This window comes from Bordetella genomosp. 5 (genome assembly GCF_002261315.1).
Lineage (GTDB): Bacteria > Pseudomonadota > Gammaproteobacteria > Burkholderiales > Burkholderiaceae_B > Bordetella.
The window spans coordinates 230,687-338,649 of the sequence record NZ_NEVP01000007.1; the positions used below are offsets into that span (position 1 = coordinate 230,687).

General features: G+C 68.2%; 100 protein-coding genes and 1 rRNA gene (1 of these 101 cut by a window edge). 37 read left to right on the plus strand and 64 right to left on the minus strand.

The window, feature by feature from the left end; translation table 11 throughout:
* Positions 1 to 538: the 3' portion of a LysR family transcriptional regulator gene (locus CAL25_RS13045; protein WP_094800616.1), read on the plus strand. It extends 353 nt beyond the left edge of the window; 538 of the gene's 891 nt are visible here — the last part of the coding sequence; the start codon falls outside the window, past its left edge; it ends in the stop codon at positions 536 to 538.
* A gap of 51 nt (positions 539 to 589) precedes the next feature.
* Here the strand turns inward: CAL25_RS13045 and CAL25_RS13050 are convergent, their stop codons facing one another.
* Positions 590 to 826 carry a DUF3820 family protein gene (locus tag CAL25_RS13050; RefSeq protein WP_094800618.1) on the minus strand — a complete coding sequence of 79 codons (237 nt, stop codon included), beginning with the start codon at positions 824 to 826 and terminating at the stop codon, positions 590 to 592.
* A 104-nt stretch (positions 827 to 930) separates the two neighbouring features.
* The gene (locus CAL25_RS13055) at positions 931 to 1,251 is read right to left on the minus strand and encodes a hypothetical protein (protein WP_094800620.1); all 321 of its coding nucleotides are present in this window, start codon (positions 1,249 to 1,251) and stop codon (positions 931 to 933) included.
* 208 nt (positions 1,252 to 1,459) lie between these two features.
* Between CAL25_RS13055 and CAL25_RS13060 the strand changes: the two genes are divergently transcribed.
* The 3 genes from CAL25_RS13060 (at position 1,460) to CAL25_RS13070 (ending at position 4,861) form a co-directional block, all read left to right on the plus strand.
* Positions 1,460 to 3,229 carry a peptidase M14 gene (locus tag CAL25_RS13060; RefSeq protein ID WP_094800622.1) on the plus strand — a complete coding sequence of 590 codons (1,770 nt, stop codon included), beginning with the start codon at positions 1,460 to 1,462 and terminating at the stop codon, positions 3,227 to 3,229.
* 52 nt (positions 3,230 to 3,281) lie between these two features.
* The gene (locus CAL25_RS13065; protein ID WP_094800624.1) at positions 3,282 to 4,313 is read left to right on the plus strand and encodes a LysR family transcriptional regulator; all 1,032 of its coding nucleotides are present in this window, start codon (positions 3,282 to 3,284) and stop codon (positions 4,311 to 4,313) included.
* Positions 4,314 to 4,384: 71 nt separating this feature from the next.
* Entirely contained in the window at positions 4,385 to 4,861 is a 477-nt protein-coding gene (locus CAL25_RS13070; protein WP_094800626.1) for a copper resistance protein NlpE, read from the plus strand.
* A 125-nt stretch (positions 4,862 to 4,986) separates the two neighbouring features.
* Here CAL25_RS13070 and CAL25_RS24525 read toward each other — a convergent pair whose 3' ends face one another.
* Positions 4,987 to 5,235 carry an oxidoreductase-like domain-containing protein gene (locus tag CAL25_RS24525; protein ID WP_094800804.1) on the minus strand — a complete coding sequence of 83 codons (249 nt, stop codon included), beginning with the start codon at positions 5,233 to 5,235 and terminating at the stop codon, positions 4,987 to 4,989.
* Between the two features lie 320 nt (positions 5,236 to 5,555).
* Here CAL25_RS24525 and CAL25_RS13080 point away from each other — a divergent pair, with 320 nt between their 5' ends.
* From CAL25_RS13080 to CAL25_RS13100, 5 genes are all read left to right on the plus strand, one after another.
* Positions 5,556 to 7,790, plus strand: a complete 2,235-nt coding sequence (locus tag CAL25_RS13080; RefSeq protein WP_094800628.1) for an ATP-binding protein — start codon at positions 5,556 to 5,558, stop codon at positions 7,788 to 7,790.
* Entirely contained in the window at positions 7,787 to 8,149 is a 363-nt protein-coding gene (locus tag CAL25_RS13085) for a response regulator (RefSeq protein WP_094800630.1), read from the plus strand. Before CAL25_RS13080 ends, CAL25_RS13085 begins: the two co-directional genes overlap by 4 nt.
* Before the next feature lie 9 nt (positions 8,150 to 8,158).
* Entirely contained in the window at positions 8,159 to 8,818 is a 660-nt protein-coding gene (locus CAL25_RS13090; protein WP_094800632.1) for a hypothetical protein, read from the plus strand.
* On the plus strand, positions 8,761 to 9,660 hold the full coding sequence (locus tag CAL25_RS13095; protein ID WP_249279064.1) for a helix-turn-helix transcriptional regulator: 900 nt from the start codon (positions 8,761 to 8,763) through the stop codon (positions 9,658 to 9,660). The genes CAL25_RS13090 and CAL25_RS13095 overlap by 58 nt, the downstream gene beginning before the upstream one ends.
* A 74-nt stretch (positions 9,661 to 9,734) precedes the next feature.
* A complete protein-coding gene (locus tag CAL25_RS13100; protein ID WP_094800636.1) occupies positions 9,735 to 10,379 on the plus strand; it encodes a LysE family translocator in 645 nt (214 codons plus the stop codon).
* A gap of 34 nt (positions 10,380 to 10,413) precedes the next feature.
* Here the strand turns inward: CAL25_RS13100 and CAL25_RS13105 are convergent, their stop codons facing one another.
* The 3 genes from CAL25_RS13105 to CAL25_RS13115 all read right to left on the minus strand — a co-directional run bounded on the left by CAL25_RS13105 (position 10,414) and on the right by CAL25_RS13115 (position 13,209).
* Positions 10,414 to 11,397 carry a Bug family tripartite tricarboxylate transporter substrate binding protein gene (locus CAL25_RS13105; RefSeq protein WP_094800638.1) on the minus strand — a complete coding sequence of 328 codons (984 nt, stop codon included), beginning with the start codon at positions 11,395 to 11,397 and terminating at the stop codon, positions 10,414 to 10,416.
* A 70-nt stretch (positions 11,398 to 11,467) separates the two neighbouring features.
* Entirely contained in the window at positions 11,468 to 11,947 is a 480-nt protein-coding gene (locus CAL25_RS13110; protein ID WP_094800640.1) for a DUF3237 domain-containing protein, read from the minus strand.
* Complete coding sequence (locus CAL25_RS13115; RefSeq protein ID WP_094800642.1) at positions 11,944 to 13,209, minus strand: flavin-dependent oxidoreductase; 1,266 nt, start codon at positions 13,207 to 13,209, stop codon at positions 11,944 to 11,946. The genes CAL25_RS13110 and CAL25_RS13115 overlap by 4 nt, the downstream gene beginning before the upstream one ends.
* Before the next feature lie 151 nt (positions 13,210 to 13,360).
* Between CAL25_RS13115 and CAL25_RS13120 the strand changes: the two genes are divergently transcribed.
* The gene (locus tag CAL25_RS13120; RefSeq protein WP_094800644.1) at positions 13,361 to 13,852 is read left to right on the plus strand and encodes a MarR family winged helix-turn-helix transcriptional regulator; all 492 of its coding nucleotides are present in this window, start codon (positions 13,361 to 13,363) and stop codon (positions 13,850 to 13,852) included.
* A gap of 47 nt (positions 13,853 to 13,899) precedes the next feature.
* Here the strand turns inward: CAL25_RS13120 and CAL25_RS13125 are convergent, their stop codons facing one another.
* The 4 genes from CAL25_RS13125 to CAL25_RS13145 all read right to left on the minus strand — a co-directional run bounded on the left by CAL25_RS13125 (position 13,900) and on the right by CAL25_RS13145 (position 17,908).
* On the minus strand, positions 13,900 to 14,796 hold the full coding sequence (locus tag CAL25_RS13125; protein WP_094800646.1) for a hypothetical protein: 897 nt from the start codon (positions 14,794 to 14,796) through the stop codon (positions 13,900 to 13,902).
* Positions 14,797 to 15,238: 442 nt separating this feature from the next.
* Positions 15,239 to 15,943 (minus strand): SDR family NAD(P)-dependent oxidoreductase, encoded by a 705-nt coding sequence (locus CAL25_RS13135; protein WP_094800650.1) that lies wholly within the window; start codon positions 15,941 to 15,943, stop codon positions 15,239 to 15,241.
* A complete protein-coding gene (locus tag CAL25_RS13140; RefSeq protein WP_094800652.1) occupies positions 15,933 to 16,901 on the minus strand; it encodes a Bug family tripartite tricarboxylate transporter substrate binding protein in 969 nt (322 codons plus the stop codon). The genes CAL25_RS13135 and CAL25_RS13140 overlap by 11 nt, the downstream gene beginning before the upstream one ends.
* Before the next feature lie 68 nt (positions 16,902 to 16,969).
* On the minus strand, positions 16,970 to 17,908 hold the full coding sequence (locus tag CAL25_RS13145; RefSeq protein ID WP_094800654.1) for a dihydrodipicolinate synthase family protein: 939 nt from the start codon (positions 17,906 to 17,908) through the stop codon (positions 16,970 to 16,972).
* Positions 17,909 to 18,029: 121 nt separating this feature from the next.
* Here CAL25_RS13145 and CAL25_RS13150 point away from each other — a divergent pair, with 121 nt between their 5' ends.
* Both CAL25_RS13150 and CAL25_RS13155 read left to right on the plus strand, forming a co-directional pair.
* Positions 18,030 to 18,962 carry a LysR family transcriptional regulator gene (locus CAL25_RS13150; protein ID WP_094800656.1) on the plus strand — a complete coding sequence of 311 codons (933 nt, stop codon included), beginning with the start codon at positions 18,030 to 18,032 and terminating at the stop codon, positions 18,960 to 18,962.
* A 122-nt stretch (positions 18,963 to 19,084) separates the two neighbouring features.
* Complete coding sequence (locus CAL25_RS13155; RefSeq protein WP_094800658.1) at positions 19,085 to 19,297, plus strand: YdcH family protein; 213 nt, start codon at positions 19,085 to 19,087, stop codon at positions 19,295 to 19,297.
* 7 nt (positions 19,298 to 19,304) lie between these two features.
* On the opposite strand, the gene CAL25_RS13160 is transcribed toward CAL25_RS13155, so the two are convergent.
* The 4 genes from CAL25_RS13160 to CAL25_RS13175 form a co-directional block, all read right to left on the minus strand.
* Entirely contained in the window at positions 19,305 to 20,474 is a 1,170-nt protein-coding gene (locus tag CAL25_RS13160; protein WP_094800660.1) for a GGDEF domain-containing protein, read from the minus strand.
* A 111-nt stretch (positions 20,475 to 20,585) separates the two neighbouring features.
* The gene (locus CAL25_RS13165; RefSeq protein ID WP_094800806.1) at positions 20,586 to 21,902 is read right to left on the minus strand and encodes a chloride channel protein; all 1,317 of its coding nucleotides are present in this window, start codon (positions 21,900 to 21,902) and stop codon (positions 20,586 to 20,588) included.
* 130 nt (positions 21,903 to 22,032) lie between these two features.
* Complete coding sequence (locus CAL25_RS13170) at positions 22,033 to 23,079, minus strand: hypothetical protein (protein ID WP_094800662.1); 1,047 nt, start codon at positions 23,077 to 23,079, stop codon at positions 22,033 to 22,035.
* 137 nt (positions 23,080 to 23,216) lie between these two features.
* Entirely contained in the window at positions 23,217 to 24,512 is a 1,296-nt protein-coding gene (locus CAL25_RS13175) for an MFS transporter (protein ID WP_094800664.1), read from the minus strand.
* A 105-nt stretch (positions 24,513 to 24,617) separates the two neighbouring features.
* Between CAL25_RS13175 and CAL25_RS13180 the strand changes: the two genes are divergently transcribed.
* Positions 24,618 to 25,514 carry a LysR family transcriptional regulator gene (locus CAL25_RS13180; RefSeq protein WP_094800666.1) on the plus strand — a complete coding sequence of 299 codons (897 nt, stop codon included), beginning with the start codon at positions 24,618 to 24,620 and terminating at the stop codon, positions 25,512 to 25,514.
* Between the two features lie 209 nt (positions 25,515 to 25,723).
* The gene (locus tag CAL25_RS13185; RefSeq protein ID WP_094800668.1) at positions 25,724 to 27,796 is read left to right on the plus strand and encodes a putative bifunctional diguanylate cyclase/phosphodiesterase; all 2,073 of its coding nucleotides are present in this window, start codon (positions 25,724 to 25,726) and stop codon (positions 27,794 to 27,796) included.
* Positions 27,797 to 27,909: 113 nt separating this feature from the next.
* Here the strand turns inward: CAL25_RS13185 and CAL25_RS13190 are convergent, their stop codons facing one another.
* Both CAL25_RS13190 and CAL25_RS13195 read right to left on the minus strand, forming a co-directional pair.
* A complete protein-coding gene (locus tag CAL25_RS13190; protein WP_094800670.1) occupies positions 27,910 to 28,671 on the minus strand; it encodes an ABC transporter permease in 762 nt (253 codons plus the stop codon).
* On the minus strand, positions 28,668 to 29,600 hold the full coding sequence (locus CAL25_RS13195) for an ABC transporter ATP-binding protein (protein WP_094800672.1): 933 nt from the start codon (positions 29,598 to 29,600) through the stop codon (positions 28,668 to 28,670). The genes CAL25_RS13190 and CAL25_RS13195 overlap by 4 nt, the downstream gene beginning before the upstream one ends.
* Before the next feature lie 169 nt (positions 29,601 to 29,769).
* On the opposite strand from CAL25_RS13195, the gene CAL25_RS13200 reads away from it, so the two are divergent.
* On the plus strand, positions 29,770 to 30,660 hold the full coding sequence (locus CAL25_RS13200) for a GNAT family N-acetyltransferase (RefSeq protein ID WP_094800674.1): 891 nt from the start codon (positions 29,770 to 29,772) through the stop codon (positions 30,658 to 30,660).
* Positions 30,661 to 30,787: 127 nt separating this feature from the next.
* Here the strand turns inward: CAL25_RS13200 and CAL25_RS13205 are convergent, their stop codons facing one another.
* The 12 genes from CAL25_RS13205 to aceA all read right to left on the minus strand — a co-directional run bounded on the left by CAL25_RS13205 (position 30,788) and on the right by aceA (position 40,391).
* A complete protein-coding gene (locus tag CAL25_RS13205) occupies positions 30,788 to 31,213 on the minus strand; it encodes an organic hydroperoxide resistance protein (protein ID WP_094800676.1) in 426 nt (141 codons plus the stop codon).
* A 132-nt stretch (positions 31,214 to 31,345) separates the two neighbouring features.
* On the minus strand, positions 31,346 to 31,843 hold the full coding sequence (locus CAL25_RS13210; protein ID WP_094800678.1) for a MarR family winged helix-turn-helix transcriptional regulator: 498 nt from the start codon (positions 31,841 to 31,843) through the stop codon (positions 31,346 to 31,348).
* 127 nt (positions 31,844 to 31,970) lie between these two features.
* A complete protein-coding gene (locus CAL25_RS13215; RefSeq protein WP_094800808.1) occupies positions 31,971 to 32,210 on the minus strand; it encodes a hypothetical protein in 240 nt (79 codons plus the stop codon).
* A gap of 16 nt (positions 32,211 to 32,226) precedes the next feature.
* A complete protein-coding gene (locus CAL25_RS13220) occupies positions 32,227 to 32,478 on the minus strand; it encodes a hypothetical protein (RefSeq protein ID WP_094800680.1) in 252 nt (83 codons plus the stop codon).
* A 22-nt stretch (positions 32,479 to 32,500) separates the two neighbouring features.
* On the minus strand, positions 32,501 to 34,021 hold the full coding sequence (gene ccoG, locus CAL25_RS13225; RefSeq protein WP_094800682.1) for a cytochrome c oxidase accessory protein CcoG: 1,521 nt from the start codon (positions 34,019 to 34,021) through the stop codon (positions 32,501 to 32,503).
* A gap of 148 nt (positions 34,022 to 34,169) precedes the next feature.
* Positions 34,170 to 35,204, minus strand: coding sequence for a cytochrome-c oxidase, cbb3-type subunit III (gene ccoP / locus CAL25_RS13230; protein WP_094800684.1), 1,035 nt, complete (start codon positions 35,202 to 35,204; stop codon positions 34,170 to 34,172).
* The gene (locus CAL25_RS13235; protein ID WP_094800686.1) at positions 35,201 to 35,383 is read right to left on the minus strand and encodes a cbb3-type cytochrome oxidase subunit 3; all 183 of its coding nucleotides are present in this window, start codon (positions 35,381 to 35,383) and stop codon (positions 35,201 to 35,203) included. The genes ccoP and CAL25_RS13235 overlap by 4 nt, the downstream gene beginning before the upstream one ends.
* Before the next feature lie 4 nt (positions 35,384 to 35,387).
* On the minus strand, positions 35,388 to 36,104 hold the full coding sequence (ccoO, locus tag CAL25_RS13240; protein WP_094800688.1) for a cytochrome-c oxidase, cbb3-type subunit II: 717 nt from the start codon (positions 36,102 to 36,104) through the stop codon (positions 35,388 to 35,390).
* An 11-nt stretch (positions 36,105 to 36,115) separates the two neighbouring features.
* Positions 36,116 to 37,591: a cytochrome-c oxidase, cbb3-type subunit I gene (gene ccoN / locus CAL25_RS13245; protein ID WP_094800690.1), complete on the minus strand. Its 1,476-nt coding sequence runs from the start codon at positions 37,589 to 37,591 to the stop codon at positions 36,116 to 36,118.
* A gap of 117 nt (positions 37,592 to 37,708) precedes the next feature.
* Positions 37,709 to 37,852 carry a cbb3-type cytochrome oxidase assembly protein CcoS gene (gene ccoS / locus CAL25_RS13250; protein ID WP_094800692.1) on the minus strand — a complete coding sequence of 48 codons (144 nt, stop codon included), beginning with the start codon at positions 37,850 to 37,852 and terminating at the stop codon, positions 37,709 to 37,711.
* Positions 37,849 to 38,799, minus strand: coding sequence for a hypothetical protein (locus tag CAL25_RS13255; RefSeq protein ID WP_094800810.1), 951 nt, complete (start codon positions 38,797 to 38,799; stop codon positions 37,849 to 37,851). The genes ccoS and CAL25_RS13255 overlap by 4 nt, the downstream gene beginning before the upstream one ends.
* 263 nt (positions 38,800 to 39,062) lie before the next feature.
* Positions 39,063 to 40,391: an isocitrate lyase gene (aceA, locus tag CAL25_RS13260; RefSeq protein ID WP_094800694.1), complete on the minus strand. Its 1,329-nt coding sequence runs from the start codon at positions 40,389 to 40,391 to the stop codon at positions 39,063 to 39,065.
* A 372-nt stretch (positions 40,392 to 40,763) separates the two neighbouring features.
* Between aceA and queF the strand changes: the two genes are divergently transcribed.
* A complete protein-coding gene (gene queF / locus CAL25_RS13265; RefSeq protein ID WP_094800696.1) occupies positions 40,764 to 41,609 on the plus strand; it encodes an NADPH-dependent 7-cyano-7-deazaguanine reductase QueF in 846 nt (281 codons plus the stop codon).
* A gap of 117 nt (positions 41,610 to 41,726) precedes the next feature.
* Here queF and CAL25_RS13270 read toward each other — a convergent pair whose 3' ends face one another.
* The 11 genes from CAL25_RS13270 to CAL25_RS13320 form a co-directional block, all read right to left on the minus strand.
* Positions 41,727 to 43,139: an MFS transporter gene (locus tag CAL25_RS13270; RefSeq protein ID WP_094800698.1), complete on the minus strand. Its 1,413-nt coding sequence runs from the start codon at positions 43,137 to 43,139 to the stop codon at positions 41,727 to 41,729.
* A gap of 206 nt (positions 43,140 to 43,345) precedes the next feature.
* On the minus strand, positions 43,346 to 43,918 hold the full coding sequence (gene pgsA, locus CAL25_RS13275; protein ID WP_094800700.1) for a CDP-diacylglycerol--glycerol-3-phosphate 3-phosphatidyltransferase: 573 nt from the start codon (positions 43,916 to 43,918) through the stop codon (positions 43,346 to 43,348).
* A 42-nt stretch (positions 43,919 to 43,960) separates the two neighbouring features.
* Complete coding sequence (uvrC, locus tag CAL25_RS13280; protein WP_094800701.1) at positions 43,961 to 45,784, minus strand: excinuclease ABC subunit UvrC; 1,824 nt, start codon at positions 45,782 to 45,784, stop codon at positions 43,961 to 43,963.
* Complete coding sequence (gene nagZ / locus CAL25_RS13285; RefSeq protein WP_094800702.1) at positions 45,747 to 46,829, minus strand: beta-N-acetylhexosaminidase; 1,083 nt, start codon at positions 46,827 to 46,829, stop codon at positions 45,747 to 45,749. Before nagZ ends, uvrC begins: the two co-directional genes overlap by 38 nt.
* A gap of 41 nt (positions 46,830 to 46,870) precedes the next feature.
* On the minus strand, positions 46,871 to 47,275 hold the full coding sequence (gene acpS / locus CAL25_RS13290; protein WP_094800812.1) for a holo-ACP synthase: 405 nt from the start codon (positions 47,273 to 47,275) through the stop codon (positions 46,871 to 46,873).
* 241 nt (positions 47,276 to 47,516) lie between these two features.
* Positions 47,517 to 48,245 carry a pyridoxine 5'-phosphate synthase gene (locus CAL25_RS13295; protein ID WP_094800704.1) on the minus strand — a complete coding sequence of 243 codons (729 nt, stop codon included), beginning with the start codon at positions 48,243 to 48,245 and terminating at the stop codon, positions 47,517 to 47,519.
* A 15-nt stretch (positions 48,246 to 48,260) separates the two neighbouring features.
* The gene (locus tag CAL25_RS13300; RefSeq protein WP_094800705.1) at positions 48,261 to 49,796 is read right to left on the minus strand and encodes an efflux transporter outer membrane subunit; all 1,536 of its coding nucleotides are present in this window, start codon (positions 49,794 to 49,796) and stop codon (positions 48,261 to 48,263) included.
* Positions 49,793 to 53,032, minus strand: coding sequence for an efflux RND transporter permease subunit (locus CAL25_RS13305; protein ID WP_094800706.1), 3,240 nt, complete (start codon positions 53,030 to 53,032; stop codon positions 49,793 to 49,795). The genes CAL25_RS13300 and CAL25_RS13305 overlap by 4 nt, the downstream gene beginning before the upstream one ends.
* A 68-nt stretch (positions 53,033 to 53,100) precedes the next feature.
* Positions 53,101 to 54,354 carry an efflux RND transporter periplasmic adaptor subunit gene (locus CAL25_RS13310; RefSeq protein WP_094800707.1) on the minus strand — a complete coding sequence of 418 codons (1,254 nt, stop codon included), beginning with the start codon at positions 54,352 to 54,354 and terminating at the stop codon, positions 53,101 to 53,103.
* Between the two features lie 296 nt (positions 54,355 to 54,650).
* Positions 54,651 to 55,853 (minus strand): DUF3734 domain-containing protein, encoded by a 1,203-nt coding sequence (locus CAL25_RS13315; protein ID WP_094800708.1) that lies wholly within the window; start codon positions 55,851 to 55,853, stop codon positions 54,651 to 54,653.
* Positions 55,854 to 55,944: 91 nt separating this feature from the next.
* Entirely contained in the window at positions 55,945 to 56,535 is a 591-nt protein-coding gene (locus CAL25_RS13320; protein WP_094800709.1) for a DUF4136 domain-containing protein, read from the minus strand.
* Positions 56,536 to 56,718: 183 nt separating this feature from the next.
* Between CAL25_RS13320 and CAL25_RS13325 the strand changes: the two genes are divergently transcribed.
* On the plus strand, positions 56,719 to 57,552 hold the full coding sequence (locus tag CAL25_RS13325; RefSeq protein WP_094800710.1) for a TOBE domain-containing protein: 834 nt from the start codon (positions 56,719 to 56,721) through the stop codon (positions 57,550 to 57,552).
* A gap of 136 nt (positions 57,553 to 57,688) precedes the next feature.
* On the opposite strand, the gene CAL25_RS13330 is transcribed toward CAL25_RS13325, so the two are convergent.
* From CAL25_RS13330 to CAL25_RS13355, 6 genes are all read right to left on the minus strand, one after another.
* Positions 57,689 to 58,375: an ATP-binding cassette domain-containing protein gene (locus CAL25_RS13330; RefSeq protein WP_094800711.1), complete on the minus strand. Its 687-nt coding sequence runs from the start codon at positions 58,373 to 58,375 to the stop codon at positions 57,689 to 57,691.
* Entirely contained in the window at positions 58,372 to 59,058 is a 687-nt protein-coding gene (gene modB, locus CAL25_RS13335; protein ID WP_094800712.1) for a molybdate ABC transporter permease subunit, read from the minus strand. Before modB ends, CAL25_RS13330 begins: the two co-directional genes overlap by 4 nt.
* A gap of 103 nt (positions 59,059 to 59,161) precedes the next feature.
* Positions 59,162 to 59,917, minus strand: a complete 756-nt coding sequence (modA, locus tag CAL25_RS13340) for a molybdate ABC transporter substrate-binding protein (RefSeq protein ID WP_094800713.1) — start codon at positions 59,915 to 59,917, stop codon at positions 59,162 to 59,164.
* A gap of 199 nt (positions 59,918 to 60,116) precedes the next feature.
* Positions 60,117 to 60,911: an ABC transporter ATP-binding protein gene (locus tag CAL25_RS13345; RefSeq protein ID WP_094800714.1), complete on the minus strand. Its 795-nt coding sequence runs from the start codon at positions 60,909 to 60,911 to the stop codon at positions 60,117 to 60,119.
* 1 nt (position 60,912) lies between these two features.
* Positions 60,913 to 61,803: an ABC transporter permease gene (locus CAL25_RS13350; protein WP_094800715.1), complete on the minus strand. Its 891-nt coding sequence runs from the start codon at positions 61,801 to 61,803 to the stop codon at positions 60,913 to 60,915.
* A 307-nt stretch (positions 61,804 to 62,110) separates the two neighbouring features.
* Entirely contained in the window at positions 62,111 to 63,085 is a 975-nt protein-coding gene (locus CAL25_RS13355) for an ABC transporter substrate-binding protein (protein WP_094800716.1), read from the minus strand.
* Between the two features lie 233 nt (positions 63,086 to 63,318).
* On the opposite strand from CAL25_RS13355, the gene CAL25_RS13360 reads away from it, so the two are divergent.
* Positions 63,319 to 64,275 carry an aldo/keto reductase gene (locus CAL25_RS13360; protein WP_094800717.1) on the plus strand — a complete coding sequence of 319 codons (957 nt, stop codon included), beginning with the start codon at positions 63,319 to 63,321 and terminating at the stop codon, positions 64,273 to 64,275.
* Between the two features lie 7 nt (positions 64,276 to 64,282).
* On the opposite strand, the gene CAL25_RS13365 is transcribed toward CAL25_RS13360, so the two are convergent.
* The 9 genes from CAL25_RS13365 to CAL25_RS13405 form a co-directional block, all read right to left on the minus strand.
* Positions 64,283 to 65,431, minus strand: a complete 1,149-nt coding sequence (locus CAL25_RS13365) for an AAA family ATPase (RefSeq protein WP_094800718.1) — start codon at positions 65,429 to 65,431, stop codon at positions 64,283 to 64,285.
* Positions 65,432 to 65,461: 30 nt separating this feature from the next.
* A complete protein-coding gene (locus CAL25_RS13370; protein WP_094800719.1) occupies positions 65,462 to 66,364 on the minus strand; it encodes an RNA ligase family protein in 903 nt (300 codons plus the stop codon).
* Between the two features lie 577 nt (positions 66,365 to 66,941).
* Positions 66,942 to 67,457 carry a superoxide dismutase family protein gene (gene sodC, locus CAL25_RS13375; RefSeq protein ID WP_094800720.1) on the minus strand — a complete coding sequence of 172 codons (516 nt, stop codon included), beginning with the start codon at positions 67,455 to 67,457 and terminating at the stop codon, positions 66,942 to 66,944.
* 210 nt (positions 67,458 to 67,667) lie between these two features.
* Complete coding sequence (locus CAL25_RS13380) at positions 67,668 to 68,633, minus strand: Bug family tripartite tricarboxylate transporter substrate binding protein (RefSeq protein ID WP_094800721.1); 966 nt, start codon at positions 68,631 to 68,633, stop codon at positions 67,668 to 67,670.
* A 251-nt stretch (positions 68,634 to 68,884) separates the two neighbouring features.
* On the minus strand, positions 68,885 to 70,426 hold the full coding sequence (locus tag CAL25_RS13385; RefSeq protein ID WP_094800722.1) for a malonate--CoA ligase: 1,542 nt from the start codon (positions 70,424 to 70,426) through the stop codon (positions 68,885 to 68,887).
* Between the two features lie 4 nt (positions 70,427 to 70,430).
* Complete coding sequence (locus CAL25_RS13390) at positions 70,431 to 71,234, minus strand: enoyl-CoA hydratase/isomerase family protein (protein WP_094800723.1); 804 nt, start codon at positions 71,232 to 71,234, stop codon at positions 70,431 to 70,433.
* A 31-nt stretch (positions 71,235 to 71,265) separates the two neighbouring features.
* Positions 71,266 to 72,558, minus strand: a complete 1,293-nt coding sequence (locus CAL25_RS13395; protein WP_094800724.1) for a malonyl-CoA decarboxylase domain-containing protein — start codon at positions 72,556 to 72,558, stop codon at positions 71,266 to 71,268.
* Positions 72,509 to 73,261, minus strand: coding sequence for a GntR family transcriptional regulator (locus tag CAL25_RS13400; RefSeq protein WP_094800725.1), 753 nt, complete (start codon positions 73,259 to 73,261; stop codon positions 72,509 to 72,511). Before CAL25_RS13400 ends, CAL25_RS13395 begins: the two co-directional genes overlap by 50 nt.
* A gap of 146 nt (positions 73,262 to 73,407) precedes the next feature.
* Entirely contained in the window at positions 73,408 to 74,178 is a 771-nt protein-coding gene (locus tag CAL25_RS13405; RefSeq protein ID WP_094800726.1) for a spermidine synthase, read from the minus strand.
* 167 nt (positions 74,179 to 74,345) lie between these two features.
* Here CAL25_RS13405 and CAL25_RS13410 point away from each other — a divergent pair, with 167 nt between their 5' ends.
* On the plus strand, positions 74,346 to 75,935 hold the full coding sequence (locus CAL25_RS13410; protein WP_094800727.1) for a gamma-glutamyltransferase: 1,590 nt from the start codon (positions 74,346 to 74,348) through the stop codon (positions 75,933 to 75,935).
* 20 nt (positions 75,936 to 75,955) lie between these two features.
* Positions 75,956 to 77,506: a winged helix-turn-helix domain-containing protein gene (locus tag CAL25_RS13415; RefSeq protein WP_094800728.1), complete on the plus strand. Its 1,551-nt coding sequence runs from the start codon at positions 75,956 to 75,958 to the stop codon at positions 77,504 to 77,506.
* A 117-nt stretch (positions 77,507 to 77,623) separates the two neighbouring features.
* On the opposite strand, the gene bktB is transcribed toward CAL25_RS13415, so the two are convergent.
* Positions 77,624 to 78,805, minus strand: a complete 1,182-nt coding sequence (gene bktB / locus CAL25_RS13420; protein WP_094800729.1) for a beta-ketothiolase BktB — start codon at positions 78,803 to 78,805, stop codon at positions 77,624 to 77,626.
* Between the two features lie 278 nt (positions 78,806 to 79,083).
* On the opposite strand from bktB, the gene CAL25_RS13425 reads away from it, so the two are divergent.
* Positions 79,084 to 80,145, plus strand: a complete 1,062-nt coding sequence (locus CAL25_RS13425) for an alcohol dehydrogenase (RefSeq protein ID WP_094800731.1) — start codon at positions 79,084 to 79,086, stop codon at positions 80,143 to 80,145.
* 185 nt (positions 80,146 to 80,330) lie between these two features.
* On the plus strand, positions 80,331 to 82,613 hold the full coding sequence (locus tag CAL25_RS13430) for an FdhF/YdeP family oxidoreductase (protein WP_094800732.1): 2,283 nt from the start codon (positions 80,331 to 80,333) through the stop codon (positions 82,611 to 82,613).
* Here the strand turns inward: CAL25_RS13430 and CAL25_RS13435 are convergent.
* From CAL25_RS13435 to CAL25_RS13455, 5 genes are all read right to left on the minus strand, one after another.
* Positions 82,610 to 82,984 carry a tautomerase family protein gene (locus tag CAL25_RS13435; protein ID WP_094800733.1) on the minus strand — a complete coding sequence of 125 codons (375 nt, stop codon included), beginning with the start codon at positions 82,982 to 82,984 and terminating at the stop codon, positions 82,610 to 82,612. The two genes, CAL25_RS13430 and CAL25_RS13435, sit on opposite strands and share 4 nt — an antisense overlap.
* Positions 82,985 to 83,149: 165 nt before the next feature.
* A complete protein-coding gene (locus tag CAL25_RS13440; RefSeq protein WP_094800735.1) occupies positions 83,150 to 84,496 on the minus strand; it encodes a quaternary amine ABC transporter ATP-binding protein in 1,347 nt (448 codons plus the stop codon).
* Positions 84,493 to 85,350, minus strand: coding sequence for an ABC transporter permease (locus CAL25_RS13445; RefSeq protein ID WP_094800737.1), 858 nt, complete (start codon positions 85,348 to 85,350; stop codon positions 84,493 to 84,495). Before CAL25_RS13445 ends, CAL25_RS13440 begins: the two co-directional genes overlap by 4 nt.
* Before the next feature lie 255 nt (positions 85,351 to 85,605).
* Entirely contained in the window at positions 85,606 to 86,604 is a 999-nt protein-coding gene (locus tag CAL25_RS13450; RefSeq protein WP_094800739.1) for an ABC transporter substrate-binding protein, read from the minus strand.
* A gap of 455 nt (positions 86,605 to 87,059) precedes the next feature.
* Positions 87,060 to 88,313 carry a class I SAM-dependent methyltransferase gene (locus CAL25_RS13455; protein WP_094800741.1) on the minus strand — a complete coding sequence of 418 codons (1,254 nt, stop codon included), beginning with the start codon at positions 88,311 to 88,313 and terminating at the stop codon, positions 87,060 to 87,062.
* Positions 88,314 to 88,512: 199 nt separating this feature from the next.
* On the opposite strand from CAL25_RS13455, the gene CAL25_RS13460 reads away from it, so the two are divergent.
* The 4 genes from CAL25_RS13460 to CAL25_RS13475 all read left to right on the plus strand — a co-directional run bounded on the left by CAL25_RS13460 (position 88,513) and on the right by CAL25_RS13475 (position 92,385).
* Positions 88,513 to 89,715, plus strand: coding sequence for a Bcr/CflA family multidrug efflux MFS transporter (locus CAL25_RS13460; protein WP_094800743.1), 1,203 nt, complete (start codon positions 88,513 to 88,515; stop codon positions 89,713 to 89,715).
* A 453-nt stretch (positions 89,716 to 90,168) separates the two neighbouring features.
* The gene (rpmB, locus tag CAL25_RS13465) at positions 90,169 to 90,405 is read left to right on the plus strand and encodes a 50S ribosomal protein L28 (RefSeq protein WP_026349988.1); all 237 of its coding nucleotides are present in this window, start codon (positions 90,169 to 90,171) and stop codon (positions 90,403 to 90,405) included.
* Between the two features lie 47 nt (positions 90,406 to 90,452).
* Entirely contained in the window at positions 90,453 to 90,620 is a 168-nt protein-coding gene (gene rpmG / locus CAL25_RS13470) for a 50S ribosomal protein L33 (protein ID WP_003810296.1), read from the plus strand.
* A gap of 127 nt (positions 90,621 to 90,747) precedes the next feature.
* Positions 90,748 to 92,385, plus strand: a complete 1,638-nt coding sequence (locus CAL25_RS13475; RefSeq protein WP_170948487.1) for an ABC transporter substrate-binding protein — start codon at positions 90,748 to 90,750, stop codon at positions 92,383 to 92,385.
* Here the strand turns inward: CAL25_RS13475 and CAL25_RS13480 are convergent.
* On the minus strand, positions 92,352 to 94,136 hold the full coding sequence (locus CAL25_RS13480; RefSeq protein WP_249279065.1) for a SulP family inorganic anion transporter: 1,785 nt from the start codon (positions 94,134 to 94,136) through the stop codon (positions 92,352 to 92,354). The two genes, CAL25_RS13475 and CAL25_RS13480, sit on opposite strands and share 34 nt — an antisense overlap.
* Positions 94,137 to 94,410: 274 nt before the next feature.
* Here CAL25_RS13480 and CAL25_RS13485 point away from each other — a divergent pair, with 274 nt between their 5' ends.
* From CAL25_RS13485 to CAL25_RS13525, 9 genes are all read left to right on the plus strand, one after another.
* Positions 94,411 to 94,899: an HU family DNA-binding protein gene (locus CAL25_RS13485; RefSeq protein WP_094800747.1), complete on the plus strand. Its 489-nt coding sequence runs from the start codon at positions 94,411 to 94,413 to the stop codon at positions 94,897 to 94,899.
* Between the two features lie 155 nt (positions 94,900 to 95,054).
* Positions 95,055 to 95,567: a MarR family winged helix-turn-helix transcriptional regulator gene (locus CAL25_RS13490; protein WP_094800749.1), complete on the plus strand. Its 513-nt coding sequence runs from the start codon at positions 95,055 to 95,057 to the stop codon at positions 95,565 to 95,567.
* On the plus strand, positions 95,564 to 96,784 hold the full coding sequence (locus CAL25_RS13495; protein ID WP_094800751.1) for an MFS transporter: 1,221 nt from the start codon (positions 95,564 to 95,566) through the stop codon (positions 96,782 to 96,784). Before CAL25_RS13490 ends, CAL25_RS13495 begins: the two co-directional genes overlap by 4 nt.
* A 121-nt stretch (positions 96,785 to 96,905) precedes the next feature.
* Positions 96,906 to 99,563 carry a leucine--tRNA ligase gene (gene leuS, locus CAL25_RS13500; protein ID WP_094800753.1) on the plus strand — a complete coding sequence of 886 codons (2,658 nt, stop codon included), beginning with the start codon at positions 96,906 to 96,908 and terminating at the stop codon, positions 99,561 to 99,563.
* An 11-nt stretch (positions 99,564 to 99,574) separates the two neighbouring features.
* A complete protein-coding gene (gene lptE, locus CAL25_RS13505) occupies positions 99,575 to 100,237 on the plus strand; it encodes an LPS assembly lipoprotein LptE (RefSeq protein ID WP_094800754.1) in 663 nt (220 codons plus the stop codon).
* Positions 100,238 to 100,240: 3 nt separating this feature from the next.
* Complete coding sequence (gene holA, locus CAL25_RS13510) at positions 100,241 to 101,293, plus strand: DNA polymerase III subunit delta (protein ID WP_094800756.1); 1,053 nt, start codon at positions 100,241 to 100,243, stop codon at positions 101,291 to 101,293.
* Positions 101,294 to 101,482: 189 nt separating this feature from the next.
* Entirely contained in the window at positions 101,483 to 102,742 is a 1,260-nt protein-coding gene (locus CAL25_RS13515; RefSeq protein WP_094800758.1) for a glutamate-5-semialdehyde dehydrogenase, read from the plus strand.
* Positions 102,743 to 102,771: 29 nt separating this feature from the next.
* Positions 102,772 to 103,134, plus strand: a complete 363-nt coding sequence (locus tag CAL25_RS13520; protein WP_094800760.1) for a hypothetical protein — start codon at positions 102,772 to 102,774, stop codon at positions 103,132 to 103,134.
* 8 nt (positions 103,135 to 103,142) lie between these two features.
* Positions 103,143 to 103,658: a GNAT family N-acetyltransferase gene (locus CAL25_RS13525; RefSeq protein WP_094800762.1), complete on the plus strand. Its 516-nt coding sequence runs from the start codon at positions 103,143 to 103,145 to the stop codon at positions 103,656 to 103,658.
* Between the two features lie 29 nt (positions 103,659 to 103,687).
* Here CAL25_RS13525 and CAL25_RS13530 read toward each other — a convergent pair whose 3' ends face one another.
* The gene (locus tag CAL25_RS13530) at positions 103,688 to 105,097 is read right to left on the minus strand and encodes an amidase family protein (RefSeq protein ID WP_094800764.1); all 1,410 of its coding nucleotides are present in this window, start codon (positions 105,095 to 105,097) and stop codon (positions 103,688 to 103,690) included.
* 389 nt (positions 105,098 to 105,486) lie between these two features.
* Between CAL25_RS13530 and CAL25_RS13535 the strand changes: the two genes are divergently transcribed.
* On the plus strand, positions 105,487 to 106,443 hold the full coding sequence (locus CAL25_RS13535; protein ID WP_094800816.1) for a 3-hydroxyacyl-CoA dehydrogenase NAD-binding domain-containing protein: 957 nt from the start codon (positions 105,487 to 105,489) through the stop codon (positions 106,441 to 106,443).
* Entirely contained in the window at positions 106,440 to 106,712 is a 273-nt protein-coding gene (locus CAL25_RS13540) for a GNAT family N-acetyltransferase (protein WP_094800765.1), read from the plus strand. The genes CAL25_RS13535 and CAL25_RS13540 overlap by 4 nt, the downstream gene beginning before the upstream one ends.
* Positions 106,713 to 106,925: 213 nt before the next feature.
* Here the strand turns inward: CAL25_RS13540 and CAL25_RS13545 are convergent, their stop codons facing one another.
* Positions 106,926 to 107,327 (minus strand): YchJ family protein, encoded by a 402-nt coding sequence (locus tag CAL25_RS13545; protein WP_170948491.1) that lies wholly within the window; start codon positions 107,325 to 107,327, stop codon positions 106,926 to 106,928.
* 287 nt (positions 107,328 to 107,614) lie between these two features.
* Positions 107,615 to 107,727: ribosomal RNA gene (rrf, locus tag CAL25_RS13550) — 5S ribosomal RNA — on the minus strand.
* Positions 107,728 to 107,963 lie beyond the last annotated feature (236 nt).

A 107,963-nucleotide genomic window follows, 5' to 3' on the forward strand; every position in this document is an offset into this window, starting at 1 on the left:
CTATCCGAACGTGGACGTGGAACTGCAGGAGCAGCCCAGCTATCGCATCGTGCCCGCGGTCTCGCAGGGCGTGGCCGATGTGGGCATCCTGTCGAACGCCGTCGACCTGAGCGGTCTGGACGTGCTGCCGTTTCGCGATGACCGCCTGGTGCTGCTGGTGCCGCCCGACCATGAACTGGCCCGGCGCGACGCCCCCGTGCGCTTCGTGGAAACGCTGCGCCACGACTACGTGGGCCTGGAGACCGCCAGCGCGCTGTCGGCCCACCTCGACGACCAGGCCGCGCGCGCCGGCCAGCGCCTGCGAGCGCGGGTGCGGCTGCGCACGTTCTCGGCGGTGCTGCGCATGGTGGAGCGCGGCGTGGGGGTGGCGGTCTTGCCGAACTCGTCGGCCCAGCGGCTGCGCCGCACGGCGCGGGTCAGGCGGCTCGAACTGACCGATCCCTGGGCCAACCGGCAACTGGTGCTGTGCGTGCGGGGGCTCGCGCAGTCGCCGGGGTATGTGCAGGCGCTGGTCGACACCTTGCGTCGGCCCGCGTAATCGGCTGGTCGAACCCGGACCGCGCCCGGGCGCGGGCGCGGTGGCGCAGCCTCAGGCGGGTGGCCCCGCCGGCTTGCCGCCCTCGCGCAGGGGGTCGAGCAGAGGCCGCAGATTGTTGTGGTCGAGCTCGTACATGAGCGCGAGCAGGCGGCCGATCTCGCCCTTGGGAAATCCATTGCGCGCGAACCAGCCGAGATAGTGGCCGGGCAGATCGGCGATCAGGCGGCCTTCGTACTTGCCATAAGGCATCTGGCGGCGCACCAGCAGGTTGAGCAGTTCGGGATCCATGGACACGGCCACTGAAGAAAGCGCGATTATGCCGCGAGGCCGAAGCGCTCGATGCCGCCCTGCTGCCGATCGTGCTGGCGGCCGCCCGCCCGCGCGCTGCCGGCTTACTGCCCCGCCTGGCGGCGCAATTGCAGCTCTTTCAGGCACTGCGCCACGCCGTCCTGACGCTGCTGATTGGTGACCGCGGCGCGGTCGGACACGGTACGGCAACGCTCGTACTCGCGCACGCTTTGCGGGGTATCGCGGATCGGGGGCGGCGGCGCGGCGACGGTGCCGCCGCTTTCCGTGATCCGCAGCGTCGACGGCGGCGAGAGGTTGCCTTGCTGCGTGTTCGGAAAGCTGTATTCCTGCACGGCCTGGGCGTGTGCAACGGAACCGGCCGCGAGCGCGGCGATCGCGCAAAGGGTGAGCAGTCTTTGTTTCATCGATTTCTCCTGACTGAACGGACGGACAGGGCGCCATGCGCCTGCCGCCGGGCGTTTCGATCGTATTCCCTGCCAGGGACGATCGGGCGTTACGCCGCCGAGACATTGGTGCCAAAGCGAAACAACGCCGCCCGCCGGGAAACCCCGCATGGGGACGAGCCGGCCCGGCAGCCGATAATGCCCGGCGCACGCAACCACGGAGCACGGGATGATCCTGCTGGACAAGACGTTTCCTCGCACCCTCGACACCTGGGTCCGGACCTATGCCACGCCGGCCTGGCGTGGCGCCATGCTCGAAGGCTGGCTGTTCGAGGATGCGCCGGCCCGGCGGGCCGCCGAAGCGCGGCTTGCCCAGGCCGGCGTGCAGGCGCGGCTGCGCAGCGCCTACAAGCCGCTGCTGCATTATTTTCTGGAAGAGGCCGAGCGCGAGGATCTGGTCGACGCTCACATCACGTATCCGATCCATCCCGACGCCGCGCCGAACCGCTACACGCTCGAGGCCTACCCGCTGGTGGCGTTGCTCGCGCCGGCCACGGTGCGCTTCGCGCCCGGCGGCCAGGTGTCCGGCGACGTGCCGGGGTACGAGGTGGTCCTCACGTACCGCGACGGCAGCCAGCGCACGGCGCGGGTGAGCGCGCCGCAAACGCGTTCGCCCGCCGCGGACGGGCTGACACAGCTCTCGCCCACGGGCTGGCTGTGCGTGACGCACGCTCACGGAGAGAACGCGCACGATGGCCCCGTCCGCACGGAATACCAGGCCGTGTACGACGCGATGATGCAGGCGATCACGCAGCATGCCTGGGGGACATCGGAACCGTACTTCGAACGCCTGTCGATTCGTGCCGACATCCCGGGCATCGAGTACGCGCTGCCGGTGGACGAAGACCTCGTCAGCACCTGCGAAGGCCTGCACGAAGACGCTTACTTCTCATTGCTGGAGTTTTTCCAGCGCCACGCCGACCGGCCGATGGGCGATCGCGGCCTGCAACCCGGCCAGATCGCGCCGGACATCCGCTTGACCGACGGGCCGGCGCGCCTGCGCATCGCGCTCGAGGCCTTCGAGGCGCCCGAGCCGTTTACGATGCAGCCGCCCGACGGCGCGCTGGCGGCGCGCACCACGCCACTGTCCGCGGGCGAGATCGCCGCGCTGGTACAGGACTGCGGCGGCACGCCCATCGTGGCCCCCACCCGGCAGCGGCGCGAGGTGAGCGGCACCTACGTGCACGGCCCCGGACCGGCCGTGCTGATCTCCGGCGCGCAGCACGCCAACGAAACCTCCGGCGTCGTGGGCGCCCTGCGAGCCGCCCGGCGTCTCATCGACAGCGGCAACGCCCACTTCGCGCTCATCGCCTGCGAAAACCCCGATGGCTATGCGATGTTCGAGCAGTTGCGCGGCGTGCATCCGCGCCACATGCACCACGCGGCGCGCTACAGCGCGCTGGGCGACGACATCGCCTATCGCGAACGCGAGCCGCTGTTCGAACTGGCCGCCCGCCGCGAAGCGCTCGCGCGCAGCGGCGCCCGTCTTCATATCAATCTGCACGGCTATCCGGCGCACGAATGGACCCGGCCCTTGTCGGGCTACCTGCCCCGCAATTTCGAACGCTGGACCTTGCCCAAGGGCTTCTTTCTGCTGTTGCGCCATCATCCCGGCCTGGAAGCCGAGGCCGAGGCACTCGTCGACGCGGTGGCGATTCGGGTGGCGCGCGCCGTGCCGGATCTGGCGGCCTTCAACGCGCGGCAGCTCGCCCTGGCCGAGGCGCACGCGCTGGAGCCCGGGTTCGACCTGAGGCACGGCATTCCGGTGCAGGTATCGGCCAGCGATCGCGAAACGGCGCCACTTACGCTGATCTCCGAGTTTCCCGACGAAACCGTCTACGGCGAGCGCTATCGCTTCGCGCACACGGTGCAGATGGAGACCGTGCTGGCGGCCGTGGCGGCCTATCGCGCCGCGCAGGGCGGCGAACGCTTTCCGTAAAATGCAGGCTTCGCATCCATCGATATCCTGAGCTTATCAATCGAGGCGCCTCATGACTTCCTCTCTCGACGCATCGCCGCTGCTGGACCGCTTGCGCATGCGGCAGGTGGCCCTGCTGCTCGCGATCGAGGAGCACACCACGCTGCGCAGCGCCGCCGAGGCGCTGGGCATGACCCAGCCGGCGGCGAGCAAGATGCTGCAGGAACTCGAGAACGCGCTCGGCCAGCGCCTGTTCGACCGGGTCGGACGTGGCCTTGCCCTGACGCCCTCGGGTGCCTGTGTGCTCAGTTATTTTCGCGGCATGCGCGGCACCCTGGCTTCGCTGGCGCGCGAGCTGGACGATATCCGGCTGGGTGGCGGCGGCAAGCTGTCGATCGGCAGCATCATGGCCGCCTCGCCCGGCCCGCTCACGGATGCCCTGGTGCAACTCAAGCGCGAGTACCCGCTGCTCGCCGTCGAGATCCTCACCGGCACGAGCGACATGCTGATCAGCCGCCTGCACGAGGGCGAGCTCGATGTGGTGCTGGGCCGCATGCTCAGCCTGCCGGCGCACGATTACGCCTTCCGGCCCATCGAAGACGAGGCGCTTTCGGTGATCGCCGCGGTCGACCATCCGCTCGCGGCCCTGTCGGACGTGAGCTTCGAGGCCTTGCGGGCCTTTTGCTGGATTCTGCAACCGCAGGGCAGCCCGGTGCGCGAAGTGGTCGAACAGGAGTTTCGGGCCAATGACTGTGCCGTGCCGCGCGGGGCCATCGAAACGATGTCCATCCTGACCACCACCAATCTGGTGGCGAAGACCGACATGATCGGCGTGATTCCCGAATCGGTGGCCGGCCGCTACGAACGCCATGGCCTCGTGCGCATTCTGCCGTACCGGATCCGCCACTCGCTGTCCGCCTACGGCACGATCGTGCGACGTGACCGTCCGCGCAGCGCCTGCGCCGCGCGCTTTCTGGAGCTGCTGCACGGCGCGGCGCAGGCGCCCCTGCCCATCACCGGTGGCGATCCCTCGCTCGCGCCGCTGACCACCTCCGACGCGGGCTTCATGCCGCCGCCCCCACCGGGCGCGGCACACAATCCGTAACCGCGCCGACGTGCAGGACGCCGGGATTCAGGTACGTTGAACGTCTCCCTCATGCCATTAAGGAGATCGACATGAAACCCGTGCTTCCTGCACTTGCGTTCGCGGTGATCCTGGCGGGCTGCGGCGGCCCCGAGGAAATTCGCACCAATCCGCCGCCCCCGCCGCCGCCGCCCGCGGCGCCGATGAACGGGGCGCCCGTCACGCCCCTGGGCGACACCTCCCGCACCTCGCTCGACTGGCCGGGGCTGTACGAAGGCATGCTCCCCTGCGCCGACTGCCCGGGCATCCGCACCCGGCTGACCCTGCAGCAGGACAATACCTATCAGTTGCAGAGCCAGTATCAGGATCGTCAGGCCGCGCCCCAGACCGCGCAGGGGCGTTTCACGTGGCTGCCGGACGGCGTGACCATCCAGCTCGACGCCGCGGGCGCCAACCAACGCTATCTGGTGGGCGAGAACCGGTTGACCATGCTGTACCAGGACGGCTCGCGCCCCACGGGCCCGATGGCGCAGAAGTACGTGCTGGTCCGCACGTCCGCGCGCCGCTAGCCGCACCCCGCTAGCCATGCGCGCCTAACCGCCCAATCGTGCGCCACTGGCCGTGCGCCACTCGCCGTGCGCCACTGGCCGTGCGCCACTAGCCGTGCGCCAGTGGCCACGCGCCGCCGAGCCGCTCACTCGCCGTGTTGGCGCGCCTCCCAGGCCTGCAGCGCGGCGAGGTAGCGCTCGCGCGCCTCCTCGTACAGATCGTAGACGCACGGAATGCACCCGCTCTGACAGCAATCACCCGGCAACGGGGGCTCGGGCGGGAGCGGACGCGGGTCGGTAACGCGCGCTGGCGTGCCCGCGGGGAACGCCTCTGCCGCGGAGGGCTCTGACTCAGAGCCACTGACCGCCGGCGAGTGAACTAGGGACGCATCCACGGCCGACGCGTCGCGGCTCGTCGGCCCGCTCGGGGCCGGCGGGCGCGCAGCGGCCGGGCGGGGGACAGTGGGGGAGGCTCGCTTCATGCCGCCCAGTATGCCAAACGCCTCCCTCGCTGTAACCGGAACGCGTCATTGGCATGTAACAGCCTCGTCCGGTCGACGCCGGTCAAACGGCGTTGGCCGCCCGAAGTCGAAACATTGCGATACTCAACGCTCGTAGGGTGCAAATTTCTTTGACATAATGCTCCCAGCGTCGAGACCCGCATTAGCAACTGGTCTTTCCTCCGCCAGGGTTAACCTTGGCAAAAAAGCACCAGATGACCCCATACCCGCCCAGTGCGCCCGCTGTAACGCTGGCCAATTGCGATAAAGAGCCCATCCATATCCCCGGGGCCATCCAGCCCCAGGGCGCGCTCATCGCCATCGACCGGAAAGGGGTTCTGCGTTACGTCAGCACCAATGCCTCGGCCACGCTAGGCACGACCATGGTGCTGGGTCAGCCGGTCACGCCACAAGGGCTGCCCCGGCCACTCGACCGCCATCTCGCCGAATGGCTGCGCACCCCCGCGGATGAAGAACCGGTCTTCGACCCGTTCGACATGGTCGCGGGCGCGGAGCGTTATGACGTCGTCGCCCATCTCAACATCGACGGCCTGATCATTATCGAGTTCGAGCGCAGTCCGCCCGAACTCGGCTTTCAGGCCGGATCGCTCCACCGCTCGTATCGCAGCATCGAGCAACTGCGCCGCCAGCGCTCGATCGAAAGCCTGCTCGAACAAGCGGTGCGCGAGGTGCGCCGCCTGACCGGCTTCGACCGCGTGATGGCCTATCGATTTCATCCCGACGACAGCGGCGAAATCGTGCGCGAAGACCGCCGCGCCGATCTGGACGACTGGCAAGGGCGGCGCTATCCGGCCGAGGACATCCCGGCCCAGGCACGCCGCCTGTATCTCACCAATACCCTGCGGCTGATCGCCGACGCGCAGTACTACCCGGTGCGCATCCTGTCCGATCGCCACGATTCGCCGCCGCTGGACCTGAGCCTGAGCGTACTGCGCAGCGTCTCGCCGATTCACATCGAGTACATGACGAACATGGGCGTGCGCGCGTCCATGAGCATCTCGCTGGTGGTCGCCGGACGGCTCTGGGGCATGATCGCCTGCCATCACTTCAACCCGCGCCACGTGCCGTACAGCGTGCGCATGGCGTGCGAAGTCCTGGCCCAGGTCCTGTCGGCCGCCGTCGCCACCTTCGAGGGCGCCGCGCAACTCGAGCGGGCGCGCCGGACGAGCGCGCTGGTGAGCAACCTGACCGAACGCGCCTCGAGCCAGGAAGACGTGCACAATGCGCTCGCGAGCGGCGAACAGACGCCGGGCGATCTCGTGCCGTGCGACGCGTCCCTGTGCCTGTGGGGCAACAGCGTTACCGTCTTCAACGGCATCGCCCCGCGCGGCGAGCTCACCGGCATCCTCAACGCGCTGGACCAGACCGGCCAGCGCGTGGTCAAGTCGACCAACATCGGCCGCGACTTCCCCGACCTGCAGACCGATCTGGTGCCCTACGCCGGCCTGCTGGCCGTCAAGTTCGACCCGATGGCCAACGGCTGGCTGGTGTGGTTGCGGCGCGAGCAGATCGAAACACTGGTGTGGGGCGGCAAGCCCGAGAAGCAATACGCCGTCGGCAATCAGGGCCCGCGCCTCACGCCGCGTGGCTCGTTCGAAGCCTGGCGCGAGATCGTGCGCCAGACCAGCCTGCCCTGGCTCGCGCACGAAGTCGACGCCGCCGATGACCTGCGCGACGAGCTCTCGCACATCGCCACCAGCCGCGCCGCCGATGTCGACCGTGCCCGCATCGCGCTGCTGGCCATGCTGGGCCACGATCTGCGCGATCCGTTGCAATCGATCTCGATGGCCGCCACGCTGCTGTCGCGCACCGATACCGGCGCGAAGATGGGCGAGCGCATCCGCTATTCGAGCGGCCGCATGCAGCGCCTGATCTCGCAGGTGCTCGACCTGTCGCGCCTGCAGGGCGGCATCGGCCTGGGCCTGCAACATGAGCTCTGCGACCTGTCGCAACTGCTCGACAACCTGATCGCCGAGAAGCGCCACGCCTTTCCCGGCCTGACCCTGCTGCCGCAGATCGAGCCCGAACTGATCCTGTGGGCCGACCCCGACCGCATCGTCCAGGTGCTCGCCAATCTGCTCAGCAACGCCCGGCAGCATGGCGCCCAGCGCCAGCCGATCCGGGTGCATGCGCGCCGGGTGGGCACGGATGTGGTGCTGGACGTCATCAATCACGGCGCGCCGATCCCAGATGAGGTGCGTCCGCACCTGTTTTCGCCGTTCAAGCCCGAATCGCTGGGTCAGAATCGCAACCGTTCTGGGTTAGGATTGGGCCTGTATATCGCCGACCAGGTCGTGCGCGCCCACGAAGGCACGCTGACCCTGGCCTGCCAGGATGGCCTGGTCACCTTCACCGTGACGCTCCCCGCCGCCCAGGGCCTGGAATCGGCCAACCCCGAACATCCCATGCCCCCCGGAGGACAATCTTGAGCAACACGGCCGCCCCGCGCATTGTGCTGGTGGACGACAACGAGATGGCGGCCGAGCTGCTATCCGAGTTTCTGGTGCTGTCGGGGCTCGACGTACGCGTCGCCTACGACGGCGCGCAGGCGCTTGCCGCCTGCGAAGCCTTCCAACCCCATACGGTGGTCCTCGATATCCTGCTGCCGGATATCGACGGCTACGAACTGGCCAGCCGGCTGCGTCAACAGCACCGGCCGGCGCCCCGTCTGATCGCCCTGAGCGGCCTCGCGCGCATGCGCGGCGACGGCCGGGGCGATGTCTTCGATGATTGGATCGAGAAGCCCGCCGACCCCGACGCACTGTTGGCGCTGCTCTCGCAACCCTAAGGTAATTTCATGGTCACGCTCGACTGGCAAAACGATCTTCAGGCCCAGGGAGTCCGGTTCAAGGTACTGGCTCATGTGTTTTCGGTCCTGCGGCACGATGTCATCGGGCCGATCTCCAACGCGGCGCTGGCCGCCGCGATGCTGCACCAGGTGCCCGAAGACGCCACCAACGTCGTTGCGCAGGCGCGCCACGAGCGTCTCGTGGGCGACATGGAAAGCCTGCTCGACGAAGGCGTGGCGTCGCTGCGCGGCCTCGATGACTGGCTCATCGACCGCCAGCGCACCGTGGCGAGCGGCAAGCTGCTGGCCGAATGCCGGCGTCTGGTGTTCACGCGCCTGATGGCGACCGGCAAACAAATCCATCTGCCCGAGACCGAAGAAGGTCCCGACCTGCCCGAGTTCAGCGCCCGCTACGTCATGATCGCGTGGCTGCTCGCCCTGGTCGACACCCTGCCCGAAGGCCAGGCGGTCACGATCGAATCGGTCGGACCCGGCTTCTGGACGGCGCAACCCGGCCGGGCAGAGCCTCCCCAGCCCTGGGACGGTCAGCCCGAGCCCGTGCGCGCCAACGAAATGCAATGGCTCGCCAATGCCGGCGGCTGGATCGCGGAGTGCGGCGACACGCTCTGGACCCTGCGTTGCCCGCCGGGCGCAGCCTCGGCCGCGTGAGCGCGGAGGCCGACGCGCCACGCACCAGCGCCGGTGCCGCCCGCTTCTGGCGCGACCCCGCCCTGCCCTTCGCCGAAAGCCGCATCGCCCAGAACAGCCGCGCCTGCTATCAGGCGCATGCGCACGACACGCTGTCGGTCGGCATGGTCGAACGCGGCGCGAGCCGGTTCAGCAGCCAGGACCGCGTCCACGATCTGGCGCCTGCTTCCGTCGTCATGGTGCCCGCCGGCGTCGTGCATGCCTGCAATCCCCTGCCCGATGCCGCCTGGAGCTACCGCATGCTGCATCTCGATGCCGACTGGTGCGATGCGCTGTGGCGCGAGAGCGGGCAGCGCGTCGCCAGCAGCACCGTCGTGACGCGGCGGGGCGCGGCCTCTGCGCTGCGCGCCCTCACCGACCTGCTGCATGGTGCGGGCGGCGTCGCCGCCAAAGAAACGGCGCTGATCGAGTATGTGGGCGGCTTGCGCTGGATCGTCCCTGCCGCGCATGCGACGGGCACGGCAAGCGACGACACGATCGCCTCGCACCCCGGCATCACCCGCGTGATCGCGCTGCTGCGTGACGATTGCACGTGCAACCATGCGGTGGCCGACCTCGCGGCCCAGGCGGGCCTGAGCCGCTACCACTTCATCCGCGCCTTCCGCGCGCGCACCGGCATCACGCCGCATGCGTTCCAGACCGACCTGCGCATTCAACAGGCGCGCCGGCTGCTGCAGGCTGGCCAGGCGCCGGCCGAGGTCGCCCACGCGTTGGGTTTTGCCGACCAGAGCCATTTCCAGCGCGTCTTCAAGGCCCGCGTCGCCGCCACGCCCGGCCAGTACCGCGCGCTCGCCGCGCACTGAAGCGACCGCACTTTCGTTCTATCTTCGCCGGCACCGGCGCGCCACACTGCGGCCTTTGTCGAGAGGGCGCACGGATGGACTTCGCGTGGCAACAATTTGGCGTCGTGGCCGGCGCGCACTTCCTCGCGCTGCTGAGCCCAGGACCGGATTTCGTGCTGATCGCGCGCAGCAGCATGCTGATGGGCTGGCGCCGCACATTGCCGCTGTGCGCCGGCATCGCGAGCGCCAATGGCATCTTCGTGGTCCTGGCCGTGGCGGGACTGGCCGCGCTGAACGAGGGCGCCTGGTTGCTGCAGGCACTGCAGTGGGCGGGGTGCGGCTACCTGCTCTACCTCGGGCAACTGTTCTGGCGGCACGCTCAAGCGGTCGGGATGCCGCCCGGCGCGGACGCCACGCCCGTCCGCACGCCATCTCGCCATGCAGGCCTCGCGGCCTTCGCCACCGGGCTGGGCTGCGGCCTGATCAATCCGAAGAACGCGCTGTTCTATGCCAGCCTGTTCGCCCTGCTCACCGAACGCGCCACGGCCGCCACGCAGGCACTGTATGGCGCCTGGATGGTGGCCGTGGTGTTCGTGTGGGACGCCCTGGTGGCCGCGGCGTTGCGCCACCCCGCCATGGTGCGGCGCTATGCCCGCCACCATGTGCGGATCGGCCGCATCACCGGCGTGGTCCTGGCCCTGATCGGATTGGCCGGCGCGGCGGCGCTGCTGCGGCAATGAGCCTTGCACGGCGCTGCCCCGCGCGCGTCGGGCCTCAGTTGGCCTTGAAGCCCGTGGCCTTCACCACCTCCGACCAGCGGCGCGACTCCTGCTCGAGCAGCTGACGCATCGCGGCCCGGTCACCGCCGACGACGACGAAGCCGGCTTCGCTGAGCGTGCGGGCGGCCGCCGGCTCGCGCAACGCGGCCGCGCTGTCGGCCTGCAGCTTGTCGAGCACGGCGTCCGGCGTGCCGGCCGGCGCGAACAGCGCGAACCAGGCGCCGAAGTCGACGGCCGACAGGCCCCGTTCGGTAAAGGTGGGGACATCCGGCAGCGCGGGCGAACGCTGCTTGCCGGTGGTGGCCAGCGCGCGCATCTTGCCGCCCTGCACCTGGGGCACGGCCAGCGCGGTGGTCACGAACGCGGCCTGCACACTGCCCGAGGCCAGCGCCGTGATGGCGTCGCCGGTCGAGCGGTAGTGCACGGGCTCGATGCGCAGGCCGGCCTCGCGTGCGAAGAGCTCCGCGCCGAAGTGGCCGGGCGTGCCGGCGCCGAAGGTGGCGAAGTTGATCCGGTCGGACGCGCCCTTGGCGCTTTGCACGAAGGCCGCGAGATCCTTCTCCGTGGCGGTTGCGGGCACAACCAACACGAAGTCGGCGCGCACCACCTCCGAGATCGGCGCGAAATCGCGCGCGGGATCGTAGTTCAGATTGGAATACGTGGCGGGCGCGATGCTGATCGACCCGACCTCGCCGAGCAGAATGTTCTGGCCATCGGGCGCGGCGCGCGCCACCGTCTGGGCGGCGATCTGTCCGCCCGCGCCGACCTTGTTCTCGACGACCACGCTTTCGCCCAGGCGCGGCCCGAGATACTGGCCGAGCGTGCGGGCGACGATGTCGGGGCCGGTGCCGGGCGGAAAGCCCACGTTCAGGCGCACCGGGCCTTGCGGAAAGGAAGCCGCCTGGGCCGGCAGCGCGGCCAGCGTCAGGCACAACGATGGAATCAGGCCGCCCAGCAGGCGGCGCAGCGTCATGGACATGTCTTGTCTCCTCGAGCTTGTTTTTTTATGCACGATCGAATGCAGCCCGAGCAGGCGCTGCGGTCCCACTTCAGCCCAGGCGGAAAAAGTTCAACTCCACCCGGTCCGGATAACGCGCCCCCGTCCCGACGAACAGGCTGTCGTTGAGCCACGCGAGACTGGGCTCGGCGGTCTCGAAACGGGGAAAACTGCGGAAATAGATGCGGGCGGGGTCCACCGGCTCGCCCCGCGCGAGCCGGGCAATGTCCTCCGCCGAGCCGGTACGAATGCCCGTGTTCTCCACATAGACACGCTGCCCCGCTTCGGTCTCGATCACATAGCGGGCGTGAATGTCGGTGAACGTGGGGCTGCGGATGAGCTGAAAATCGGCTCCGCCCGGCAGCACCCGGCCGTTCAAACGTGCGCCGCGCACCGTGCCTCCCGTGATCGGGATCACCCGCCGCCGGCCCTGGGGTGTATCGCCCACTTCCTGTGGCGGATCGACCTGCACCACCACCGTCGCCAGATGTTCGAGCGCCGGCAACGCGCCGTCGAAGACGAAGTCGCTCATGCCCGCTGCTCCCGGCTCGCGCGCAATGCCGCCGGATCGAAGCCGGCCAGGCGCTTGTAGCGCGACGACACCGCCTGCAGTTCGTCGGCGCGGATCACGTCGTGCACGTCGGCGAAGCCACCGGGTGCGCGCTCCTCGGCCATCTGCATCACCTGCTCCGGCCCGTTGAGCCGGTTGCGAAGCACGATGCCGGCGGTGGGCGGCAGCCGCAGCGCCTCGTACTCCAGCAGCGCCGTCTCGGTCGAGCGCAGGGTGCCCGCGCCGGCCTGCACGAGGCAATCGGCCAGGCAACGCGCATCGAGAATCGCCTGCGCCGAGCCGTTGGAGCCGATCGGATACATCGGATGCGCCGCATCGCCCAGCAGGGTAAGACGGCCGCGGGTCCAGCGCGGCAGCGGATCACGATCGACCAGCGGAAATTCGTAGATGGCCTCGGCCCCGGCGATGATCGCCGGAATGTCGATCCAGTCCCAGCGCCAGTCGGCGAAGCGCTCGGCGAAGACCGATTTGTCGACGCGGCGATTCCAGTCGGTGGCGGGCAGCTCGCCGTCGCCCACCGCCAGTTCGGCGATCCAGTTGATGCGTGACCGCCCCGCGCGGCGCAGCGGCTCGGAAATCGGATAGCAGACGAACTTCTGATCCTGATGGCCCGCCATGAACATCGTGCGGCCATCGAGATAGGGCGCGCCGTCGGTCACCGCGCGCCACAGCATGCGGCCGGAAAAGCGCGGCTCGTCGCCCTGCGGATAGAACTGCCGGCGCAGAGCCGAATGAATTCCGTCGGCCCCCACCACGACATCGGCGGCCACATCGATCAGCGCGCCGTCGGCGCGGCGGCGCAGGCTCGCCACGGCCTGCCCGGTTTCGGTGCGGGCGGACTCCAGCACGACGCCGGTGGTGATCGCATCGGGGCCGAGGCGCTCACGCACGGCCTGAGCCAGCAGCATCTGGAATTCGCCACGATGCACCGAATACTGGGGCACGGGATAGCCGGCAGCCACGCCACGCGGCTCCTCCCAGATCGGCTGCCCGTGCTTGTTGTAGTAATGCAGCGCCGCCGTCTCGACGGCCAGCTCGCGCAACGGCGCCGCCAGTCCGATCTGGTCGAGCTCGTCCACCGCATGGGGCAATAGATTGATCCCCACGCCCAGCGGACGCAATTCCTGGGCGCTTTCGTAGATGCGGCTCGCGATGCCGCGCTGATGCAGCATCAATGCGAGCGCGAGCCCGCCGATGCCGGCGCCGGCGATGGCAATTTGCATGTCTCCTCCAGATCCGCAGCGCGGTCGAGTTCGTTTAATTGTTATGTACCATAACAAAATACCCGACTTTGGCCTGCCGGGGTTTTCCCGCAATCCGCTGGCGCATAACGCCGTTGCACGCTAGGGTAGACCCCCAACTCGCCCCACACCCATGACACGAACTCCCGCCCTGCGCGCGCGCCGACCTGCGGCTCGCGGTGAACACTTCGAGCCGCACGTCGCCGGTCTGGATTACGGCGTGCTCGACGACCTCGTGGGTTATGCGATCCGGCGCGCCCAGATCACGATCTACGAGGATTTTCTCGCCGCCCTGACCGACTGGGACATCACGCCGCAACGCTTCTCGGCGCTGACGCTGATCGCGAACAACGACGGCATGAAGCTCACCGACCTCGCGCGCGCGCTCGGCATCGCGCGCTCCGGCGCGGTACAGGTGGTGGACCAATTACAGGCGCTGGGTATGGTGGAACGACGCGAGACGCCCGCCGATCGCCGCGCCTATGCGCTGGCGGTCACGGCGTCGGGCCGGCGGGCGCTGCAGCAGATCACCGCTGCCGTGCAGTCGCATGACCAACGCATCAGCGCGCGCCTCGCACCCGCCCAACGCCGGCAATTGATCGAGCTGCTGGGCCTGCTCGGCTGAGTCCTGTCGGGCCGGCCGCGCCACGCCGGCCGCGCCACGCCGAAGTGCTAGCGCGCGTCCGCCATCTCGGCCTCGGGTTCGGCCTCGGCCACCACCCAATGGCCACTGAGCAGCGGTCCCGCGCAGCGCGGCGCCCGCACGCGCGCGGCCACGGCCCAGGCATCCATGCGCACGCGCAGCCCCGCATACACGCCGTGACCTTCGCCCGGCACGATGTCGCCGCCCGCGTCGATGCCCTCGCCCGCGCGGATCGCCATGCCGGCCCGCACCGCGCCGCCCGCGCGCATGCCCCAGCCCGTCTCCAGATGATCGCCGGCCAGGATATCGCCGCCCGCCTCGATGCCGCGGGCCACGAGCAGATCGCTGCCGGCCTGCACGTCGCCACCTGCCTTGATGCCATGGCCGACCTTCAGCAGGCCACCCGCCTGCACCGAGTCGCCCGCCCGCAGCATGGCACCCACGTTCAGGTCCCCGCCCGCGGAGACTTCCCATTGTGCGCGCAGCTCACCGGTGCAATCGAGCGTGGTGCCGGCCTGTACGCCCCACGCGGCGCGCAGGTCGCCGCCACAGCGAATCGCGCCCGCGCTGATCACGCTGGCGCGGGCCTCGATGCGGCCTCCCGCCACCAGCGTGCCGGCGCGCAGGCCACCCGCGGTGACGATGCCGCCGCCCGCGCGCAACATGCCGTCGACCAAGCCGCCACGCCGCAGCCGGATCGTGCCGGCATGGATCAGCGCATGCGCGTCGAGCTCATCGAGCTCGAGCACGGTGTCGGTCGGGCCGAACTGGTCGAGCAGCCAGCAGGCGTCGTCGATGCGCCCGGCGGCGACCAGGGCATCGAGCACCGCCTGGTAGTCGCCGCTGCCCTGCTGATCGCGCAGGAACCATCGGTAGCCGGACGTGCAGGGGTTTTTCGCTTTGACGAAATTTTTGGTGAGTTGCATGAGTAAAGCTTGAGCGCGTGCCTCGCCGCGCCAGCCTCAGAAAGGCTGCGCGCGGCGCGACGTGGACAGGACGACGACCGCCCAAGCGGCAGGCTGCCGCGGGCGGTCAGGTGGCTAGACGAAGGAAGCGGCGCTCAGCCTGGCTTGGCGCGCGCGTAGGCGCGCCGTTGTGCGAGCTCTTGGGTGCCCAGCAACGACACGGGCGCGTGCACGGGCCGGCAGGCGCCACGGCCGCTGATGCGCACGGCACCCGGATAAGGCCGCGCGCCGTGTCCCGCGCGCGCACCCGCGCGCGGCTGGCGCCGGGCGGGTTGGCAGGGAATCTGGGCGGGGTGCATACGCGGCGAATCAAAGAGATCGGACAGGCCGCGATACTAGCAAATAGGCGATTTGGGTCAAGCCGCGGGCGGCGCCACCGTGATCGTGACGCGCGTCGCCGCGCTCAGCGCGGCAGCGACGACCCGCCGCAGATCGCGATGTCCTGACCGGTAATGGCGGCCGCCGCCGGCGACAGCAAAAAGGCCACCAGCGCCGCGATCTCTTCGGGCTGGATGAGGCGGCCGATCGGCGGCAGTCGCGGTGCGCTGCCGGCCCGCGCGGGGTCGCTCAGCATGCCGGTCTGGGTGGCCGCGGGCGACACGACGTTCACCGTGACGCCCTCGCTCGCCAGCTCGGCGCCCCAGCTGCGCGCCAGCGCGACCAGCGCCGCCTTCGACGCGGCATAGAGGCTGCGTCCCGGCATGCCCTGCGCGACGCGGCTGCCGATCAGCACGACGCGCCCGCCCCCGGCCGCCGCCATGCGCGGCGTCAGCGCCTGCGCCAGCCGCACGCCCGCGTCCACATGCAGCTTCCACATGCGCTCGCCGTCTTCCGGGTCGAGCTGCGCGAGCGGCCCGACGCGCAGGATGCCCGCCGCGTGCACCAGCGCCCGCGCGTCCGCCAGATCGCCGAGGACGGCACGGGCCGCGGCGGCATCGCACAGATCCACCGCGATATGGCGGTAGGCGGCGTCCTGCAGCGCGGCCGGCCCGAGATCCACGCCCGCGACGGACCAGCCGTCCGCCAGCAGGCGCCGGGCGATGGCCAGGCCGATGCCCCCGGCCGCCCCGGTCACGACCGCCGTGCCGCGTGCGCCCTCAGTCGACACGGATCTTCCCCTCGTCGACGATCTTGCGCGAACGTGCCATGTCGGCCTTCTGGAACTCGGCGAACTCGGCCACCGAGCCGCCGCTGATGGTCACGCCGAGCTGCTCGTACTTCTCCTTGAGCCCGGCGCCCAATGCCTTGTTCATCTGCGCATTGAGCTGCGTGACGATGGCCGGCGGGGTGCCGGCCGGCGCCCACAGGCCATACCAGCTGTAGAACTGATAACCGGGCAGCGTTTCGCCCACCGTCGGCACCTCGGGCAGGTTGGGCAGACGCGTGTCGGACGTCACCGCGATGATCTTCAGCATGCCGCCCTTGTAGTACGAGATCGCGCCGAGCACCGGGTCGATGAAGCCCTCGATCCGGCCGCCCACGAGGTCCTGCAGCGCGGGCGACGTGCCGCGATACGGGATCACCATGTAATCGAGGCCGCCCTGGCGCTTGAGCAGTTCGGTGGCGAGGTGGCCGGCCGAGCCGATCGAGCCGACCGCGAAGCTGAGGCGCCCGGGGTTGGCCTTGGCATAGGCCAGCAGGCCCGGCAGATCATTCACGGGCAGATCTTTCTTGACCGACACCGACAGAGGCGCCTTGCCTGCCATCGCGACGGGCACGAAATCCTTCTCCACCGCATACGGGACCGACTTCATCGTCATGGGTGCCGTGGTGAACGTCGAGGCGTTGAACAGCAGCGTGTAGCCGTCGGCCGGCGACTTGGCCACCACGTCCGCGCCGATGATGCCGTTGCCGCCCGAGCGGTTCTCCACGATGAAACTCTGGCCGGTCTGCTCGCTGAGCTTGGCCGCCACGTCGCGGCCCAGCATATCGAGCGTGCCGCCCGGCGGGAACGGAATCACGAAACGCACGGATTTCGACGGGTACTTGTCCTCGGCATGCACGACGCCGCTGCCCAGCGCCGCGCACAGCGCCAGACCAATGTGCCACAACATTTTCTTCTGCATGAGATGTCTCCTCGATTTATGTTTTTGTGCAGATGGCGTCGCGCCCGCGGGCGCGCCGTCGTCGTGTTTCAGCGCGCCAGCAGATCGGCCTGCGCCAGCGCATCGCGCAACGCCTTCATTTCGGCGTCGTTCGGGGCCTCGGTGGGCGGGCGCACGGTGGCGCTCTCCAGCACGCCGGCCAGATACATGCCGGCCTTCATGCGGGCATGCGCCTCGCCGGTGGGCTCGCCGCCGCCGTACACCGCGTCCTTGAGCGGCGTAATCACGGCCTGCACCGCCTGCGCCCGCTTGAGATCGCCTGCCTTCACGGCGTCCCACAGGTCGGAGATGAGTTGCGGAATGAACGTCGCGAACCCGACCAGTGCCCCGTCGATGTCCTGCACCATCGAGGCCAGCAGGTATTCGTCGTGGCAGGTGAGGATGGCCTTCGAAGCGTCGGCCTCGCGCAGGGCCTGGATGTCGCGTGCGTACTTGTTCATGTCGCGCTGACCGACCTTGAACGCCTGCACATAGGGCAGGCGGGCCAGATCGGCCAACAGGCTCGACGAATACGATGCGCGCGTCCACGCCGGGTACACGTGGCACACCAGATCGAGATCGGGCGCCGCCTCGTGGATGGCCTTGAAGTAATCCAGCGCATGGCGCGGCGTGAAGCCGAAGCGCAGCCAGTGGTGCGGCGGCATGACGTCGAGCGCGGCGGCGCCGGCCGCACGCGCGGCGCGGGCATGTTCGGCGGCTTCGGCGAGGCCCTCGCAGACGATCGACGAAATCACGGGCAACTTGCCGCGCAGCTCGTCGGCCACGATGCGGGTGACTTCGGCGCGTTCGGCGGGCGTCAGGGAAAACACCTCCCCGGTATGCCCGTTGGTCATCACGGCCACCACGCGCTCATGCTCGGCCAGCCAGCTGGCGAGGCGGCGCAGCGCGGGCTCATCGATGCGGTGATCCTTGGTGAACGGGCACGAAATCGCCGGAATGATGCCGCGATAGTTCGAGATGGAAGCCATGCTGAGTCTCCTTTGTCGTGTGAGTCGTGATGGCCGTTATGATTGCGGCAGCGTATCTGGCCCGTCCAATACTCGAATTGCATAGAATTATCTTTGCTGCACCGCAGCGACCTCACCACACATGGGACTCAAGAACCGTCCGCTCGATACCAATTGGCTGGAGGACTTCTGCGCCCTGGCGGAGACCGGCAGCTTCTCGCGCGCCGCCGAGGCACGCGCCATCGCGCAGCCCGCCTTCAGCCGCCACATCCGCGCGCTCGAAGAATGGGTGGGCGCCGACCTGTTCGATCGCAGCACCCATCCCACCGAGCTCACCGCCGCCGGACACAAGTTCCTGCCGCTGCTCAAGCAGGTGATGGCCGATCTCGAGGCTGCCCGCATCAAGGCCCTCGCCGCGCACGCCCAGGACGCGGCCAGCCTGCGCTTCGCCGCCACCCATCTGCTGTCGCTGATGTTCTTTCCGCGCTGGCTCACCCGGCTCGAGGCCGAGCTCGGCGTGGGTGCGATTCAGATGATGTCCGACAGTTTCCAGGCCTGCGAAGACCTCATGGCGCAACGCCGCGTGCAGTTTTTGCTGTGCCACCGTCATCCCGACGTGGCGAGCCGGCTCGACGAAACGCCCTACCCCATGGTGCGGCTGGGCACCGATGTGCTCATGCCCGTGAGCGCGCCCGCGGCGGGCTCGACCGACGCACCGGCGCATGCCCTGGCCGGCAAGGGCGCGGTGCCGTTCCTGGCGTATGGGCCGGCATCGGGGCTGGGCCGCATCGTGATGAGCCAGTTGCGGCAGAAGTCGGTACGCGATGGCCATGTGCAGGCCACCTTCGTGGGCCCGCACGCCACGCTGCTGCGTTCGATGGCGGTTCAGGGCCGCGGCGTCGCGTGGCTGCCGGCCATGCTGGTCCAGGACGACCTCGACGCGGGCCGCCTCGTCCGCGCGGGAGGCCCCGAGTGGGACATCCCGCTCGAAATCTGCCTCTATCGCCAACCCTTCGACATGGCCCAGGTCGCCGAGCGGCTGTGGGCGCTGGCGCAAGGCGCCCCCGCGCCGTAGTCCGACGCGTATCGAGCGACGCAGGACTGGCTTGGCCTATACTGGTCCGATCAGAACACGGTCTCTTTCCGGTTCGTGGCTTCGGGCACGGAGGCACGGACGTTTTACCCCAGGAGGTCCTTATGTTCCCTGAGTATCGCGACTTGATATCGAAGCTCAACGGCGCCAATCCGCACTTCTCGCGGATGTACGACCGGCACGGCGAGCTCGATCAGCAGATCCAGAAAATGGAGGCGGGCCGCGAGCAGGCCACCCTGCTGGATATCGAGAAGCTCAAGAAAGAAAAGCTGCACCTCAAGGATCAGCTCTACGCCATGCTGAAGGCCACCGGCTGACGCCAGGTCAGCCCAGGGCGTCGGCAAACTCCGGCGAACCGCCCGCGAAGGCGCTGCGCATTCCACCCTGCGCCTTCGCGCGGTACAAGGCCGTATCGGCGGCTTCCAGCACACGTTGCGCATCGGCATTGGTGGCATCGATCATCGCGATGCCGACCGATACGCCGACCTCGACCCGCGTCCCGGTTTCGAGCACGATGGGCTGCGACAGATCATGCATTAGATGCTCGGCCAGGCGCGTCGCCGCCGCCGGTTGAACGCCGGTCGCCAGCATCACGAACTCATCGCCACCGATGCGCGCCGCCACATCGCCCACGCGCAGCATCGACCGCATGCGCGCGGCCAGCGTGCGCAGCACATGGTCGCCCGCCGCATGGCCATGGCTGTCGTTCACGATCTTGAAATCATCGAGATCGAGATACAGCAGCGCGGCGCATTGCGTGTGCGCCCGCGCGGCGCCGCACACCCGCTCGAGGGCGGTGAGCAGTCCGGTCCGGTTGGCCAGCCCGGTGAGCGGATCTTCGCTCGCGCGCCGATCGTTCTCGCGTTCGGCCAGCATGGTGGCCACCAGGATGCGATTGAGACGATGCGAAGCGATCGTCATGCTGATCAGATAGAACGGCACCTGGATGAACACGATCGCCATTACCCACTCGCCCGTGAACAACGCGCCGATACACATCGGTCCGAGGCTGAGCAGAATCATCGCGCCCACCAGGCGCGGCGCGCCGTAGTTGCGAAAGCAGATACCGCCCGCCATGGCCCCGCACGAGACACCCGCCAGCGTGGCCGCGAGCCAGTCGCCGTTCATGAACGTGATGAGCACGCCGTAGCCCACGCTGAAGGCCCACAGCAGTGCGAGAAAGAGATAGAGGTCGGTCTGGGTGCGCTCGCCGCGCCGCGCGGCGCGCAATGAGTTGCGCAGCACCGTGACGCGGATCACGCCGAGCAGAATCTCGAGCGCGAGCCACGAGATGTAGAGGGGATTCGGATTGCGCCACACCACGACGCCCGAGATCATGATCGTGTTGATGACGCCGCCGGCAAAAATCGGCAATGTTCCGAAAAGACTCGCGATAAGGGCGACGCGAATCTCGGCGGGGGTGTCCACACCACTGTCCGTCAGCCACCGCGTCAAACGCCACGACGGCAGGCTGAATTTCAATCCCTTATCCACGCCCCTGCTTCCATTGCCATTTTGCTGGCGTACCTCAAGGCGCGATTTATAACAGGTCTATCCTGCGCTGCGATGATCTTTGTCAGATCTGCACGGAAAATCGTGCGAAATTCAGTGTTTACCCGCGATGTGCGCCGCATCTCGACGCGATGATGCGCGCTCGATACGTTGCGCGTTCCAGCGTGCCGCCGCCGTGGCGCCCGCGACCGCGAGCGCCTGCGGCACCAGCATCTGCAGCGGCGCGTGGGTAAACTCCAGCATCAGCACGAGCGCCGTGAGCGGCATGTTCATCGAGACCGCCAGAAACGCCGTCGCGCCGATCAGGGCGAACGCGGCGGGATCGAGCCAGGGCGTCGCGCTCCAGGCATCCGCGCAGTGCGCCAGGACCAGCGCCAGCAGAGCGCCCACCGCGAGACCCGGCGTGAGCAAGCCGCCCTGTGCGCCCGACCGCAACGTACTCAGCGTGATGAGCACGCGCAGCCCGAGCAGCAGCACGGCCATGCCGAGCGGCAGGCTGGCGTCCAGACTGAGCTGCACGGGCCCTTTGCCATTGCCCAGCAGCGCGGGCAGCACGACGGCCAGACAGGCGATGCCCCCGAAGTTGAGCAGCGCCACGAACGGCAACGCGGCGCCTCGCGGCGCGGCCGCCCGCGCGGCGGACGTCGCGCGGGCGAACGCCTGCCCCGCCAGCCCGAAGAGGGGCCCGGCCACACAGGCGGCCATGGCGAGGGGCCAGTCCAGTGCGATGGGCCCGAGCGCGTACTGCTGCTGCACGCCCAGCCCCGTCCACGCGACGGCGGCCGCGATCGCCGAGCTCGCCAGTGCCATCACGGCAATGCCGCGATCAAAGGTGCCAAGCAGCACCTCCAGCACGAACAGCGCGCCCGCAAGTGGCACGTTGTAGACCGCGGCCAGCCCCGCTCCGGCGCCGCACGCCACGAGCGCACGGCATTGCGCCGCGGTCAGTCCCATCCAGCGCGCCACGCTGCCCGCCCACAACGCGCCGGCCTCGCGTGGTGCCACTTCACGGCCCAGCGGTGATCCCAGGCCTACCGTCACGATCTGAAGCAGCACGTGCACGATCGTGCTGCCCACGGGCATGGCCTGGCCGGGCGCCGCGGCCCCGACGGCGTCGCGCACGCTCACCAGCCGGCGGCCGTAACGCCGCAGCGCCCACCAGCCCACGCCGGCGACCACACCGGCCATCAGCAGCGCGGCGACGCGGCGCCACGGCGGCGCGGCGCTGGCGCCCTGCAGGAAGCTCTCGTGGCCCAGCGCGCCGTAGCCGTAGGCCAGGTGCTGGACCGCGTGCAACAACAGCCCGAGCGCCATGCCCGCCAGACCCGCGCCGATGCCCACCAGCACCACGGCGGCGGCGAGCGCGAAGGGTCTGGTGCGAGAACGAAGTATCGAGGAGGCGGACGGCATGCGGAGGCGCGAGCGGAGCCGCCGGACGCGCCGGCGTGCGCTGCCCGCCACGCTGGCGGGCAGGACCATTATGCGCAGGGTCGCGTCAAGCGCGCGTTAACACCTGTGTATGGCGCGCGCGCCGCCCGTCTCAGGGGTGCGGCAAGGTCCCGCGCCAGAGGGCCAGGGTGACGAGCACGCCCGCCTCGCCCTCATCGTCGAGCTGCAACATATAGCTGTAGCCGTCGCGCTCGCCGCTCAGGACCACGCCGTGCGCGCCGCGCTGCAGCCGCGCGCCGCCGGCCCGACGCATGCTCTGCGTGCGAACCTCGTCGTAGGGCGCATAGCTGCGCCACGCGATCTCGAATGCGCGCGGCGGCCGTCCTTCCTGCTCGTCCCAGTCGTTTACCAGCGGCACGCCTTCGAGCGCGGGCGGGAAGGTGTAGGCGCCACCGCCGGCCGCCGTTTCGAGCGCCACGTGGCCCGGCGCCAGCGCGACGAATGCGAGCGGGAATCCTGGCGGCAACTGCGCCGCGCCCCAGGTCTGCGCACCCGCTTCCACCGGCACCAGCTCCACATGCGCGATGCGCTGCTGCACCGGTGCGTCGTCCAGCAGCGGGGGCTGCGCGGCCCAGCGCTCGAAGGTCGAGAGAATCGCCGCGTCGCGCGTGGGCGCGCGCGTGACCGGAACGAATACCGACAGCCACGCCTCGTCTTCCGCGCGGCAGTCCAGCAGCCCTTCGTCGCCCAGATGGCACTGGCCATTGACCAGCCCGACGGCCGCGAGCTGCCCCTGTGCGTTGTAGAGCAGGGCCGCACGGTCGCGGCCGCGCGTGGTTTCATCCAGCGAACTCAGCAGGTAGCGCCCGTCGTCCAGCGGGATACGACGGCGCGCCGCATCGGAATGCAGCGCCTGCAGCACCTGCGTCAGCACCAGCGCCTGCGGCATCGTATAGCTGCCGCGTGCGTAGCCCAGCACTTCCAGCAGATCCGCGCGCACGCGCGGCTCCTCGGCCAGGGACCGCACCTGGGCCGGTGCCTGGCCTTGCGCCTTGGTCTGCGACGACGCCGCCACGGCCGGGGTGACGCCCGACCCCGCGGCCAGGCATGCCGCCAGCACGGCACCACGCGCGCCAACGCGCAGCGCGCGCGCGAAGGCGCGCGCCAGCTCACAGGGGGATTGCATCGATTCGGTCATGTTTGCGGGTACTCCACGGACGCGGCGCGGCGCACGATACCACGAGCCCGCCCATGAAGAAGGCCGCCCGCAGGCGGCCTCGATCGTTGCGCGCGCACCCATGACGACCGCGCCGGCCGTCAACAGGCGACAGGTACTCAGGGACCCGCGCGGTCCAGACCAGCCTCGGCGCCCGCCTCGGCGCGCGCCTGCCGCGCGTTGCGCCAGCACAGCGTGCCCGCCACGCCGAGCGCCAGCACGAGAAACACGCCGGTGAGTTCGGCCACGCCGGTCCAGCCCGCGTGGGCCCAGCTCTTGCCCCCCACCGCGCCCAGCACGCTCGAGCCCAGGTAATACACCAGCAGATACAGGGCGGCGGCCTGCGCCTTGTAGCCGCGCGCCATCTGCCCCACCCAGCCGCTCGCCACGGCATGCGCCGCGAAGAAGCCGAAGGTGAACACCACGATGCCGGCGATCAACACGCCCAGATTGTCGGAGAGCGTGAGCAACAGGCCGGCCAACGCCAATGAAGCGCCCGCGACCAGCATCGGCCCGCGGCCGTGGCGATCGGCCAGCCGGCCGAACCAGGTCGAGGCGAAGATGCCGACCAGGTACACCACGAAGATCGCGCCGATGAAGGTCTGCGACAGGGAAAACGGCGGCAGCAACAGGCGAAAGCCCACGTAGTTGTACACCGTGACGAAGGCGCCCATCAGCAGGCCACCCAGCACGAACAGGCTCACGAGCGGCCCATTGCGCAGGTGCACGGTCAGACCCGTGCGCGCCTCCTGCCAGCCATTGCCGCGGCGAGGCACGAAACGACGCGAGGGCGGGAGCAGCCACAGGAACAGCAGCGCCGCCACGAGGCCCAGCACGCCGAGCGCCCCGAGCGCGGCGCGCCATCCCATGTGATCGGACACGAAGCCCGTGACGATGCGTCCGGTCAGCCCGCCGAACGCGCTGCCACTGATATAGAGCCCCATGACGAAGCCCAGCGTGTCGGGCTCGACCTCTTCGGCGAGGTAGGCCATGGCCACCGCCGGCACGCCGCCCATGGCCAGCCCCTGCAACGCGCGCAGCACCAGCAGCGAATGCCAGTCGGGCGCCAGGGCCGCCAACAGCGACAATATCGCCGACGCGAACAGCGAAATCGCCATCACGCCCTTGCGCGACAGCGCCTGCGACCAGAGCCCCACGCCGAAGATGGCGAGCGCGAGCAGGCCGGTGGCGAGCGACAGCGACAGGCTGCTCTGCGCCGGCGACACCGAGAAGGCCTGCGTGAAGAGCGGCATCAGCGGTTGCACGCAATACAGCAACGAAAACGTACTGAAGCCCGCGGCGAACAACGCCCACTGGGCGCGATGCAGCTCGCGCGAGCCACGGCGCAGCCACGTGTCGCCCGGCTCGCGCTGCGAACGGGTGGCGGTGACCGCGGGGGAAGACGGGGGGGACATGACGATCTCGGGAGACGCGCGGGCCACATGCCCGCACCGTCAAAGTAGACGCCGCCCTATCATTTGTCCAATATATGGCACTGTATCCCTCCATATTCTAAAAAAATGGAACTGCGCCACCTGCGTTATTTCGTCGCGGTCGCCGAAGAGCTGCACTTCACCCGTGCCGCGGCGCGGCTCGGCATCGGCCAGCCGCCGCTGTCTCTGCAGATCCAGCAACTCGAGCGCGAGCTCGGCACGCCGCTGCTGCTGCGCCTGCCGCGTGGCGTGGCGCTCACCGAATCGGGCAGCCAGTTCCTGGATGACGCCCGCGCCATTCTGGCGGCGGCCGTGCGCGCGGCGGACACCGCGCGACGGCTGGGCCGAGGCGAGCGCGGGTCGGTCGCGGTGGGGTTCACGGCCTCCGCCGTGTTCCACCCTTATCTGCCCCAGGCCATCCGCGCCTATCGCGATCGCTATCCGGGCGTGCATATATCGTTGGAAGAAAGCAACACGCAGGCCCTGCTCCAGCACCTGCGGGAAGGCGGCGTCGACGTGGCCTTCGTGCGGCCGCCCTACCAGCTCGCCCCTGAGCACGCCTCCGAGCGGGTGCTGGACGAACCCATGCTTGTCGCGCTGCCGCCCGGCCATCCGCTGTGCCGCCGCCGCTCGGTGCCGATCGACGCCCTGGCGCAGGAGGCATTCGTGCTCTACCCCCGGCCGGTCGGCGCAGGCCTGTACGACGCCATCCAGGCGGCCTGCCAGCGTGCCGGCTTCACGCCGCGCGTGATCCAGGAAGCCCCGCAAATGGCGTCGATCATCAGCCTCGTCGCCGCGGGCGTGGGGATCTCGGTGGTGCCCGCCGCCATGCGGCACATGGGCGCCGAGGGCATCGAATACCGTCCGATCAAGGGCGACGCGCCGCGCGCCCTGCTCGACATGGCCTATCGACGGCACGAGCGCTCGACCGCCGCGCGCAATGCCGTGCTGTTGCTGCGAGAGCTGGCCCACCCGGCGGGCTGACCGCTCCCCGGCCCACCGGAATAACCCTCTCGCCAGCCCAGCCTTACGAGCCGCAAGTAATCGCTACACGATAAGAAAATCGGCTACGCTTGCCGTCCTGTAAGGCGGCCCCACTCTGCGCGGTTCCAGACTGCTCCACCCGGCCGCCCCTCCCCCACTTTTCTCCTTGCGTCCGCCAGGCTTCGGCCGGAGCGCGGCAGAGACTATCGATGCTTGTTGGAAACTACGACGCCACCCTGGTGCTGGTGTCACTGCTTGTCGCGATCCTGGCCGCCTACACGGCGCTCGGCATGGCCAGCCGCGTCGCGGCGGCCCAGGGCGTGGCCTCGCGCTTCTGGCTCGTCGGCGGCGCCAGCGCGATGGGCCTGGGCATCTGGTCGATGCACTTCGTCGGCATGCTGGCCTTCAGCCTGCCGATTCCGCTGGGTTACGACGTCGGCCTGACGGTGCTGTCGCTGGCGCTCGCCATCGGCTGCTCGGCGTTCGCGCTGTGGGTCGTGACCCAGCCCGCGCTACCGCGCCGCCGGCTCGCGGGTGCGGCACTGCTCATGGGTGCGGGCATTGCCGCCATGCATTACGTCGGGATGGCCGCCATGCGCATGTACCCGGCGATCGAATACTCCCCGCCGCTGTTCGCGCTGTCGGTGCTGATCGCGATCACGGCCTCCGGCGCCGCGCTCTGGATCACGCACGTGCTGCGGCATAACCGCCCCGGCGCGCCGGCCTACCGCGTCTGCGCCGCCATCGTGATGGGCGTGGCCATCGTGGGCATGCACTACACGGGCATGGCCGCCGCGCGTTTCGCGCCGGGCAGCGTGTGCCTGGCGGCCGGCGACGGCATGAGCGCCGGCTGGCTGGCCGTGTCGGTCACCGCGGTGACACTGAGCGTGCTGGCGATCGCGCTGGTGGTCGCCGTGCTGGACACCCGGCTCGAAGCCCGCACCTCGGCGCTCTCGTCGTCATTGGCCGAGGCCAACCAGGAGCTCGTGCAGATGGCTTTGCACGACGCGCTCACCAAGCTGCCCAACCGCGCGCTGCTCGAAGAACGCATGAAGCAGGCCATCGAGCGCGCCCGCGACACGCGCGGCCACTTCGCGGTGCTGTTTCTCGATCTGGATGGCTTCAAGGCCGTGAACGATGCCTTCGGCCATCAGGCCGGCGATCAGCTGTTGCAGACCATGGCCGACCGCATCAAGGAAGGCCTGCGCGCGCAGGACTGCGTGGCGCGCCTGGGCGGCGACGAGTTCGTGGTGCTGGCCGATGTGGTCGAGCCCACCGACGCGGCCAATCTGGCGGAACGCCTGATCGACATCCTGGGCCAGCCCGCCGAAGTGCTGGGCCAGGAGGTGGCCGTGGCCGCCAGCGTTGGCATCTCCATCTATCCCAACGACGCACGTGATCAGCATGTGCTGCTCACCAACGCCGACGCCGCCATGTATCACGCCAAACGGCTGGGTGGCAGCCGGCGCTACAGCTTCTTCGAGCCCTCGATGAACGAGGACGCGCGCGAGCAGCTGCAGATGCTGCAGGACCTGCGCCAGGCCCGGGCCCGCGGCGAATTCGAGCTGTACTACCAGCCCAAGTTCGTGGCGCCCTCCGGCCCCATCGTGGGTGCCGAGGCCCTGCTGCGCTGGAACCACCCGGAACGCGGCATGATCGCGCCCGGCGTGTTCATCCCGATCGCCGAGCGCACCGGGCTGATCTTTTCGATCGGCGAATGGGTGCTCGACGAGGCCTGCCGCCAGATGCGCGAGTGGCGCCTGCAGGGCCACGACGACTGGACGGTCGCGGTGAACCTCTCCGCGATGCAGTTCTCGCAGGTGAACCTGGTGGAGAGCATCCGCGCCACGCTCGCGCAATACGAGCTGCCGCCGTCGTGCCTGGCCATCGAGATCACCGAGACCACCGCCATGCGCGATGCCGAAGCCAGCCTCGCCGTGCTGCGCGAGCTCGCGGCCCTGGGGGTGTCGATCTCGATCGACGACTTCGGCACCGGTTACTCGAGCCTGCTGTATCTCAAACGCCTGCCGGCCTCCGAACTCAAGATCGACCGCGGCTTCATCAGCCAGCTCGAACACGACCAGGAGGATGCGGCGATCGTCTCCGCCATCATCGCGCTGGGCCAGAAGCTCAACCTGAAGATCGTGGCCGAAGGGGTGGAAACCGCTGCGCAGCAGCGCTTCCTGACCGAGCTGGGCTGCGACTCGCTGCAGGGCTTCCTGCTCGGCAAGCCCATGCCCGCCAAACAGTTCACCGACACCGTGGGCGCCGCGGCCACCTGAGCGCCAGCCGCGCCCGGCATCCGGGCCGGGCTCGATCGGTGGCCCATCAGGCAAAACGGCCCGCCAGGTGACTGGCGGGCCGTTTGCATTTGTCGAGCGGCGGCGCGGTGGCGTCAGCTCTTCAGGCGATAGCCCGTCTTGAAGATCCAGCGCACGGTCAGCATGCAGGCCACCAGGAACAGCAGCGTCATGCCGATGCTCACCAGCACGTTCACGTCCGACACCCCGTAGAAACTCCAGCGGAAACCGCTGACGAGATAGACCACCGGGTTGGCCAGCGTGACCTTCTGCCAGAACGGCGGCAACATCTGGATCGAGTAGAACGTCCCGCCCAGGAAGGTGAGCGGCGTGATGATCATGAGCGGAATGATCTGCAGCTTCTCGAAGCCGTCGGCCCAGACGCCGATGATGAAGCCGAACAGACTGAACGTGACGGCCGTGAGCACCAGGAACGCCAGCATGAAGATCGGATGCTCGATGCTGAAGTCGACGAAGAGCCGCGCGGTGGCGAGCATGATCAGGCCGAGCACGATGCTCTTGGTCGCCGCGGCCCCCACATATCCCGCCACGATCTCGATGTACGAGATCGGCGCCGAATGGATCTCGTAGATCGTGCCGGAAAACCTCGGCATATAGATGCCGAACGAGGCGTTGGCCACGCTCTGCGTCAGCAGCGACAGCATGATCATGCCCGGCACGATGAAGGCGCCGTAGCTGACGCCTTCGATCTGCACCATGTGGGCGCCGATCGCGGAGCCGAACACGACGAAGTAAAGCGAGGTGGAGATTACCGGCGAGGCCACGCTCTGCATGAGCGTGCGCCAGGCGCGGGCCATTTCGAAGCCATAGATGGCGCGTATACCGTACCAGTTCATGTTTGCTCGTGTACCAGGCTGACGAAGATGTCTTCGAGCGAACTCTCCGACGAAGACAGATCGGAATAGGCGATCCCCAGACGGTCGATCTGACGCAGCAGACGCATCAGCGCCTCGGAATCGCGCTGGGTGTCGTAGGTGTAGATCAACTCGGCGCCGTCATTGCCCAGTTCGAGCGAGAAGTCGGCCAGCGCTTGCGGCACCTCCTGGAGCGGCGCGGCCAGCGCGATGCGCAGCTGCTTCTTGCCCAGCTTCTGCATCAGCGTGCGCGTCTCTTCGACCAGGATGATCTCGCCCTTGCGAATCACGCCCACCCGGTCGGCCATCTCCTGCGCCTCTTCGATGTAGTGCGTGGTCAGGATGATCGTGACGCCCTGCTCGCGCAGACGCCGCACCATCTCCCACATGCCGCGCCGCAGTTCCACGTCGACGCCCGCGGTGGGTTCGTCGAGGAACAGGATGCGAGGCTCGTGCGAAAGCGCCTTGGCGATCATGACGCGCCGCTTCATCCCGCCCGACAGGGCCAGGATGCGGCTGTCCTTCTTGTCCCACAGCGACAGGTCGCGCAGCACGCGCTCGATATGGGCGGGATTGGCGCGCTTGCCGAACAGCCCGCGCGAGAACGACACCGTGTTCCAGACGGTCTCGAACACATCGGTGTTGATTTCCTGCGGCACCAGGCCGATGGCGGCGCGCGCCTCGCGATAGGCGGTGACGTTGTCGTGACCGTCGGCGAGCACCCGGCCGGCCGTGGCGTTGACGATGCCGCAGATGATGCTGATGAGCGTGGTCTTGCCCGCGCCGTTCGGGCCGAGCAGCGCGAAGATCTCGCCCCGGCGGATGTCCAGGTCGATCTTCTTGAGCGCCTGGTGGCCGGAAGCATAGGTCTTGGTCAGGCCCTGCACGGAAATGACGATATCAGTCTGCACGCAGACCCCTTATGGACGAATCGAGTGCAGATTTTAACGAAACGACCCGCCCCGATTGTTCACTCTGAGCGAACTATCCGTTGCAAATCCGCCCGCCAATCCCCGCGTCACACATGACCCGCTAGAATGCCGGTGCGGCCACTTCCGCTGCCGCGCAAACTCCCATCCCATGACCGACTTACGCTTCGAGGAACTGAACGCCACCGACATCGACGCCCTGGTGGCGCTGTGCCGTGCGGTGGACTGGCGCTTTTCCGCCGCCGATTTCGCCACGCAACTGGCGGCCGGCCGACTGTTCGGCCTGCGTGGCCAATCGCCCGACCAGCCCGCCCTGATCGCGGCGGGCGGCACCTTCGACTTCGGCAGTCATGGCGCGATCGGCGCCGTGATGATTCAGCCCGAATGGCAGCGCCGCGGTATCGGGCGCGCGTTGATGCAGCACCTGCAAGACACGCTGCCGGCGGGCCGTGCCATCAGTCTCATCGCCACCGATGCCGGCGTGCCGCTCTACGAACGCCTGGGCTACCGCGCGGGCGGACGCATCACCCGGATGAGCGCGCCGCTCACGGCGCTCGACTGGTACGCCGGTGCCCCGGCGGCCCCCGCCGACCGCATCCTGCCCGCCCGTCCCGAAGACATCGTCACGCTCGAGGCCCTCGACGTCGCCGCCACCGGCGCTCGCCGCGCCGCGCTGGTGCTGGCCCGCCGCGCGCAGGCGCACAGCGCCTTCCTGGCCCTGGACTCGGGCGGCGCGCCGAGCGGCTATGCGCTCGGCGTCCCGCAAGGCCCGATCACGCTGATCGGCCCGGTCATCGCCCGCAACGACGAAGACGCGCTGGCGCTGATCGAATCCGTGGCCCGCGCGGCCGCGCGTCAGGCCGGCTGCGAATCGCTGCGCCTGGACCTGGCGCCGGCGCAGGACACGCTGGCCGAGGCACTGCAGGCCCGTGGCTTCACCATCGACGACAGGCCGGTCATCATGACGCTCGGCGCCGAGCCCGACACCCAGCCCGGTTATGGCCCGTTCGTGCGCGCCGTGGCCGCGCAGACCTACGGTTAGGCCGGCTCGCCAGACGGCATTCGAGCGAAGGCCCCGGCGGCGCGAGCATCTGCTCGCCCTGCCGGGGCCTTTTTACTGATGCATCGAGACGCGAGGCGGCGGGCGCATGCCCATCGCCCGCGCGCGATCACACCAGGGTGAGGGTCACGTCGATGTTGCCACGCGTGGCGTTCGAGTACGGGCACACGATGTGGGCCTTTTCGATCAGCGACTCGGCAACGTCACGCTCCAGGCCGGGCAGCGAGATCTTGAGCTCGACCTCGATGCCGAAGCCGGTCGGGATGGCGCCGATACCGACCGCGCCTTCGATGGACACGTCGTTGCCCAGCGCGATCTTCTCGCGGCCGGCCACGAACTTCAGCGCGCCCAGGAAGCATGCGGAATAGCCCGCTGCGAACAGTTGTTCGGGGTTGGTGCCTTCACCGCCGGCGCCGCCGAGTTCGCGCGGGGTGGTCAGGCGCACGTCCAGCACGTTGTCCGAGGACGTGGCGCGGCCGTCGCGGCCACCGGTGGCTTTGGCATGGGCGGTGTAGAGGACTTTTTCGATCGACATGGTGAAACTCCTGTAGAGGTAGACAAGCAGTGAAGGGTCAGACTGAAACAAAGATCAAAACAGCATTCAAACAAATACTATTGCAAACGATTAAATAGCGCACTACTTATTTGTGGAAAAAAAAGCGGGTGCTCATTCCACATAGCCCGCCATCCGCTCGCGCAGCGCCTCGAGCTGTTGCTTGAGCTGCGCCAGCTCTTCGACCGGACAGGCCAGCGCGCAACCGACTTCGGCCGGCACCTCGGTGGCCTTGGCGCGCAAGGCCCGGCCCGCCGCGGTCAGGGTGATGACGATATGGCGCTCGTCATCCGCGGCACGCACACGCTTGAGCAAGCCTGCGGTTTCCATGCGCTTGAGCAGCGGCGTGAGCGTGGCCGAATCCAGAAACAGGCGCTTGCCGATGTCCGACAGGCTCACGCCATCGCGTTCCCAGAGCACCATCATAACCAGGTACTGCGGATAGGTCAGGTCCAGATGCGCCAGCAGCTTGCGATACAGCTTGTTCATGGCCAGCACCGTCGAGTGCAGGGCAAAGCACAGCTGATTGTCGAGCAGCAGCGACTCGGGTCCTGCGGCAGGCTGAGCACTGCGCTTGCCGCGGGTCGAGGAGGAAGTGGCCTTGGCGTTCATGATGGAATCAGTTTACATAGCGCGCTATTTAATCGCAAGTTATTTTTTGTGGGCGGTGTGGCCGGCGCGCCTCCCCTTCCCCGCTTCGGACCCTCGCCCTGTGCGCTTCGGACGCGTGCCCTGCCCTTCACAGGTCTTCGTCATCCTCCTGGTGCGCCGGAAGCAGCCACGCCGTCAGCGCGCAGGCACCGGCGGTGATGAGCCATTGCAGCAGGAAGAAGACGGAGTAAAAGCCCACGCGCCCGGTCACGGCGTGGCCGAACACCGTGATGTCGAGCGGGTCGACCAGCGCGAACACGAGGCCGCTGCCCACCGCCGCCGCCACGAAGGCGGGCCAGAGAATCCACATCAGCTCACGAGGGCGCAGACGCATGTGCGGCCCCTCAGCGCCGTGGCGCGCTGTCCGGCGCCGGCGCGGCGATCGGCGCGCCGGCGGGCGCCACGTCGGCATGACGCTCGACCACCAGGCCCCGGCGCACGCCGCCATCGATGATGGGCGCGTCGGGGTGATAGGTGTAGGCCAGATAGATCGTCGCGAAGCATCCGATCAGCGCGGCGGCCGGCCCGGCCATCAGGATCCAGGGCCAGGGCTCGCGATACCACGGACGGACGATCTCGGTTGCGGAATGGGTCATGGTCGGCTCCTTGCTGGCCGCATCACTGCGGCAGATAAAAACTCGCGGCTTCGTGCAGATCGAGCTGCGCGCCGGATTGGCCGGGCGCGCTGCGCAGCACGAACTGGATGGGATGTGAACCGGGCGTGCCGGCGTCGGTCGGCGCACGCACCACCACCGGCACGAGCAGATTGCTCGAGGGCGGCACACGCACTTCCTGGCGGTCTTCGGGCACCGTGCGCACGCTCAGGCCCGGCAGGCCATCGGCCGCCAGCTGCAGCGTGAGCGGCTCGTTGGATGTGTTGATGAACTGCAGGCGGTAGATGTTTTCGATCAGGCCGCCGGCGACTTCGCGCGCCAGCACATTGCGGTCGCGCACCACGTCGACCCGCAGCGGGCTGCGCAGCGCAAGACTGACGACGAAACCCACGGCCAGCAATCCGATGGCAGCCCCGTAGACCAGCACGCGCGGACGCCACAGACGCCGGCGCGTGGCGCGCGCGTCCAGGCCATCGGCAATGGCGCGGTCCGAGGTATATCGGATCAGGCCCTTGGGGTACTGCATCTTGTCCATCACCTGCGCACAGGCATCGATACACGCCCCACAGCCGATGCACATGTACTGCAGGCCGTCGCGGATGTCGATGCCGGTGGGGCACACCTGCACGCACAGGCTGCAATCGACGCAATCGCCCATACCCGCGCCCCGGTGATCGACCTTGCGCGAGCGGCCTCCACGCGGCTCGCCGCGCTTGTGATCGTAGGTGACCACGAAGGTGTCGCGATCCACCATCACGCTCTGAAAGCGGGCATAGGGGCACATGTACTTGCACACCGACTCGCGCATGAAGCCGGCGTTGCCCCAGGTGGCGAAGCCGTAGAACAGCATCCAGAACCATTGCCACGGCCCCAGCTGCAGCGTGAAGAGTTGCTCGCCCAGGTCGCGGATCGGCGCGAAGTAGCCGATGAAGGTCGAACCGGTCCACCACGCCAGCAGAATCCACAGCGCGTGCTTGCTCAGCTTGAGCCGGATCTTGCGCGCGTTCCAGGGGGCCTCGTCGAGCCGGATCCGCGCCAGGCGATCGCCTTCGATGCGGCGCTCGATCCACATGAAGATTTCGGTGTAGACGGTCTGGGGACAGGCGTAGCCGCAGAAGAGCCGCCCCGCCACGGCGGTGAACAGGAACAGCGCCAGCGCGCTGATCACCAGCAGCACCGCGAGATAGACCACGTCCTGAGGCCACAACACCAGGCCGAAGAGATAGAACTTGCGCGCGGCCAGATCGAACAGCACGGCCTGCCGCCCCTCCCATTGCACCCACGGAAGCCCGTAGAACACCAGCTGGGTGAGCACCACGAATACGATGCGCCAGTGCGCGAACGTCCCGCTGACCGACCGAGGATGCAGCTTGACCCGAACCTCGGCGATGCGGCTTTCGACCGAGCCGGGCGCGGGCGGCGCGGGGCGCCATAGCGGGGCGGCGTCGCCCTCGTCGGCACCCGGCGGCGTGTCGCCCTGCGGTGCGTGAGAAGAAGCGGATTCGGATACAGCGAGTCGTGTCATGGTTTGGCCATCAAGGCTGAGGCGGGGCGCTCGGCCGGCGGATCACCGCGCGTGGCGATGCGCGGACCGCGTCCGGCCGGCCGCGCGCGCGGCGCGTGCGCCACGGCGCATGTCTTGCGCTCGTGGCCGGCCAGGACGGCGTGCGAGGTCATTGCGTGGCGACGGCCGGCGCGGCGACGGCGGCCGGCGCAGTGGCCGCGGTCGCGGTCGGGGTCGCCGCGACGCCGGCCGGCGCGGCGCTGGCCGGCGCGGCGGGGGCCGCGGCAGCGGCCGTGGACCGATTCGACAAGCCCCAGACCCACGCGGTCAGCAGACGGATCTGCTCGGGCGTGAGGATCTCCTTGTGCGCAGGCATGCGGTTGTCGCGACCTTCGCGAATCGTGCGCACGATGCTGGCTTCTGAACTGCCGTAGAGCCAGACATCGTCCGTCAGATTGGGCGCGCCGAGCGCCGTATTGCCCTTGCCATCGACACCGTGACAGGCCACGCAGAAGTTGCCGAACTCGCGCTTGCCGCGGAACACCCGCACCGGGTCCGAGGCCAGGCCGGACATCGATCGCACGTAGTGGGCGATGTCGGTCGCCATGCGGGCGTCGACCACGCTGCCCCAGGGCGGCATGATGCCGTGGCGGCCTTCCGTGATGCTGGTCTCGATGTTCTCGGGCAGGCCGCCATGCAGCCAGTCGTTGTCCGCCAGGTTGGGAAAGCCGGGGGCGCCACGGGCGTCCGAGCCATGGCATTGCGCGCAGGTGCTGAGGAACAGCCGCTGCCCGGCCTCGCGGGCCGCCGTGTCACCGGCCAGCTGCGGCACGCTCATGCCCTCGAAGCGCGCGTACAGCGGCTTGACGGCCTCGCGCTGCTCGGCCTGCTTGTCGGCCACCTCACCGGCGGTCGTGTAGCCCAGCATGCCCTTGTACGCGCCCAGGCCCGGGAACAGCACGAGATACACGAGCGCGAATACACAGAACAGCAGGTACATCCAGGTCCACCAGCGCGGCACCGGGTTGTTGAGCTCGGTGAGGTCGCCGTCCCAGACGTGGCCGGTGTCTTCGACCGGCCCCGCCGTGGGCTGATCGCCCAGCCAGCGGCGCTGCGTGTACAGCAGCCACACGCACCACACGATGCCACCCACGGCGATGATGCCGATGAAGTAGCCCCAGAATCCGTTGACGAAATCGCTCATGGTTTCCCCGTCGTTTCGGAGTGGACGGGCGCGTTCTCGGCGCCTTCGTCCGGCAGGGCGAACGGCAGCAGGGCCGACGCCGCGTTATCAGGTTGGCGGTGGCGGGACCAGGCCCACCACACGATGCCGCAGAACGTCGCCATGGAAATGGCGGTAATCACGCTGGAGAGCATCAACATCGCATCACTCCTTGGGGGCGGGCGCCGCGCTCGTGGCCGGCGTGACGGGCGAGCCCGCCGCCGGCGCGGCAGGCGCCCCGGCCTGGGCCTGACGCCGCGCGGCCACGCCGAGCACCTGCAGGTACGCGATCAGCGCGTCTTCTTCGGTCTTGCCGGCGAGGGCCTCGGGCGCCGCGGCGATCGCGGCGTCGTCGTAAGGCACGCCGAGCCTGCGCAGCGCACGCATGCGGTCCTGCACATCGGCATCGGCGACGCTGCCGTGCTGCAGCCACGGGTAGGCCGGCATGTTCGACTCGGGCACCACGGCGCGCGGATCGCGCAGGTGAATGCGATGCCATTCGTCGGTGTAGCGCTCGCCCACGCGGGCCAGGTCGGGCCCCGTGCGCTTGGAGCCCCACAGGAACGGATGATCGAACACCGACTCCGAAGCGAGCGAGTAAGCGCCGTAGCGCTGCACCTCGGACTGCAGCATGCGCACCTGCTGCGAGTGACAGCCCACGCAACCCTCACGGATATAGATGTCGCGGCCGATCAGCGTGAGCGCGTCGTACGGCTTGACCCCCGGCGCGGCCTGGGTGGTGGAGTGCTGAAAGAACAGCGGCACGATCTGCACCAGCCCCGCGAACGAGACCACGAGAATGCTGGCGATGATCATCAGCCCGATGTTCTTTTCGAGCGTCTGGTGCGAGAAGAAGCGCGGCTTGGCGTTGTTCTGGCTCATGTCGTCTCTCCTCAGGCAACGGCCGGTGCGGTGACGCGCGGGGCGGCGGGCGTGGCGCCCGGCAGCGGCACCGCCGGATTCACGGCTTGCGCGCCGCGCACGGTGTGCCAGACGTTCCAGGCCATCACGCACACGCCACTCAGGTACAGCGTGCCGCCCAGCAGACGGATCAGGTAGTACGGCACCCGGGTCTTGAGCTCTTCGACGAAGCTGTACACCGGCAGACCGTCGGCACCCATATCGCGCCACATCAGGCCCTGCTGCACGCCGGCGATCCACATCGCCGCGATGTACAGCACCACGCCGATGGTGGCCACCCAGAAATGCAGCTCGATGGCGCGGATGCTGTACATGCGCTCACGGCCATACAGACGCGGAATCAGGTAATACAGCGCGCCGAAGGTGATCATCGCCACCCAGCCCAGCGCGCCGGAATGGACGTGGCCGATGGTCCAGTCGGTGTAGTGCGAGAGGGAGTTGACCGTACGGATCGACATCATCGAGCCCTCGAAGGTCGACATGCCGTAGAACGACAGCGCCGTGACGAGGAACTTGAGGATCGGGTCCGTGCGCAGCTTGTGCCAGGCACCCTGCAGCGTCATGATGCCGTTGATCATGCCGCCCCACGACGGCGCCAGCAGCACCAGCGAGAAGGTCATGCCGAGCGACTGGGTCCAGTCGGGCAGCGAGGTGTAGAGCAGATGGTGCGGGCCGGCCCACATGTACGTGAACGCGAGCGCCCAGAAGTGCACGATCGAGAGGCGGTACGAGTAGATCGGGCGGCCGGCCTGCTTGGGCACGAAGTAATACATCATGCCCAGGAAGCTGGTGGTCAGGAAAAAGCCCACCGCGTTATGGCCGTACCACCATTGCACCATGGCATCCTGCACGCCCGAGTACGCCGAGTACGACTTCCACAGCGACACCGGCATTTCGATGTTGTTGAAGATGTGGAGAATGGCGATGGTCAGGATGTACGAACCGAAAAACCAGTTCGCCACATAGATGTGCTTGACCCGGCGCTTCACGATGGTGCCGAAGAACACCACCGCGTAGGCCACCCACACGGCCGTGATCAGGATGTCGATCGGCCATTCGAGCTCGGCGTATTCCTTGCTCGAGGTGATGCCGAGCGGCAGCGTGATGGCCGCGGCGACGATCACCAGCTGCCAGCCCCAGAACGTGAAGGCGGCCAGCGGCGCACAGAACAGGCGCACCTGACAGGTGCGCTGCACGACGTAGTACGACGTGGCGAAGAGCGCGCTGCCGCCGAACGCGAAGATCACCGCGTTGGTGTGCAGCGGGCGCAGCCGGCCATAGCTCAGCCAGGCGGTGTCGAAATTCAGTTGTGGCCAAATCAGCTGGGCCGCGATCAGCACGCCGACGGCCATGCCGACGATGCCCCAGACCACCGTCATGAGGGCGAACTGCCTCACCACGGTGTAGTTGAACTGCTCCGGCGGCGCCGGGACGGTGCCATCGCTCATCAGACTTCCCCTAAAGAAACCGCAACACCACAAACGATTTGTTTCGTTTTGAATGATGCGCGCGGGTCCTGTTTCGGGGCTTGATTTGCGTCAAGCGCTTGCAAGGCAGCGGGGAACTCAGCCGTCGCTGTCGCGCAGGATGGACACGGCCTCCTGCTCGGTGTCGTCGAACTGGCCGTTGAATACGGCCCACCACAGCGCCACGCCGATCGCGAGCACGAACGCGAGCGACAGCGGCAGCAGCAGATACATGATGGTCATGCCGCCTCCAGCGTCACGGCGGCGTCGGCGGCGGGCCGGGCACGGGCCAGGCGCCAGGCGTTCAGCGCCACGGCGACCGTGGACAGCAGCATGGCGAGCGCGGCCAGCCAGGGCGTCATCCAGCCGGTCAGGGCGGGCGGCACCATCAGCAGGTGCCAGGCGAGCGAGCCATACAGGCTCTGCCGGGCGATGCGACGCATGCGCGCCATCACGTGCCGCGCGTGCAGCGCCGCATCGGACGGCGCGACACCATCCGGTTGCGGCTGCAACAAAGCCGACTGGGCGGCCGCCACCGTGGCGGGCACCGCCATGGCCATGGCGCACGGACAGCTCATGACCAACAGCGCCACCATCACCGACACCGAGCGCGCGGGTTCGATCCAGAGCCAGGCCGCGCCGGCGGCCAGCGCCAGCAGCACCTGTGCCGTGACAAAGCGCGCCGCCACCCGATCGGCCTGCGCGCCCAGCTCGGCGGCCAGCGGCGCCAGCGCGCCGGGCACGGCGATGCCGCCCACCCGTTGCCGCGCACAGAGCTCGAGATAGCGCGCCGCCAGCAGGAACGCCACGAACATCGTGACCGAGTCGAAATAGACTTCGCCGTGTTGCTGCCAGGTGGCCCAGACGCTGGGCAGGAAGGCGCCCACGATGCCGAGCGCGACGGGCACGTCCATGCCGGCGCGCGCCTGACGCAGGCTGCGCCACGCGCCGCGCCACAGCGGCCAGGCGCAATACATGACGACGGGGACCGTCAGCACCAGGCTGGCCCAGTTCATCAACACGATCGCGCGGTCCAGCGTGAAGGCCGCGTCTTCGGGCATCGATTGCCCGCTGAGGTAGCCGGGCCAGGCCAGCATCATCACCTGCATCATGACCAGCCAGGACACCCCCAGGCGCGCGAGCGCGTGGCGCCGCAATTGACGCTCGGCCGTTCCGAGGACGGACGGCATGGCGAAGATCGACGGGGCGAGCGGACGACGCGCGGCGAGGCCGGCGGGATCACAATCGGACGAAGGATGGCTCATGCTGCCGATCGTAGGCCGCCGCCGCCAGGTGCCCCTTGATCTGGATCAAGGGCGCAACCGGCACGGGGCAAAAAAAGCGGGGTGCCCCTCCGACAAGGCACCCCGAACCCACTCTACAACAGGAACGTCCGGATGCGGACGGGGCGGCCGGCCCGGCCCCCCACCCGCTTTACTCGAGCTTCAGGGACTCAGGCGGCGCGCACCGCCGGCTCGGCGTGGCCATGTTCGAACTGCGCTTCCTCGGTCGAGCCGGTCAGGGCCGTGGTCGACGAGCGGCCGCCCTCGATGGTCTGCGTGACCGCGTCGAAGTAGCCGGTGCCCACTTCGCGCTGGTGCTTCACGGCGGTGAAGCCGAGATCGGCGGCGGCGAACTCCTTCTGCTGCAGTTCCACGAACGCGCTCATCTGGCGGCGGGCGTAGCCGTGCGCCAGCTCGAACATGCCGTAGTTCAGCGAATGGAAGCCGGCCAGGGTGATGAACTGGAACTTGTAGCCCATGGCACCGAGCTCGCGCTGGAACTTGGCGATCGTGTCGTCGTCGAGGTTCTTCTTCCAGTTGAACGACGGCGAGCAGTTGTAGGCCAGCAGCTTGCCCGGGAACTGGCGATGCACGGCCTCGGCGAACTTGCGCGCGTATTCGAGGTTGGGCGTCGAGGTCTCGCACCAGATCAGATCGGCGTAGGGGGCATAGGCGAGACCGCGCGAGATGGCCTGATCGATGCCGGCGCGGGTGCGGAAGAAGCCCTCGACCGTGCGCTCACCGGTGATGAACGGGCGGTCGTTTTCGTCGACGTCGCTGGTCACCAGATCGGCCGCATCGGCATCGGTACGCGCCAGCAGCAGCGTGGGCGTGCCGCACACGTCGGCGGCCAGACGGGCCGACACGAGCTTGGCCACGGCCTCGCGGGTGGGCACCAGCACCTTGCCGCCCATGTGACCGCACTTTTTCACCGAGGCGAGCTGGTCTTCGAAGTGCACGCCGGCGGCGCCCGCCTCGATCATGCCCTTCATCAGCTCGAAGGCGTTCAGCACGCCGCCGAAGCCCGCCTCGGCGTCGGCCACGATCGGCGCGAAGAAGTCGATATAGCCCTCGTCGCCCGGGTTCTTGCCTTCCATCCACTGGATCTGGTCGCAACGGGCCAGGGCATTGTTGATCCGGCGCACCACCTGCGGCACGGAGTTGGCGGGGTACAGCGATTGATCGGGGTACATCTCGCCGGCCAGGTTGGCGTCGCCGGCGACCTGCCAGCCCGACAGATAGATGGCCTTCAGCCCGGCCTTGACCTGCTGCATGGCCTGATTGCCCGTCAGCGCACCCAGCGAATTGACGAAGGGCTCGGAATGCAGGGATTGCCAGAGCCGCTCGGCGCCACGGCGGGCCAGCGAATGCTCGACGGCCACCGAACCGCGCAGACGAATCACGTCCTCGGCGCTATAGCCACGCTTGATGCCTTGCCAGCGAGCCTGCTCGGCCCAGTCTTTTTGCAGATTGCGGATTTCGGTTTCGCGCTTGCTCATGATGTGCTCCAGAAGGTGAAAAAGAAGACTGCGGGAACGGGAAACTGTGAAGGCATCCCCATCGGGGTCGGGGTGCCGGACCGATCGCCGGATCGCGGTGCGCGGGTGCTGCCCTTGGAAAACAGTCTATGCCTCTGCTGCAAAGCAATGCGCGGCTGACTCTTATATGAGATGAAAAATATATTCCTTTAAAATCAACAAATTAAAAGAACCATTTCGCATAGCGAAAGGATTTTCAGTACCGTGAAATGAGCCTACGTTGCCGCGCAACATGCGTTTTCGCATGCCGCGATGAGCGTTTCACGGTATGAAAAATGCGCGCTTCCGGCAGCGCCTACAATGCCGTCTGGCTTCTCTAGACCCTCATCACGAATGTCGCTGTCCAACGCCCCGCTGGGCCACTCTGTCGCCTACCCCTCCGCCTACGATCCGTCGCTGCTGTTTCCCATTCCGCGCGCCGCCAATCGCGAGGCGCTCGCCCTGGACGAACTCCCGGGCGCGCAAGCCGGCACGCTGCCGTTCCGCGGCGCGGATCTCTGGAATGCGTACGAGCTCTCCTGGCTCGATGCGAAGGGCAAGCCGCGCGTGGCGATGGCCACGTTCACCGTGCCGGCCGACAGCCCCAACATCATCGAATCGAAGTCGTTCAAGCTCTATCTGAATTCGTTCAACCAGACGCGCCTGGCCAATGCGCAGATGCTGCGCGATCACCTCGAGCGCGATCTGAGCCTGGCGGCCGGCGCGCCGGTCGGGCTGGACTTCATCCTGCCGCAGCGTTTCGGTGATCTGGCGATGGGCGAGCTGCGGGGCGACTACCTCGACAAGCTCGACGTGGAGATCGACACCTATGAGCCGGCGCCGCAACTGCTGAAAGTGACGGGCGACGAGATCGTCGAAGAGACGCTGGCGTCGCGCCTGCTGAAATCGAATTGCCCCGTGACCGGCCAGCCCGACTGGGCCAGCGTGCAGATCCACTATCGGGGCCGTCCGCTGGATCGCGCGGCGCTGCTGAAGTACATCGTGTCGTTCCGCCAGCACGCGGAGTTTCACGAGCACTGCGTCGAACGCATCTTTACGGACGTGATGCGCGCCTGCCAGCCCGAATGGCTGACCGTGTATGCGCGCTACACGCGCCGCGGCGGCCTGGATATCAATCCCTGGCGCAGCAACGCGCCGGGCGCGGCGCTGCCCGCCGATGTGCGGATGGTGCGTCAATAAGACAGGCCGCGGCGCGGCCGAGGCGGGCCGGCGCGCGGCACCGCCGAGGCGTGGGCGCCTGGCTTTGCGTGAGCCGATAGACGAAGGGCGGCCAGGGCCGCCCTTCTCATTGCCGCATCAGGCGGCGCGGCGCGCCTGGATCGCGATCCACTGGGCGAGCACCGCGCCCAGGGCGAAGGCGATGCCCGCCCCCACCCACGGCCCATGCGAGAGGCCGGCGTCCAGCAGCAGACCGAAGGCCAGCGGCCCGAAGGCCGAGCCGACGTCCATGCCCGAATAGACCAGGCCATAGACGGAGCCGGTGGCGCCCTTGGGCGTCACGCGGCGGATCAGCATGTCGCGCGAGGGCGCGGCCACGCCGGCGCAAAAACCGGCCACGGCCACGACGCCCGCCGCAAGACTGGCCGGCACCCAGCCCATCGCGAGCACCACCAACGTGAGACCGGCCATCAACAGCGCCGCGGTCACGGTGCGCTCGGTCCGCGGCGTTGCCGAGACCAGGAAACCGCCCGCGGCCATGCCGACGGCGGACGCCACCATATAGCCGGACAGCGCGCCGCTCGCCACGACCTTGGACAGGTCGTAGAGCTGCTGCAGCAGCGGGATCGTGTAGTTCTGCACCGACGACAGCGCCACCGAGGTGCAGGCGAAAAAGAGGAACGCGCCCCACAGCGCGGGGCGGGCCAGCAGATCCTGCAGGGTCTGCCAGGCGGACGCGGACGGCGCGGCGGGCCGGGCAGGCGCGGCAGCGGCACTGGCAGCCGCGGCCGAAGTGGCTGCCGCTGCCACGCCCGGCGTGGCGACGCCCGGCGCGGCAATGCCCGGCGTCGCGATGCCCGCGGTCGCGCTGGTGCCGCCCGACGCAGCGGCGCCCGACGCAGCGACGCCCGACGCAGCGGCGCCCGACACCTCATCGGCATCGTCCTCGTCGGCCAGCAGACGCCGGCCCAGGATGGTCAGAAGCAGCACCACCGCCACCAGCGCGGCCGCCGAGAACGCGGCCACGCGCCAGTTGGCGAGCAGCGTGATGCTGGTGATGAACACCGGTGTCAGCGCCCACCCGAGGTTGCCGGTCAGGCCATGCAGTGAAAAGGCATGTCCCAGGCGCGCCGGCGAAACGCGGTGGTTGATGAGCGAGTAATCCGCCGGATGGAAGATCGAATTGCCGATCCCGCCGATCACCGCCGCCAGCATCAGCATGGCGTAGCCGTTGGCCGCGCCGATCAGGGAGGCGGACAGCACGAAGGCGGCCAGCCCGAACCACAGGACGGGACGCGCCCCGATGCGGTCGACCACGAAGCCCGACGAAGCCTGGCCCACGCCGGAAACCACGTAGAACACCGACACCAGCAAACCGAGCCGGGCGAAATCGAGACCGAACTCCTGCCCCAGCGACACGTACAGCGAGGGCAGCAGCAGCTGGAAAAAGTGCGAACTGGCGTGCGCCACGCCGATCAGCATGATGGTCTGCCAATCGCGCCGGCGCAGGTCAGGGGAGTCCAGGGGAGCGGTATCGACTGCGGTATTCATGAAACGGCCTTGCCCGCGGGTGGGGCTGCATGGTGCGCGGCGCGGCGGCGCCGGGGTTGTCTCCGAAACCGGCCAGCACGGCCGGCCCGCCAGCCCTCGCCGGCGGTGCTGGAGCGCGGTCGGCCAGGCTCGCCGCGCTCTCGATGGGATAGAGGTAAAGCAAAGGGGCTGCCCCGCGCAGCCCCCTCAATGATACGGCCTCGGCCTCAGCCCGCTTTTTCGCGGATCGCCGGCCAGGCGCGTTGCAGGTAATACAGCATCGACCACACGGTGAGCACGGCGGCGACCAGGATCAGCCACGTACCGACCACGCGCAGATCGACACCGCCGAGCGGCTGATCGTACAGCAGGCACGGGATCGCGATCATCTGCGCGGCGGTCTTGAATTTGCCGAGCCAGTGCACGGCCACGCTGCCGCTGGCGCCGATCTTGGCCATCCACTCGCGCAGGGCCGAAATGGTGATCTCGCGCCCGATGATGATGAGCGAGATGAAGGCATCGACGCGGCTGAGGTCGAGCAGCACGATGAGCGCGGCGCACACCATGAGCTTGTCGGCCACGGGATCGAGGAAGGCGCCGAAGGCGGAGGTCTGGTTCCAGCGGCGGGCGAGCCAGCCGTCGAACCAGTCGGTGAGCGCCGCCACGATGAAAGCCAGCGCGGCCAGGGTGTCGCGCACGGGCGTGGACATCCAGCTCTCGGGCACATAAAACAACCCGACCACCAGCGGAATCATGGCGATCCGCAACCAGGTCAGGAAAATGGGTACGTTTATCGGCATAGTGCTCGTATGCTACCTCAGGTCGGCCTCAGCGGGCGGTCATCAGTGCAGGGCGTCGTAGATCCGCCCGGCCAATTCGTCGGAGATGCCATCGACCGACGCCAGGTCTTCGACACTGGCGGCGATCACCCCCGACAGACCGCCGAAGCGGGCCAGCAGGCGTTGCCGCCGGCGTGCGCCCACCCCTTCGATCTCTTCGAGGCGCGACACGGTGCGCGCCTTGGCGCGCTTGGCCCGCATCCCGGTGATGGCGAACCGGTGCGCCTCGTCGCGCACCTGGGCGATCAGCATCAGCGCGGCCGACTCCTTGCCGAGCGCGACCGGCACGCGGCCGTCGGCGAACACCAGCGTTTCGAGGCCGACTTTGCGGTTCTCGCCTTTGGCCACGCCGACCAGCGCCGCGATATCCAGCCCCAGCTCCACGAAGACCTGGCGCGCCACTTCGACCTGGCCCTTGCCCCCGTCGATCAGCACCAGGCCCGGCATCTCGGCCTCGCCGTCGGCCACCTTGCCGAAACGCCGGGTCAGCACCTGGCGCATGGCGGCGTAATCGTCGCCGGGCGTGATGCCCACGATGTTGTAGCGGCGATAGAGCGAGGGCTGCATGTCGTGGTGCAGGAACACGACGCACGACGCCTGCGTCGCCTCGCCCGCGGTGTGGCTGATGTCGAAACACTCGATGCGCAGCGCGTCCAGCGCGGCTTCGTCGGTGTCCAGGTCCAGCGTTTCGGCCAGCGTACGGGTACGGGCGGCCTTGGCGCCCGACTCGGTGAGCGCGCGCGCCAACGCCATTTCGGCGTTTTTCTCGGCCTGCTCCAGCCAGGAACGGCGCACGCCCTGCGGGCGGGTCAGCACGCGCGCCCGGGTGCCGGTCTGCTCGGCCAGCAGGGACAGCAGCTCGGGATCGGGCAAGGCGTGCGTACAGACCAGGATCGGCGGCAGCGGACTGTCGGTGTAGTGCTGCGCGACGAAGGCTTCCAGCACGTTGGCCGCCTCCTCGCCTTCGGCGTGCGCCGGGAAGAACGGCTTGTCGCCCAGGTGGCGTCCGCCGCGCACCATGGCGAGATTGACGCAGACCTTGCCGCCCGCGCTCGCCACCGCGATCACGTCGGTATCGTCGCCACCGGCGTTTTCCATGGTCTGCTGATGCAGCACGCGCGACAGCGATCCCATCTGGTCACGCAAGGCGGCGGCTTCTTCGAAGCGCAGGGATTCGGATGCCTGAAGCATGCGCGCCTCGATCTCGCCCATGACCTCCTGCGCTTCGCCATTCAGAAAGCGCACGGCGCGATGCACGTCGCGTTCGTACTCGTCGGGCTCGATCGCTTTGACACAGGGCGCCGAGCAGCGCCCGATCTGATGCAGCAGACAGGGCCGCGACCGGTTGGAAAACACCGTGTCTTCGCAGGTGCGCAGCCGGAATACCTTCTGCAGGATCTGGATCGTTTCGCGCACCGCCCATGCGTTGGGATAGGGCCCGAAAAACTGCCCGCGCTTGTTGGTCGCGCCACGGTAGTAGGCGATGCGCGGCCAGGCATGGCCGGTGATCCACAGATACGGATAGGACTTGTCGTCGCGAAACAGGATGTTGTATCGCGGGCGCAGGCTCTTGATGAGGTTGTTTTCGAGGATCAGCGCCTCGGCCTCGGAGCGCGTGACCGTGACCTCGACGGTCGCGACCTTGGCCACCATCTGCGCGATGCGCGGGCTGGCGAGGTTCTTCTGGAAATAGGACGAGACGCGCTTCTTCAGGTCGCGCGCCTTGCCCACATACATCACCTGGCCGTCGGCATCGAGATGCCGGTACACGCCCGGCAGATGCGGCAGATCAGCGAGAAACGATTTGAGATTGAATGCGTCGGGCATGCTGGTAACGGGTCTGGGCCTGCAGCGCATCCCAGGTGGGCGCGGCAAACGCGGGCATCAGGCGGCGGATGCGTTCGATCGAGACGGGGTCGTGCACGACCTTCAGACGTGCAAGCAGCTCATCGGCCAGATCGGGGCGGTTGCACACCAGCACCATGTCGCAGCCGGCGGACAGCGCGGCCTCGGCACGCGCCAGGATGTCGCCCGCGACCGAGGCGCCTTCCATGGTGAGGTCGTCGGAAAACACCACGCCATCGTAGCCCAGGCGCTCGCGCAGGATCTCGGTGACCCAGCGGCGCGAGAAACCCGCGGGTTGCGCGTCGACCTTGGGATAGATCACGTGCGCCGGCATCACGGAGGGAATGACGCCGTCGCCCAACCAGGCGTAGGGCGCGCCGTCTTCCTTGAGGATGCGTTCGAGCGGACGCGGATCGACCGGAATTTCGTGATGCGAGTCGGCGCTGACGAAACCATGACCCGGGAAATGCTTGCCGCACGCCGTCATGCCGGCCAGCGCCAGGCCCTGCGCCAGCGCACGCGCCAGCATCGCCACCACGCGCGCGTCGCGGTGGAAGGCGCGGTCGCCGGTCACCTTGCTGACGCCGTAGTCGAGGTCGAGCACGGGCGTGAAGCTCATGTCGACGCCGCACGCGCGCAGCTCGGCGGCCAGCACGTAGCCGGCTTCGGTGGCGGCGCGCATGGCCTCGAGCGGATCGCGATCCCACAGAAGGCCCAGCGCGGCCATCGGCGGCAGCGCCGTGAAACCGTCTTCGCGAAAGCGCTGCACGCGGCCGCCTTCGTGGTCGACCGCGATCAGCAGCGGCTCGCCGCGCGCGTCATGGATGCGGCGGGTGAGCTCGGTGAGCTGCGCACGATTCTCGAAATTGCGCGCGAACAGAATCACGCCGCCCACGAGCGGATTGCGCAGGCGGGCTTTTTCTTCGTCGGTGAGGCGCGTGCCGGCCACGTCGACCATCACGGGACCGGGCGGGAGGTGCTTGTGGGCCTTGCCCTTGGAATCTTTCTTGGATTTCTTGCCAGCCATGGCGCGGCGTCCTTGTGGAGGTAGAGGAATGATCGCGTGCTTCAGCGCGGCCGGCTCTCGACGATGACATAGGCGGCCGCCATGTCGATCTCGTCGGTCAGCGACACGTGCGCGGCGCCGAAGCGGGCGTCATACCAGGTCTTGAGTTCGGGGGCGATGACCAGCACCGGCCGCCCGCCCGGGGCATTGAGCGTCTGCACGCGCGTCCAGGTCATGGGCATGCGCATGCCCAATCCCACGGCCTTGGAGAAGGCCTCCTTGACCGCGAAACGCGTGGCCAGGAAACGCACGCCCCGCATCGGGTCGCGGGCGCGTCGGGCATGGAATTTCTGCAATTCCTGCTCGCCCAGGATTTTTTCGGCGAAACGATCGCCATGGCGCGCGAGCGCGCGCTCGATGCGGTCGATGCGGATCAGGTCCAGACCGATGCCGGCGATCGCGCCCATGGGCAGAGGCGCGGAGACCGGCGCGGCATCGGCGGCGGACGGGAGGGTCGGCTCGGAAACGGAATCGGTCATGGCAAGGTCGGGGAATACGCGGCGGGCGATCGTGACGGGCGCATCACGGCGCGCATGCGCCACGGCCCGAGGCACGGTGGAGGTCCATCGGATCACCCATCATACGCGAGCGGGTAAGGCGCCGGCGTGACCGGTGGCGAGCCCGCGTAACCGCGCGACACGGCGCGGCTCAGCGTCCGCGCGCGGCCTCGACCATCAGCGCCTTCATGTCGCGCACGGCCTTGTCCCAGCCGTCGAACACGGCCTGCGCCACGATGGCGTGGCCGATATTGAGCTCGGACAGTCCGGGCAGCGCGGCCACGGGCTTGACGTTGCCGTAATGCAGGCCGTGGCCCGCATTGACGCGCAGCCCGAGGCGCACGCCCACCGCCACGGCGGCACGAATGCGTTCGAGCTCGGCCTCGGCCTGTGCGCCCTCGGCCTCGGCGTAGGCGCCGGTGTGCAGCTCGATCACGGGCGCGCCCACGCGGGCGGCCGCCTCGATCTGGCTCGCTTCGGGATCGATGAAGAGCGACACGCGAATGCCCGCGGCCTGCAACTGCGCCACGGCCGCGGCGACCGCGGCCTCGGCGCCGATGACATCGAGCCCGCCTTCGGTGGTGAGCTCGGTGCGCTTTTCGGGCACCAGGCAGACGTCGTCGGGCTTGACCTCGCAGGCGATGGCCAGCATCTCGGGCGTGATCGCGCACTCGAGATTCATGCGGGTGCGCAACAGCGGCCGGATGGCGTGCACGTCGGCATCCTGGATGTGGCGGCGGTCTTCGCGCAGGTGCAGCGTGATGAGGTCGGCGCCGGCCTCTTCCGCGCGTACGGCGGCGGCGACCGGGTCGGGGTACTGGGTGTGGCGCTGCTGCCGCAGGGTGGCCACGTGATCGATGTTGACGCCGAGTTCTATCATGGTGTTGCGCCGCGGCTAGGGCCGCGAGTTCTGCTGAGTAGGTTGGGAAGCTTGCTGGTCAGCAGGGATTGTATGTTCCTGCCAGCCTCCGCCCAAGGCCTTGTACAGCTCGACCCGGTTGGTGAGGGACGCCAGGCCCGCCTGCACCAGGGCGATCTGCGCATTGAAATAGTCGACCTGGGCCGTCTGCACCTGCAGGAAGCTGTCGATCCCGCCCGAGTAGCGCAGGTTCGACAGCTCGAGCGTGCGCGCCGACGAGGTCTGCAGACCGCGCAGGGCATCGAGCTGGGCGCTGTAGGTGGCTTCGCCGGCCAGCGCGTCCGACACTTCGCGGAACGCCTGCTGGATGGTCTGCTCGTACTGCGCCACGCTGATGTTCTGGCGCGCGCGGGCGAGGTTCAGTCCCTCGACGATGCTGCCGCCCGAAAACAAGGGCATGGTCAGCTGCGGCGAGAAGCTCCAGTAGCCCTGCCCGCCCCGGAACAGCCGGTCGAGGTCGGGGCTGGCCACGCCCAGCAGGCCCGTCAGCGAGATCGTCGGGAAGAAAGCCGCGCGGGCCGCGCCGATGTTGGCGTTGGCCGAGCGCAGCTGATTCTCGGCCGCCAGAATGTCGGGACGGCGCTCGAGAATATCGGACGGCAGGCCCGCCGGCACGGTGGCCAGGATCTGGTCGCGGCCGAACTCGGCCGGCGCCGGCAGATCGTCGGGCAATGCCGGCACGCCGACCACCACGAGCAGCGCATTGATCGCCTGCGCACGCGTGCGCGCCAGGCTGGCGAGATCCGCCGAGGCCTGATCGAGCAGCGCCTTGGACTGGTTGAAGTCGAGCTCGGAGGCCACGCCGCCTTCGAAGCGGGTCTTGGCGAGCCGGAACGACTCTTCGCGCGAGGCCAGCGTCTTCTGGGTCAGCTCGAGCTGGACATCGGCCGCACGCAGGTTGAAATACGACTGCGCCACCGAGCCGACCAGCGTGATGTGCACGGAGCGCTGCGCCTGCTCGGTCGAGAGGTACTGCTGGTAGGCCGCTTCGGACAGATTGCGCAAGCGGCCGAACAGATCGATCTCGAACGTGGTGAGGCCGATGCCGGCCTGCCAGGAGCTCGAGATCGAGGTGGAATCGGGACCGCCCACGCGCATGTCGCGCGGCAGACGCTGACGCTGGCCCTGCACGCCCACGCCGATGGCGGGCCACTGCGAGCCGCGTTGCACGCCGTACTGAGCCCGCGCCTCTTCGACGCGTTGCACGGCGACACGCAGATCGCGGTTGTTGACCAGCGCGAGCTCGATGAGCTTCTGCAGGCGCGGATCATGGAAGAACTCGCGCCAGCCGATTTCGGCCGCCGGCACCGCGCCCGCCGGCGCGACGTTGGCCGCGGGCTGGGTGCCCAGGTCGGTGGCACGGTCGTAGGCGCCGTAGCGCACGCTGGGTTGTTCGGGCCAGTTGGACTGCACCGGCGACTCGGGACGCTCGTACTTGGGCGCCAGCGAGCAGCCGGCCAGGGCCGCCACGGTCAGCGCCAGGGCGCTACGCTTGAACATCAGGGCCGTCATTCTTTTTTCTCCTGGCCGCCTTGCGTCGAATCCGGCGCGGGCAGTGCGGGCTTGGGCGCGTCGGCGGTTTCGCCGGTCTGCGCACGCTGGGCCGCCTGTTCTTCTTCGTAGGCCTTGGCTTCGGCGCCCAGCAGGCGCGGCTTGGTCTTGAAGAGGCTCATGACCACGACGAAGAACGTCGGCACGAAAATCACCGCGAACGGCGTGGCGGCCAGCATGCCGCCCAGCACGCCGATACCGACGGCGCGCTGGCTGGCGGCGCTGGCGCCGGTGGCGATGGCCAGCGGCACCACGCCCAGGATGAAGGCGAGCGAGGTCATCAGGATGGGCCGGAAGCGCAGCCGCGCCGCCTCCACCGCCGATTCGTAGAGCCCCGCGCCGCGCGCGTACTGGTCTTTGGCGAACTCGATGATCAGGATGGCGTTCTTGGCCGACAGGCCGATCACGGTCACCATGCCCACCTGGAAGTACACGTCGTTGGACATGCCCATCGCCGACACCAGCCCGACCGCGCCCAGCATGCCCAGCGGCACGACGAGCAGCGCCGACAGCGGGATCGCCCAGCTTTCGTACAGCGCGGCCAGCACCATGAACACCACCAGCAGCGCCAGACCCATCAGGATGGGGGCCTGGCTGCCGGCCAGACGTTCCTGGTACGACAGACCGTTCCATTCGTAGCCGAAGCCCGCCGGCAGCTTGGACATGAAGCCTTCCATGGCGGACATGGCTTCGCCCGAGCTGTAGCCCGGCGCGGCGTCGCCGCTGATCCGGACCGACTCATAGCTGTTGTAGCGCACCACCTGGGTCGGGCCCTGGGTCCACTTGGCCGTCACGAAGGCCGACAGGGGCACCATGCCGCCGTCGGCATTGCGCGCGTTCAGCGCCAGCACGTCTTCCATCTGCATGCGGTACTTGGCGTCGGCCTGTACCCAGATGTTCTGCATGCGGCCCATGTTCGGGAACTTGTTCAGGTAGGCCGAGCCGATCGCGGTCGAGATCAGCGTGGCCGCCTCGCCGAAGTCCACGCCCAGCGCCGCCGCCTTGTCGCGGTCGATGTTGAGCGAGAGCTGCGCGCCCGGTCCGAGACCGGTGATCCGCACCTGCGACAGGACCGGGCTGTCCATGGCCATGCCCATCAGCTGGCCGGTGGCCGCGGCCAACGCATCGGTTCCGGCGCCCGCGCGATCCTGCAGCCGGAAGTCGAAGCCGGTGGCGTTACCCAGCGCGGAGATCGCCGGCGGCACCACGGTGAACACCATGGCGTCCTTGATGCCCATGAACAGACTCTGGAAGGCCCCGCCCGCCACCGCCATCGCGGAGTTCTCGGCGCCCTTGCGCTCGGAGAAGTCCTTGAGCGTGGTGAACACGAGCGCCGCGTTCAGACCGTTGCCGTTGAAGCTGAAGCCCTGCACGGCCACCACGTTTTCGGTACCCGGCTGCTTGCGGAAGTATTCCTCGACCTGCTCGATGACCTCGATCGTGCGATTGGCCGACGAGCCCGACGGCAGCTCGACGTTGCTGATCACGTAGCCCTGATCTTCTTCGGGCAGGAACGACGACGGCATGCGCAGATAGAGCCAGCCCAGCAGGATCACCAGCAGCATGAAGACGAACATCATGCGACCACCCTTGTGCAGGATGCGCGAGACCCAGTTCTGGTAGCCGTGCGTGGTCGCGTCGAACTTGCGGTTGAACCAGCCGAAGAAACCCTTCTTCTCTTCGTGATGGCCCTTGGGCACGGGCTTCAGGATGGTGGCGCACAGCGCCGGCGTGAAGCTCAGCGCCAGGAAGGCCGAGAAGAAGATGGACACGGCCATGGCCACGGCGAACTGGCGATAGATCACGCCCACCGAGCCGCTCATGAAGGCCAGCGGCAGGAACACCGTGACCAGCACCAGCGTGATACCGACGATGGCGCCGCTGATCTGCGGCATGGCCTTGCGTGTGGCCTCCTTGGGTGGCAGCCCCTCGGTCACCATGATCCGCTCGACGTTCTCCACCACCACGATGGCGTCGTCCACCAGGATCCCGATGGCGAGCACCATGGCGAACATGGTGAGCACGTTGATCGAGAAGCCCAGCGCCAGCATCACCGCGAAGGCGCCCATCATGGCGACCGGCACGACCAGCGCCGGAATCAGGGTGTAGCGGACGTTCTGCAGGAACAGATACATCACCAGGAACACCAGCACCATGGCCTCGAGCAGGGTGTGCACCACCTTCTCGATCGAGACCTTCACGTACGGCGCGGTGTCGTAGGGAATCTCGTACTTGATGTTGTCCGGGAAGAACTGCGCCAGATTGGCCATCTCATTGCGGATGCCGTCGGCGGTCGCCAGCGCGTTGGCGTTGGGCGACAGCACCACGGCGAACGCGGCGGTCGGCTGGCCGTTCAGGCGGGCGCCGAACTGGTAGTTGTCGGCCCCCACCTCGATGCGGGCGACGTCGCGCAACAGCACCTTCGAGCCGTCGGTATTGGCGCGCAGCACGATGCTGCCGAAGCCCTCGACCGTGCTGAACTGGCCGTTGGCGGTCACGGTGGCCGTGACGCGCTGGCTTTCGGGGTTGGGCGGCGCGCCGATCTGGCCGCCGGACACGAGAATGTTCTGCTGACTGATGGCCTGGTTGACCTGGGCCATGCTCAGATTCAGACCGACCAGCTTGGCCGGGTCGATCCAGATACGCATGGCGCGCGGCGCGGCAAACAACTGGAACTGCCCCACGCCGGGCACGCGCGAGATCGGGTTCTTGATGTTGCGCGTGATGTAGTCGGCGAGCGCGGCCTGATCCAGCGTGCCGTCGGTGGACGACACCGTGACGAACAGCAGGAAGCCCGCGCTGGTCTGGTCATATTGCAGACCCTGCTGCGTGACCGCCTGCGGCAACTGCGCCGACACGTTGGACACGCGGTTCTGCACGTCCACCTGCGCGAGGTCGGGGTCGGTGCCCGGACGGAACGTGGCGGTAATCTGCGACTGGCCGTTCGAATCGCTCACGGATTCGTAGTACAGCAGGCCCTTGGCACCGTTGAGTTCGTCTTCGATGATACTGGTCACCGTCTCGGCGACTTCCTTGGCGGAAGCACCCGGATAGGTGGCGGTGATCTGAATCGCGGGCGGGGCGACGTCCGGATACTGCGCGACCGGCATATTGGGCAAGGCCAATATCCCCGCGAGCAGGATGAACAGGGCGACGACCCAGGCGAAGATCGGTCTTTCGATAAAAAATTGCGGCATGTGGGCTGACTCTGAAAGCGATGCTCACGAGAAGAGGTACGCGGCGCCCGGCAGGCGCCGCGCGCCGCTTAAGACTTCTGGCCGGCCTGCTCGGCGGGCTGTTTGGCGGGCTCCTGGGCGGCGGGCTTGCCATCGGCGGGCTTGCCGTCGGCGGGCTGACCCGCGGCAGGCTTGCCCTCGCCCGGCTTGCCCGGCGTCCAGGGCGTGGGCCGCACCGGCGCGCCCGGACGGATCTTCTGGAAGCCCGCCACCACCACGACGTCACCGGCGCTCAGGCCGCTGGTGATCGTCCACTGGTTATCGATGACGGACCCCGTGGTCACGGGCACCTGCTGCACCTTGCCGTCTTTCACGAGCATCAGACTCTGCAGGCCGTCGGACGTGCGTTGCAACGCCTGTTGCGGCACCAGCAGCGCCTTTTCGTTCACGCCCTCGTCCAGGCGCACACGCAGGTACATGCCCGGGAGCAACACGTGATCGGGGTTGGGCACTTCCGCACGCAGGTTGACCTGGCCGGTCGAGGGATCGACCGTGATGCCGGTAAAGAGGAGCTTGCCGGGATGCGGATAGACGCTGCCGTCTTCCTGCACCACCGACACGCGCGCGGCGTCCGGACCCAGCTGCTGCAACTGGCCCTTGGCGAAGGCCTGGCGCAGGCGCGCCAGTTCGGTCGTCGATTGCGTGAAGTCGACATAGACCGGATCGAGCTGCTGCACCAGAGCCATCTGCGTGGCCGAGGTGGACTCGACCAGCGCGCCTTCGGTCACCAGCGCCTTGCCGATGCGCCCGCTGATGGGCGAGGTCACGTCGGTGTAGCCGAGGTTGATCTTGGCGGCGGTTTGAGCCGCGCGTGCCGCAGCCACGGCGGCTTCGGCCTGGCGATAGGCCGCGACGGCGTTGTCGTTTTCCTGCTTGCTGACGGCGTTGGCCTTGACCAGCGGCGCGTAGCGTTCGGCGAGCACCTTGGCCGAATACAGGTCGGCCTGGGTCTGCTTGAGCTGCGCGGTCGCCTGGTCGTAGCTGGCCTGGTATTGGGCCGGGTCGATCTTGAACAGGACCTGGCCTTCCTTGACGTCGCTGCCCTGCTGGAACTGGATCTTCTGGACGATGCCGGTCACGCGGGCGCGGATCTGGGCGTCGCGCACGGCGTCGACGCGGCCGGGCAGGTCGGAGATCGTGGAGGCCCGCTGCGGTTGAATGGTGATGACGCTGACTTCCGGCGGGGGAGGTGCGGGCTGTTCCTTCTCGCCACATCCCGCGAGGGCCAAGGACACGGTTGCAACAATACCCAGGGCCGAAACACGCTTACGCGAAAAACGCATGGATCCCTCACGGAGTGAAAAATCGCGCCATCCCCCGCTCGCCCCCCAGGGGCGATTGTTATGCGATTGTCAGGGGGGGCGTGGAACCCGTTACTGTAGCTCATTTTTTTTAGATTTTTTTAAGAAAGCTAGACGCCACGGGCCTCTCCGGCGTATGGTCCTTGCCCGCCCGCCGGCCGCCAAACCCGGCGTGAAACGGTCGCGCAGGCGCCTTTACGGCATGCCGTGGCGACAATCCGCCGCCCGGCGCTCGATTGTTGCGCCCGCAACGCCCCCACGCTTCATCCCTGCCATCCTCAGCCGGGTTCGCGCGCCCTGCCGCGGGCCCGGTGCACGTCGTGCGTGACCACGCTTTGGTCCGGATCGGGACGGTCCAGCACATGGGGCTGGGACAGCGTGGCGCGGATGTCGGTCAGGCCCGATCGCCAGTGCTCCTCGACCGCCGCCGTGCTGAACTCATAGTCCTTGGACTGACGCTCGTATTGCTTGGCCTCGTAAATCAGGTTCACGATATTGACCGCCGGCGTGCAGGCCTGCTCGAGCAGCTCGGCCATCTCGGGGCAGTCGCGCGCATCGGGCGGCAGGCGCTCCAGCACGCGCTGCAGGCTGCGGCGCAGCTTGAGCACCCGGGCGAACGAGTCCGTCACCACCCGGGTCCGGCTCGAATACTGAATGTCTTTCTGGCGCTCGGCCACTTCAGCCAGCGTGGTGGGCAGCGGGCCGCGCGCCGGCCAGAGATCCACCTGGAACGCCAGAGTGTCGCGCATCGGATGCACGCTGAGGATCTGCGACAGCGGCGTGTTCGACACCAGCCCGCCGTCCCAATAGAACTCGCCGTCCACCTCGACGGCCGGAAATCCGGGCGGCAGCGCCCCGGAGGCCATGATGTGCTCCACGCCGAGCCGGGTGGTGGTGCTGTCGAAGTATGCGAAGTTGCCGGTGCGCACATTGACGGCGCCGAAGCTGGCCCGAATGTCGCCCTGATTCAGCAGGTCGAAATCCACGTGCTGGCGCAGCGTCGCGGCCAGCGGGGTGGTGTCATAGAAACTCGTGGACGCCGCGCCCGCCCCCTGCAGCAGATACGGCGGCGGAAAGCGGGGCGTGAAGAAACCCGGCTGCCCCTGCACCAGCGCGTGCGCCGCGGCAAGATGCCCGTTGAACGTGGGCAACGCGGACGCGAACGGGGCATCCGCCAGCAGTGAGGTCCATGCCTCGCCCCAGGGCAGCGCGGCCAGGCCCGCCGGCCGGCTCACCGCCGTCCAGAAGCTGCGCAGCCGCGCCACGCGCTCGTCGGGAGGCGAGCCGGCGATGATGGCCGCGTTGATCGAACCGATCGAAATACCCGCGATCCAGTCCGGCGCGATGCCGGCCTCGTGCAGGCCTTCGTATACGCCTGCCTGGTAGGCGCCCAGCGCGCCTCCGCCCTGCAGGACGAGCGCCACGGTGTCGTAGGCCGAGGCGCCGGCCGCGCTCGGGGCGCGGCGGGATTTGCGCGTCATGCGTATTTGCTCCCTGCTGCATGCGAGGCCGTGGGCCACGCGCAAAGACGCGGGCCGAGGCCCGCGGGGTGAAGCGGCGCCTGGCCGCCGCTCAAGGTTTCTTGGGGGCCGTCTGCACCGCGCCGCTGCCGGCTCGGAACGGATAGTTGCTGAATATCTGCGCCACGGTCTTGTCCACCGTCTCGGGCGCCGCCGCCTGCTGCGGATCGCGCACCTCGCCCGTGGCCACGCCCTCCCACACCAACTGTTTGCGGCGCGCGTCGATCAGGTCGATGTTGAGCGTGCCTTCGGTGTACTGGATGACGTCGTCGCCCCAGCCGTACCCCGGCCAGGCGCCATAGAAACCGGCGCGGTAGCCGTAATAGCCCATATAGGGCGCGGGGGGCGGCGCGGCCGGCACCACCTCGGTCTGCTTCTGCAGCTTGCTCGCGAAGTTGACCAGGAGATCGGGCGACTCGGCGCGGTAGGTATAACCGCGCATCTCCATCTGCGCCGTGGTGGCGGCCTTGAGCCGCTGCGTGAGCAGGCCCGCGTAGCCCGCCCGGTCGGTGCCCAGCGGCTGCATGTAGCCAAAGGTGCGATACTGCGCGAAATCGGCCTGGTGATCGTAGTCGCTGCGGACCACGGGCCCGCTGGCGCAGCCGGCCAGCATCGCGCTCAACAGCAGCGCCACCGCGCCCATCGGCCGGCCCGCTCGCGTCCACACTCGGTCAGTTCCTTGCATGATCCCGCCCTCCGGTCATCGTGTCAGTGCCAGGATCAGGATGGCCTCGGTCCGCGACCGCGGCCTGCCCGAGCTGGCGAGTCCGGCCTGCCGAGCTGGCGGCCGATCCGTCCTTTTTAATGCAGAGTATTCTCCGCGACAATGCCCACGCCCCCTGCCCCCGCCGACGCGCCCCCTCCGCCCCTCGCCCTGACCGGTTCGATCTGGTTGCGCGCGGGGGACCAGAACTGGGGCGGCGCCCAGCGCATCGACCTGCTCGTGCAGATCGATCTCACGGGCTCGATCACGGCCGCGGCCAAGGCCGCCGGGCTGAGCTACAAGGGGGCCTGGGACGCCATCGACACCATGAACAACCTGGCCGGCGAGCCGCTCGTGCTGCGCGCGACCGGCGGCAAGGGCGGCGGCGGAGCCCGCCTGACCGACCGCGCGCGCCAGCTCATCACCACCTTCCGCGCGCTGGCCGATGCCCATCAGCGCTTCATGCAACACCTGTCCGAACAGGGCGTGTCGCCCGCGGGCGACATCGATCTGGTGAAACGGCTCATGTTCAAAACCAGCGCACGCAACCGCCTGTTGGGCACCGTGGCCCAGGTCCGCACGGGCAAGGTCAACGACGAAATCGAATTGCGCATCGCGGGCGGGCACCGCGTGGTGGCCACCATCACGCGCGCCAGCACCGAAGAGCTCGGGCTCGCCCCGGGCCGGCCCGTCATCGCGCTGATCAAGGCGCCTGCGGTGATGCTGGCGCTGCCGCAGCCCGGGCTGCGCCTGTCGGCCGAGAACCAGATCGAGGGGTCGATCGCCGCGGTGCGTCCCGGCGCGGTCAACGACGAGATCGTGATCGACGTGCCGGGTGGCGCGGCCCTGGTGGCCGTGGTGACGAGCGAGAGCACGCGCGCCATGGCGCTGGCCGAAGGCGTCACGGTGCTGGCCTGCTTCAGCGCCTCGGCCGTGATCCTGGGCGTGGTGGACTGAGAGGCAGGTGCGGCCGGCGAGGTGCGGCCGGCTAGGTGCGGCCGGCCAGGTGCGGCCGGCTAGGTGCGGCCGGCTAGGTGCGGCTGGCGAGGTGCGGCCGGCTAGGTGCGGCCGGCGAGGTGCGGACCCGACCGTCTCAGAGCGCGGCCGGCTCGCGCTCGGCCACCACCCGGCCGTCGCGCAGCTCGAACACCGCCAGCCCCAACGCCTGCACATCCGCCGGGTCGTGCGTGATGAGCATCATCGGCACATCCAGCGTTTCCTGCAGCTCGCGCAACTCCGTGCGCATCCGCTGCCGCAGCTCGGCGTCCAGCGCCGAGAAAGGCTCGTCGAGCAGCAGCAGGCCGGGGCGCGCCACCAGCGCACGGGCCAATGCCACGCGCTGCTTCTGTCCGCCCGAGATCTCGCTCGGATAGCTGTGCAGCACCGGCGCGAGTTCGAAGGCGTCGACCCAGCGCGACGCCTCCGGCGGCAGCTCGCGGCGGCGCGGATTGAGCCAGCCCGGCTTGAGCCCGAACACGATGTTCTGCGCCACCGTGAGATGCGGGAACAGCGCGTAATCCTGAAACAGATAAGCCACCCGGCGGGCCTGCGGCGCGACCCAGACATTCGCGGCGCTGTCATAGAGCGTGCGCCCGCCCACCTCGATGCGGCCCGCGTCCGGCCGCATCAGCCCGGCCACGGCGCGCAGCGTCTGGCTCTTGCCGGCGCCCGACGGGCCGAACAGCACGATGCGCCGTGCGTCGGTACGCAGGTTCACGGCGAGTTCGAAACGCCGGTCGCCCGACACCAGCGTCTTGCGTACGCCGATCGCGATGCTCATGCGTCGCTCCGGGCGTTGCGACGGCCAGGCCCGGGAAACAGCCGCCCGGCCAGCAGCAGCGCCGCCACGCAGACCGCCGACGTGATCAGCACCAGCAGATTGGCCGTGCGGTCATCGCCCGCCTGGACCGCCTCGTAGATGGCGATCGACAACGTCTGGGTGCGGCCCGGCAGATTGCCCGCGATCATCAGCGTGGCGCCGAACTCGCCCAGCGCCCGGGCGAACGCCAGCAGCACGCCGGCCCCGATGCCGCGGGCCGCCAGGCGCAGCATCACACGCAGGAAAATCCCCATCTCGCTCACGCCCAGCACGCGCGCGGCCGCCGGCAGCTGCGGGTCCACATCCTCGAACGCGGCGCGTGCCGACTTGAGCACCAGCGGAAACGCGACCACGGCCGCGGCGATCACCGCGCCCTGCCAGGTAAAGACCAGTTCGATGCCCCACCCGGCCAAGGTCTCGCCCAGCACGCCGCGGCGTCCGAGCAGCACCAGCAGGTAGTAGCCCAGCACGGTGGGCGGCAGCACGAGCGGCAGCGTGAGGATGGAATCGACCAGATCGCGCAGCGGCGAGCGCCAGCGCGCCAGGCCATAGGCCGCCGCCACGCCGGCGATCGCCGCGATCACGGTGGCCCACAGCGCCACCTTGAGCGACAGCAACAGCGGCACCCAGATCGGATCCGTCACGCCGGGCTCCCGGTCGGGCGGGCGCAGCGCAAAGCGAGGGCGTACAGCAGAGACATCGCAACCTTTGGCGAGCGTCGGGCGGGTGAATCAGCGTGCTTCGGCGTCAGGGCTTGGAGAAGCCGAACTTCGCCAGAATAGCCTGCCCCTTGTCGGATCGCACATAGTCGATGAACGACTGCGCCTCCTTGGCCGACGCCTCGCGCGTCGTGCGGGCGATCGGATATGTGATGGCCTGCGGCGTGGGCACCTCTGCCACCACGCGCACCTTGTCGGGCATCACGGCGGCGTCGGTCGCGAAGACGAAGCCCGCATCCACTTCACCGCGCGCCACGTAGTCCAGGCTCTGGCGCACATTCTGCGCCGGCACGCCCTTGGCGGCCACCGCATCCCAGAGATTCTGCTGCTTCAGCGCGCCTTCGGTATAGCGGCCCACCGGCACCGAGGCCGGATTGCCGTAGGCGACCCGCTTGACCGCCTCACCCGCGAGGTCCTGCGTGCTGGTCACCGTGGCGGCCACGCCCACCGGCGTGATCAACACGAGCTTGTTGGCGGCGAAATCGACGCGCGTGGCGGGCAGCACGGCCTTCTGGGCCACGGCCCGATCCATGGCGGTCTGGTCGGCGGATGCGAACACGTCGGCCGGCGCCCCCTGTTCGATCTGGCGCAGCAGCACGTCGGAGGCGGCGAAATTGAACGTCAGCTTGGTGCCCGGATGCGCCGCCTCGTAGGCCTGGCCGACCTCGCGAAACGCGTTGGTGAGCGATGCCGCGGCGGACACCACCAGATCGGCCGCCATCGCGGGGCTCGCCCACACGCCGGCCAGCACGGCCGCGATCACTGCTTTGTCGCGCAAGGTCATTCGAATCTCCGGTTTGCCGCGCGCGTCAGGAAAACGGGCAGCGATGCAAGCGAAATATACCGAGCTATATAACGCGCGTCAAAATTGGTGACCCGGTGTTTGCGCAGTATCAAATACGCGCGGGCGCCAAGCGGCGCCGATGAAAAACGCCGCCCTGGCGGGGGCGGCGTGAGCGGGTGCCGACGCAGGGACCGGCGTCTCAGCTCAGCAGCAGCGCGTCGTCGGCGAGCTTTTCGCCGCGCACGCGCTCGAACATGGCGAGCAGGTCCGGCACGTCCATGCCGCGCCGCTCGTCGCCCGAGACATCGAGCACGACCTGGCCCTGGTGCAGCATCACCGTGCGCTCGCCCACGTCCAGCGCCTGCCGCATGCTGTGGGTGACCATCATCGTCGTGAGCTTGTTCTCGGACACGATGCGGGCGGTGAGCTGCAGCACGAAATCGGCCGTGCGCGGATCGAGCGCCGCCGTGTGCTCGTCGAGCAGCAGGATGCGCGACGGTTGCAGCGCCGCCATCAGCAGGCTGACGGCCTGGCGCTGACCGCCGGACAGCAGGCCGATCCGGTCGGTGAGGCGGTTCTCGAGGCCCAGGCCCAGCGTGGCCAGACGCTCGCGAAAGCCTTCGCGCATCGAGGCCTTGACCGCGCGGGACAAGCCGCGGCGCGCGCCGCGCAGCTGGGCCAGCGCCATGTTCTCTTCGATGGTGAGGTCTTCGCAGGTGCCGGCCATGGGATCCTGGAACACCCGCGCCACCCGGCCGGCGCGCGCCCACACGGGCTGGCGGGTCACGTCGGCGTCGTCCACCAGGATCTGGCCCGAATCCACGGGCAGGTCACCGGACACGGCGTTGAGGAACGTGGACTTGCCGGCTCCGTTGGAGCCGATCACGGTGACGAACTGGCCGCTGGGAATGTCGAGCGACAGACCGCGCAGCGCGCGCGTCTCGATCGGCGTGCCGGCATTGAACGTAATGAACAGATCGCGTGCGCACAACATATCAGCGCCCCTTCTTGCCGAACAGACGGCGCTTGAGCATGGGAATGACCAGCGCGATCGTCACCAGGACGGCGGTCACGAGATTCAGGTCCTGGGCCTTCAGGCCGATGAAGTCGCTGTTGAGCGCCAGGGCGATGAAGAATCGATACACGATGGCGCCGATGATGACGGCGAGCGTGGCCATCACCAGCTTGCGCGACGGCAGGATGCTTTCGCCGACGATCACCGCGGCCAGCCCGATCACGATGGTGCCGATGCCCATCGAGATGTCGGCGCCGCCCTGCGTCTGCGCGAACAGCGCGCCGGCAAGCGCCACTAGCGCGTTCGACAGGGCCATGCCGCCAAGGATCATCGCGCCGGTGTTGACGCCCTGCGCACGAGCCATGCGGCCGTTGGAGCCGGTGGCGCGCATCGCAAGGCCGCTCTGCGTGGCGAAGTACCAGTCGAGCACGATCTTGGCCACGATCACCACGAGCAGCAGCAGCAACGGCCGCGCTTCGTAATCGCTGAGCCACGACGGCTGCAGGATCGTGAAAATCGTGGGCTCCGTGATGAGCGGCACGTTGGGCTTGCCCATGATGCGCAGATTGATCGAATACAGCGCGATCATCATCAGGATGCTGGCGAGCAGGTCCATGATCTTCAGGCGCACATTGAGCCAGCCCGTCACCAGTCCGGCGAGCGCGCCGGCACAGGTGGCGATGATCGTGGACGTGAACGGGTCCATGCCCGAGGCGATCAGCGTGGCCGCAACCGCGCCGCCCAGCGGAAAGCTGCCGTCGACCGTGAGGTCGGGGAACCGCAACAGGCGAAACGAAATCAGCACGCCCAGCGCCACCAGACTGAAGATCAGGCCGATCTCCAAAGCGCCCAACAGTGAAAACAGAGACATCAAATCCATCCGGTCAGGGAGCAGGAACGGGCATGCTACCTAAAGCACACGCCGCAATTCTTGCGTTCGAGCATCGGTAATACCCGAGGTTTCGAAACGAATATTTCAAAAGCTGAAGGGGACAGGGGAAGGGAAAGGGGAGCCCCCACGCTGCGCCTTCGGCTTGCTGCCCCCCGAGGGGGCGCTTTTGCCTTGGGGCGGCCCGGCGGCAAAAGGTGCCCCCACGCTGCGCCTTCGGCTTGCTGCCCAGTAAACAAAATGCCCCGCGCCAGGTGGTGCCTGGGGCGGGGCATCGGCGAAACCGTGATTATTTCACGATCTGCGCGGCCTGCTTGACCAGCGCGTCCGACAGCGTGACACCCTGCTTTTCGGCGGCGCCCGGGTTCACGAAGAGCTCGAGCTTGGAGCTGGTTTCGGAGGGAATCGCGCCGGGCTGCTCGCCCTTCAGGATGCGGCCGACCATCTTGCCGGTCTGCACGCCGAGGTCGCGGTAGTTGATGCCGAGCGCCGCGATCGCGCCGCGCTTGACGCTGTCGGTATCGGACGCGATGAGCGGCAGCTTGGCGTCGTTGCCGACCTTGACCAGCGCCTCGTAGGCCGACACCACGTTGTTGTCGGTGTTGGTGTAGATCACGTCGACCTTGCCGATCAGGCTGCGCGCGGCCGAGGCCACGTCGACGGTGCGCGGCGCGGCGGCCTCCACCAGCGTCATGCCCGCCTTGGGCAGCAGCTCCTGCAGTTGCTTGACCACCACGACCGAATTGGCTTCGCCCGGGTTATAGACCATGCCCACGCGCTTGGCTTCGGGCACGACCTTCTTGATCAGCTCGATCTGCTTGTCGAGCGCGAGCAGGTCGGACACGCCGGTGACGTTGGTGCCCGAGGCCTGCATGCCCGGCACGAGCTGCGCCGCCACGGGATCGGTCACGGCCGAATACACGACCGGCACGGTCTTGGTGGACGCCACGACGGCCTGGGCCGACGGGGTCGCGATCGCCACGATGGCATCGGGCTTATCGCCCACGAACTTGCGAGCGATCTGCGCCGCGGTGCCGGTATTGCCCTGCGCGCTCTGGTACTGCCACTTCAGGTTCTTGCCTTCGTCGAAGCCGGACTGCTTCAGGCCTTCCTTGACGCCATCGCGCACGGCATCGAGGGCCGGATGTTCGACGATGGCGGTCACGGCGACCGACTTCTGTTGCGCCAGGGCCGGCGCGGCCTGTACGGCCATCGCCAGCGCCATCGCGCCGACCGTCAGAAAATGTTTTTTTCCGATCAGCATAGGTAAGCTCCTTACACCCGTTGTTTATGGTTCGTCGCAACCAGGTCGGTCGCGAGAGCGCGTAGTCTAACGTGGGCAAACGCCGGAAGCGGCGCGGGATATCCCTCATCGCCCGGCTGCGCTATCGCCCGAAAGGTGTAGTCTAACGTCAGCGCCCCGCTGCACCGCAGCATCGGCCCGCCTCTCTTTCTTTCCGGCCCGACCTGTCGGGCCCGATCACCAGGACACCCATCATGCAGACTCGCCCGCTCGGCCGTTCCGGTTTGTCGATTCCGCCCATCGCCTTCGGCGGCAATGTGTTCGGCTGGACCGCCGACGCCGCCACCACGTTCTCGCTGCTCGACGCCATGGTCGACGCCGGCCTGAACTTCATCGATACCGCCGACGTGTACTCGCGCTGGGTCGAAGGTCATTCGGGCGGCGAGTCCGAAACCCTGATCGGCCAGTGGCTCAAAAAAACCGGCAAGCGCGACCGCGTGCTGATCGCGACCAAGGTCGGCATGGACATGGGAGACGGCAGAGTCGGACTCAAGCCGGCCTACATCCGCCAGGCGGTCGAGGATTCGCTCGCGCGCCTGCAGACCGACCACATCGATCTGTACCAGGCTCACAAAGACGATCCCGACACACCGCTCGCCGACACGCTCGAAGCCTTCGCCGAGCTGATCGCCGCCGGCAAGGTGCGCGCGATCGGCGCGTCCAACTACTCCACCGCCCGGCTCAACGAAGCGCTCATCACCAGCGAACGCCTGGGCCTGCCGCGCTACGAAAGCACCCAGCCCGAATACAACCTGTACACCCGCGAGCCGTACGAGAATGGCTTGCAGGAGCTGGTCCTGAGCCAGGAGCTCGGCACGATCAACTACTTCGCGCTGGCGAGCGGCTTTCTGTCGGGCAAGTACCGCAGTGCGGCCGATGCCGGGCTCAGCGTGCGCGGTCAGAAGATCGTCGAAAAATACCTCGACGCGCGGGGACTGCGCATTCTCAAGGCGCTCGACGAGGTCGCGGAGAACAGCGGCGCGCGCCCCGCGCAGGTGGCGCTGGCCTGGCAACTGGCCCAGCCCGGCATCACCGCGCCGATCGCCAGCGCCACCTCGATCGCGCAGCTCGACGAGCTCGTCGGCGCCGCCCATCTCAAGCTGTCGCGCGACGACCTCGTGCGCCTGAGCGCGGCCAGCGCCTGGTGCTGACGCCCCGCTAGGCGGCCACTGCCACCTCGTAGCGCACGGCGTGCGCCTCGGTCGGCAAGGGCAGCTCCCAGCGGTGCAGCATGCCGAGCAGCGCCTTATTGCTGAGCGTGGTGTCGCGCCGGTTATTACGCCGCAGCAACTCCGCGCGCGGCTGCTCGAGATACACGATCTCGACCTCGGCGCCGTAGGCGTAGCAGAGGTCGAGCGCGCGCGAACGCATCTGCTCGCTCAAGTGCGTGGCGTTCCACACGAAAGCCTGGTGCTCGCGCAACAGGGCACGCGCCCGGTCCAGCGCGTAGTGCGCGGCGCGGCCGTCGTTCTGGCCGTGCCGCAAACCCAGTGCTTCGCGCGCGTCGTCATACGACACCACCGGCAGCCCCGCGCGCTGCTCGCGCACCCAGCTATCCTTGCCCGCGGCGGGCAGCCCGCACATCAGCGTGACACGCGCGCCCGGCTCCTGAAACAGCGGGTAGTCGGGATGCACGTCCGCGCCGCGAAAATAGCTCACGCGCGTGTGCGCATCGGCGAAAGCACGCGGCTTGCCGTAGCAGCCCTCCTCGCGCGCCAGCTCGCGGAACAGCTCGATGCTGTCGAGCACCCGCGCCTGGTCCGCGCAGATCCGCCCGCGCATGTCGGCCTCGGCCAGCGCCGCCAGCAGACGGATATCCAGCTGCCACGACAGCGCCCGCACCGTATGCACCGGCGGCACGGGCCGGCGCGTGTCTTCCAGGCAATAAAAAGGCACCTGATGCACGGCGATCAGACGGCAGACCGCCTCGCGCTGGTCGAACGGCATGCCGGCCTCCCAGAGCAACACACGCGCGTCGATCGCGCCTTTGCGCGAATGGCCGGGCTGCCCGATCCGGCCCGTCACCGGGTCGATCACCGTCGTGCGGTACTTCGCCACGTCGTGTAGCAGCGCCGCGAAAAACAGCACGGCCCGCTCGTGCGGCGTGGCGAGCGCATAGTCCTGCGACGCGATCAACGCCTCGACGACCATGCAGGTGTGGGTCCAGACGTCGCCCTCGCCGTGATAGGCCGGCTCCTGCGGCGTGGTGCGCGCCTGCTCCAGGACCGGAAAGGCGGCCAGGCATTGCGCCGCGTCGAAGGCCTGACAGGCTTCGGGCACCAGGCGGCTCAGTTGATTCCAATTCATGTCGATACTCCTTGTTCTGTTCGCGTCAGCTCAGCGCGCGCGGCGGCGCTTGCCCGTCGGGACCGCGGCGTTCAGTTCGTCCAGGCCCTGCAGCGTGCGCAGGCCCAGCGATTCCCAGGTGAGCGCGAGCCGCGGCGCATACAGATCCACGCCTTCGGCCAGGCCGTTGGGCAGGATCGGGCGGCGCTGGTGATGCGAACCGCTGTCGAGAATGGTCTGCACGAAGTCCGGCCGCACGAATTTGTAGCGGGCCAGCACGCGTTGATCGTCCTCGACCTTGATGTACAGCCCTTCGGCCTGATCCGAGGGGTCGGTCTGCTGCCGGCACAGGTCCAGCGGCAGGCCTTCACGCGCGACCGTGTCCGCGAACCGCTCGCGCCACGTCGTGCTCTTGGCCAGCGAGGGCCGCACCAGTTGCCACAGCAGCGCGGGCCGCGCCGGCATGGGCCCCGCATACAACACGGGCACCGGCAGCACCGGCGCGCCAGCCAGCAAGGCATGGCGGCGCGGCGTGGACAGAAAGCAGTCCGCGCGGCGGTCGTAGATGTCGAACTCGTGGAAGTGGTGCGGCAGGCGGTCGTAAAAGACCGAATGCTTGCTGAACGTCCATTCGCCATACATCACGTAGCGGTCTTCGAGCAGCGCGAGCAGCCGCGCCTCGTGCGCCACCGCCCACTGCTTGAACAAATTGAACTGGCGTTCGCGCGCGCCGCCGGCCAGGTAATGACCGCGCGACTGCAGCCGCAATTCGCCCGCCGCGCTGAACGACACGCCGGTGTTCGCGCCATCGAGTTTTTCTTCGATGACGACGCGACGGCCGGCCAGCGCCTGCAGCGCGACCTGATCGCTGGCGTCATCGCCCACCTGCAGCCGCGACCCTTCGAGGTGCGGCGTGCGGGGGTACTTCAAGAGAGATTGAGAGGAAATAAGCATGTTCGTCGCCCGCCGCGTTATTGGCGCGAGCGGACCAGGGACCAGACAATGGAACCGACGAACAGGCGAATCCGGGCGCATGCGTGGCGATGCACGCAAGGGCGGGAGCAAGAGCGGATCGGGCGCGAGAAGACGCGGTCCTGCCAGGCGTCACGGGAGACGTCGGGGACCTGCGTTGCGATGCGAGGAGGCGGGAGCTTCGTGCCGCGGCAGCCTCATGGCAGGCTGACGGGGAACGGAACCAGTACCGCAGCCAACACGGGCGCAGACTGCGCCGGATCGAGGCTGCTTGCGGCAGTCGTCGGCGATTAGCGGATGACGAACAGACGGGGCACTTGAGGCTCCAGAATGAAGAGGTGTTTGAAACAGAGCGCGATTCTAACGCGCCCCGGGCGCGGCTTTCAAGTATCGATGCGCGCGCAACCATTTCGTGCCGGGCAGCCGGCGCGGAAGCAGCGACGAGAAAACGCGGCGGAACGGCGGCGCGGAACCGCGGCCGAAAAACCCCGGTCGAGAAACGCGGCCGAGAAACGAAAGAGGACGCCGTGGCGCCCTCCTCCTGCCAGCTGCGGCGTACTTACTTCACGACACCGCAGACGATGCGCGCACCGCCACCGCCGAGCTTCTCGGGATGATCGCTGTGGTTATCGCCACCGGCGTGCACCATGAGCGAATGGCCCTTGAAATCGGCGGCCTTCAGGCGCGGCGCCAGCACGGGATACGTAGCCTTGCCGTCGGCCGTCACGTAGAGCGCCGGCAGGTCGCCCTTGTGGCCGCTGTCGTCGTAGGGGCCCTTGTGCGCGTTGGTCTTGTCCGGATCCCAATGGCCGCCCGCACCGCCACCCGGCACCGGCTTGCCGTCGGCCGTGGTGGTGTCGCAGGAGGGCTTTTCGTGCAGATGGAAGCCGTGCACGCCGGGCGGAAGGCCTTTCAGATCGGGCGTGAGCACCGCACCGTATTTGCTGTCTTCGATCTTCACGGTGCCCGCGGCGCCTTCGACGCCCTTGGCGCTGACGAATGACAGGTCGACGGTCTGCGCTTGCGCCAGGCCGGCGGCGCCGGCCAGCACCGCGGTCAATATCACACGCTTCATGAGAGCTCCTTCGGATCGGTGGGGCGCGGACGCGCCCCCGGTCCCAACCAGTCTAGCGAAGGGCCGGAGGGCCAGCAACGCCGCACCGGCCCCGGTGTGTCACCGATTGCTTCAGATGGCGGGGCGATGCGGCGTTTGACATGCGGCCGCGAGGCGCGGCCGGCCGCACCTCGCCGGCCGCACCTGGCCGGCCGCACCTCGCCGACTCCGTCAGTCCAGCGTGACGCCGGAATCCTTCACCACCTTGGCCCAACGCGAGATCTCGCTGTTGACGAACTCGCCGAACTGCTTGCCCGTGAGCGTGGGGATCGTCGAGCCGTTGCCGGCCCAGGTTTCCTTGATCTTGGGCTGGTTCAGCGCCTTCGTCACGGCCTCCGTCATGCCGGCGACGGCGTCGGGCGGCGTGCCGGCCGGGGCCCACAACGCGTACCAGGTCGACACCTCGTAAGTGGGCAGGCCGGCCTCGGCGGCCGTCGGCACATTCGGGAACGACGGCGAACGCTCCTTGGCGGCCACGGCCAGCGGCTGAATCGTGCCCGAGCGGATATGCCCGGCCGACGAGCCCAGGCCGTCGAACGCCATGTCGACCTGCCCGCCGATCAGGGCCGACAACATGGGGCCGGCGCCCTGATACGGCACGTCGACGAGTTTGATTCCGGTCTGCATGGCGAACAGCTCACCCGCCAGATGGTGCGTGCTGCCCTTGCCGGCCGTGCCGAAATTGATTTCGCCCGGATGCTTCTTGGCGTAGGCGATCAGCTCGGCCACGTTCTTCACGGGCAGCTTGCTGCTGTTGATCACGACCACCTGCGGCGGTTGCGCCAGCAGCGCGACCGGCACGAAATCCTTTTGGATGTCGTAGCTCAGGCTCTTGTACAGCGAGGGGGCGAGCGCGTGGTGCGCGCCGCCCATGAAGAAGGTGTAGCCGTCGGGCTTGGCCTTGGCGGCCACGCCCGCGCCGACGGTACCGCCCGCCCCGCCCTTGTTGTCGATCACGACGGGCTGGCCGATCTGGGTGCCCAGCTGCTGGGCCAGGGGCCGCGCAAAGGTATCGGTGCCACCTCCGGCCGGGAACGGCACGATGATCGTCACCGGGCGGTCCGGCCATGCGGCCACCGCGGGCAAACCGGCCGTGCAGGCCACCAGGGCCGCGATCGCGGTCAATGCTTGTCTCATGAAGCTCCTCCTTGGTCATGCGCAGGATGGACGTGCCGCCGAGTACCCGGTCGTGCGACGTCCTTGTGTTATGTGTCGTGGCGCCCGCTCGCTGTCGGAGGGTGCGCCCGCCTGTGCTTCTGCTGCATACACTACAAGTACTGCCGGGATGTTTGAGTCGAACCTCCTTGCCCATCAATGGCGCGCCCGCGAAACGCTGCCGGCGCCGTCGTCAAAGAAAAATGGCCGGGACACTCGCCCCGGCCATGCGATCACGCCGCGCGATAGGTGTCGCGCAATACGTTCTTCTGCACCTTGCCCATGGTGTTGCGCGGCAGCTCGGCCGCCACATGGATCTGCTTGGGCACCTTGAAGTTGGCGATGCGCTGCTTCAGCTCGGCCTGCATGGCCTGCGCGTCGAGCTTAACGCCGGCCTTCGGAATGACCACCGCGACCACCGCCTCGCCGAAGTCCGGATGCGGCACGCCGATCACGGCCGACTCCGCCACGCCATCCATCTCGTCGATCAGCGTCTCGATCTCCTTGGGGTAGACGTTGAAGCCGCCGGAAATGATCAGGTCCTTGCTGCGGCCCACGATCGACAGGTAATCGTCGGGGACCGCGCGGCCGGCGGCCTCGCCGCCCCAACGCCCGACGTCACCGGTCTTGAACCAGCCATCGGCCGTGAACTCTTCCGCCGTCTTTTCGGGCATGCGCCAGTAACCCGAAAACACGTTCGGGCCCCGCACCTGCACATTGCCGATTTCGTTGGCCGGCAGGGCTTTGCCCGCATCGTCGACCACGCGCACCTGCACCTCGGGCAACGCCTTGCCGACCGTGCCGCCCAGCCGGGCGCCTTCGCCGGCTTCGTAGGGGTTGGAGGTCAGCATGACGGTCTCGCTCATGCCATAACGCTCGAGGATGGTGTGCCCGGTACGCTCGTGGAACTCGTTGAACGTTTCGGTGAGCAGCGGCGCCGAGCCCGAAATGAAGAGCCGCATGTTGGCGACCACGGCCTTGTCGAAACGCTTCTCGGCCAGCAGGCGCACGTAGTACGTCGGCACGCCCATCATGACCGTGCTGCGCGGCAGGTAGTGCAGCGCCTGTTCGATATCGAGCTTGGGCAGCCAGATCATGCGGGCGCCGGCGAGCAGCGCGCCGTGCGAGGCCACGAACAGGCCGTGCACGTGGAAGATCGGCAGCATGTGCAGCAGCACGTCGTCGGCGCGCCAGCCCCAGTAGCGATGCAGCGTGCGCGCGTTGGCCGCGAGGTTGCCATGCGACAGCATCGCGCCCTTGCTGCGGCCGGTGGTGCCCGAGGTGTACAGGATGGCCGCGAGGTCATCGTCCTTGCGCACCGCGGTACGGAACGTCTGCGGCAATCCGGCGGCGGCCGTCAGCAGCGTGCCGGTGCGGTCTTCGTCCAGCGTGTACACATGGCGCGTGCCGGCCGCCTTCGCGACCTTCTCAATCCAGCCGAGGTTCTTGCTCGAGCACACCACCACGTCGGGTTCGGCGTTGCCCAGGAAATACTCGATTTCGGATTCGCGATAGGCGGTGTTCAACGGCAGGTACACATAGCCCGCGCGCAGCGTGGCGAGGTACAGCAGCAGTGCTTCGGGCGACTTCTCGACCTGCACCGCCACCCGGGCGCCCTTCGGCAGCTTGAGCGAGGCCAGCAGATTGGCCATGCAGGCCGTGGCGCGCTCGATATCGTCGTAGCTGTATTCCAGGTCGGGCGTTTCGATGGCGATTTTCGTGCGATCGGCGGGGAAGCCGCCGGCAAGGACCGCGTACAGATTGGCGTTGCTCACCGTTTCAGTCTCCGGTAAAGGTCGGTGTCGTGCCGGCCAGAAACGCACGCACACCTTCGTGGTGGTCCCGGCTCTCGGCATATTGGAAGAATTCGTTGTACTCGGCGTCGCTCAGCGGGGTGGCATCGGTCAGCCGCCGAGCATAGCGCTTGTTGAGTCGCGCCGCAGCCGGCGCGCCGGCCACGATCCGCGCCACGGCCGCCTGGGTCTGGGCATCGAGGTCGGCCGGGTCGACCACCCGTGTGAGCAGGCCCATGCGCAGCGCCTCGGCCGCATCGAACACGCGCCCCTCGAGCAGCAGCGCGACCGTGGCCGCACGACCGATCAGGTCGATCATGCCGCGCATCTCGTCGGGCGCCAGCGGAAAGCCGAGCCGGTTGATCGGCACGCCGAAGCGCGAATCGGCCGCCGCGATGCGCAGATCGCACTGGCTCGCGAGTTCGAGGCCACCGCCCACGCATACGCCGGCGATGCTGGCGATCACGGGATGCGGGCACGCCGCGACGGCATGCAGCGCGGGCGCCAGCACCTGGCGGTGGTAGTGCACCACGCTGGCGAAGTCGGCGCGCGCGGCCGGAAATTCCCGGATATCGGCGCCGGCCGCGAAGTTGCCGCCGTCGCCCCGCAGCACGATGCAGCGCACGCTGTCATCCTGGTTCAGCGCCGCGAAGCGCTCGGCGAGCTGATGCCACATCGCGATGCTGATCGCGTTGAGCCGGCCCGGCAGGGACAGCGTGACCCACGCGACCGCGCCCTGCCGTTCCAGCTTCACTTCGCCCGGCTGCGCCGGGTCATTGACTTGTGTCACGCGTCTCCTCCTGCCGCCGTCGCCGGCCGCGCTAGCCCACGCGGGCGATCGAACGGCTGATCACGGGCTTGCCATCCTGCAGGCGCGCGAGGTTGTCGTCCAGGTCGGCCAGCACGTAGGCGTAGTTGACCATCATGCCGCAGGACTGGCTCAGCCCCTTGGCGGACAGGTCGGCGGCCCAGTTCAGGCGCTCGATGCGGGCGCCGTTGCCTAAATGGAAGCGGGCCACCGGGTCGAGTGGCATGTCGTTTTTCATCTCTTGCAGATAGTGCGCGGCCAGCTTGAAACCGGCGCGCTGCACCACCTCGGAGGGCTTGCCCTGAGCGGCCCGGCGCAGCCGTTCCACCCAGCGCGCGCCATCCGGCGCACCGGCGCGCACCTTCTTGGTGTCGCGCACGATCGCTTCGACCTCGGCGGCCGGCAGCTTGGCCAGCCAGTCGGCGAAGCCGGGGATCGGCGAGAGCGTGGCATACGACTTCAGCTGCGGCAGCTCGTCGACGAGCGACTCGATCACGCGCTTGAGCAGGAAGTTGCCGAAGCTGATGCCGCGCAGGCCCGCCTGGGTGTTCGAGATCGAATAGAAGATCGCCCAGCGCGCCTTGGCCAGATCCTGGGCGGGCGCGGCCATGTCGAGCAGGACCTGCACGTTGTCGGCCATCTGCGGCGCGAACGCCACCTCCACGAAGATGAGAGGCACGTCCGGCATCTGCGGGTGGAAATAGGCATAGCAACGGCGGTCGGCCGCGACACGATGCTTGAGGTCGTCCCACGAGCGGATTTCGTGCACGGCCTCGTAAATGATGAGCTTCTCGAGCAGCGAGGCCGGCGAATCCCAGGTGAGCGGGCGCAGCGTGAGCAGGCCCACGTCGAACCAGGCCGACAGCAGCGCTTCGAGCTCCTTGTCGAGCGCCTGCAGGCCGGCCACCTGCTTGCGCCAGCGCAGCATGTCGGCCCGCAGCGACACCAGAAAGCGCAGGCCATCGGGCAAGGCATTGAAACGCTTGAACAGACGCACCGCGGACTCGGCGGGCTGCTTCTGCGCGCCGTGTCCCTGGACCAGCCCGCTCAGCAGCGCGCGTTGGCGCTTCGCGTCGCCCTCGTGATAGGCCGCGCACCAGGCACGCGCCAGCTTGTTGGCGCGCACGTCGGTCAGACGCGCGGTGAAGAGCGCCTCGATGTCGGCGGCGGGCGGCAGCGGGTTGCGTTCCCAGAGGCGGCCCAGCCGCGCCATCAGGCCGGCCTGTTCACCCGCCTCGGGGCGGTCGAGGTCCGCCTCAGGCGTTGGCGCGACGCGTGCGGGAACGAGCGAGTCGTGTACTGGCATGGGACGGGTCCTCCTGGATGATGTCGGTCGGCGTGCGCGAGCCGGCGCGCGCCAGAGTGCGTAGCGCGTCGAGCTGGCGCAACAGATGCTTGCGCGCCAACGCTTCGGCCCCCTCGGGGTCGCGCGCCTTGAGCGCGGCGTAGATGGCGAGATGCTCGGCGCAGGATTCCTGAATGCGGCCGGGCAGGGAAAGGCTTTTGTGGCGGAACAGGCTCAGGACCTTGCGCAGCCCGTCGACCATGTCGGAAAGCCAGCGGTTGTCGGCCAGGGCCTGTGTCGCCACGTGAATCTGGTAATTGGTTTCGTAGTAGGCGTCGATGCGGCCGGCGCTGGCATGGGCCTGCAAGGCCTCGTGCAAGGGCGCCAGCGCGGCAAGCTGCGCATCCGTCGCCCGCAGGGCCGCTTCGTGGGCGCACCGCCCTTCCAGCATGGCCATCAGCGGGAAAATCTGCTCGAGATCCTGCACCGAGACTTCGTTGACGAAGCAGCCGCGGCGCGGCTCCAGACGGACCAGGCCTTCGTTGGCCAGCACCTTGAGCGCTTCGCGCAACGGCGTACGCGAGATGCCCAGTTCGCCGGTGAGGCGGACCTCGTCGATCCACTGGCCACTCTCCAGCGACTGGGTCCGAATCATGTCGCGCAGGCGATCGGCCACCTCCAGGTACAGAGCCTGCCGAACGATCGGGGCGGGGGCGATATCCATGGCGCGTAATTCATAATTATGAATACAACCATCGTACGCCCCCCTCCCGCAGGCGGCTAGCCCTGGCGAGATCAGGACAAACCCTTAGAACAAAAAAAGGGCGTGGGCCTTCCGGCGCACGCCCTCCGCTGAATGTAAGACCCGCCTCAGAGATGCAGCACGCCGTCCGACGCGTGACGGACCAGGGCGCGGGCCCAGCGCCGTGCCGGCAGCCCATATTGCGACTCGACGACCTCGGCGCGCGCCAGCAGATCGGCCGGCGTGACGGCCAGCGGCGGCCCGGTGAAGGCAAGCACGATCCGGTTGCCCGCGTCGACCTCGGGCAGCGGCATGATGCGGCCGTCGAAGGCTTCCATCAGATTGTCGATGTTGCGGTCGAAGCTGTCGTGCTGGCCGAACAGATTCACGGTGAGCACGCCCACCTCGCCCAGCACGCGACGGCAGTCGCGGTAAAAGGCCACGCTGTCGCGCACGGGCCCCCGGGCGGCCGCATCGTAGAGATCGACCATCAGCACCGAGCAGCGCCCGGCATTGAGCGGATCCGCCACCCACAGGGCGGCGTCGTCATGGTGGACCGCCAGCCGCTTGGGCGTGGGCAGGCGGAAAAACATCTGGCAGACCGCCGTGACCTGCGGGTTCCATTCCACGACATCGAGTTCGCTGCGCGTGTGCTTGAGGCAGAAGCGGGTCAGCGACCCGGCGCCCAGACCGAGCAGCCCGATCGACTGCTCGCGGGGCGGTTCGAGGAACAGCAGCCAGCCCATCATCTGGGCGGTGTATTCGAGCACCAGTTCGTGGGGATCCTTGATGCGCATCGCGCCCTGGATCCATTCGGTGCCGAAATGCAGATAGCGCACGCCATCCGCTTCGGAAAGCGAAGGTTGATCGTGCTCGGAAGGTTTGTTGTGCTTGGCCATCGGGCGATTGTAGCGAGCGCCGGTGGCGCGGGTGGCGCACGCATCCGCTGCGCGACGCGCGTCTGCTGCGTAAGTCCGCTGAGCGCCCGCAATACGCGCACGGGAAAAGCGCTTGGTCCATAATGGCCGCTCCGTCCCGGCGACGTTTCGAGCGAAGGAGTACCGCGGTGTCCGACAATTTCTCGTCCTCGCAAACCATACGCAAAACTGTGCTGCGCACCCACGGCGGCGTGGTGGCCTCGCAGCACCGCAAGGCCGCCGAAGCGGGCGCGGCGGTGCTGGCCGCTGGTGGCGACGCGGTCGATGCCGCCGTGGCCACCTCGTTCGCGGCGGGGGTGGCCGAGCCCTGGATGAGCGGCCCGATGGGGGGCGGCGCCATGGTCATCTACCGCGCCGACGAAGACCGGGCGCGCGTCGTGCACTTCGGCATGCGCTCTCCGGCCGCGCTCGATCCCGCCGCGTACCCGCTGGCGGGCGGCGGCCAGGTGTCGGCCGACCTCTTCCCCTGGCCCGCCGTGGTCGACGACATGAACTGCCGCGGCGCCAAGGCCGTGGCCGTGCCCGGCGTGGTGGCGGGCATGAGCGAAGCCCACGCCGCCTATGGCCGGCTGTCGTGGGGCGAAGTGCTGCAGCCCGCCGTGACCCTGGCCGAAGCCGGGCTGGCGCTCGACTGGTACACGACCCTCATGATCACCGGCTCGGCGCGCTGGCTGTCGCGCGACCCCGATGCCGCGCGCATGTTTCTCGATGAGGGCCAATGGCCCAAGGCCGGCAACTGGGCCACGGCCGAAAACAACCGCATCGCCCTCACCCAGCAGGCGCTCACCCTCGCCCAGCTGGCCGAAGAAGGCGCAGGCGCGTTCTATGGCGGCGACATTGGCGCCACGCTGGTGAACGACGTCCAGCGCAAAGGCGGCTTCCTGGCCCTGCGCGACCTGCTCGACTACCGCGCCCAATGGCTCGAGCCGCAACGTGTCGCCTACCGCGGCGGCGTGATCCATGTCACGCCCGAAATGACGGCCGGCCCAAGCCTGGCGCGTTGCCTCGGCCGTCTCGAAACGCTGATCGAACCGCACGGCCATCCCGACGCCGACACCTACCTGGCCTACGCCAAGGTGCTGCGCGACGAATACGAATGGCGGCTCGGCAACATGGGCGACAACGAAGACCCGCGCGCGCCGGCCTGCACCACGCACTTCAGCGTCGTCGACCGCCACGGCAACATGTGCGCGGTCACGCAGACGCTGCTTTCGGCCTTCGGCTCGCACGTGGTGTCGCCCGGCACCGGCATGCTGCTGAACAACGGCATCATGTGGTTCGATCCCGAACCGGGCAAACCCAACTCCCTCGGGCCCGGCAAGCGCTGCCTGATGAACATCTGCCCGGTGGTGGGCCAGCACAACGGCCGCGCCTTCGCGCTCGGCGCCTCGGGCGGTCGCAAGATCCTGCCCGCGGTGATGCAGCTGGTGTCGTTCCTGGTCGACTACGGCCTGTCGCTCGAAGACGCGTTCCACCACGCCCGTATCGACGCCAGCACCGAGACCATCATGATCGATCCGGCGCTGCCGCCGGCGGTGCAGGCCGCCATCGCCGAACGCTTTCCGCACGCGCTCGCCAAGCGCACCTGCTATCCCTATGCGTTTGCCTGCCCCGCCGGCGTGCTGCGCGACGGCGAAGGCAACCAGGGCTGCACCGAGATCATGTCGCCCTGGGGCGACACGGCGTTCGAGGAACACGCCACCTGGCCTTCCGCCTGATTCGCGGAAGCCGTCCCGGCATGCGATTCCACGATCTGGTGTTCGATCCCAACTGGCTCGCCGCTCACGGCGATGACGGCAGCGTGATCCGTTTTTCGCGCAAGGAGCGCGCGCTGCTCGAGCAGCTCATCGGCCAGGCGCCGCGTCTGCTCAGCCGCGCCGCGCTGGCCGACGCGCTGGCGAGCGACGGCAACGAATCGGCGGATCGCAACGTCGACTTCGTCGTCAATCGCCTGCGCACCAAGCTGCGCGACTCGGCCCGCACGCCGCGCTTCATCGCCACCCAGTATGGCGAGGGCTACTACTGGATCGCCCGCCCGGCGCTCCCGGCCCAGGCCGCGGCGGCGCGCCCGCCGTTTCTGGTGGTGGGGCCCAACCACGGCGGCAACGCCGAGTTGGCCGCACAGCTGGCCCGGGCGCTGCAGCGCGCCAGCCATGCGGATACGCAGGTCCATTGCGCCCATCCCGATCTGCCGGGCCCGGCCCAGGAAGCCCTGCTCGAGACCGCCCGCTATACGCTGGAGACCAGCGTGCACACGGCGTTCGATCAGCCTCAGGCGCACCTCGCGCTGGTGCTGCGCCATGTCGCCACGCGCCAGATCGTGCGCACCTTCCGCGCCACACTGTCCGCGTCCGACACTCGCGACGCGCTCGCGGCCCTGGCGCAGCAGATCCTGCATGCCTTGTGGCAGCACGGCGCGCTGAACGCCACGCAGGCCACGCCGACCGACCGCCCGCTGGACCTGCGGCTGCACGAAAGCGCACTCATGCTGAGCGACTCGCCGCAGACGTGGAGCGCGAACGAAGCGCGTATCGCCCGCGAGCGTGCCGAGCATCCCGATGATCCGCGGCTTGCCGTGATGCAGGCGCTGGCACTGCTGAGCCGGATGGTGCTGGGCGGCGGCGCCGACGCGCCCGGCGACGCGTCATGGGAGGCAATGGAAGCCGAGATCGAGGCGCTGGTGCTGGGCGCACTGCCCCGCGTGCAGGACGATCCGCTGCTGGTCCTGAGCGTGGCGCGCGCACTCTACTTCGTCAATCGCGGCCACGATGCGCTGGCCGAGCGCCTGGCGCGCCAGACCTTCGAACGCAGCACGGCCTTCGCGGCCGCATTCGCCACCCTGGCCCCGATGCACATGCATGCCGGGCGCATCGACGAGGCCGAGAGCCTGTTCGACCAGGGGATCGCGCTGTCGGAGCCGGGGTCGGAATTTCGGGTCAGCCTGATGGTGCAGAAATGCATCGCGCTGCTGGCCTGCGATGCGCGCGACCGGCTCGACAGCGCCTGCGCGGCGCTGTATCAGGTCAAGCCGCTGACCCGGATGCAGCTGGGGCTCTTCGTGGCACCGGCCGCCCCCGCCGTGCTCGCTCCCGATCTGCAGGGGGTGATGGCCACGTTCGACACAGCGGGCGCCGCGCGGCTGCTGCAATACGCCTATACGGTGCACGCCCGCCACTTCCGCGATCCGGCGCACCGGCGCAATGTGCTCTACGGAGCCAACAGCCATTTCGAACGGCATTTCGGCAAGGCGGTGGCCAGCGCCGACGTGATCGCGGCGCTCGGCCGCTAGCGGCGGGCGATCCCGCGGCGGGCGGTCCCGCGGCGGGCGGTCCCGCGGCGGGCGGTCCCGCGGCGGGCGATCCCGGGGCGGACCGCCCGGCTTTCCGCCGGACCGTGGCCGCGGCGTTCAGACCCGCTCGAAGATCGCCGCGATGCCCTGCCCGCCGCCGATGCACATCGTGACGAGCGCGTAGCGGCCCTGCACGCGCTGCAGTTCGTAGAGCGCCTTGACCGTGATGATGGCGCCCGTCGCGCCGATCGGATGGCCCAGGCTGATGCCGCTGCCGTTCGGGTTGACCTTGGCCGGATCCAGCTTAAGCTCGCGCGACACCGCGCAGGCCTGGGCCGCGAACGCCTCGTTGGCCTCGATCACGTCCAGATCCTGCACCGTCAGGCCGGCGCGCTTGAGCACGGCCTGCGTCGCCGGCACCGGGCCGATGCCCATGATTTCGGGGTCCACACCCGCATGGGCGTAGGCCACCAGCCGCGCCAGCGGCCTGGCGCCGCGGCGCGCCGCTTCCTCGGCGTGCATCAGCACCACCGCGCCCGCGCCGTCGTTCAGTCCCGAGGCATTGCCGGCGGTGACCGTGCCGTTCTCTTTCTGGAACACGGTCTTGAGCGTGGCCAGGCCCTCGGCGGTGACATCGCCGCGCACGTGTTCGTCGCGGTCGAACACGACCTCGCCCTTGCGCGTCTTGATCTTGACCGGCACGATCTGCTCGCGGAAATGGCCCGCCTCGATGGCGGCATGCGCGCGGCGATGCGACTCGACGGCAAGCGCGTCCTGGTCGGCGCGGCTGATGCCGAAGCGCGCGGCCACATTCTCGGCGGTCACGCCCATGTGCATGCGGCCGAACGGATCGGAGAGCGCGCCCGTCATCATGTCGATCATGGTGCTGTCGCCCATGCGCGCCCCCCAGCGTTGTGCCGGCGCGATATACGGCGCGCGGCTCATGCTCTCGGCTCCTGCGGCGACCGCGATGCGCGCGTCGCCCAGCAGGATCGTCTGCGCGGCCGACACGATGGCCTGCAGGCCCGAACCGCACAGGCGATTCACGTTGAAGGCGGGCGTTTCCTTGGCGATGCCGGCGTTCATCGCCGCCACGCGCGACAGGTACATGTCGCGCGGCTCGGTATTGATCACATGCCCCACCGCCACGTGGCCGACCTCGTCGCCGCCGACCTGCGCGCGCTCGAGCACCTCGCGGATGACCAGGGCGCCCAGGTCGACAGGTGCCACGTCTTTCAGTGCGCCGCCAAAATCGCCGATCGCGGTGCGTGCGCCCGCCACTACGACTACGTCATTCATGGTCTTGCCTCCTTGGTCATCCGGGGTGGTTTGCTGCGTCGATCATACTCGCCGGGGCCCCGCGCCCGCGCGCCGGGCCGGCGCGGATGTGCACGCCACGGACGTCCCAGGACCGCGCGGATACCGGGTATGACCCAGGCTTGCGGCGGCGCGTTCTATCGTATTCTGTCCCTCGTGCCCCAGTCCGATTCTGGTGCCGCACGATCGCGTGCCCGACGCTCGCTCGACGCCCCCGGGTACGCCATGCCCCGGAAGATATAAGAGCGGAGGAGCAAGACATGAAATGCTATTGCGTGGTCGACTTCCACCAACCGTTGCAGCGGCTCGAGCAGGACACGCCGAAACCGGAAGGCGCACAGGTGCTGCTGCAGGTACGCGCCGCCGGCGTCTGCCACAGCGATGTGCATCTCTGGGAAGGCGGCTATGACCTGGGTCAGGGCAAGCGTCTGTCGATCCAGGAGCGCGGCGTCGTGCTTCCGCTCACGCTGGGCCACGAAACGGCCGGCACCGTCAGCGCCGTCGGCCCGGACGCCAGCCATATCCACATCGGGCGCAACTATCTGGTCTATCCCTGGATCGGCTGCGGCGCCTGCCCCGCCTGCCAGGGCGGCCAGGAAAACCACTGCTCCGCGCCGCGCTACCTGGGCGTCTACCGGCCGGGCGGCTATGCCGACTACCTGCTGGTGCCCGACGCGCGTTACCTGATCGACATCGGCACCCTCGATCCCGCCACCGCGGCACCCTACGCCTGCTCCGGCCTCACCACCTATTCCGCCCTGCGCAAGATCGGCGAAGACATCTACCGCAACCACCCCATCGTCATCTTCGGCGCGGGCGGCCTCGGCCTGATGGCCGTGGAGATCCTGCGGGCGCTCGGCGGTCAGGGCGCGATCGTGGTCGACATCGATCCCGCCAAGCGCGAGGCCGCGCTCGCGGCCGGTGCACTGGCCGCCATCGACGGCGCGGCGCCCGACGCGGCGGCCCGGCAGATCATCGCGGCGGCCGGCGGCAAGCCGCTGCAGGCCGCGCTGGACCTGGTCGGCGCCCCGGCGACCACCGGCACGGCCTTCGACACCTTGATCAAGGGCGGCAAGCTGGTCATCGTGGGTCTGTTCGGCGGCGGCGCGACCTGGCCGCTCGCGCTGATTCCGATGCGCGCCATTTCCATCATCGGCAGCTACGTCGGCAGCCTGCAGGAACTGCTCGAACTGATGGTGCTGGTCAGCGACGGACGCATCAAGCCGATTCCGGTGCACCGCCACCCCCTGGATCAGGCCGATCAGGTGCTCGCCGCGCTCGTGGCGGGACGGGTGGTGGGCCGCGCGGTGCTGACGGCCTGAGCACCCGGCCGACGCCCCTGCCCGGCCCCGCAGGCACGACCGGGCCGGGCCAGGCACGCGAGGTGCTGCCCTACGGTTCCTGACGCATTTCTGAACGGCGCGCTCCGGCCCGGAGCCGCGCCCGCGTCAGCCTGTTCACCCCCGCCCGTGCATGCGCACCGGGCGGCCGGCACCGGAGGCAGCGCATGTCCGATCAGAAATGGCACCATCCCACCGACCAACCCACGGGAGGCTGGGGTTCCGTAAAGTCGCTCGTCAAGCACGCGACCCGGCAACGCGCCGTGCACAGCGTGCCGGGCCTCGTCGCGGCCCACAATAAAACGGGCGGCTACATGTGCACCAGTTGCGCCTGGGCCAAGCCGGGCAAGCCGCACACGGCGGAATTCTGCGAAAACGGCGCCAAGGCCACCTTCTGGGACCTGACCACCCGCCGCGCGCCCCCGTCCTTCTTCGCCCGTCACACGGTCAGCGAGCTGCTGCGCTGGTCGGACCACGATCTTGAGCACGAAGGCCGCCTCACCCACCCGCTGCGCTACGACGCCACGCAGGACCGCTATGTCGAGGTCACCTGGGACGAGGCCTACGCCGACATCGGCGCCAAGCTCAAGGGCTACGATCCCGCGCGCGTGGTGTTTTACGCCTCGGGCCGGGCCTCGCTCGAGACCTCCTACATGTATCAACTGCTGGCGCGGATGTACGGCAACAACAACCTGCCCGACAGCTCGAACATGTGCCACGAGACCACCTCGGTGGCACTGGCGGAGAGCCTGGGCACGCCGGTGGGCACCGTGCTGCTGGAGGATTTCCACCACACGGACTGCATCCTGTCGTTCGGCCAGAATGTCGGCACCAACTCGCCGCGCCTGCTGCACGACTTGCAACAGGCGCGCGAGCGCGACGTGCCCATCATCGTGTTCAACCCCCTGCGCGAGCGCGGCTGGGAGGCCTTCGTCAATCCGCAGGACCCCGGCCAGATGCTGAGCAACAAGGCCACGCAGATCGCCACGCAGTATCACCAGGTGCGGGCGGGCGGCGACATCGCGGCGCTGATGGGCATGGCGAAGCTGCTGCTCGACTGGCACGAGGCGGCACGCGCGCGCGGCGAACCCGGCGTCATCGACGAGTCCTTCATCGCCGAACACACCACCGGCTTCGAAGCCTTTGCCGCCCATCTGCGTGGCACCTCCTGGGATGACATCGAACGCGAATCCGGCCTGCCGCGCGCCGCGCTCGAGCCGGCCGCGCGCACCTATGCCGGCGCACGCGCCGTGATCGCCATCTACGGCATGGGTCTCACCCAGCACCGCTACGGCGTCGAAAACGTGCAGATGCTCGTCAATCTTCTGCTGATGCGCGGCCACATCGGCCGCCGGGGCGCGGGCATCTGCCCGGTGCGGGGCCATTCGAATGTGCAGGGCCAGCGCACGGTCGGCATCGCGGAGCGCACGGCGCTGGTGCCGCTCGACCGTCTGGCGCGGCAATACCGCTTCGAACCGCCACGCGAGGACGGCCTGAACACGGTACAGGCATGCGAAGCCGTTGTAAGCGGCGAGCTGCAGGCGTTCATCGGCCTGGGCGGCAACTTCGTACGCGCCGTGCCCGAGCGCGAACTGATGGAACGCAAATGGCGCGACCTCGACCTGTCGGTGCAGATCGCGACCAAGCTCAACCGCACGCACCTGATCACGGCGCGCACGACGTATCTGCTACCGACGCTGGTGCGGTCCGAGATCGACATGCAGGCCAGCGGCCCGCAGATCGTCACGATGGAAGACTCGACGACGTGCATCCACGCCTCGCGCGGCCGGCATCCACCCGCGAGCGCGCATCTCATGTCCGAGACCCGCATCGTGGCGCGCCTGGCCAAGGCCTGCCTGCCCGATGCGGACAAGGCCCCGTGGGACATCTGGGCGGCGGATTACGGGCAGGTGCGCGAGGCCATCGAGGCCACGTTTCCGGAAGATTTCCGCGATTTCAATGCGCGGCTGGACCAGCCTGGCGGCTTTCCGCGGCCTGTCGCCGCCCGTGAGCGGCGCTGGCTGACCGACGCGGGCAAGGCCTGTTTCAAGGTGCCCGGGATGCTAAACGCCAGCTTCGACGATGGCGCGGATCCCGACGTGCTGCGACTCGTGACGCTGCGCTCGAACGATCAGTTCAACACCACCGTGTACGGCAACGACGATCGCCTGCGCGGCATACGCGGCACGCGCATGATCGTGATGATGAATCGCCAGGATCGCGAACGCCTCGGCATCGCGCGGCACGCCAAGGTGCGCCTGACGACCGCGGTCGATGACGGCGTCGCGCGCAGCATGGGCGGCTTCGACGTCATCGACTACGATCTGCCGCTCGGCACCTGCGCCGCCTACTACCCGGAGTGCAATGCCCTGATTCCGCTTTGGCAGTACGCCCGCGAGAGCATGACCCCGGCGGCGAAGTCGGTGCCGGTGAGGATCGCCGCCGATTAACGGCCGGCGGCCTTGGCGCTGACGCCGTTGGCCACGCCCATATTGATCTTCGGCACGTCGGTGAGCACCACCCGCACATCGGCGCCCGAGATGCCGATGCTGTCGCAGACGGCGCGATTGAGTGCGCCGATCAGGGCTTCTTTCAGCGCTTCGGTGCGGCCTTCGATGAGGGCCACTTCGACCAGCGCCATCGGCTTGCCGAGCTCGCCCGCCACGATCACGTGCGCGGGATCGACCTCTTCGAGCACCACTCGCACGCTGGACAGCGGCGCGGCGATGCTCTCGCACACGGCCTGCGTCGCGGCCTGGAGCAGCGCGGTTTTTTGTTGGGCCGAGTGGCCTTGCACGATCTGAACGTTGAGAATGGGCATGACGATGAGCGGATGAAGGTTGAACGAAACGTCGGGGCCCGGGAGGCGACCCTCGGGCGAGGCCCATCATATCCGCTTGCCCGCCGTGCTGCCCATCGGCGACCGGCAAGAAAAAGCCGGCGCGGGGCCGGCTTTCTCTTGAGGCGGACAATAACGCGCTGACGGTCAGGCGGCCTTGCCCTGCTCGGTCTGCGCCGCGGCGCCGGCAGAAACCGCTCCGGCAGGGGCCGCCCCGGCGTGGGCCTGCCCGTCCACCGCGTTGGCGGCCACCGCGTTGGCGGCCACCGCGCCGGCGGCCGTCGGCGGCTCGCCCGCGGCGGCGTTGGCTTCGCCCTCGACCAGCACGGGCGTGACCAGCTCGACCACCTTCTTGCGCGACAGCATGCCGATGAACTCGTCATCGTCGTTGTGCACCGCCACCGGCTGGTCGCTGTGCACGAGCTGCGCCAGCACCTCGCCCAGACCGGCCGATGCCGGCACGGACGCCAGATCGTCGATATAGCCCGACACGTCCCGCACGCCGGCCTCGATGGCTTCGCGCGCACGCGCCTCCGTCAGAATCCCGGCCAGGCGCTTGCCATCCAGCACCGGGGCGTACTCGTAGTTGAGCGCCTGCATCCGATCCAGCGAGTGAGCCGGCCGCGAACGCATCGTAAGCGTAAGGCGCGAAGGATTCACCGCGTGGGCCGCGTTGAGCACCTTGGTCCGGTTCACGTCCTGCAGGAACGACTGCACGTAGTCGTTGGCCGGATTGAGCAGAATGTCTTCGGGCGTGCCTTCCTGCACCAGCTCGCCGTCCTTCAGGATGGCGATGCGGTTGCCCAGGCGCAGCGCTTCGTCGAGATCGTGCGTGATGAACACGATGGTTTTGTTCAGCTTGGCCTGCAGCGCCAGCAGGTGATCCTGCATCTCGCGCCGGATCAGCGGATCGAGCGCCGAGAAGGCCTCGTCCATGAGCAGGATCTCGGCATCGGTGGCGAGCGCCCGGGCCAGGCCCACGCGCTGTTGCATGCCGCCCGAGAGCTGATGCGGGTACTGCATTTCGAAGCCCGCCAGCCCGACCTGCTCCAGCCAATGGCGGGCACGCTGCTCGCGCTCGGTCGTGTTCACGCCCTGCACGGTCAGGCCGTAGGCCGCGTTATCCAGCACCGTGCGGTGCGGAAACAGCCCGAAGCGCTGGAACACCATGCTCATCTTCTTCTGGCGGAAATTCTCGAGCTCGCGCTTGCTCAGGCTCACCACGTCCACGCCGTCGACCAGGATGTGGCCCGCGCTGGGCTCGATCAGCCGGTTGAAGTGGCGGATCAACGTGGACTTGCCCGAGCCCGACAGGCCCATGATCACGTAGATGCTGCCTTCTTCGATCGACAGGCTGATGTCACGCAGGCCCAGCGTGTGGCCGCTCTTGGCCAGCAGGTCTTCCTTGCTGATGCCGCTCTGCGCGGCTTCCAGCCACTTGCCCGGGTTCGGACCAAAAATCTTGTAGATGTTCTTGACTTCGATCTTGCTCATCGTTGGCCTCCGGTACGTACGCGTTGCCCATACGATTGGGTGATGCGGTCAAACAGAATGGCGAGGACGACGATGCCCAGGCCGGCCAGCAGGCCACGGCCCACTTCGAGACGGTTGATGCCGAGCAGCACTTCGTAGCCCAGCCCGCGTGCGCCGATCATCGAGGCGATCACCACCATCGACAGGGCCATCATGGTCGTCTGGTTGATGCCGGCCATGATATTCGGCATGGCCAGCGGCAGTTGCACGCCGAACAGCTGCTGGCGCGAATTGGCGCCGAAGGCGCGCGAGGCCTCGAGCACTTCGCGGTCGACCAGGCGGATGCCCAGGTCGGTCAGGCGAATGAGCGGCGGCACCGCGTAGATCACCGTGGCGATGATGGCGGGGATCTTGCCCAGCCCGAACAGCATCACGACCGGGATCAGATACACGAAGCTCGGCATCGTCTGCATCACGTCGAGGATCGGCGTCATGATGGCGCGCAGCCAGTTCACGCGGGCCATCAGAATGCCCACCGGAATGCCGATCAACACCGACAGGCCGGCGGCCATGATCATCAGGGCCAGCGTCTGCATGCCGGCGTCCCACAGACCCAGCAGACCGATCACGCACAGGAGCGCCCCCATGGCAATGCTCAGGCCGATACGTCGGCTGACCAGCCATGCGATCGCCACCGTGACCGCGACCACGGCCCACCACGGAGATTGACGCAGCAATTGCTCGAGCCACACCAGTGCCTTGAGCACCGGGCTCGCCATGGTTTCGAGCGTGTCGGCATAGTTCGCCACCAGATGGTCGACGAAATTATCAATAGCCCCGCGCACCGCGCGCGCGGGAATCAGTTCAGGAAACATCGGACGACTCCTTATCAGGAAGTGCCGGCAGGCGTGAGCGCGCCGACTCCGGACACGCACTCAGACAACACACACACACTTCAGCAATGCCCCGGGGATGCGGCCGGGGGCGGCCGCCCCGGTGTCCGCGCGGCGCGCATCGTTGGAACGGGATGCGGCGGGGACGGGGCAATGACAGCGCTGGCATGGCCAGCGCCGTGGTTCGGACATAAACGGCACGGCGTCCGCAAAAACGCCGTGCCGGGGGTGCGGGCCTTAGAGGGCGGCCTGCACGCGCTTGGCGACGTCGGCCGGGACCCACTTGGTCCAGACGTCGGCCTTGTTCTTCAGGAACCACTGCGCCACGTCGGCGGAGTCGTCACCCGACTCTTCCATGTGGGCCAGCGTTTCGTTCACCTGGTCCAGCGGCAGCGACACCTTGGACAGGAACTCGGTCAGCTGCGGCGCATCCTGAGAAAACTTGGTATTCACGGCCGTGAACACGGGGTTTTCGGGGTAGGCGCTGGGCTGCGGGTTCTCGCACTTGGTCGCCGTCAGGCACTTGTGCTTTTCTGCATCGTAGGGCGGCATGTCGAGCTTGACCAGATCGAGCGCGCCCACCAGCGGCGTGGGGTACCAGTAATAGAACACCACGTTTTGCTTGCGCTTGTAGGCCGACGTGAGCGCCGCCTTTTGCGCGGCGCCGGTGCCCGGCGAATACAGGGTGTAGCTGTCGTCCAGCTTCAGCGCATGGAACAGGTTGTTGCTCGTGACTTCGCAGCCCCAGCCTGCCGGGCAGCCATAGAAACGGCCCTTCGAGGGTTCTTCGGGATCCTTGAACTCGTCCTTGAACTTCGGCAGGTCCGCCGCGGACTTCAGCTCGGGCAGGCGCTCGGCCGTGTAGCGGGGGATGAACCAGGCTTCGCCGCCCATGAACACATCGCCCACGCGCTTGACCTTGCCGGTCTTCTCGGCGCGTTCCCAGGGATCGGCCACGCTATTGAGCCAGATTTCCGAGTTCACATCGAGGTCGCCGCGCTCGAGGGCGGCCAGGGCCGGCAGGGTTTCGGTCGGCAGGACTTCCGTCTTGCAGCCGTAGCCCTTTTCCATGATGAAGCGCTCGACGTCGGTGATGACGAGATTGGATTCCCAGTTCATGCCACCAAACTTGATGGGACGATCGAGTTCGCATTTGGCGTCGGCGGCCTGAGCGGCGCCGGCGAAAGCAAACATCATGGCCGTAGCGGCCAGGGTCTTGACGGGGGTGAAACGCATTGGCTTTTGCCTCCATAGGTTCAAGGACACAGGGCTGGCGTGCGCCGCCGGCCTATGCCGTGTAGCTAAGGGGGGTGTGCGGAAGACGGGCAGAGCCGCCAATACAGACCGACACTTACAGCAGGTACCGGTATCGTGGACACCGTTGACCTGATAGACAGCGCACAACAGGGCGGCGCGAGGCCGGCATGTTAAGCGCAGGAAATTGAAAGAAACTCAACGAAGAAGACTGCATGTTAGCCGATTTTGCTCAACAGCCCAACCCTGACACCCACACAACCCGTTACATGCGCCCATTTTTCGGACCGGGTTAACACCGATTCTTACTGAAGAATCGGGGCCATTTCCCTGCTATTGCGCTGCAACATGGCATGGATACATTCAGTTTCTTCAAGTTTCGATTTCAGCGAATTCCGGGTCGGTTTTGGCTGCCGAAACGACCCGAAACGGCAAGATCAGCGATACATGTAACCGCGCTGCCAGGGATAAGACAGGTCGAGCGGCATGTCCAGCTCGTCGCTGCGCCCGGTGGCCAGGGTGCTGGCCAGGACCTGATGCAGCGCCACCCAGCCCTGCTCGAACGCCATTGCGCAGCCCGCCAGATATAGCCGATACGCCCGCAGCACCCGCTCGCCCCGGCCGTCTCCCAGAATCGCCGCGGCCTGCGGCAGGCGCGCCTCGAGCGCGTCGCTCCAGGCCCACAGGGTGCGCGCGTAATGCGGGCGCAGGTTCTCCACATCCAGCGTTTCGAGCCGGCCTCCCGTCACGGCGGCGAGCACGTGCGAGATATGCGTGAGCTCGCCGCCCGGGAAGATATAGGTCTCGATGAACTGGCCCAGGCCGCGTCCGAGCTCAGCGTTGTGCACGCCGGCGGCCGTGATGCCGTGGTTCAGAATCAGTCCGCCCGGGCGCAGCAGGCCGCGCAGGGTGGCGAAATACGCGTCCAGGCGGGCCCGCCCCACGTGCTCGAACATCCCCACCGACGCGATCTTGTCGAACGGCGGATCGGCCTCGAGCTCGCGGTAGTCCTGCAACGCGATGCGCACCTGCCCGGTCAGCCCCTGCGCATCGATCTCGCGCTGCACGTGCGCCTGCTGGTTGCGCGACAGCGTGATGCCGGTGGCCTGCACGCCGTAATGCCGCGCGGCCCACAGCAGCAGACCGCCCCAGCCCGCCCCCACGTCGAGAAAGCGCTCGCCGCGCGCAAGCCGCAGCTTGCGGCAGATGAGGTCGAGCTTGGCCTCCTGGGCGCGTGCCAGCGTGCAGCCGGTTTCGTTGAAATACGCGCACGAATAGACCCGCCGCGGATCCAGCCACAGGGCGTAGAAATCGTCAGAGAGGTCATAGTGAAAGGCGATCTGGCGCGCGTCCCGGCCGGGCGCGTGGCGCAGCAGCGAACGCAGCCTGCGCAGCAGGTTCACCGGCCATCCGGGAGGCCGCGGATCCACGGGATCCTCGGGCAACAGCGCGGCCGCCACCGCCATCAGGTCGCGCATGCTGCCGTCGATGTCGATCCGGCCTTCGACGTAATCACGTGCCAGCCAGCCGATGTCGCCGCGCGCCAGCGGCGCCAGCGCGCGCCGCTCGCGCACCACGAAGCGCAGGCGCGCCGGCCCGCGTCCCGCGACCTGGCCGTCGGGCATCTGCAGTTGCACCGGCAGAGGCAGCGCCTCCAGTTTGCGTTCGACAAGCGACAGCAGCGGGTTCATGCGTGCCTCCGGTTCGGATGAGCCGGGCCGGCGACCCCGGCCCCGCGCTCGAATCTACCGCCCGGATGTTGCAATTCAAACGTAAGGTGGGCCGTGATACATTGGGTCGCTTGGCGCGCGCCGTGCAACAAAGCCGCGCCATCTTCCACAACGCCTGTGCACGTTTGCGCGCAGGTCGGCTCTGCCCTCCCCCCTCTCCATGTCGTCTGAATCACTCTCCCGCAGCCTGCCCGGCTGGCTGATCCTCATGGGCGCGCTCACCGCGATCGGCCCGTTCTCCATCGATATGTATCTGCCGGCGTTCCCGTCGATCGCCACCAGCCTGGGCGTGCCGCGCGGCGATGTCGAGCGCACGCTGGCGGCCTATCTGATCGGGCTGGCGATGGCGCAGGTGTTCTACGGCCCGCTTGCCGACCGTTTCGGCCGCAAGCTGCCGATGCTGGGCGGCCTGGTGCTGTACATGGTGGCGTCGCTGGGCTGCGCGCTCGCGCCGGACATCGAATCCCTCACGCTCTGGCGCGTGGTACAGGCGCTGGGCGGCGCGGCCGGCGTGGTGATTCCGCGCGCCGTCATCCGCGACCACTACGAAACCCAGGACGCGGCACGCGCCATGTCCCTGCTCATGCTGATCATGGGACTGGCCCCGATCCTGGCCCCGCTGGTCGGCGGCCAATTGCTCGCCTTCGTCGGCTGGCGCAGCATGTTCTGGTTCATGCTCGGCGCGGGCCTGACGCTGTTCGTCGCCACGCTGCTCACCATGAAAGAAACGCTGGCGCCCGAGCGCGTGGTGCCGCTGCGGCCGGGCATCATCGCCAGCAACTACTGGGCGCTGCTGCGCCATCGCGGCTTCATCTTCCACAGCTTTGCAGGCGGCCTCGGGCAGGCGGGCATGTTCGCCTACATCATCGGCTCGCCGCGCGTGTTCATCGAACTCTACGGCGTGCCGCCTCAATACTATGGGCTGCTGTTCGGGACCAACGCGGCCGCGCTGATCGTGGGCTCGCAGATCAGCGCACGGCTGCTGCGCCGCCTGGCGCCCCCTGTGTTGCAACGGCGCGCCCAGACCGCGCTGGCGATCGCCAGCCTGGCCGCGGTGGTGCTTACGCTCGCCGGCCTGATGAGCCTGCCCGTGCTGATGGCCTGCCTGATCGCCTATATGTTCAGCCAGGGTTTCGTGAATCCCAACTCCGCCGCGCTCGCCCTGGCCGAACAGGGCAAACGGCTGGGCGCCGCGTCCGCGATGCTGGGCACGCTGCAGTTGTCGTGCGGCGCGCTGGCCGGCGTGGTGGTGAGCCTGTGGCAGACCGAAAGCGCGCTGCCGCTCACGATGGTGCTCGCCACCTGCGCCTGCCTGTCCTGGGCCGCCGGCCGCATCGCACGCCGGGCCGCCCGCGCTGCCTGACGCGGCGTGGTGGCGGCCGCGGGCGTCGGACCCGCGCGCACGGCGCGCCGAGGCATCGGCGCGACACGCTGCCGGCTCGCCACCGGCAGCGCTTGACTCACCCGCCCATCTCCATATAGAATCGCTGGCTAATCAGTAATTTCCCGTGCGCGGCTACTATGCTTTGTGGTCAGCACTACTTTTCCCCGAGCCGGAACTGATCGTTTCAGGCAAGGTGGGCAAAGCGGGGTATAAGCACAGGACGGCAGCGTCCGGTGTGCGCCCTTCGCGACAACCGACGCTATCGGAGGTCTCGCGAAGCCGGCATTCAGCACCGAAACGCGCCCTCCCCATCCACCAGTTGGGTGGCCGGCCGTGTCGCAGTCTCGACACTCTCTCGCCGGCAGCTTGTATCTCCCCAACGCCCGCCCCCTGAATTGCACCGGCAAAGAACAAACCTCAAGAGGTGCATCCATGGCACGCGTATGCCAAGTTACCGGCAAAGGCCCGATGGTGGGCAACAATGTTTCGCACGCGAACAACAAGACCAAGCGTCGTTTCCTCCCCAACCTGCAATCGCGCCGGTTCTGGGTTGAAAGCGAAAACCGCTGGGTCCGTCTGCGCGTGACGACCAAGGCCATCCGCACGATCGACAAGAACGGCATCGACGCCGTCCTGGCCGACCTGCGTGCCCGCGGCGAAGCGGTCTAAGCAAGACCAGACCCACAACCGCCACATCTACATACTAGGAGCACGACATGGCCAAAGGTATCCGCGAAAAGATCAAGCTCGAGTCGACTGCCGGCACGGGCCACTTCTACACGACCACCAAGAACAAGCGCAACATGCCCGAGAAGATGCTGATCAAGAAGTTTGATCCCGTCGCTCGCAAGCACGTTGACTACAAGGAAACCAAGCTGAAGTAATTCAGCTGGATTCCGGTTCAGTCGTATGCTGACGGCCTCGCTCTTCGCGAGGCCGTTTGCTTTTGCGCCGGCCCGATCCCATCGCCGCCGTCCCGCCGTTAGCTGTCCCCGCCACGCCGCCACCGCCATGCCGTTTCGATTCGTGATCGCGCTTTTCGCCACCACCCTGATGCTCGGCGCCGCCACGGCCAGCGCGACCTCCGCGCCCCAGGCGCCGGCCGCGCGCATGCCGGCGGGCGCCACGCCCCCGCCGATTCGTCTGGGCGACATCATCGGCAGCCGCCAGGATCCGGCGCAAGCGGCCTACCGCAAGGGTTGGCAGCTCGCGCTCGAGGCTCTCAACGCCGAAGGCGGCGTGATGGGACGCAAGCTGCAGGTCGTCACACGCGAAGACGGCGGCCAGGCCCAGGAAACGGCCCGCCTGGCGGCCGAGCTGGCCGACCGCGAAGGCGTCGTGGCGCTGATGGGCGGCGCCTCCGAGGCCACCGCCGGTGCGCTGTCCGCCTACGCGGGCGAACATCAGATCCTGTATCTGGCGACGCTGGCGCGCGGCGAAGCCCTCACCTGGTCACGCAACAACCGCTACACCTATCGCCTGCCCCCGTCGGTGCGCATGCGCGTGGCGGCCGTGGCGCCCAAGGCGTTGGGGCAGCGCAGGACACGCTGGGCGATCGTGCACCGGGACGACGAAGCCGGTCGCGAGAGCGCCGCCGCCTTCCGCTCGGTCATGCAGGCGTTCCAGTCTCACATCGAGTTCGTGGCCACCCAGCCGCTGCCTACGACCGCGAAGGCGCTCGACGAAACGGTGCATGCGCTCGCCGATGCGCGTCCGGACGCGCTGTTTCTCGACCTGGACGCCGCCGGCCTCGCGCGCTTCGCCCACGCGGGCTACGCGCGCCAGTTGTTCGACGGCCGCGCCGTGGTAGCCCTGGACGCCGCCAACCCCGACGCCATCGCCGCACTGGAAGGCGGGGCGGGAATGCCGGCGGCGGGCGTCCCCGCGCCGGGCGGCCCCGCGCCGGCCGTCCCTTCGAGGGGCAGCCCCGCGCCGGGCAGCCCCGCGCCGGGCGCCACCGTACCGACCTCTCCCAACGCTGGCGCTGCGGTCGCCGGCCTCCCCGCCGGCTGGCTCGTGACGGGCTACGCCTGGGAAGGTATCGCCAGCCCCGCCGCGCAGGCCTTCGTCGAGGCCTATCGCAAGCGCCATGGCGAAACGCCCACCGCATCGGCACTGCTGGGCTACGCCGCGATCCAGTCATTTGCCGCCGGCCTGCGCGTGGCGCAGACGACCGACAGCGCGCAGCTGGCAGAGGCGTTTTCAGGACTGCGGGTCGACACGCCGGTCGCCACGATTCACTATCGCCCGCTCGATCATCAATCGACGCTCGGCGTCTACACCGGCCTGCTCACCGGCGCGCCGCCCCCGGCCGCGGTGAACAGCGTGAATTATCAGGAAGGCGGACGCCTGCAACCGCTGGACCACGATGTGCGCCGCCTGCGCGGCGAGGGCCGCGCGCGCACCGCGCCCGCGGCAACGGCCGCACCGGCACAGAACGCGCCGGCACAGAACGCCGCCAGCGACGCGGCGGCTGACGCCGCGCCCACGACGCCCGGCAAAGCGGGCGCCACACCGGCCCAGCCTCGCCCCGCCACGCCCTCACATCTCGTGCGACCCGCCACGCCGGTGACACGACCCGCGGACACCTGGACGCCCGACGCGGGCCCCGTGCTTCAGGATTGGCCGTCGGACGCGCAGGCGCGCTGATGGGCCGTCCCTGCGGGTCCGCACTCCTTGAAGATGCGGGCCGTGCAGCGGCGGCAAATCTCGGGATCCAGACGCTCGTAGATCTGCGCGATCGCGCTCGCCTTGTCGCGGAAGATGTGGTCGGCGCCCAGGCGTTGCACGAACCCCGTCCGCTCCCACTTGCCCAGCACTTCGGGACGCGGCCGATGGAAGTACAGGTCGCCGCCCATCGCGCGCCGGCGCGCGAGTTCGTCTTCCCAGACCTGCGCGCCCGCCACGTCGATGAAGTTCATGCTCTTGGTCATCACCAGCAGATGGCGCTGCGCCCCCGGAGCATCGCGCAGCATCTGCAGCCGCTCGGTCACATAGGCCGCCGCGCCGAAATAGATCGATCCCTCCATGCGCAGCAGCTTGAGTTGCGGACACTCGGGCAACGCGGTGCTTTGCCCTTCCAGCACCGCGAAGTGCCGTTCCGGGTCGCCCGCCTCGAACCCCATGGTGCGCATGGCCGGGCGTGATGTGCGATAGAGATAGGCGGTGAGCGACAACAGCGTGCCCAGCAGAATGGCCACTTCCATGCGCACCGTGACCGTGGCGATCAGCGTGACCAACGCAATCAGCGCCTCGTTGCGCTCGGTGCGCCAGAGCCAGCGCCAGCGCGCCAGATCGAACAGACCCCACGCCACGAGCAACAGCAGCCCCGAGATCGCGGCATACGGGATGTGCGCGAGCAAAGGCGCCGATAGCGCCACCAGCACGATCAGCAGCAGCGCCGCGAACACGCCCGCCAGCGGCGTCCGCGCGCCCGCTTCGTAGTTGGGCACCGAGCGGTTCAGCGAACCGCATGACAGATAACAGGAGAACAGTCCGCCCACCGCATTGGACAAGCCCTGCCCGAAGAACTCGCGATTGGCGTCGATATGCTGACCCGAGCGCTGGCCGATGGCCTTGGCGATCGAGATCGACTGCGCCAGCGCGATGATGGTGAGCGGCACCGCCACGCCCAGCATATCGGGCAACAGGCGCCAGTCGACCTGCGGCACGTGCAACGTCGGCCAGGGGCTTCCCACCGAACCCAGCACCGCGATGTCGGCGTTGGCGGCGGCCTGCAGCAGCGCGCCGCAAGCGGTGCCGGCCAGCAGCCCGGCCAGCATGTGCGGCTTGCGCCGATCCCAGCGTTTGACGAGCAACGCGGCGCCCATCGTCACGACGGTGACCATGATCGCGGCCCAGCTCGATTGTCCGATTTCCGCGCCGAGCGTCCAGAGCAGCACGCCCGCGCCATGCGCATCGATACCGCGCAGGCCCAGCGCGTCCTTGGCCGCATGCAACGCGATCAGAAGCGCCGCGCCGCTGGTGAACCCGAACAACGCCGACGGCGAAATGAAATTGGCCAGCACGCCGAGGCGCAGCACCGCCACGGCCAACTGCAGCAATCCCACCAGCAAGGTCACGGCCAGTGCGAGTTCGATATAGCCGGGCGACCCCACCGCCGCCATCGGCGCGAGCACGGCGAACAGCGCTAGCGAATTGGCGTTGGTCGGGCCTGACAACACATGACGGCTCGAACCGAACAGCGCCGCGATGATGCACGGCACGATCGCGCTGGCGAGGCCGTATTGCGGCGGCAGCCCTGCCAGCAACGCGAATGCCACGCCTTGCGGCAACACCAGCAACGCACCGAGCAGACCGGCCCACGCATCGGCGCGCAACGTCTGTGGCGACACCTCGCGTACCCAGCTTCCAAACAGCGCGCTGACTCGTGCATGCACGACAAAAACTCCTTCGGGGCAGAGCCCGCAGACATCCGGCGGGCAGCTTAACCCCGCCCGCGCCGCGCTGGCAACGATGCCGCCGGCAACGCGCCGCGCACGCGCGCAGCAGTGCGCGCGCAACGCTTTCCATGCAAAACATCATGCCATAGGCATTCTTCTCGCAAAAAAGACGTGCACACACGGGAGATTCCGCTATCATCGGGCGCGTAGTGTCTATTGCCGGATTTCCGGCACAACGCTGCCTCATATACCCAACATACGGATTTTGACCATGGCTACCAAAGCAAAAGCTCCCGCCAAGAAAGTGACCAAGGCCGCCACCAAGGCGCCGGCTAAGGCCGTCAAGGCTCCGGCCAAGGCCGCCAAGGCACCCGCCAAGGCCCCCGCCAAGAAGGCTGCCACCAAGGCTGTCGTGAAGAAGGTCGCTGCCGCTCCGGCCGCCGCCCGTCCCATCAAGGCTGCGCTGAACAAGTCGCAACTGATCGCTCACCTGGTTGAAAACACCGGCGTGGAACCCAAGTCGGTCAAGGCCGTTCTGGCCACCCTCGAAAGCGCCGTGCTGGGTTCGATCGACAAGAAGGGCGCTGGCGAATTCACGATGCCCGGCCTGTTCAAGGTTTCGGTGCAGAAGGTTCCCGCCAAGGCCAAGCGTTTCGGCAAGGATCCGTTCACCGGCGAAGAGCGCTGGTTCCCGGCCAAGCCCGCTTCGGTCAAGGTCAAGGTTCGCCCGCTCAAGAAGCTGAAAGACGCCGCTCAGTAAGCACGACGTCTTCCGGTCAAACCGGGAAGAGCCCGCCCTCAAGGCGGGCTCTTCTTTTTTCAGCGGCCGAATCGCGCACGTCCGACAAAGACCGTGTTGCGAACCGGGAATTTATTTTGATATAAAAATACTTTACGTCAAAATACTTTCTCATCATGCATGATCACGTAGACCGGGTTCTGGCCGACTGGAACCGCGAACGTCCCGATCTGGACGTCAGCGCAATGGCGGTGTGCTCGCGCCTGTTCCGCCTGGGCATCGTGGCCGCGCGCAGCGTCGACCGCGCCTTCAAGTCCCATGGCCTCACGCAGGGCGAGTTCGACCTGCTCGCGACCCTGCATCGCAGCGGCGCGCATGCCGGGCTCAGTCCGCAACAGCTCGTCAGCGCTCTGCTGCTGTCGGCGGGCGCCATGACCAACCGGCTCGACCGGCTCGAAGAGGCCGGCCTGATCGCCCGGCATCCGAATCCGGAGGATCGCCGCAGCGTCATCGTGTCGCTCACGCCCGAGGGCTTGCGCCTCATCCGACGCGCGCTCAACGACTACCTCGAAGAGCTCGACGGCCTGCTGGCTCCGCTCTCGGCGAGCGAACGCCGCCAGCTCGCGGGTCTGCTCAAGCGCATGCTGATCGAACATGACGGCGCCGCGCCCGGAGGGCTCGCAGCATGAGCGCCACGCAAAGCACGGCGCAACGTCCCGCCAATCTGTCGGCACCGATCGTGTTGCTGATGGCGGTCGCCACCGGCCTCGCCGTGGCCGGCAATTACTACGCCCAACCGCTGCTGCACACCATCGGTCAGCAATTCGGCCTGTCCACCGCCGGCGCCGGCAGCATCGTCACGATCGCGCAGCTGAGCTACGCCGCCGGGCTGGTGTTGCTGGTGCCGCTGGGCGACATGCTCGAGCGCCGCGCGCTCATCGTGTCCATGACCGCGCTCTCGGCCGTCGGGCTGTTGATCTCCTCGTCGGCGCAAAGCATCGGATGGCTCATGTTCGGCACCGCGGTGAGCGGCATGCTGTCCGTCGTGGCGCAGGTGCTGGTGCCCTTCGCCGCAACGCTGACCGAGCCGCACGAGCGTGGCCGCGTCGTCGGCACCATCATGAGCGGCCTGCTGCTGGGCATCCTGCTGGCGCGCACGGCGGCCGGCGCGCTGGCCGACCTCGGCAGCTGGCGCACCATCTATTGGGTGGCCGCGATCCTGCTGTTCGCGATGGCGGGTGCCCTGTGGCGCGTGTTGCCGCGCCACCGCAGCCCGGCCGGCCTCGGCTACCCGCAACTGCTGCTGTCGATCCTGCATCTTTATCGCGACGAGCCGCTGCTGCGCGCGCGTTCGTTGATCGGCGCGTTGCTGTTCGCCTCGTTCAGCATGCTGTGGACGCCGCTCACGTTTCTGCTGGCGGGTCCGGCCTACGGCTATTCCGACACCGTCATCGGTCTGTTCGGTCTGGCGGGCGCCGTCGGGGCCTTCGCCGCGAACCGCTGCGGCCGGCTGACCGACCGCGGGCTGGGCAATCTCGCCACCCGCGCGGGGCTGCTGCTGCTCTTCGGCTCCTGGGCGTTCGTGGCCTGGGGCGCGAGCTCGGTGTGGGCGCTGCTGGCGGGGATCCTGATCCAGGACATGGCCATCCAGGGGGTGCACGTCACGAATCAGAGCGCCATCTATCGGCTTCGTCCCGAGGCGCGCAGCCGCCTCACCGCCGGCTACATGACCAGCTATTTCATCGGCGGCGCGGCGGGCTCGCTGGCCTCGGCCTGGATTTACACCCACGCGGGCTGGACCGGCGTCACGCTGACCGGCGCGGCCGTGGGCCTGCTCGGCCTGGCTTACGGCCTGTTGGCTCGCGGCGCGCGCATCCCGGACCTGGCGCCCCCGCAAGCGCAATAAAGCCCATCCGCCCCCGATCTGGGTCCGATCGCTCAGGATCCCCGGGGGTAGCCCTATAATCTATGGTTTTGGCCGACCCGCCCCGGTGTCGGCCTCTTCCTCTTTCTACGCGCACGAGTCCATGCAGGAACGCTATCAACCCAACGCCGTCGAAGCGGCCGCCCAACAAGACTGGCAGGCCCGCGACGCCTATCTCGTCCAAGAGCACGCCCGCACCGCCGACGGTGAGGAAAAGCCCAAGTTCTACGCCTGCTCGATGCTGCCCTACCCCAGCGGCAAGCTGCACATGGGCCACGTGCGGAACTACACCATCAACGACATGATGGCGCGCCAGCTGCGCATGCGCGGCTACAACGTGCTGATGCCCATGGGCTGGGATGCCTTCGGCATGCCCGCCGAGAACGCCGCCATCAAGTCCAAGGTCCCGCCCGCCAAGTGGACGTACGACAACATCGCCTACATGAAGAAGCAGATGAAGGCGATGGGTCTGGCGATCGACTGGTCGCGCGAGATGTGCGCCTGCGATCCGGCCTACTACAAGTGGAACCAGTGGCTGTTCCTCAAGATGCTCGACAAGGGCATTGCCTACCGCAAGACGCAGGTCGTCAACTGGGATCCGGTCGACCAGACCGTGCTCGCCAATGAGCAGGTGATCGACGGCCGCGGCTGGCGTTCGGGTGCGCTGGTCGAGAAGCGCGAGATCCCCGGCTACTACCTGCGCATCACCGATTACGCCGAAGAGCTGCTGTCGCAAGTGCAGACGGGCCTGCCCGGCTGGCCCGAGCGCGTGCGCGTGATGCAGGAAAACTGGATCGGCAAATCCGAAGGCGTGCGCCTGGCTTTCCCGCACACGATCAAGGGTGCCGACGGCGCCCTCATCCAGGACGGCAAGCTCTACGTCTTCACGACGCGCGCCGACACGCTGATGGGCGTGACCTTCGCCGCCGTGGCGCCCGAGCATCCGCTCGCCACGCTGGCGGCCAGCACCAATCCGGCGCTCGCCGCCTTCATCGAGCAGTGCAAGCTGGGCGGCACCACCGAGGCCGAAATGGCCACGCGCGAAAAAGAAGGCATGCCCACCGGCCTGACCGTCTCGCATCCGCTCACCGGCGCACCCGTCGAGGTGTGGGTCGGCAACTACGTCCTGATGAGCTACGGCGACGGCGCCGTGATGGGCGTGCCCGCGCACGACGAACGCGACTTCGCCTTCGCCCGCAAGTACGGCCTCGCGATCCGCCAGGTCATCGCCCAAGAGGGCAAGACCTACTCCGACGCCGCCTGGCAGGAGTGGTACGGCGACAAGCAGACCGGCCGCACCGTGAATTCGGGCAAATACGACGGCCTGGCCTACAAGGAAGCCGTCGACGCGATCGCGGCCGACCTCGTCGCCGCCGGCCTCGGCGAAAAGCAGACCACCTGGCGCCTGCGCGACTGGGGCATCTCGCGCCAGCGCTACTGGGGCACCCCGATCCCGATCATCCATTGCGAAGACTGCGGCCCGGTGCCGGTGCCCGAGCAGGATCTCCCGGTGGTGCTGCCCGACGACCTCATCCCCGATGGCTCCGGCAATCCGCTCGCCAAGAACGAAGCCTTCCTGTCGTGCAAGTGCCCGAGCTGCGGCAAGCCCGCGCGCCGCGAAACCGACACGATGGACACGTTCGTCGACTCGTCGTGGTACTTCATGCGCTACACCTCGCCGGGCAACGGCGACGCGATGGTGGATGCCCGCAACGACTACTGGATGCCGATGGACCAGTACATCGGCGGCATCGAACACGCCGTGCTGCATCTGCTGTACGCACGATTCTGGACCAAGGTCATGCGTGACCTGGGCCTGCTCAATTTCGACGAGCCGTTCACCAAGCTGCTGTGCCAGGGCATGGTGCTCAACCACATCTACTCGCGCAAGACCCCGCAGGGCGGCGTCGAGTACTTCTGGCCCGAAGAAGTCGAAAACACCTACGACGCCAAGGGCGCCATCACCGGCGCGCGCCTGAAGTCCGACGGCAGCGAGATCACCTATGGCGGCGTGGGCACGATGTCCAAGTCGAAGAACAACGGCGTGGATCCGCAGTCGCTGATCGACACGCAGGGCGCCGATACCGCGCGCCTGTTCGTGATGTTCGCGAGCCCGCCCGAGCAAACGCTCGAGTGGTCCGACTCCGGCGTCGAAGGCGCCAACCGCTTCCTGCGCCGCCTGTGGGCGCTGTGCCACGCGCAGCGCGACGCCGTGGCGCGCGGTCTGGCCCAGGGCGCCGACTGGACGCAGGCGCCGGCCGCCGTCAAAGACCTGCGCCGCGAGGTCTACGGTCTGCTCAAGCAGGCCGATTACGACTACCAGCGCATCCAGTACAACACCGTCGTGTCGGCCTGCATGAAAATGCTCAACTCCATCGACAACGCCACGCTGCCCGAAGGCCCGGCCACGGATGCCGCGCTCGCCGAAACCATCGGCGTGCTGCTGCGCGTGCTCTACCCGGTCGTGCCGCACGTCACCTGGGATCTCTGGCGCGAACTCGGTTATGCCGCCCCGATGGGCGACCTGCTCGACGCCCCGTGGCCGCACGTCGACGAAGCGGCGCTGATCGCCGACGAAATCGAGCTGATGCTGCAGGTCAACGGTAAACTGCGCGGGTCGATCCGGGTCGCGGCGCAAGCCTCCAAAGACGAGATCGAGAAGCTGGCCGCCGCCCAGGAAGAGGTGGCCCGTTTCCTCGAGGGCCGTCCGCCCAAGCGCGTGATCGTCGTTCCGGGCAAGCTGGTCAACGTTGTAGGCTGATGAGGTCACGCATGAACATCGCCGGGCACTCCCCGCTCTCCTCCCTGAAATGGCTGGGCCGCGCCGCCGGCCTGGCGGTGCTCATGCTGCTGACGTCCTGCGGCTTCGCGCTCAAGGGCGAAACGCCGCTGCCGTTCGACACGATGTACATCGGCATTCCGGACAACACCCTGTTCGGCGCCGACCTGCGCCGCCAGCTGAAGGCGGCCTCGCCCAACACGCGTCAGGTCGAGCGTCCCGACGAAGCCGAAGCCATCCTGCAGCAGACCGAGATGCGGCGCACGCAGCGCGAAGTCTCGCTCAACGCGCAGGGCCGGGTCGAGGAATACGAACTGGGCGTCATCTTCAGCTTCCGCCTGATCGACAACAAGGGCAACGCCCTGTTGCCCGACACCACGTTCGCCGTCTATCGCGACATGCCCTACGACGAGCAGATCGTGCAGGCCAAGCAGACGCAGATGGAAACCCTCTACAAGGCCATGCAGCAGTCCATCGTGCAGCGTCTGATGCGTCGCCTGACGGCGCCCGACGTGCGCGTGGCCGCCGAGCGGGTCCGCGCGGGCAAGGCCGATCCCGACGCACCGGTCTTCGATCCGAAGTCCGCCGTGCCGCAAAACACCACGCCGCAACCCTGGAACAGCCCGAGCATCAACCGCCAGCTGGACCCGCTCTGACCGATGGCTCAGGCGATGGACGGTGACGGGCTCATCGACCACCTGCGGCGCGCGGGTGGCCGGCTGGCCCCGCTCTACACGATCTCCGGTGACGAGCCCCTGCTCGTCACCGAGGCCGTCGATGCGCTGCGCGCGACGGCACGCGAGGCCGGCTATACCGACCGGACCTCGATGGTGATGGACGCCCGCTCCGACTGGAGCGCGGTGGCCGCCGCCACGCAGAGCGTTTCGCTGTTCGGCGACCGGCGCCTGCTCGAGCTCAAGATCCCGACCGGCAAACCCGGCAAGACTGGCGGCGACACCCTCGCCAAGCTGGCCGAACAGGCTCAGGCCCAGCCCGACGATTCCACGTTGGTCGTGATCGCGCTGCCGCGCCTGGACAAGGCCACGCGCGAGTCGCGCTGGGCGCAGGCGGTGGCGCGCGCCGGCATCTATGCCGAGATCCCCACCATCGAACGCGGCCGCCTGCCGGGCTGGATCGGCGCCCGTCTCGCGCGGCAAAACCAGCGCGCCGACTCGGCCACCCTGCAATGGATGGCCGACAAGGTCGAAGGCAACCTGCTGGCGGCCCACCAGGAAATCCAGAAGCTCGGCCTGCTTTACCCCGAAGGCGAGCTGGCGGGCGCCGACGTCGAACGCGCCGTGCTCAACGTCGCCCGTTACGATGTCTTCGGCCTGCGCGACGCCATGCTGGCCGGCGACATCGGACGCACCGTCCGCATGATCGACGGCCTGCGCGCCGAGGGCGAGGCCTTGCCGCTGGTGCTCTGGGCCGTCGGCGAAGAGATCCGCCTGCTCGCCCGGATCGCCCAGGCGCGCGCCCAGAACCAGGACGTGCCCGGCCTGATGCGCCGGCTGCGCATCTTCGGCGCGCACGAGCGGCTCGCGATGCAGGCGCTGTCGCGCGTGCCGCCTCAAGGCTGGCCCGCCGCCGTGCAGCACGCGCACGAGGTCGACCGGCTGATCAAAGGCCTGAGCGTGCCGGGCCGCCTGTCCGACGCCTGGGAAGAGATGACGCGCCTCGCGCTGCGCGTGGCCGCCGCCGGACGACCGTGAAGGCGGTTTCGACCGCCGCCTTCGCCCCCGCGATGTCGACCGGCGCCCGTTCGGTTCCGGCCGATACCGCACCCCACGATGCCCTGCCCGCCCTCCGACGACCGGACCGGGAGAGCCAGCTACACTTCCGGGGATAGCCCCAGACATAACGGACGCCGTTCCAACGGCGCAGCCAGCGAGACCACCGCCATGTCCACGATAGAACAGACCATGCTCGCCCTGGGCGAGAACGCCCGCCAGGCTTCACGCGCCATGATGCGCGCCAGCGGCGCCGCCAAGAACCGTGCCCTGCACATCATGGCCGAGTCCCTCGGCGCCGAGCGCGACGCGCTGAAGACCGCGAATGCGCGCGACCTCGATGCCGCACGCGCCAACGGCATCGAGCCGGCCCTGCTCGACCGCCTCACACTGTCGGATCGCTCGATCGACCTGATGGCCGAAGGCCTGCGCCAGATCGCCAATCTGCCGGATCCGATCGGAAGCCTCACCGGCGCCAGCATCCGCCCCAATGGCATGCGCGTGGCGCAGATGCGGGTGCCGCTGGGCGTCATCGGCATCATTTACGAGTCCCGCCCCAACGTCACGATCGACGCGGCCGCGCTCTGCCTGAAGTCCGGCAACGCCACCATCCTGCGTGGCGGCAGCGAGGCGCTGCATTCGAACCTGGCCCTGGGCCGCATCGTGCAGGCCGGCCTGCGCGCGGCCGAGCTCCCGCCCGCCGCGGTGCAGGTCATCGACACGCCCGACCGGGCGGCCGTCGGCAAGCTGATCACCATGACCGAACACGTGGACGTCATCGTCCCGCGCGGCGGCAAGGGCCTGATCGCACGTCTCGCCCAAGAGGCGCGCGTGCCGCTCATCAAGCACCTCGATGGCAACTGCCACGTCTATGTGGATGCGGCAGCAGACCTCGATCGCGCCTTCGAGATCGCGTTCAACGCCAAGACCTACCGCTACGGTATCTGCGGCTCGATGGAAACGCTGCTGGTACACGCCTCGGTGGCCTCGACCTTCCTGCCCCGTTTCGGCCGCGCGCTGAGCGAACACGGCGTGCAGCTGCGGGGTTGCGAACGCACGCGCGCCCTGCTGCCCGACGCCCTGCCGGCCTCCGATGAAGACTGGGGCACCGAGTACCTCGGCCCGATCCTGGCGATCCGCGTGGTGGACACGCTCGACGACGCCATGGAGCACATCGCACGCTGGGGCTCGGGCCATACCGATGCCATCGTCACGCAAGACCTGAGCGCAGCCGAGCGCTTCCAGCGCGAGGTCGATTCGAGCTCGGTCTATGTCAACCTGCCGACCTGCTTCGCCGATGGCTTCGAATACGGGCTGGGCGCGGAGATCGGCATCTCCACCAACCGGCTGCACGCGCGCGGCCCCGTGGGCCTCGAAGGCCTCACCACCCTGAAATGGGTACTCAACGGCGAAGGCCAGACCCGAGGTTAAGGCAAGTGGCAACTCAATCCCCGATCTTCATGTACATCTTCAGCCTGCTGGCGACCTGCTTCATCACGTGCACGATCAGCGGCCTGTATCTGTTCTTCGTGGCACAGCGCCAGGTGAATGCCGAACTCAAGCATCCTTACCTGAAGCACAAGCCCTTCGGCCAGTATCCGTTTTCGATCCGCGCGGCGATCTTTCTCGACTACTTCCTGCGCCTGATGTTTCCGCGTACCAAGTTCTGGATCGTGGGCCATGCCAACGAGCAGTTGGCGCACGTCGATCCCAAGCGCGTACCGCTGGCCGTCAAATGGCCGATCGTGGGATTCTGGGGCGCATGCTGGCTGGGCCTGATCGCCATGATCGCGCTCTGGACCATGCTGCTGCTGGGCGCCTGATCGCGGCCATGCAGCTACGCGCCTTCGACCCCGCCGATTTCGACGCGCTTGCGAGCTGGTTCGATAGCCAGCGAGCGGTCTCGCAATGGGGCGGCTCGCATGTCCGGCATCCCCTCACGGCCGCGCAGTTCGAGGTCATGCTCGCCGAAGGCCGCGGAACGCGTCCGCAACGGCAATGCTGGACGGCCTGGCACGAAGACCGGGCGGTCGGCCACGGCCAGATCGCCTACGACTGGCAGGACGGCAACGCGCGGCTCGGGCGCATCGTGATCGCGCCACAGGCGCGTGGCCAGGGCCTGGCGCGGCCGATGCTGCGCCAGCTCATCGACCTGGCCTTCGACATACCCGACATCCAGCGCGTGGAATTGAACGTCTACATGTTCAACGAGGTCGCGATCCACACCTACAAAACGCTGGGCTTCGCCTTCGAAGGCGTGCGCCGTTCATCGACCCGCGTGGACGACGAACGCTGGGATACCGGCATGATGGGCCTGCTACGCCACGAGTGGCGCCCACCCGCATGAACGGCGGCGGCAGCGCCGCCCCGCGTGGTTCAGCCCGCCGGCTGCGCGATCTGCACGGGCGGTAGCGCCGCCTCGATCGCCGCGCCCGCGGCCAGGCAGAGGTCTTCGCGATACCGGCCCGCGATGATCTGCACGCCCATCGGCGCGGGGCCGTCCGGGCCCTGGGTCTCTCCCGTCGCCACCGACAGCGCCGGCAGCCCCATGAACGGCACGGCGATCTGCGTCAGCTGCGCCGCCCAGACGCGCGCGTAAGCCGACTCGCCCTGCAGGTCGAGGCCATCCGGAAACGGCACCTCGCTGGAGACGGGCGTGAGCAGCACCGGATAACGCGAGAAGAACAGCTCCCAGTCGCGTACCAGCGTGGCACGGCGGGTCAGGGTCTGGACATAACCCGGCAGATCCAGCCCGCGCGCCACCTCCTGCTGTCCCGCCAGCGCGGTCATCGCGCCGGGATCCCCCTCGCGCCGCGCCGCATCCAGCATGGCATCGTACCCATCGGCGAGCCACATGCGCAGTTGCAGCGCAGCCGCTTCGCGCATCGGCGGCGGATCCACTTCATCCACTTCCCAACCGGCCTCGCGCAGGGACGCGGCCGCATCGCGCAGCGCCTTTTCGACAGCGGGCTGCACCTCGAGGCCTTCCGGACTCACGCACAGCGCCGCGCGCCGCGGCACGACCGGACCCTGCAGCGGCGCCGGCACCCACCAGGGATCGCGCGGATCGGGCGCGGCCATGACGGCGAGCGCGAGCCGCACGTCGGCGATCGTCCGGGCCAGCGGCCCGGACACCGCGGTGATCTGGCCGCCGAGCGAGCGCTCCGGCAGCGCCGCGTTGAACGCCGCCACCCGGCCGAGCGTCGGCCGCAGACCGTGCACGCCGCAGGCATACGCGGGATAACGGATGGAGCCCGCGATGTCGGTGCCATGGGCGATGTGACCGATGCCGGCCGCCACCGCCGACGCCGCGCCGCCCGAGGAACCCCCGGGTGTGAGCCGGGCATTGCGCGGATTGCGCGTGGCGCCGTGCAGCAGATTGTCGGTGAACCAGCGCAGCGAGAACGCCGGGGTATTGGTACGACCGAGAATGACCGCGCCGGCCCGTTTGAGGTTGTCCACCACGGGGCTGTTCTCGCGCGCGATCACCTGGGCTTGCAGCTTCACGCCGTTGCTGGTCGCGTAACCGGCCTGGTCGATGTTGATCTTCACGGTCACCGGCACACCGGCCAGCGGCCCCGGATGCTCGCCGCGCGCACGGCTCGCATCGGCTTCGCGCGCCTGCGCGAGCACCTCGTCCGGACGATGATCCACCACCGCGTTCAGCTGCGGATTCACCGCGTCGAGGCGTTCCAGCGCGGCCTCTGCCGCCTCCACGGCCGACACCTCACCCGCCCGGATATGCCCGGCCAATTCCGCTGCCGACATGCGCCAAAGCTCAGTCACTCTGTTCCCCTTGCATCGTTGCGTTCGTCGTTGGTCACTGCGCCACCCGCGGGCGGCGCGTTCCACCATAGCGCCCGCACCGTCATGGCACAAGTCCGACGCCGGCTCCACGCGCCGCGCCCCTTGCATTCCCGCGGCGCAGTGAGCCATGCGTGGCGCCCCGCCCCGCGCACGCTCGCGCCCTCGTCAGGCATGCGTCGCGCCGCATTCCGCGCACGCTCGCGCCCTCGTCAGCCACGCCTTGCGCCGCATCCCGCGCACACTCACGGGCGTCGTCAGCCACGCGTTGCGCCGCCCCGCAATGGGCGCATTCCCGGTTGCGCGGCCTGCTCCGCGACTGCAACATCAGCACTTCCGCATCCCATTCCCCGCGCTGGCGGGGCGCCAGCATGCACACCCCTCCCATCTCGCATGTCGCCGTGGTCGGCGGCGGCACCATCGGCGCCAGTTGGGCCGCCCTGTTCCTGGCCCGTGGCCTCTCGGTCGCCATGTTCGATCCGGCTCCCGACGCCTGCGCCCAGACCCTGGCGCGAATCCACGCCGCGTGGCCCGCGCTGACGCAGGCCGGGCTCGTCGTGGCCCGCGCCTCCCCCGATCAGCTACGCTTCGAGACCGAGCTCGAGGCCGCGCTGGATCAGGCCGACTTCGTCCAGGAAAACGCGCCCGAGCGCGAGGCGTTCAAGATCGACTTGTTTTCGCGCATGGATGCCGTGCTGCCCGAGCACGTGCTGATCGCCTCCAGCTCTTCCGGGCTCTTGATGAGCCGCCTGCAGTCCGGATGCCGCTACCCCGGGCGCTGCCTGATCGGCCATCCCTTCAACCCGCCGCACCTGATTCCGCTCGTCGAGGTGGTGGGCGGTGAGCGCACGGCGCCCGAGGCGCTGGCGCGCGCGATGGATTTTTATCGCGGTCTGGGCAAATACCCGATAAGGCTCAACAAAGAAGTGCCCGGCCATATCGCCAACCGCCTGCAGGCGGCGCTGTGGCGAGAAGCCGTACACCTCGTCGCCGAAGACGTCGCGAGCGTGGCCGACATCGATGCCGCGGTCGCGCAGGGCCCGGGCCTGCGCTGGGCGCTGTTCGGCCCGCACATGACGTTCAATCTGGGCGGCGGCGCCGGCGGCCTGCAGCATTTCATGGACCATCTGCTGGGTCCGATGCAGGCCTGGTGGGACGACCTCGGCCATCCCGAACTCACACCCGAGCTGCAGCGTAAACTGGTGGCTGGCGTGCAGTCCGAAGCCTCCGGCCGATCGCTCGCCAGCCTTGCCACCGAGCGCGATCAGCAATTGGGCGCCATTCTTGCCCTGTTGCGGTCCGCCAGACCAGGAGCCCCCACCGAATGAGCGACATTCACCACGACTCGGCGCGCCAGCGCTTCGAAACCCGCGTCGACGGCCACGCCTGCGAACTCGATTACCAGGTGTGCAATCAGGTCATGGCGATTCTGCATACCGGCGTGCCCCAGGCCGTCGGCGGCCGCGGCATTGCCGCCCGCCTCACTCAGTCCGCACTCGACTACGCACGCGACCAGGGTTGGCAGGTGCAGCCCCTGTGTTCCTACGCGGCGGCCTACATACGCCGGCACCCGCAATACGCCGACCTGGTTCGCTGACCCGCTCTGCGCGCGGCCCTATCAACGATCCCGTGACACGGCGCCGGCCACGGCCAGCCGCATTCCTGCGATACACAAGGGTGCGCTGACGCTGCCTGCTGAACGACGCCTATCGTGGCGGTCATCCCGCCGCTGAGCGCCGCCGCGCCTCGTGGTGAGGCCACCCGCTTGAACAGGTGCAGCGAACGCGCGCGACTACGGTCGGGCGCCCGCTCAGCGATGCTCGCCGTCCAGGTAGTACCAGCGGCCATCGATGCGCTCGAATCGGCTGGTTTCGTGCATGCGCGTGGCCCGTCCGGCCTGACGGCAGCGGGCCACGAACTCCACGACCGCGTGGTCGGCGTCCGTTTGCGCACTGCGCTTCACCTCCAGGCCCAGCCATTTCAGGTCGGACGCATTCGGCTCGAGCTCAGACGGCCGCGTATCGGGATGCCAGGTCGCCAACAAATACGCGATCTCGTCCAACACGAACGCGCTGTAGCGTGAGCGCATGAGCGTGGGCGCGTCGGGCGCCTGCAGCGCAAGCGGCCCCTGATGCCAGCGGCCGCAGCAAGCCTGATAGTCCTTGCCCAGATCGCAGGGGCAGGCCGTCGAAGAAGAAGACATTTTTTTCACGCCGCTATTTTCCCATGATCGTCCGCTGGCCGACGCGCCGAGACCACCATCGTCCGCCGCCCGACGCCACGATCGTCCGCCGCCCGACGCGCCGAGGCCACCATCGTCCGCCGCCCGACGCCACGATCGTCCGCCGCCCGACGCGCCGAGGCCATGATCGTCCGCCGGCCAATGCGCCGAGGCCATGAGCGTCCGCTGGCCGACGCGCCGACGCTCAGCCGCGGAGCGAGGCACTCGCAAAAACAAAAACCCCGCCGGATCTCTCCAGCGGGGTTCGGGGCATAAAAGCCTGACGATGACCTACTTTCACAAACGAATGTTCACTATCATCGGCGCGAAGGCGTTTCACGGTCCTGTTCGGGATGGGAAGGAGTGGGGCCACCTTGCTGTGGTCGTCAGGCGTAACCGTGGGCGGTAGACGCCATATTCTTGCCAGGTCGATGTCCGGCGTATGCCGGCGCGGGCTACCTGAGCGAGCCCTGAATCTGCGAAGCCAGTGGCTTCACCTAAAAGACAAAACCCCACTGGCGTGAGCCAGTGGGGTTTTGAGCAATAAAAGCCTGACGATGACCTACTTTCACAAACGAATGTTCACTATCATCGGCGCGAAGGCGTTTCACGGTCCTGTTCGGGATG

What these genes read in the sequence shown, in the direction of transcription:
- CAL25_RS13050 (WP_094800618.1), bottom strand. Translation starts at nt 826, where the DNA reads ATGGATCCCGAACTGCTCAACCTGCTGGTGCGCCGCCAGATGCCTTAT.
- CAL25_RS13055 (WP_094800620.1), bottom strand. Translation starts at nt 1,251, where the DNA reads ATGAAACAAAGACTGCTCACCCTTTGCGCGATCGCCGCGCTCGCGGCC.
- CAL25_RS13060 (WP_094800622.1), top strand. Translation starts at nt 1,460, where the DNA reads ATGATCCTGCTGGACAAGACGTTTCCTCGCACCCTCGACACCTGGGTC.
- CAL25_RS13065 (WP_094800624.1), top strand. Translation starts at nt 3,282, where the DNA reads ATGACTTCCTCTCTCGACGCATCGCCGCTGCTGGACCGCTTGCGCATG.
- CAL25_RS13070 (WP_094800626.1), top strand. Translation starts at nt 4,385, where the DNA reads ATGAAACCCGTGCTTCCTGCACTTGCGTTCGCGGTGATCCTGGCGGGC.
- CAL25_RS13080 (WP_094800628.1), top strand. Translation starts at nt 5,556, where the DNA reads ATGACCCCATACCCGCCCAGTGCGCCCGCTGTAACGCTGGCCAATTGC.
- CAL25_RS13090 (WP_094800632.1), top strand. Translation starts at nt 8,159, where the DNA reads ATGGTCACGCTCGACTGGCAAAACGATCTTCAGGCCCAGGGAGTCCGG.
- CAL25_RS13100 (WP_094800636.1), top strand. Translation starts at nt 9,735, where the DNA reads ATGGACTTCGCGTGGCAACAATTTGGCGTCGTGGCCGGCGCGCACTTC.
- CAL25_RS13105 (WP_094800638.1), bottom strand. Translation starts at nt 11,397, where the DNA reads ATGTCCATGACGCTGCGCCGCCTGCTGGGCGGCCTGATTCCATCGTTG.
- CAL25_RS13110 (WP_094800640.1), bottom strand. Translation starts at nt 11,947, where the DNA reads ATGAGCGACTTCGTCTTCGACGGCGCGTTGCCGGCGCTCGAACATCTG.
- CAL25_RS13115 (WP_094800642.1), bottom strand. Translation starts at nt 13,209, where the DNA reads ATGCAAATTGCCATCGCCGGCGCCGGCATCGGCGGGCTCGCGCTCGCA.
- CAL25_RS13120 (WP_094800644.1), top strand. Translation starts at nt 13,361, where the DNA reads ATGACACGAACTCCCGCCCTGCGCGCGCGCCGACCTGCGGCTCGCGGT.
- CAL25_RS13125 (WP_094800646.1), bottom strand. Translation starts at nt 14,796, where the DNA reads ATGCAACTCACCAAAAATTTCGTCAAAGCGAAAAACCCCTGCACGTCC.
- CAL25_RS13140 (WP_094800652.1), bottom strand. Translation starts at nt 16,901, where the DNA reads ATGCAGAAGAAAATGTTGTGGCACATTGGTCTGGCGCTGTGCGCGGCG.
- CAL25_RS13145 (WP_094800654.1), bottom strand. Translation starts at nt 17,908, where the DNA reads ATGGCTTCCATCTCGAACTATCGCGGCATCATTCCGGCGATTTCGTGC.
- CAL25_RS13150 (WP_094800656.1), top strand. Translation starts at nt 18,030, where the DNA reads ATGGGACTCAAGAACCGTCCGCTCGATACCAATTGGCTGGAGGACTTC.
- CAL25_RS13155 (WP_094800658.1), top strand. Translation starts at nt 19,085, where the DNA reads ATGTTCCCTGAGTATCGCGACTTGATATCGAAGCTCAACGGCGCCAAT.
- CAL25_RS13165 (WP_094800806.1), bottom strand. Translation starts at nt 21,902, where the DNA reads ATGCCGTCCGCCTCCTCGATACTTCGTTCTCGCACCAGACCCTTCGCG.
- CAL25_RS13170 (WP_094800662.1), bottom strand. Translation starts at nt 23,079, where the DNA reads ATGACCGAATCGATGCAATCCCCCTGTGAGCTGGCGCGCGCCTTCGCG.
- CAL25_RS13175 (WP_094800664.1), bottom strand. Translation starts at nt 24,512, where the DNA reads ATGTCCCCCCCGTCTTCCCCCGCGGTCACCGCCACCCGTTCGCAGCGC.
- CAL25_RS13180 (WP_094800666.1), top strand. Translation starts at nt 24,618, where the DNA reads ATGGAACTGCGCCACCTGCGTTATTTCGTCGCGGTCGCCGAAGAGCTG.
- CAL25_RS13185 (WP_094800668.1), top strand. Translation starts at nt 25,724, where the DNA reads ATGCTTGTTGGAAACTACGACGCCACCCTGGTGCTGGTGTCACTGCTT.
- CAL25_RS13190 (WP_094800670.1), bottom strand. Translation starts at nt 28,671, where the DNA reads ATGAACTGGTACGGTATACGCGCCATCTATGGCTTCGAAATGGCCCGC.
- CAL25_RS13200 (WP_094800674.1), top strand. Translation starts at nt 29,770, where the DNA reads ATGACCGACTTACGCTTCGAGGAACTGAACGCCACCGACATCGACGCC.
- CAL25_RS13205 (WP_094800676.1), bottom strand. Translation starts at nt 31,213, where the DNA reads ATGTCGATCGAAAAAGTCCTCTACACCGCCCATGCCAAAGCCACCGGT.
- CAL25_RS13210 (WP_094800678.1), bottom strand. Translation starts at nt 31,843, where the DNA reads ATGAACGCCAAGGCCACTTCCTCCTCGACCCGCGGCAAGCGCAGTGCT.
- CAL25_RS13220 (WP_094800680.1), bottom strand. Translation starts at nt 32,478, where the DNA reads ATGACCCATTCCGCAACCGAGATCGTCCGTCCGTGGTATCGCGAGCCC.
- ccoG (WP_094800682.1), bottom strand. Translation starts at nt 34,021, where the DNA reads ATGACACGACTCGCTGTATCCGAATCCGCTTCTTCTCACGCACCGCAG.
- ccoP (WP_094800684.1), bottom strand. Translation starts at nt 35,204, where the DNA reads ATGAGCGATTTCGTCAACGGATTCTGGGGCTACTTCATCGGCATCATC.
- CAL25_RS13235 (WP_094800686.1), bottom strand. Translation starts at nt 35,383, where the DNA reads ATGTTGATGCTCTCCAGCGTGATTACCGCCATTTCCATGGCGACGTTC.
- ccoO (WP_094800688.1), bottom strand. Translation starts at nt 36,104, where the DNA reads ATGAGCCAGAACAACGCCAAGCCGCGCTTCTTCTCGCACCAGACGCTC.
- ccoN (WP_094800690.1), bottom strand. Translation starts at nt 37,591, where the DNA reads ATGAGCGATGGCACCGTCCCGGCGCCGCCGGAGCAGTTCAACTACACC.
- ccoS (WP_094800692.1), bottom strand. Translation starts at nt 37,852, where the DNA reads ATGACCATCATGTATCTGCTGCTGCCGCTGTCGCTCGCGTTCGTGCTC.
- CAL25_RS13255 (WP_094800810.1), bottom strand. Translation starts at nt 38,799, where the DNA reads ATGCCGTCCGTCCTCGGAACGGCCGAGCGTCAATTGCGGCGCCACGCG.
- aceA (WP_094800694.1), bottom strand. Translation starts at nt 40,391, where the DNA reads ATGAGCAAGCGCGAAACCGAAATCCGCAATCTGCAAAAAGACTGGGCC.
- queF (WP_094800696.1), top strand. Translation starts at nt 40,764, where the DNA reads ATGTCGCTGTCCAACGCCCCGCTGGGCCACTCTGTCGCCTACCCCTCC.
- CAL25_RS13270 (WP_094800698.1), bottom strand. Translation starts at nt 43,139, where the DNA reads ATGAATACCGCAGTCGATACCGCTCCCCTGGACTCCCCTGACCTGCGC.
- pgsA (WP_094800700.1), bottom strand. Translation starts at nt 43,918, where the DNA reads ATGCCGATAAACGTACCCATTTTCCTGACCTGGTTGCGGATCGCCATG.
- uvrC (WP_094800701.1), bottom strand. Translation starts at nt 45,784, where the DNA reads ATGCCCGACGCATTCAATCTCAAATCGTTTCTCGCTGATCTGCCGCAT.
- nagZ (WP_094800702.1), bottom strand. Translation starts at nt 46,829, where the DNA reads ATGGCTGGCAAGAAATCCAAGAAAGATTCCAAGGGCAAGGCCCACAAG.
- acpS (WP_094800812.1), bottom strand. Translation starts at nt 47,275, where the DNA reads ATGGGCGCGATCGCCGGCATCGGTCTGGACCTGATCCGCATCGACCGC.
- CAL25_RS13295 (WP_094800704.1), bottom strand. Translation starts at nt 48,245, where the DNA reads ATGATAGAACTCGGCGTCAACATCGATCACGTGGCCACCCTGCGGCAG.
- CAL25_RS13300 (WP_094800705.1), bottom strand. Translation starts at nt 49,796, where the DNA reads ATGACGGCCCTGATGTTCAAGCGTAGCGCCCTGGCGCTGACCGTGGCG.
- CAL25_RS13305 (WP_094800706.1), bottom strand. Translation starts at nt 53,032, where the DNA reads ATGCCGCAATTTTTTATCGAAAGACCGATCTTCGCCTGGGTCGTCGCC.
- CAL25_RS13310 (WP_094800707.1), bottom strand. Translation starts at nt 54,354, where the DNA reads ATGCGTTTTTCGCGTAAGCGTGTTTCGGCCCTGGGTATTGTTGCAACC.
- CAL25_RS13315 (WP_094800708.1), bottom strand. Translation starts at nt 55,853, where the DNA reads ATGACGCGCAAATCCCGCCGCGCCCCGAGCGCGGCCGGCGCCTCGGCC.
- CAL25_RS13320 (WP_094800709.1), bottom strand. Translation starts at nt 56,535, where the DNA reads ATGGGCGCGGTGGCGCTGCTGTTGAGCGCGATGCTGGCCGGCTGCGCC.
- CAL25_RS13325 (WP_094800710.1), top strand. Translation starts at nt 56,719, where the DNA reads ATGCCCACGCCCCCTGCCCCCGCCGACGCGCCCCCTCCGCCCCTCGCC.
- CAL25_RS13330 (WP_094800711.1), bottom strand. Translation starts at nt 58,375, where the DNA reads ATGAGCATCGCGATCGGCGTACGCAAGACGCTGGTGTCGGGCGACCGG.
- modA (WP_094800713.1), bottom strand. Translation starts at nt 59,917, where the DNA reads ATGACCTTGCGCGACAAAGCAGTGATCGCGGCCGTGCTGGCCGGCGTG.
- CAL25_RS13345 (WP_094800714.1), bottom strand. Translation starts at nt 60,911, where the DNA reads ATGTTGTGCGCACGCGATCTGTTCATTACGTTCAATGCCGGCACGCCG.
- CAL25_RS13350 (WP_094800715.1), bottom strand. Translation starts at nt 61,803, where the DNA reads ATGTCTCTGTTTTCACTGTTGGGCGCTTTGGAGATCGGCCTGATCTTC.
- CAL25_RS13355 (WP_094800716.1), bottom strand. Translation starts at nt 63,085, where the DNA reads ATGCTGATCGGAAAAAAACATTTTCTGACGGTCGGCGCGATGGCGCTG.
- CAL25_RS13360 (WP_094800717.1), top strand. Translation starts at nt 63,319, where the DNA reads ATGCAGACTCGCCCGCTCGGCCGTTCCGGTTTGTCGATTCCGCCCATC.
- CAL25_RS13365 (WP_094800718.1), bottom strand. Translation starts at nt 65,431, where the DNA reads ATGAATTGGAATCAACTGAGCCGCCTGGTGCCCGAAGCCTGTCAGGCC.
- CAL25_RS13370 (WP_094800719.1), bottom strand. Translation starts at nt 66,364, where the DNA reads ATGCTTATTTCCTCTCAATCTCTCTTGAAGTACCCCCGCACGCCGCAC.
- sodC (WP_094800720.1), bottom strand. Translation starts at nt 67,457, where the DNA reads ATGAAGCGTGTGATATTGACCGCGGTGCTGGCCGGCGCCGCCGGCCTG.
- CAL25_RS13380 (WP_094800721.1), bottom strand. Translation starts at nt 68,633, where the DNA reads ATGAGACAAGCATTGACCGCGATCGCGGCCCTGGTGGCCTGCACGGCC.
- CAL25_RS13395 (WP_094800724.1), bottom strand. Translation starts at nt 72,558, where the DNA reads ATGCCAGTACACGACTCGCTCGTTCCCGCACGCGTCGCGCCAACGCCT.
- CAL25_RS13400 (WP_094800725.1), bottom strand. Translation starts at nt 73,261, where the DNA reads ATGGATATCGCCCCCGCCCCGATCGTTCGGCAGGCTCTGTACCTGGAG.
- CAL25_RS13405 (WP_094800726.1), bottom strand. Translation starts at nt 74,178, where the DNA reads ATGGCCAAGCACAACAAACCTTCCGAGCACGATCAACCTTCGCTTTCC.
- CAL25_RS13415 (WP_094800728.1), top strand. Translation starts at nt 75,956, where the DNA reads ATGCGATTCCACGATCTGGTGTTCGATCCCAACTGGCTCGCCGCTCAC.
- bktB (WP_094800729.1), bottom strand. Translation starts at nt 78,805, where the DNA reads ATGAATGACGTAGTCGTAGTGGCGGGCGCACGCACCGCGATCGGCGAT.
- CAL25_RS13425 (WP_094800731.1), top strand. Translation starts at nt 79,084, where the DNA reads ATGAAATGCTATTGCGTGGTCGACTTCCACCAACCGTTGCAGCGGCTC.
- CAL25_RS13430 (WP_094800732.1), top strand. Translation starts at nt 80,331, where the DNA reads ATGTCCGATCAGAAATGGCACCATCCCACCGACCAACCCACGGGAGGC.
- CAL25_RS13435 (WP_094800733.1), bottom strand. Translation starts at nt 82,984, where the DNA reads ATGCCCATTCTCAACGTTCAGATCGTGCAAGGCCACTCGGCCCAACAA.
- CAL25_RS13440 (WP_094800735.1), bottom strand. Translation starts at nt 84,496, where the DNA reads ATGAGCAAGATCGAAGTCAAGAACATCTACAAGATTTTTGGTCCGAAC.
- CAL25_RS13445 (WP_094800737.1), bottom strand. Translation starts at nt 85,350, where the DNA reads ATGTTTCCTGAACTGATTCCCGCGCGCGCGGTGCGCGGGGCTATTGAT.
- CAL25_RS13450 (WP_094800739.1), bottom strand. Translation starts at nt 86,604, where the DNA reads ATGCGTTTCACCCCCGTCAAGACCCTGGCCGCTACGGCCATGATGTTT.
- CAL25_RS13455 (WP_094800741.1), bottom strand. Translation starts at nt 88,313, where the DNA reads ATGAACCCGCTGCTGTCGCTTGTCGAACGCAAACTGGAGGCGCTGCCT.
- CAL25_RS13460 (WP_094800743.1), top strand. Translation starts at nt 88,513, where the DNA reads ATGTCGTCTGAATCACTCTCCCGCAGCCTGCCCGGCTGGCTGATCCTC.
- rpmB (WP_026349988.1), top strand. Translation starts at nt 90,169, where the DNA reads ATGGCACGCGTATGCCAAGTTACCGGCAAAGGCCCGATGGTGGGCAAC.
- rpmG (WP_003810296.1), top strand. Translation starts at nt 90,453, where the DNA reads ATGGCCAAAGGTATCCGCGAAAAGATCAAGCTCGAGTCGACTGCCGGC.
- CAL25_RS13475 (WP_170948487.1), top strand. Translation starts at nt 90,748, where the DNA reads ATGCCGTTTCGATTCGTGATCGCGCTTTTCGCCACCACCCTGATGCTC.
- CAL25_RS13485 (WP_094800747.1), top strand. Translation starts at nt 94,411, where the DNA reads ATGGCTACCAAAGCAAAAGCTCCCGCCAAGAAAGTGACCAAGGCCGCC.
- CAL25_RS13490 (WP_094800749.1), top strand. Translation starts at nt 95,055, where the DNA reads ATGCATGATCACGTAGACCGGGTTCTGGCCGACTGGAACCGCGAACGT.
- CAL25_RS13495 (WP_094800751.1), top strand. Translation starts at nt 95,564, where the DNA reads ATGAGCGCCACGCAAAGCACGGCGCAACGTCCCGCCAATCTGTCGGCA.
- leuS (WP_094800753.1), top strand. Translation starts at nt 96,906, where the DNA reads ATGCAGGAACGCTATCAACCCAACGCCGTCGAAGCGGCCGCCCAACAA.
- lptE (WP_094800754.1), top strand. Translation starts at nt 99,575, where the DNA reads ATGAACATCGCCGGGCACTCCCCGCTCTCCTCCCTGAAATGGCTGGGC.
- holA (WP_094800756.1), top strand. Translation starts at nt 100,241, where the DNA reads ATGGCTCAGGCGATGGACGGTGACGGGCTCATCGACCACCTGCGGCGC.
- CAL25_RS13515 (WP_094800758.1), top strand. Translation starts at nt 101,483, where the DNA reads ATGTCCACGATAGAACAGACCATGCTCGCCCTGGGCGAGAACGCCCGC.
- CAL25_RS13520 (WP_094800760.1), top strand. Translation starts at nt 102,772, where the DNA reads ATGTACATCTTCAGCCTGCTGGCGACCTGCTTCATCACGTGCACGATC.
- CAL25_RS13525 (WP_094800762.1), top strand. Translation starts at nt 103,143, where the DNA reads ATGCAGCTACGCGCCTTCGACCCCGCCGATTTCGACGCGCTTGCGAGC.
- CAL25_RS13535 (WP_094800816.1), top strand. Translation starts at nt 105,487, where the DNA reads ATGCACACCCCTCCCATCTCGCATGTCGCCGTGGTCGGCGGCGGCACC.
- CAL25_RS13540 (WP_094800765.1), top strand. Translation starts at nt 106,440, where the DNA reads ATGAGCGACATTCACCACGACTCGGCGCGCCAGCGCTTCGAAACCCGC.